The sequence below is a fragment of the Lacunisphaera limnophila genome, assembly GCF_001746835.1.
Taxonomy (GTDB): domain Bacteria; phylum Verrucomicrobiota; class Verrucomicrobiia; order Opitutales; family Opitutaceae; genus Lacunisphaera; species Lacunisphaera limnophila.
Window position 1 is genome coordinate 227,807 of record NZ_CP016094.1, and the last position, 115,343, is coordinate 343,149.

94 protein-coding genes and 2 pseudogenes (2 of these 96 running past the window's edge) are annotated in these 115,343 nt (G+C 66.5%); 63 read left to right on the top strand and 33 right to left on the bottom strand.

All coding sequences use genetic code 11. From position 1 onward, the window contains the following. The 3 genes from Verru16B_RS01045 to Verru16B_RS01055 all read left to right on the top strand — a co-directional run. A protein-coding gene (locus Verru16B_RS01045) for a TonB-dependent receptor plug domain-containing protein (protein ID WP_069960550.1) crosses the window boundary here: on the top strand, positions 1–1,081 show its 3' portion. The gene continues 962 nt to the left of window position 1, outside the view; 1,081 of the gene's 2,043 nt are visible here — the last part of the coding sequence; its start codon lies beyond the left edge, outside the window; it ends in the stop codon at positions 1,079–1,081. Between the two features lie 206 nt (positions 1,082–1,287). Further along, a complete protein-coding gene (locus tag Verru16B_RS01050; protein ID WP_069960551.1) occupies positions 1,288–2,250 on the top strand; it encodes a glycoside hydrolase family 43 protein in 963 nt (320 codons plus the stop codon). 93 nt (positions 2,251–2,343) lie between these two features. Next, positions 2,344–2,820, top strand: coding sequence for a hypothetical protein (locus Verru16B_RS01055; protein ID WP_069960552.1), 477 nt, complete (start codon positions 2,344–2,346; stop codon positions 2,818–2,820). Between the two features lie 106 nt (positions 2,821–2,926). Here the strand turns inward: Verru16B_RS01055 and Verru16B_RS01060 are convergent, their stop codons facing one another. Continuing rightward, positions 2,927–3,832, bottom strand: a complete 906-nt coding sequence (locus Verru16B_RS01060; protein ID WP_069960553.1) for an alpha/beta hydrolase — start codon at positions 3,830–3,832, stop codon at positions 2,927–2,929. A 6-nt stretch (positions 3,833–3,838) separates the two neighbouring features. After that, a complete protein-coding gene (locus Verru16B_RS01065; protein WP_069960554.1) occupies positions 3,839–5,959 on the bottom strand; it encodes an outer membrane protein assembly factor BamB family protein in 2,121 nt (706 codons plus the stop codon). 178 nt (positions 5,960–6,137) lie between these two features. Between Verru16B_RS01065 and Verru16B_RS01070 the strand changes: the two genes are divergently transcribed. The 7 genes and pseudogenes from Verru16B_RS01070 (at position 6,138) to Verru16B_RS01100 (ending at position 13,440) form a co-directional block, all read left to right on the top strand. Beyond that, positions 6,138–6,509, top strand: a complete 372-nt coding sequence (locus Verru16B_RS01070) for a hypothetical protein (protein WP_069960555.1) — start codon at positions 6,138–6,140, stop codon at positions 6,507–6,509. A 43-nt stretch (positions 6,510–6,552) separates the two neighbouring features. Beyond that, positions 6,553–8,361, top strand: coding sequence for a tetratricopeptide repeat protein (locus tag Verru16B_RS01075; protein WP_157772102.1), 1,809 nt, complete (start codon positions 6,553–6,555; stop codon positions 8,359–8,361). A gap of 171 nt (positions 8,362–8,532) precedes the next feature. Then, positions 8,533–9,528, top strand: a complete 996-nt coding sequence (locus Verru16B_RS01080; RefSeq protein WP_069960557.1) for an aldo/keto reductase — start codon at positions 8,533–8,535, stop codon at positions 9,526–9,528. A 96-nt stretch (positions 9,529–9,624) separates the two neighbouring features. Further along, complete coding sequence (locus Verru16B_RS01085) at positions 9,625–10,062, top strand: response regulator (RefSeq protein ID WP_069960558.1); 438 nt, start codon at positions 9,625–9,627, stop codon at positions 10,060–10,062. 151 nt (positions 10,063–10,213) lie between these two features. Beyond that, a pseudogene (locus Verru16B_RS19205) lies at positions 10,214–12,348 on the top strand (M3 family metallopeptidase). A 79-nt stretch (positions 12,349–12,427) separates the two neighbouring features. Further along, positions 12,428–12,832, top strand: coding sequence for a response regulator (locus tag Verru16B_RS01095; RefSeq protein WP_069960559.1), 405 nt, complete (start codon positions 12,428–12,430; stop codon positions 12,830–12,832). Between the two features lie 170 nt (positions 12,833–13,002). Beyond that, positions 13,003–13,440, top strand: a complete 438-nt coding sequence (locus tag Verru16B_RS01100) for a hypothetical protein (protein WP_069960560.1) — start codon at positions 13,003–13,005, stop codon at positions 13,438–13,440. Between the two features lie 20 nt (positions 13,441–13,460). Here the strand turns inward: Verru16B_RS01100 and Verru16B_RS01105 are convergent, their stop codons facing one another. Continuing rightward, a complete protein-coding gene (locus Verru16B_RS01105; RefSeq protein WP_069960561.1) occupies positions 13,461–14,027 on the bottom strand; it encodes a pseudouridine synthase in 567 nt (188 codons plus the stop codon). A gap of 116 nt (positions 14,028–14,143) precedes the next feature. Continuing rightward, a complete protein-coding gene (locus Verru16B_RS01110) occupies positions 14,144–14,794 on the bottom strand; it encodes an NADPH-dependent F420 reductase (RefSeq protein ID WP_069960562.1) in 651 nt (216 codons plus the stop codon). 71 nt (positions 14,795–14,865) lie between these two features. On the opposite strand from Verru16B_RS01110, the gene Verru16B_RS01115 reads away from it, so the two are divergent. After that, positions 14,866–16,044: a hydrolase gene (locus Verru16B_RS01115; protein ID WP_069960563.1), complete on the top strand. Its 1,179-nt coding sequence runs from the start codon at positions 14,866–14,868 to the stop codon at positions 16,042–16,044. A 138-nt stretch (positions 16,045–16,182) separates the two neighbouring features. On the opposite strand, the gene Verru16B_RS01120 is transcribed toward Verru16B_RS01115, so the two are convergent. The 3 genes from Verru16B_RS01120 to Verru16B_RS01130 form a co-directional block, all read right to left on the bottom strand. Beyond that, positions 16,183–16,638, bottom strand: a complete 456-nt coding sequence (locus tag Verru16B_RS01120) for a cyclic nucleotide-binding domain-containing protein (protein WP_157772103.1) — start codon at positions 16,636–16,638, stop codon at positions 16,183–16,185. 187 nt (positions 16,639–16,825) lie between these two features. Continuing rightward, a complete protein-coding gene (gene trhA, locus Verru16B_RS01125) occupies positions 16,826–17,464 on the bottom strand; it encodes a PAQR family membrane homeostasis protein TrhA (protein WP_069960565.1) in 639 nt (212 codons plus the stop codon). A gap of 53 nt (positions 17,465–17,517) precedes the next feature. Further along, positions 17,518–19,629 carry a tetratricopeptide repeat protein gene (locus Verru16B_RS01130; protein WP_157772104.1) on the bottom strand — a complete coding sequence of 704 codons (2,112 nt, stop codon included), beginning with the start codon at positions 19,627–19,629 and terminating at the stop codon, positions 17,518–17,520. Positions 19,630–19,906: 277 nt separating this feature from the next. Here Verru16B_RS01130 and Verru16B_RS01135 point away from each other — a divergent pair, with 277 nt between their 5' ends. The 3 genes from Verru16B_RS01135 (at position 19,907) to Verru16B_RS01145 (ending at position 29,246) form a co-directional block, all read left to right on the top strand. Beyond that, a complete protein-coding gene (locus Verru16B_RS01135) occupies positions 19,907–23,170 on the top strand; it encodes a TonB-dependent receptor (protein ID WP_069960567.1) in 3,264 nt (1,087 codons plus the stop codon). 1,350 nt (positions 23,171–24,520) lie between these two features. Then, positions 24,521–25,606 (top strand): ribonucleotide-diphosphate reductase subunit beta, encoded by a 1,086-nt coding sequence (locus Verru16B_RS01140; protein ID WP_069960568.1) that lies wholly within the window; start codon positions 24,521–24,523, stop codon positions 25,604–25,606. A 220-nt stretch (positions 25,607–25,826) separates the two neighbouring features. After that, entirely contained in the window at positions 25,827–29,246 is a 3,420-nt protein-coding gene (locus Verru16B_RS01145) for a ribonucleoside-diphosphate reductase subunit alpha (RefSeq protein ID WP_083270001.1), read from the top strand. A gap of 255 nt (positions 29,247–29,501) precedes the next feature. Here the strand turns inward: Verru16B_RS01145 and Verru16B_RS17695 are convergent, their stop codons facing one another. Next, entirely contained in the window at positions 29,502–32,423 is a 2,922-nt protein-coding gene (locus tag Verru16B_RS17695; RefSeq protein WP_083270002.1) for an NACHT domain-containing protein, read from the bottom strand. A 635-nt stretch (positions 32,424–33,058) separates the two neighbouring features. Between Verru16B_RS17695 and Verru16B_RS01155 the strand changes: the two genes are divergently transcribed. Continuing rightward, the gene (locus tag Verru16B_RS01155; RefSeq protein ID WP_157772105.1) at positions 33,059–33,715 is read left to right on the top strand and encodes a hypothetical protein; all 657 of its coding nucleotides are present in this window, start codon (positions 33,059–33,061) and stop codon (positions 33,713–33,715) included. Between the two features lie 404 nt (positions 33,716–34,119). On the opposite strand, the gene Verru16B_RS01165 is transcribed toward Verru16B_RS01155, so the two are convergent. Beyond that, complete coding sequence (locus Verru16B_RS01165; protein WP_069960572.1) at positions 34,120–35,742, bottom strand: M20/M25/M40 family metallo-hydrolase; 1,623 nt, start codon at positions 35,740–35,742, stop codon at positions 34,120–34,122. A 189-nt stretch (positions 35,743–35,931) separates the two neighbouring features. On the opposite strand from Verru16B_RS01165, the gene Verru16B_RS01170 reads away from it, so the two are divergent. The 10 genes from Verru16B_RS01170 (at position 35,932) to Verru16B_RS01215 (ending at position 48,906) form a co-directional block, all read left to right on the top strand. Continuing rightward, on the top strand, positions 35,932–37,128 hold the full coding sequence (locus tag Verru16B_RS01170; protein ID WP_069960573.1) for a DUF3500 domain-containing protein: 1,197 nt from the start codon (positions 35,932–35,934) through the stop codon (positions 37,126–37,128). A gap of 436 nt (positions 37,129–37,564) precedes the next feature. Next, on the top strand, positions 37,565–38,779 hold the full coding sequence (locus Verru16B_RS01175) for a serine hydrolase domain-containing protein (protein ID WP_218918795.1): 1,215 nt from the start codon (positions 37,565–37,567) through the stop codon (positions 38,777–38,779). A gap of 79 nt (positions 38,780–38,858) precedes the next feature. Then, complete coding sequence (bla, locus tag Verru16B_RS01180) at positions 38,859–39,587, top strand: subclass B1 metallo-beta-lactamase (RefSeq protein ID WP_069960574.1); 729 nt, start codon at positions 38,859–38,861, stop codon at positions 39,585–39,587. Positions 39,588–39,827: 240 nt separating this feature from the next. Then, positions 39,828–41,336, top strand: coding sequence for a patatin-like phospholipase family protein (locus tag Verru16B_RS01185; RefSeq protein WP_069960575.1), 1,509 nt, complete (start codon positions 39,828–39,830; stop codon positions 41,334–41,336). 171 nt (positions 41,337–41,507) lie between these two features. Further along, positions 41,508–42,584 carry a formylglycine-generating enzyme family protein gene (locus Verru16B_RS01190; RefSeq protein ID WP_218918796.1) on the top strand — a complete coding sequence of 359 codons (1,077 nt, stop codon included), beginning with the start codon at positions 41,508–41,510 and terminating at the stop codon, positions 42,582–42,584. Positions 42,585–42,615: 31 nt separating this feature from the next. Next, entirely contained in the window at positions 42,616–44,484 is a 1,869-nt protein-coding gene (locus Verru16B_RS01195; RefSeq protein ID WP_069960576.1) for a sulfatase-like hydrolase/transferase, read from the top strand. Positions 44,485–44,616: 132 nt separating this feature from the next. Continuing rightward, on the top strand, positions 44,617–46,002 hold the full coding sequence (locus tag Verru16B_RS01200) for a sulfatase family protein (protein ID WP_069960577.1): 1,386 nt from the start codon (positions 44,617–44,619) through the stop codon (positions 46,000–46,002). A gap of 29 nt (positions 46,003–46,031) precedes the next feature. Beyond that, positions 46,032–46,511, top strand: coding sequence for a GNAT family N-acetyltransferase (locus Verru16B_RS01205; protein ID WP_218918797.1), 480 nt, complete (start codon positions 46,032–46,034; stop codon positions 46,509–46,511). Between the two features lie 181 nt (positions 46,512–46,692). Then, on the top strand, positions 46,693–47,619 hold the full coding sequence (locus Verru16B_RS01210) for an MBL fold metallo-hydrolase (protein ID WP_069960578.1): 927 nt from the start codon (positions 46,693–46,695) through the stop codon (positions 47,617–47,619). Between the two features lie 225 nt (positions 47,620–47,844). Then, entirely contained in the window at positions 47,845–48,906 is a 1,062-nt protein-coding gene (locus tag Verru16B_RS01215) for a thioredoxin-like domain-containing protein (RefSeq protein WP_083270003.1), read from the top strand. A gap of 31 nt (positions 48,907–48,937) precedes the next feature. Here the strand turns inward: Verru16B_RS01215 and Verru16B_RS01220 are convergent, their stop codons facing one another. After that, positions 48,938–49,555, bottom strand: a complete 618-nt coding sequence (locus Verru16B_RS01220) for a GreA/GreB family elongation factor (protein ID WP_069960580.1) — start codon at positions 49,553–49,555, stop codon at positions 48,938–48,940. Between the two features lie 308 nt (positions 49,556–49,863). On the opposite strand from Verru16B_RS01220, the gene Verru16B_RS01225 reads away from it, so the two are divergent. Both Verru16B_RS01225 and Verru16B_RS01230 read left to right on the top strand, forming a co-directional pair. Beyond that, the gene (locus tag Verru16B_RS01225) at positions 49,864–50,364 is read left to right on the top strand and encodes a hypothetical protein (RefSeq protein WP_218918798.1); all 501 of its coding nucleotides are present in this window, start codon (positions 49,864–49,866) and stop codon (positions 50,362–50,364) included. 158 nt (positions 50,365–50,522) lie between these two features. Continuing rightward, the gene (locus Verru16B_RS01230) at positions 50,523–50,909 is read left to right on the top strand and encodes a hypothetical protein (RefSeq protein ID WP_083270004.1); all 387 of its coding nucleotides are present in this window, start codon (positions 50,523–50,525) and stop codon (positions 50,907–50,909) included. Positions 50,910–51,012: 103 nt separating this feature from the next. Here the strand turns inward: Verru16B_RS01230 and Verru16B_RS01235 are convergent, their stop codons facing one another. Further along, positions 51,013–51,747: a PilZ domain-containing protein gene (locus Verru16B_RS01235; RefSeq protein WP_069960581.1), complete on the bottom strand. Its 735-nt coding sequence runs from the start codon at positions 51,745–51,747 to the stop codon at positions 51,013–51,015. 118 nt (positions 51,748–51,865) lie between these two features. Here Verru16B_RS01235 and Verru16B_RS01240 point away from each other — a divergent pair, with 118 nt between their 5' ends. Then, a complete protein-coding gene (locus Verru16B_RS01240) occupies positions 51,866–52,855 on the top strand; it encodes an LLM class flavin-dependent oxidoreductase (RefSeq protein ID WP_069960582.1) in 990 nt (329 codons plus the stop codon). A 133-nt stretch (positions 52,856–52,988) separates the two neighbouring features. Here Verru16B_RS01240 and Verru16B_RS01245 read toward each other — a convergent pair whose 3' ends face one another. Then, positions 52,989–53,417, bottom strand: a complete 429-nt coding sequence (locus Verru16B_RS01245; protein WP_069960583.1) for an OsmC family protein — start codon at positions 53,415–53,417, stop codon at positions 52,989–52,991. Between the two features lie 197 nt (positions 53,418–53,614). On the opposite strand from Verru16B_RS01245, the gene Verru16B_RS01250 reads away from it, so the two are divergent. Next, entirely contained in the window at positions 53,615–55,123 is a 1,509-nt protein-coding gene (locus tag Verru16B_RS01250) for a family 43 glycosylhydrolase (protein ID WP_069960584.1), read from the top strand. 61 nt (positions 55,124–55,184) lie between these two features. Here the strand turns inward: Verru16B_RS01250 and Verru16B_RS01255 are convergent, their stop codons facing one another. Both Verru16B_RS01255 and Verru16B_RS01260 read right to left on the bottom strand, forming a co-directional pair. After that, a complete protein-coding gene (locus Verru16B_RS01255; RefSeq protein ID WP_083270005.1) occupies positions 55,185–55,415 on the bottom strand; it encodes a zinc ribbon domain-containing protein in 231 nt (76 codons plus the stop codon). 408 nt (positions 55,416–55,823) lie between these two features. Next, complete coding sequence (locus Verru16B_RS01260; protein ID WP_218918799.1) at positions 55,824–56,729, bottom strand: aldo/keto reductase; 906 nt, start codon at positions 56,727–56,729, stop codon at positions 55,824–55,826. 259 nt (positions 56,730–56,988) lie between these two features. Between Verru16B_RS01260 and Verru16B_RS01265 the strand changes: the two genes are divergently transcribed. The 5 genes from Verru16B_RS01265 to rsmH all read left to right on the top strand — a co-directional run bounded on the left by Verru16B_RS01265 (position 56,989) and on the right by rsmH (position 59,968). Beyond that, positions 56,989–57,252 carry a YkgJ family cysteine cluster protein gene (locus Verru16B_RS01265; protein ID WP_257785158.1) on the top strand — a complete coding sequence of 88 codons (264 nt, stop codon included), beginning with the start codon at positions 56,989–56,991 and terminating at the stop codon, positions 57,250–57,252. Between the two features lie 16 nt (positions 57,253–57,268). After that, positions 57,269–57,964 carry a 3-keto-disaccharide hydrolase gene (locus Verru16B_RS01270; RefSeq protein WP_083270008.1) on the top strand — a complete coding sequence of 232 codons (696 nt, stop codon included), beginning with the start codon at positions 57,269–57,271 and terminating at the stop codon, positions 57,962–57,964. 108 nt (positions 57,965–58,072) lie between these two features. Next, complete coding sequence (locus Verru16B_RS01275) at positions 58,073–58,336, top strand: glutaredoxin family protein (protein ID WP_069960588.1); 264 nt, start codon at positions 58,073–58,075, stop codon at positions 58,334–58,336. Positions 58,337–58,388: 52 nt separating this feature from the next. Beyond that, positions 58,389–58,820, top strand: coding sequence for an acyl-CoA thioesterase (locus tag Verru16B_RS01280; protein WP_069960589.1), 432 nt, complete (start codon positions 58,389–58,391; stop codon positions 58,818–58,820). 53 nt (positions 58,821–58,873) lie between these two features. Continuing rightward, on the top strand, positions 58,874–59,968 hold the full coding sequence (gene rsmH, locus Verru16B_RS01285) for a 16S rRNA (cytosine(1402)-N(4))-methyltransferase RsmH (RefSeq protein ID WP_069960590.1): 1,095 nt from the start codon (positions 58,874–58,876) through the stop codon (positions 59,966–59,968). A gap of 99 nt (positions 59,969–60,067) precedes the next feature. Here the strand turns inward: rsmH and Verru16B_RS01290 are convergent, their stop codons facing one another. Then, complete coding sequence (locus Verru16B_RS01290; RefSeq protein ID WP_069960591.1) at positions 60,068–60,490, bottom strand: hypothetical protein; 423 nt, start codon at positions 60,488–60,490, stop codon at positions 60,068–60,070. A gap of 345 nt (positions 60,491–60,835) precedes the next feature. Continuing rightward, positions 60,836–61,051: a hypothetical protein gene (locus tag Verru16B_RS01295; RefSeq protein WP_069960592.1), complete on the bottom strand. Its 216-nt coding sequence runs from the start codon at positions 61,049–61,051 to the stop codon at positions 60,836–60,838. Positions 61,052–61,177: 126 nt separating this feature from the next. Between Verru16B_RS01295 and yihA the strand changes: the two genes are divergently transcribed. Beyond that, on the top strand, positions 61,178–61,765 hold the full coding sequence (yihA, locus tag Verru16B_RS01300) for a ribosome biogenesis GTP-binding protein YihA/YsxC (RefSeq protein ID WP_069960593.1): 588 nt from the start codon (positions 61,178–61,180) through the stop codon (positions 61,763–61,765). 621 nt (positions 61,766–62,386) lie between these two features. Here the strand turns inward: yihA and Verru16B_RS01305 are convergent. Further along, positions 62,387–63,256: a hypothetical protein gene (locus Verru16B_RS01305; protein ID WP_069960594.1), complete on the bottom strand. Its 870-nt coding sequence runs from the start codon at positions 63,254–63,256 to the stop codon at positions 62,387–62,389. A 114-nt stretch (positions 63,257–63,370) separates the two neighbouring features. On the opposite strand from Verru16B_RS01305, the gene Verru16B_RS01310 reads away from it, so the two are divergent. The 4 genes from Verru16B_RS01310 to Verru16B_RS01325 all read left to right on the top strand — a co-directional run bounded on the left by Verru16B_RS01310 (position 63,371) and on the right by Verru16B_RS01325 (position 67,281). Beyond that, positions 63,371–64,651 (top strand): sensor histidine kinase, encoded by a 1,281-nt coding sequence (locus Verru16B_RS01310; protein WP_069960595.1) that lies wholly within the window; start codon positions 63,371–63,373, stop codon positions 64,649–64,651. A 76-nt stretch (positions 64,652–64,727) separates the two neighbouring features. Next, positions 64,728–65,891, top strand: a complete 1,164-nt coding sequence (locus Verru16B_RS01315) for a XylR family transcriptional regulator (RefSeq protein ID WP_083270010.1) — start codon at positions 64,728–64,730, stop codon at positions 65,889–65,891. A gap of 13 nt (positions 65,892–65,904) precedes the next feature. Continuing rightward, complete coding sequence (locus tag Verru16B_RS01320) at positions 65,905–66,726, top strand: sugar phosphate isomerase/epimerase family protein (RefSeq protein WP_069960596.1); 822 nt, start codon at positions 65,905–65,907, stop codon at positions 66,724–66,726. A 30-nt stretch (positions 66,727–66,756) separates the two neighbouring features. Continuing rightward, complete coding sequence (locus Verru16B_RS01325; RefSeq protein ID WP_069960597.1) at positions 66,757–67,281, top strand: malectin; 525 nt, start codon at positions 66,757–66,759, stop codon at positions 67,279–67,281. Between the two features lie 214 nt (positions 67,282–67,495). Here the strand turns inward: Verru16B_RS01325 and Verru16B_RS01330 are convergent, their stop codons facing one another. Both Verru16B_RS01330 and Verru16B_RS01335 read right to left on the bottom strand, forming a co-directional pair. Continuing rightward, a complete protein-coding gene (locus Verru16B_RS01330; protein ID WP_083270011.1) occupies positions 67,496–69,286 on the bottom strand; it encodes an outer membrane protein assembly factor BamB family protein in 1,791 nt (596 codons plus the stop codon). Positions 69,287–69,374: 88 nt separating this feature from the next. After that, positions 69,375–70,208 carry a hypothetical protein gene (locus tag Verru16B_RS01335; protein WP_157772107.1) on the bottom strand — a complete coding sequence of 278 codons (834 nt, stop codon included), beginning with the start codon at positions 70,206–70,208 and terminating at the stop codon, positions 69,375–69,377. Positions 70,209–70,310: 102 nt separating this feature from the next. On the opposite strand from Verru16B_RS01335, the gene Verru16B_RS01340 reads away from it, so the two are divergent. After that, positions 70,311–72,281 carry a glycoside hydrolase family 97 protein gene (locus tag Verru16B_RS01340; RefSeq protein ID WP_069960600.1) on the top strand — a complete coding sequence of 657 codons (1,971 nt, stop codon included), beginning with the start codon at positions 70,311–70,313 and terminating at the stop codon, positions 72,279–72,281. 98 nt (positions 72,282–72,379) lie between these two features. On the opposite strand, the gene Verru16B_RS01345 is transcribed toward Verru16B_RS01340, so the two are convergent. Then, entirely contained in the window at positions 72,380–73,114 is a 735-nt protein-coding gene (locus Verru16B_RS01345) for a class I SAM-dependent methyltransferase (protein WP_069960601.1), read from the bottom strand. Between the two features lie 78 nt (positions 73,115–73,192). On the opposite strand from Verru16B_RS01345, the gene Verru16B_RS01350 reads away from it, so the two are divergent. Next, positions 73,193–74,422, top strand: coding sequence for a hypothetical protein (locus Verru16B_RS01350; RefSeq protein WP_157772108.1), 1,230 nt, complete (start codon positions 73,193–73,195; stop codon positions 74,420–74,422). 55 nt (positions 74,423–74,477) lie between these two features. On the opposite strand, the gene Verru16B_RS01355 is transcribed toward Verru16B_RS01350, so the two are convergent. Beyond that, positions 74,478–75,308: a hypothetical protein gene (locus Verru16B_RS01355; RefSeq protein ID WP_069960603.1), complete on the bottom strand. Its 831-nt coding sequence runs from the start codon at positions 75,306–75,308 to the stop codon at positions 74,478–74,480. Between the two features lie 113 nt (positions 75,309–75,421). Here Verru16B_RS01355 and Verru16B_RS01360 point away from each other — a divergent pair, with 113 nt between their 5' ends. Both Verru16B_RS01360 and Verru16B_RS18170 read left to right on the top strand, forming a co-directional pair. Continuing rightward, a complete protein-coding gene (locus tag Verru16B_RS01360) occupies positions 75,422–75,907 on the top strand; it encodes an asparaginase domain-containing protein (RefSeq protein ID WP_069960604.1) in 486 nt (161 codons plus the stop codon). Between the two features lie 70 nt (positions 75,908–75,977). Further along, complete coding sequence (locus Verru16B_RS18170) at positions 75,978–76,142, top strand: hypothetical protein (protein WP_157772109.1); 165 nt, start codon at positions 75,978–75,980, stop codon at positions 76,140–76,142. Positions 76,143–76,157: 15 nt separating this feature from the next. Here Verru16B_RS18170 and Verru16B_RS01365 read toward each other — a convergent pair whose 3' ends face one another. Next, entirely contained in the window at positions 76,158–76,940 is a 783-nt protein-coding gene (locus tag Verru16B_RS01365; protein WP_157772110.1) for a hypothetical protein, read from the bottom strand. Between the two features lie 132 nt (positions 76,941–77,072). Here Verru16B_RS01365 and Verru16B_RS19255 point away from each other — a divergent pair. The 4 genes and pseudogenes from Verru16B_RS19255 to Verru16B_RS01380 form a co-directional block, all read left to right on the top strand. Continuing rightward, positions 77,073–77,339, top strand: a pseudogene (locus tag Verru16B_RS19255) (hypothetical protein); the annotation flags it as partial. A 395-nt stretch (positions 77,340–77,734) separates the two neighbouring features. Continuing rightward, positions 77,735–78,079 (top strand): L,D-transpeptidase, encoded by a 345-nt coding sequence (locus Verru16B_RS19260; RefSeq protein WP_425483045.1) that lies wholly within the window; start codon positions 77,735–77,737, stop codon positions 78,077–78,079. Between the two features lie 21 nt (positions 78,080–78,100). Further along, on the top strand, positions 78,101–78,904 hold the full coding sequence (locus Verru16B_RS01375; RefSeq protein ID WP_069960606.1) for a M23 family metallopeptidase: 804 nt from the start codon (positions 78,101–78,103) through the stop codon (positions 78,902–78,904). Positions 78,905–78,969: 65 nt separating this feature from the next. Further along, positions 78,970–79,995, top strand: coding sequence for a glycoside hydrolase family 5 protein (locus Verru16B_RS01380; RefSeq protein WP_083270012.1), 1,026 nt, complete (start codon positions 78,970–78,972; stop codon positions 79,993–79,995). 209 nt (positions 79,996–80,204) lie between these two features. Here the strand turns inward: Verru16B_RS01380 and Verru16B_RS18720 are convergent, their stop codons facing one another. Further along, positions 80,205–81,176: a hypothetical protein gene (locus tag Verru16B_RS18720; protein ID WP_069960607.1), complete on the bottom strand. Its 972-nt coding sequence runs from the start codon at positions 81,174–81,176 to the stop codon at positions 80,205–80,207. Between the two features lie 272 nt (positions 81,177–81,448). On the opposite strand from Verru16B_RS18720, the gene Verru16B_RS18725 reads away from it, so the two are divergent. After that, a complete protein-coding gene (locus Verru16B_RS18725; RefSeq protein WP_335617964.1) occupies positions 81,449–82,951 on the top strand; it encodes a DEAD/DEAH box helicase in 1,503 nt (500 codons plus the stop codon). Here Verru16B_RS18725 and Verru16B_RS01400 read toward each other — a convergent pair whose 3' ends face one another. Further along, the gene (locus tag Verru16B_RS01400; RefSeq protein ID WP_069960610.1) at positions 82,952–84,499 is read right to left on the bottom strand and encodes an HDOD domain-containing protein; all 1,548 of its coding nucleotides are present in this window, start codon (positions 84,497–84,499) and stop codon (positions 82,952–82,954) included. It lies immediately after the preceding gene. Positions 84,500–84,754: 255 nt separating this feature from the next. Between Verru16B_RS01400 and Verru16B_RS01405 the strand changes: the two genes are divergently transcribed. Continuing rightward, on the top strand, positions 84,755–86,770 hold the full coding sequence (locus tag Verru16B_RS01405) for an alpha/beta hydrolase family protein (RefSeq protein WP_069960611.1): 2,016 nt from the start codon (positions 84,755–84,757) through the stop codon (positions 86,768–86,770). A gap of 202 nt (positions 86,771–86,972) precedes the next feature. Here the strand turns inward: Verru16B_RS01405 and Verru16B_RS01410 are convergent, their stop codons facing one another. Both Verru16B_RS01410 and Verru16B_RS01415 read right to left on the bottom strand, forming a co-directional pair. Further along, positions 86,973–88,115, bottom strand: a complete 1,143-nt coding sequence (locus Verru16B_RS01410) for a redoxin domain-containing protein (protein ID WP_069960612.1) — start codon at positions 88,113–88,115, stop codon at positions 86,973–86,975. Positions 88,116–88,145: 30 nt separating this feature from the next. Further along, the gene (locus Verru16B_RS01415) at positions 88,146–89,252 is read right to left on the bottom strand and encodes a TolB family protein (RefSeq protein WP_069960613.1); all 1,107 of its coding nucleotides are present in this window, start codon (positions 89,250–89,252) and stop codon (positions 88,146–88,148) included. A gap of 95 nt (positions 89,253–89,347) precedes the next feature. Here Verru16B_RS01415 and Verru16B_RS01420 point away from each other — a divergent pair, with 95 nt between their 5' ends. The 3 genes from Verru16B_RS01420 to Verru16B_RS01430 all read left to right on the top strand — a co-directional run bounded on the left by Verru16B_RS01420 (position 89,348) and on the right by Verru16B_RS01430 (position 92,522). Further along, the gene (locus tag Verru16B_RS01420) at positions 89,348–90,385 is read left to right on the top strand and encodes a glycosyl hydrolase (RefSeq protein WP_069960614.1); all 1,038 of its coding nucleotides are present in this window, start codon (positions 89,348–89,350) and stop codon (positions 90,383–90,385) included. 91 nt (positions 90,386–90,476) lie between these two features. Continuing rightward, positions 90,477–91,367: a DUF1684 domain-containing protein gene (locus Verru16B_RS19085; RefSeq protein ID WP_069960615.1), complete on the top strand. Its 891-nt coding sequence runs from the start codon at positions 90,477–90,479 to the stop codon at positions 91,365–91,367. 192 nt (positions 91,368–91,559) lie between these two features. Continuing rightward, on the top strand, positions 91,560–92,522 hold the full coding sequence (locus Verru16B_RS01430; protein ID WP_083270014.1) for a PEP-CTERM sorting domain-containing protein: 963 nt from the start codon (positions 91,560–91,562) through the stop codon (positions 92,520–92,522). A gap of 187 nt (positions 92,523–92,709) precedes the next feature. On the opposite strand, the gene Verru16B_RS01435 is transcribed toward Verru16B_RS01430, so the two are convergent. Continuing rightward, the gene (locus Verru16B_RS01435) at positions 92,710–93,369 is read right to left on the bottom strand and encodes a DsbA family oxidoreductase (RefSeq protein ID WP_069960616.1); all 660 of its coding nucleotides are present in this window, start codon (positions 93,367–93,369) and stop codon (positions 92,710–92,712) included. Between the two features lie 367 nt (positions 93,370–93,736). Between Verru16B_RS01435 and Verru16B_RS01440 the strand changes: the two genes are divergently transcribed. The 5 genes from Verru16B_RS01440 to Verru16B_RS18575 all read left to right on the top strand — a co-directional run bounded on the left by Verru16B_RS01440 (position 93,737) and on the right by Verru16B_RS18575 (position 101,586). Continuing rightward, complete coding sequence (locus tag Verru16B_RS01440) at positions 93,737–96,529, top strand: hybrid sensor histidine kinase/response regulator (RefSeq protein ID WP_069960617.1); 2,793 nt, start codon at positions 93,737–93,739, stop codon at positions 96,527–96,529. Next, the gene (locus Verru16B_RS01445; protein WP_069960618.1) at positions 96,526–98,025 is read left to right on the top strand and encodes a response regulator; all 1,500 of its coding nucleotides are present in this window, start codon (positions 96,526–96,528) and stop codon (positions 98,023–98,025) included. Before Verru16B_RS01440 ends, Verru16B_RS01445 begins: the two co-directional genes overlap by 4 nt. Positions 98,026–98,082: 57 nt before the next feature. After that, positions 98,083–98,745, top strand: coding sequence for a response regulator (locus tag Verru16B_RS01450; RefSeq protein ID WP_069960619.1), 663 nt, complete (start codon positions 98,083–98,085; stop codon positions 98,743–98,745). Positions 98,746–99,000: 255 nt separating this feature from the next. Continuing rightward, positions 99,001–99,216, top strand: coding sequence for a hypothetical protein (locus Verru16B_RS01455; protein WP_069960620.1), 216 nt, complete (start codon positions 99,001–99,003; stop codon positions 99,214–99,216). 321 nt (positions 99,217–99,537) lie between these two features. Then, entirely contained in the window at positions 99,538–101,586 is a 2,049-nt protein-coding gene (locus Verru16B_RS18575) for a methyl-accepting chemotaxis protein (RefSeq protein WP_069960621.1), read from the top strand. A gap of 96 nt (positions 101,587–101,682) precedes the next feature. On the opposite strand, the gene Verru16B_RS01465 is transcribed toward Verru16B_RS18575, so the two are convergent. The 3 genes from Verru16B_RS01465 to Verru16B_RS01475 form a co-directional block, all read right to left on the bottom strand. Further along, positions 101,683–102,516, bottom strand: a complete 834-nt coding sequence (locus Verru16B_RS01465) for a thioredoxin-like domain-containing protein (protein ID WP_069960622.1) — start codon at positions 102,514–102,516, stop codon at positions 101,683–101,685. Between the two features lie 118 nt (positions 102,517–102,634). Beyond that, positions 102,635–103,405 carry a DUF748 domain-containing protein gene (locus tag Verru16B_RS01470; protein WP_069960623.1) on the bottom strand — a complete coding sequence of 257 codons (771 nt, stop codon included), beginning with the start codon at positions 103,403–103,405 and terminating at the stop codon, positions 102,635–102,637. A gap of 213 nt (positions 103,406–103,618) precedes the next feature. Further along, positions 103,619–104,347, bottom strand: a complete 729-nt coding sequence (locus Verru16B_RS01475) for a response regulator transcription factor (RefSeq protein ID WP_069960624.1) — start codon at positions 104,345–104,347, stop codon at positions 103,619–103,621. A 769-nt stretch (positions 104,348–105,116) separates the two neighbouring features. Between Verru16B_RS01475 and Verru16B_RS01480 the strand changes: the two genes are divergently transcribed. After that, on the top strand, positions 105,117–106,958 hold the full coding sequence (locus tag Verru16B_RS01480; RefSeq protein WP_069960625.1) for a toprim domain-containing protein: 1,842 nt from the start codon (positions 105,117–105,119) through the stop codon (positions 106,956–106,958). A gap of 215 nt (positions 106,959–107,173) precedes the next feature. Further along, a complete protein-coding gene (locus Verru16B_RS01485) occupies positions 107,174–109,372 on the top strand; it encodes a DNA gyrase/topoisomerase IV subunit A (RefSeq protein ID WP_069960626.1) in 2,199 nt (732 codons plus the stop codon). Between the two features lie 80 nt (positions 109,373–109,452). Here the strand turns inward: Verru16B_RS01485 and Verru16B_RS01490 are convergent, their stop codons facing one another. Next, complete coding sequence (locus tag Verru16B_RS01490; RefSeq protein WP_218918800.1) at positions 109,453–111,060, bottom strand: sigma-70 family RNA polymerase sigma factor; 1,608 nt, start codon at positions 111,058–111,060, stop codon at positions 109,453–109,455. A gap of 275 nt (positions 111,061–111,335) precedes the next feature. Here Verru16B_RS01490 and Verru16B_RS01495 point away from each other — a divergent pair, with 275 nt between their 5' ends. Next, positions 111,336–111,947: a CIA30 family protein gene (locus Verru16B_RS01495; RefSeq protein WP_157772111.1), complete on the top strand. Its 612-nt coding sequence runs from the start codon at positions 111,336–111,338 to the stop codon at positions 111,945–111,947. 47 nt (positions 111,948–111,994) lie between these two features. Then, a complete protein-coding gene (locus Verru16B_RS01500; RefSeq protein WP_069960628.1) occupies positions 111,995–113,236 on the top strand; it encodes an acyltransferase family protein in 1,242 nt (413 codons plus the stop codon). 48 nt (positions 113,237–113,284) lie between these two features. Here the strand turns inward: Verru16B_RS01500 and Verru16B_RS17700 are convergent, their stop codons facing one another. Then, the gene (locus Verru16B_RS17700; RefSeq protein WP_083270016.1) at positions 113,285–113,449 is read right to left on the bottom strand and encodes an AbrB/MazE/SpoVT family DNA-binding domain-containing protein; all 165 of its coding nucleotides are present in this window, start codon (positions 113,447–113,449) and stop codon (positions 113,285–113,287) included. 55 nt (positions 113,450–113,504) lie between these two features. On the opposite strand from Verru16B_RS17700, the gene Verru16B_RS01505 reads away from it, so the two are divergent. Beyond that, the gene (locus Verru16B_RS01505; RefSeq protein ID WP_069960629.1) at positions 113,505–114,491 is read left to right on the top strand and encodes an HNH endonuclease; all 987 of its coding nucleotides are present in this window, start codon (positions 113,505–113,507) and stop codon (positions 114,489–114,491) included. On the opposite strand, the gene Verru16B_RS01510 is transcribed toward Verru16B_RS01505, so the two are convergent. Further along, positions 114,481–115,080, bottom strand: a complete 600-nt coding sequence (locus tag Verru16B_RS01510) for a hypothetical protein (RefSeq protein ID WP_157772112.1) — start codon at positions 115,078–115,080, stop codon at positions 114,481–114,483. The genes Verru16B_RS01505 and Verru16B_RS01510 overlap by 11 nt on opposite strands. Positions 115,081–115,274: 194 nt before the next feature. Here Verru16B_RS01510 and Verru16B_RS01515 point away from each other — a divergent pair, with 194 nt between their 5' ends. Then, on the top strand, positions 115,275–115,343 hold the 5' portion of the coding sequence (locus tag Verru16B_RS01515) for a hypothetical protein (protein WP_069960631.1). Its footprint extends 654 nt past the window's final position; 69 of the gene's 723 nt are visible here — the first part of the coding sequence; the start codon lies at positions 115,275–115,277; its stop codon lies off the right edge, out of view.

A 115,343-nucleotide genomic window follows, 5' to 3' on the forward strand; every position in this document is an offset into this window, starting at 1 on the left:
TGCCGAGAGAAAGGGGCCGCTCTTCGAGAACCGCACCCGGACCGTCGAGGTCGATATGCAGCACACGCTCACGGCGATCGGCCGGCATGAGCTCACCTGGGGTCTGTCGGCCCGTCAGATCGACATCCAGACCCGCGATCGGTGGATCAGCTACCTGTCACCTCCGAACTCTCTCTGGCTCGCCAGCGCTTTTGCCCAAGACAAAATCACGCTGATTCGTGACCGGCTGAACCTGAATGCCGGGCTGAAGCTCGAGGGTGGCAGCAGAAACCGCACCGAACAACAGCCCAGCCTCCGCCTCGCCTGGCTGCCCACCCCGAACCAAGTACTCTGGACCAGTTGGGCCCGGGCAGCCCGGACCCCCGCACTGACGGAAAACTACGGCGTCACCTACCCAGTGGTCCTACCGCCCGGAGCCCTCGACCCGCAGCTGCCTGCGGCCGTGCGGGCCACGGGTACGCCCGGCTTGGACGTCGAGACCCTTCACTCCTTGGAAGCGGGCTGGCGGTGGCAAGTCACCGACTCTCTCAATCTCGCCCTGACCGGATATCTGAACGACTATGACGATCTGATCGAGGTCAACAACGCCAGCCCCTTCGTCGAGGCCTCGCCGCAACCAGTGTTCATTATTCCGGCGGTCTTAAACAACGACCTGACTGGTCAAACCCACGGCGGCGAGATCACCATGCATTGGCAACCGGTGGAGCAATGGCACCTGACCGTCGGCTATGCCTACACCCTGACGCGATTCGCAAGGGCGGGGCCGGATGACCTCAACATCGTCCGCACCAGCGGCAACACACCGCGCCAGTCCGCGTCCGTTTCCACTACTTGGACCCCGGTCAAGACCTGGCAGTTCACAGGCTCACTTCGCTATGTCGATCGCTCGACCTCCTTGGATATCCCCGCCTATGTCGACTTTGACTTCAGCTTGGCTTGGCATCCGAACCCGCAGTGGGAAATCGCCCTCACGGGGCAGAATGTCCTGCACGAACACCATCTTGAAGGGAAACCGGGCGTCATCGGCCCGACCGCGGAAATCCCCCGGGTGGTGGCCCTCCGCCTGACCTGGAAACGGTAGGCGCGGATTGGCTCCCGCTCCCCCACCGCGCAAACCACCCGACATCACCATCTGATCGGCGTCGGTTTTCCCTCTGCCGCCGCCCGTTTTTCGGGCGGCTTTATTGATGCATTCAGGGCGGAGGTGCGGGCGCGGATCACATCTGTTCTAACAAGCGAGCAAAATGTTACTGGCCAGTATTGTAAGCCCGGCATCAGCCTGCGCGAATGCCTGAAACGCCCCTGATCTCGCATATTTACACAGCTGATCCGTCCGCGCACGTCTTCAACGGCCGGATCTACCTCTACCCGTCGCACGACCGGGAAGGGAACATACCCGACAATGACCTGGGGGACCAATATGACATGGTGGACTACCATGTTTTCTCGATGGACCGCGTCGGCGGCCCGGTGACCGACCACGGCGTCGCCCTCGATCTCAAGGATGTGCCCTGGGCCAGCAAACAGCTCTGGGCTCCCGACGCCGCCTTCAAGAACGGCAAGTACTACCTCTACTTTCCCGCCCGCGACAAGGCCGGCATCTTCCGCATCGGCGTCGCCGTCGGCGACCGGCCCGAGGGCCCGTTCAAGGCCGAGCCGCAACCCATCGCGGGCACCTACAGCATCGATCCTTGCTGCCTGAACGACGACGACGGCCGTTCCTGGCTCGCCTGGGGCGGCATCTGGGGCGGCCAGCTCCAGGGCTGGCGCAACAGTCACTTCGACCCGGCCGGCCGCGAACCCGCCGACCACGAGCCCGCCATCGGGCCGCGCATCGCCGAACTCGCTCCGGACATGAAGTCGTTCACCGGCGCCGTCACCGAGATCAAGATCCTCGACGAACAGGGCCAGCCCCTGCGCGCCGGCGACCACGACCGCCGCTACTTCGAGGGCCCCTGGCTGCACAAGTACCAGGGCAAATACTACCTCTCCTACTCCACCGGCAACACGCACTACCTCGTCTACGCCACGGCCGACAACCCCCGCGGGCCCTACACCTACCGCGGCCGCTTCCTCGAGCCCGTCATCGGCTGGACCACCCACCACTCCATCGTCGAGCACGGCGGCAAGTGGTGGCTCTTCCACCACGACGCCTCCCTCTCCGGCGGCCGCAACCACCTGCGCTGCGTCAAGGTCAAGGAACTCACCTACGCCGCCGACGGCCGGATCAACCCCGTGCCGGTCAGCTGACCCGCCGGCTCCACCTCGGCTGTCGCGGCGCCCCCGCCGGCAAATCCTTGAAGGAAGTCGCCTTTGCCCGGTGTTAGGCATACCATCATGTCTATGCCCTCTCTGCCGCGCTTCGTTCTCGTCCTCAGCCTGATCCTGGGCGTGCCCGCCCTGGCGTCCGCGGCCGATGACAAAACCCCCGACCCAACGTCGTCGGAGCCCGCCCCTGCCCCCGGCGCCAAGAAGAAGCGCATGCTGGAAAAAGGCATGGAAGCCGACACCGTCGAACTCCTCTACGGCAAGCCCGCCGAGATCAAACCCATGGAAACGCCCGACGCGACGACCAAGGCGGAACAGTGGATCTACCGGCGCAAGGTCTCCGAAAAAACCATCCAGACCGCCGACACCCAGAGCACCATCCCCACCTTCGGCCGCGCGGATGCCGGCGGCGTGAGCATCGTGGATGTCCCGATCGTCACCTACCGCCTCAAGCACCTCACCACCTACCAGGTCACCGCCCTCCTGATGGTCAACGGCCGCCTCGAGGTCGCCAAACAGTGGCAGGAAGTGGACAGCGCCTACGTGAACTGAGCCAGCCCGCGCTCTGTTCCGCGGTGGAACCCGGCCTCCGGACGGGTTGATCGCGCTTTGATGGGGAACCCGGCCTTCTGCCGTCAGCGCGGCCGCCCTTTCTTCCTCACGGCACCCGCCGCAGCCACCCGCCCGTCTCCAGCCAGTCCGCCACCCGGTCCGGCCACGTCGTGACCCGATCAGCCGTGCGCCGCAGGCCGTAGCCATGCCCGCCCGTGGGATAAAGGTGCAGCTCCGCCGGCACCCCGGCCTGCTTCAGCGCGGCGTAATAACCAAGGGCGTTCTCCACCCGCACCGGATCGTCCTGCGCCATCGCGATGAAGACCGGCGGCGTGACGCCTTTTTGCGGCGCCACTTCCGGACGCACGGCATCGCCCTGCTCCCGGTCCACGAGTCCACCGGGATAGATCAACGCGATGAAATCAGGCCGGCAGCTCTCAACATCGGCGGCATCGACCGCCGGATAAGCCCGGACCGCATGATTGACCGCCAACGTCGCCGCCAGGTGCGCACCGGCCGAGAAACCCAGCATCCCGATGCGCTGCGGATCCAGGCCGAGTTCCTTCGCCTGCGCCCGCACCAGCCCGACCGCCCGTTGCGCATCCTCCAGCGCCGCCGCGTATCGCGCCCGACCCTCGCGGCCCGGCACCCGGTATTTGAGCAATACCCCCGTCACGCCGATTGAATTCAGCCAGGCACAGACCTCCGTACCCTCCAGATCCAGCGCGAGGATGTAGTAGCCGCCACCCGGCGCGACCACGACCGCGGCCCCGGTGTCCTTCGCGGGATCCGGACGGTAAATTGTGAGCGTGGGGGTGGAGACATTGCCGAGGCGGATGATGGACCGGCCGGCGATCAGCGGATCGGGCGGCGATTTGAACTGGTCCGCCTCCGCCGGCAGCACCTGTGTCTCCCCCGGGGCGGTGCCCGGCCAGAGCGGCTGGGGCCCGGTGGGCGCGGCATGTGCCGCCCAGGTGAGGAGGGCGAGAACGGAGAGGATCACCTTTTTCATGACGGGTTACTTGGTCTTGGGCAGCGCGAAGGCCACGTAGGCGTCACCGCTCTTCGTGCCCATCTTGCCGCCACCGCAGGCGATGACGACATACTGGCGGCCGTCGACCTCATAGGTTGCCGGCGTGGCGTAGCCGCCGGCGGGCAGCTTCACGCGCCAGAGTTCGCGGCCGGTCTTGGGATCGAAGGCGCGGAAATGCTCGTCCTTGGTCGCGCCGATGAAGAGCAGGCCGCCGGCCGTGAGCAGCGGGCCGCCGTAGTTCTCCGTGCCCGTCGGAGGCAGGCCCTGCGCCATCAGCTCCGGGTACTCGCCGAGCGGGACGCGCCACAGGTATTCGCCGGTGTTGAGGTCGATCGCATTGAGCGTGCCCCAGGGCGGCTTGATCGCCGGATAACCCTGCGGATCGAGCCAGCGGTTGTAGCCGGTGTGCGTGTACGGCGGCGGCGCGGCCGTGCGGTTGTCGGGCATCCACGTGACCCACGTCGGCGCGGGCGCGGCGCTCGGCTCGCGCGGGGGCGGCGCATCCCCGAGCAGGAAACCAGTCACGGCCTCGCGCTGCGCCTGCGTCAGGAACCCCCACATCGGCATCACGCCGCGGCCCTTCGTGATGACCTCGAGCGTCTGCTCGCGGTTCAGGCGCTTGCCCACGTCCACCAACGGCGGGATGCTGGCCGCGACGTTGCCCTCGCGGTTCACGCCGTGGCAGCCGATGCAATTCTGCCGGTAGACCTGCTCGCCGGGTGAGGCCGCGCCGCCGGTCTCCACCATCGCGAGGATCCAGGCCATCTCGTTGCTGTTCACATAGAGCACGCCCGACGGGTCCACCGCCGAACCGCCCCACTCCGCCCCGCCGTCATAGCCGGGGAAGATGATCGTGCCCTCGCGGCTCGGGGGCATGAACGGCGTGTGCGGACGCAGACGGGAGAATTGCTGAAGCACCGCCCGGTGCGCCTCGGGGGTGCGGTTCGTGAGCTCGTTCGCCGTGAGCAACTGCCGCGCGAACGCCGCGGGTTTCAGCGGCAGGGGCTGCGTCGGGGACACCAGCTCGCCGGCCAGGTCAGAGCTAGGCACCTCGACATCCTCGATCGGGAAGAGCGGTTCTCCCGTCTCGCGGTTGAACACAAACACGTGGCCCGACTTGGTCGTCTGCGCCACCGCCGGGATCTCGCGGCCGTCGCGGCGGATCGTCAGCAGGTTCGGCGGCGCCGGCGGGTCGCGATCCCACACGTCGTGCCGGACAAATTGGTAGTGCCAGACCTTGCGCCCGGTCGCGGCGTCGAGCGCGAGCAGACAGTTGGCGTACAGGTTGTCGCCGAGCCGGTCGCCGCCCCAGAAATCAAAGGTCGCCGAGCCAACCGGGCAAAACACCAGGCCGCGCTCCTCGTCGAGGGTCATGCCCGTCCAGACGTTCGCCCCGCCGACCCGTTGCCAGGCGTCGGCCGGCCAGGTCTCGTAACCCGCTTCGCCCGGGTGCGGGATCGTGCGAAAGGTCCACGCCAGCGCGCCCGTGCGCACGTTGTACGCGCGGATATGGCCCGGCGCGGCCGGGGCCGGGCCCTCGCCCACCCGCATGCCCATAATGATGAGGTCACCAAACACGACGCCTGGCGTGTTGGCCTGGATGGCGAGGCCGGTGGCGTCGCGGCCGAGCCCCAGCGCCAGGTCCACGCGGCCACCGGTGCCAAAGCTCTCGATCAGCTGGCCGGTCGCGGCGTCGAGCGCATGCAACCACTGCCCGTTGCCAAAAAGAATGCGGCGCGCAGTGCCATCGGTCCACGTGGCCAGGCCCCGGTTCAGGCCGTTCGGCGCCAGCGGCGCAAACCGCCAGAGTTCGCGCCCGGTGGCGGCGTCGAGGGCCACCACCTTCGACTGCGGGGTGGTCGCGTAGAGCACGCCGTCGAGAATGAGCGGGTTGCACTGGATCTGCGTCGCCCCCTCCCGCAGGTCGCCGGCGTTGAAGGTCCACGCCACTTCCAGCTGGGCGACGTTGTCCGGCGTGATCTGGTGGAGCGGCGAATAATGGCTGCCAGCCTTGTCACCATGATAAACCGGCCAGTCCCGGCCGGCCGACGCGAGGAGGGAACCGCAGCCGGTGGCCGCGAGAAACGCGAGAAGGGGTGTTCGCATGGGCGCAGTGGAACACCGCGCCGCCCGCTTGCCAAGCGGAGACCCCGCGACGTCCCCGTTCACTGGAAATTAACCCGATTAAAGGATTGATCCGCCCGCGGATGGATTTGAGCTGGTCACCGCCTCCACCGATCTCGAGGGCCAGCGTGATCGGCGGAGTTCAGAACCTCTTATCACCATGATGCTGCCCACCCGTTCCCCGGCTGAATTCAAATCCTGGCTGGCTGCCACCCGGGGGCGTCCCCTCGGACGGCTCCTGCGCTTCACTCTCTTCGCCCTCGTGTTCCTGCTGAGCCCGGCCCGCGCCCCGGCGGAGCTTTACCAGACGATCCGCGTGAATGTCATGTCCCCCGAGAAATTCCGGATCGGGCGCGTCGTGTACCCCCTGGCAGAAATGACCCAGGTCGTTGCCGGCGAGGTGCGCGGCCCCAACCGGGTGTACGTGAAGTTATACATTCCGCTCGGCCTGAATAAATCCCTCGTCGAGGAAATCAAGGCCCACTGCCGCCAGGCGGGCGCCACGTCTTTCTTCATCCAATACAAGTCCTAGCGGAGCGCTTGCCAAGCCGAGCCGCTCCCGGCAGGCATGGGCCGTGCCCCGCCCCGCCGCACCCTCCCGACCCTCGCCGACGCCTTGGATCGCGTGCCTGGGCTTGTTGGCCGGCACCGCGCTGCTCTTCTCCCGCTCCCTCGGCTACGACTTCATCAACTATGACGACCCGGTCTACCTGACCAACAACCCGCGGGTGCAGGCGGGCCTCACCTGGGACGGCCTCGTCTGGGCCTTCACCGGCCACGCCGACTACTGGCACCCGCTCACCTGGGTGTCGCACATGCTCGACTGGCAGCTCTTCGGCGCCGACGCCACCGGCCACCGCGCCGTCAACGTGCTCTGGCACGCCGTCAACGCCGTCCTCGCCTTCCTGCTTCTCCGCCGCCTCACCGGGGCCTGGGGCCTGGCGCTGTTTTCCGCCGCGCTCTTCGCGTGGCATCCCCTGCGCGTCGAATCCGTCGTCTGGGTCACCGAGCGCAAGGACGTCATGAGCGGCTTTTTCTTCCTGCTCACCCTGCTCGCCTACGCCCGCTACGCGACGCGACGCGCGTCCGGCCAACCCGCCGGCCCGGCCTACGCCCTGACGCTGGCGCTCTTCCTCGGCGGCCTGATGTGCAAACCGTCCGTTGTGACCCTGCCGCTCGTCCTGCTCGCGCTCGATCTCTGGCCGCTCCACCGGCTTGCGCCCACCCCCGCCGCCGGTTGGTGGCGGACGCACCGCGGCGTGCTGCTCGAGAAAATCCCCTTCTTCGCCCTCTCCGCCGTGATCGCCGTCGTGACCATCCGCATGCAGGTCGCGAGCAACGCCTTCTCCCTCGCCGTGCCGCTGGCCGACCGCCTCGGCAACGCCGTGGTCTCCGTCGTCCGCTACCTGGGGAACTTCTTCTGGCCGGTCGACCTCGCGTTCTTCTACGAACACCCGGGCGCCTGGCCGGCGGCGACCGTCGCCGGCGCCGTGGCCTTGCTGCTGTTGCTGACCGCGTGGGCTTGGGTGCGCCGCCGCCGCGAACCCGAGCTGCTCACCGGCTGGCTCTGGTTCCTCGCCATGCTCCTGCCCGCGCTTGGCCTGTTGCAGGTCGGGGTCCAGGGCATGGCCGACCGCTACACCTACCTCCCCATCCTCGGCGCCCAACTCGCCGTGCTCGGGATCATCGCCCGCCTGCCGGTGCCGGCCCGGGCGCAGCTGATCGCCGCCGGCCTCGTGCTCACCGCCGCCGCCGGCCTCACGTGGCGGCAACAAGCCTTCTGGCGTGACTCGGAGTCGCTCTACCAGCGCGCCCGCGCGATGGACCCGGCCAGCGCCCATGCCGAAGCCTTCCTTGGCTACACCCACTACGAGGCCGGTCGCCTTGCCGACGCCGAACGCCACGCCCGCCGCGCCCTCGAGTTGGACCCGCACATCCACTGGGCCTGGCTCACCCTCGCCAATGTGCAGGGCCAGACCGGACGCCTTGCCGACGCCGTGAATTCCTACCAACGCCTGATCGACCGGCACCCCGGCTACGCCCGGGGCCACTACCTGCGCGGCCTCCTGCTCCAGCAACTCGGTCGCACCGCGGAGGCCGAGGCCGACCTGACCCGGGCCGCCGCCTTGCTGCCCGACAACGCCCAGGTCCAACTCGTCCTCGCCGAATTTCTCGCCCGCCAGCGCAAGTTCACCGCCGCGGCCGCCGCCTACACCCGCGTCGTCACCCTGCGCCCGGACAGCGCCGAGGCCCACGCCGGCCTCGGCTACATGTACGCTCTGACCGGACAACGCGAGGACGCCGCCCGCCATTGGCAGGAGGCCCTGCGCCTCAAACCCGATTTCCCCGGCCTGCGCGAACGCCTGCAACAAATTCGCCCCTGAGCCCGGATCCAGCCTCCATCCCACCCCCGTTCCGATGCACAAGTAACCTAATAGGTTACTTGTGCATCGGAACATCCTTTCGGAATCGGGCCTTGGACGGCGTGAGCATCCCGCCGGCCGCGTGACACAGGCCCGGGTTTACTTTCCAACCCGCCGGACTATCCTTGCTCCATGGAAACGCGCGCCCTCGGCAAACACGGCCCCCTCCTCCCCGCCCTCGGCCTCGGCTGCATGGGCATGTCCGATTTCTACGGGCCGCGCGACGAGGCCGAATCCCTCGCCACCTTGAACCACGCGCTCGACCGCGGGGTGACCCACCTTGATACCGCCGACATGTATGGCTACGGCGACAACGAGCGCCTGCTGGCCAAACTGCTCGCCACCCGCCGCGCCGAGGTTTTCCTCGCCACCAAGTTCGGCTTCATCCGCGACCGCGCCGATCCCGGCAAACGCGTCGTCAGCGGCCACCCCGACTACGTGCGCGCCGCCTGTGACGCCAGCCTGCAACGGCTCGGCGTCGAGGTCATCGACCTCTACTACGCCCACCGCATCGACGCCTCCATTCCGGTCGAGGAGACTGTCGGCGCCATGGCCGGCCTGGTCCAGGCCGGCAAGGTCCGCCACCTCGGCCTCTCCGAGGCCGGCGAAACGAGCCTCCGCCGCGCCCACGCCGTCCACCCGATTGCCGCCGTGCAAAGCGAATACTCCCTCTGGTCCCGCGACGTGGAGGCCCGCGTCCTCGGCACCTGCCGCGAACTCGGCGTCGCCTTCGTGCCCTACAGCCCCCTCGGCCGTGGCTTCCTCACCGGACAATTCAAAAGCATCGAGGATTTCGCGCCCGACGACCAGCGCCGCACCCAGCCCCGCTTCCAGGGCGAAAACTTCGCCCGCAATCTCGCCCTCGTCGCCCGCATCCAGGCCATGGCCGCGCGGAAAGGCTGCACCGCCAGCCAGCTCGCGCTCGCCTGGGTCCTGGCCCAGGGCGATTTCATCCTGCCCATCCCCGGCACCCGCCGCATCCGGAATTTCGACGAAAACCTCGGCGCCCTCGACGTGACGCTCACCCCGACCGACCTCGCCGAGATCGAGCAGGTGTTCCCCGCCTCCGCCGTCGCCGGTTCGCGCTACCCCGAGCAGATGATGCGCCTGCTCGACACGGCGAAGTGACGCGCCCGGCGCCACCCGTGCACCGGCGCTGCGGTTTTTAATTCAGAAGATTTTCGCACAACCTTTCCCGGGAAATCGTGACTAACCACGTATCCCGTGACGCCCTCCGTTTCCACCCCGCTGCCCGCCGTTGCTCCGTCCCCCACCGCCCGGCGCGGCCTGCAGGTGCTCTACGCCGAGGATCTGCCGGAACTCCGCCAGCTCATGCGCCTGGTGCTCACCCCCGAAGGGCATGACCTCGAGGCCGTCGCCGACGGCAGCCTGGCCCTCGCCCGCCTGCAGGAACCCTCCGCCCGCTTCGATCTGCTGATCACCGATCATCACATGCCGGTCATGAACGGTCTCGACCTGGTGCGCGCCGTGCGCCGGCTGCCGTTCGCCGGCCGCATCATCGTCTTCAGCTCGGAACTCGATCCCCAGGTCTACGACGCCTACGTCGACCTCCGCGTCGACCAGGTCCTCGCCAAGCCCGTCCGTCCCGCCGCCCTCCGCCGCCTGATCGCCGACCTCTTTCCCGCCCCCGCCCCGGCCTAGGCCGTTTGTCCCCTCTGGGGCCTCCTTGCCCCGCGGCCCCGCGCCCCGCGTGTCCGCGCCTTCACCGGTTTATGACACTTGCCATGCCCGGTCGAAACCGGTCTTTTCGAGGCAAATTATTCCCATGATCGACTCCCGTTTCTCCCGTCGCATGTTCACCCTCCTCCCGATGGCCGCCGCCCTCCTCGCGTTGCCGGCTCACTCCGCCGAGACCGGCACGCCGCCCGTCATGACCCCCAATCCGCTCCTCGCCCCCAGCGCCCTGCCCTACCAGCTGCCGCCGTTCGCGCTCATCAAGGACGAGCACTTCCTGCCCGCCTTCGAGCTCGGCATGGCCGAGGAACTGCGCGAGGTCGACGCCATCGCCACCAATTCCGCCGCCCCCACCTTCGACAACACCATCGTGGCCCTCGAGCGTCGCGGCGAGACCCTCAACCGCGCCCGCCGCGCGTTCGGCATCCTCACCGGCGGCCTCACCAACCCGGCCCTGCAGAAGATCGAGGCCGAGATGTCCCCCCGCTTCTCCGCCCACTCCGACGCGATCTTCCTCAACCACGCCCTCTTCCGCCGCATCCAGGATCTCCACGCCCGCCGCGCCACCCTCGGCCTGGACCCCGAGTCCCTCCGCCTGCTGGAACGCTACCACACCGACTACGTCCGCGCCGGCGCCCAGCTCTCCGAGGCCGACCAGACCGTGCTCAAGGCCCTCAACGCCGAACTCGCCACCCTCTCCACCCGCTTCAGCCAGAACGTCCTCAAGGAGATCAACGCCGCCGCCGTCGTGATCGACACCCGCGCGGAGCTCGCCGGCCTCTCCGACGCCGCCATCACCGCCGCCGCTGCGGCCGCCACCGCCGCCGGCCACGAGGGCAAATTCCTCCTCCGTCTCCAAAACACCACCGGCCAGCCGCCGCTCACCAACCTCACCGACCGGGTCGTCCGCGAGAAGATCATGGCCGCCTCCCTGTCCCGCGGCAGCCGCGGCGGCGAGTTCGACAACCGCGAGATCGTCTCGCGGCTCGCCAAACTCCGCGCCGAGCGCGCCGCCCTCCTCGGCTACCCCCACCACGCCGCCTACCAGCTCGAGGAACAGACCGTCGGCAGCGTCGACGTCCTCAACCGCCTCCTTGCCGAGGCCGCCCCGCTCGCCGTCGCCAACGCCCGCCGCGAGGCCGCCGCCATGGACCAGGTCATCGCCGCCGCCGGCGCCGGCCACCCCGTCGCCGCCTGGGACTGGGCCCTCTACGCCGAGAAGGTCCGCCAGGAACGCTACGCCTTCGACGAGAACGAGCTGAAGCCGTACTACGAACTGAAGCGCGTCCTCGAGGACGGCGTGTTCTACGCCGCCACCCGCCTCTACGGCATCACGTTCAAGGCCCGGCCCGACCTTCAGGGTTACACCGACGACATGCTCGTCTACGAGATCTTCGACGCCGACGGCTCGCCCATGGCCCTCTTCACGGGCGACTTCTACGCCCGGCCCAGCAAGCGCGGCGGCGCCTGGATGAACGCCTACGTCCCCCAGAACGGCCTCACCGGCACCAAGCCCGTCATCGGCAACCACCAGAACATCCCCAAGCCCCCGCCGGCGAGCCCACCCTCCTCACCCACGACGAGGTCAACACCATGTTCCACGAGTTCGGCCACACCCTGCACGGCCTGTTCTCCGCCGTGAAGTACCCGCGCTTCTCCGGCACCAGCGTGCCGCGCGACTTCGTCGAGTTCCCCTCCCAGGTGAACGAGATGTGGGCCACCTGGCCCGAGGTCCTGCAGAACTACGCCAAGCACTACCAGACCGGCGAACCCATCCCCGCCACCCTCCTCGCCAAGATCGAGGCCGCCAGCAAGTTCAACCAGGGCTTCGCCACCAGCGAGTACCTCGGCGCCGCGCTGATCGACCAGGCCTGGCACCAGCTCAAGCCCGACCAGGTCCCCGACGCCGCGGGCGTGCTCGCCTTCGAGGCCGCCGCCCTCCAGCGCGCCGGGCTCGACTTCGCCCCGGTGCCGCCCCGCTACCGCAGCACCTACTTCTCCCACGTCTTCGCCGGCGGCTACTCGGCCGGCTACTACTCCTATTTCTGGAGCGAGGTCCTCGACGCCCAGACCGTCGACTGGATGAAACAGCACGGCGGACTCACCCGCGCCAACGGCGACCGCTTCCGCGCCACCCTGCTCTCCCGCGGCGGCAGCCGCGAGGCCCTCGCCCTCTTCCGGGACTTCACCGGCCGCGAGCCCGATATCCGGCCGCTCTTCGTCCGCCGCGGGCTGGTCCCGGCCACCCCGTGAAAACCCTGATTCTTACCTTTTTGACAGAACCAGAGGAGACAAAGCGGATTTTATCTGCTACTTGCATGTCATACCGAGCATGAGTTCGCCCGCTTCCACCACCGGCAACCCGACGCACCCGCGCAAATCGATGCGGGTGCTCTATGCCGATGACATGCGCGAACTCCGCCAGCTCCTCGAGATCGTGCTCGGTCGCGACGGCCACAAGGTTGACTCCGTGCATGACGGCAAGCTCGCGCTCGAGATCCTCAAAAAGGACCTCGGCGCCTACGACGTCGTCATCACCGACCACCACATGCCCAGCATCAGCGGGCTGGAACTGGTCGGCGAACTGCGCGCGATCAAGTATCCCGGCCGCATCATCGTCTTCAGCTCCGAGCTCAGCACCGAGGTGGACGCCGCCTACCGCCGCCACCGCGTGGATCACATTCTGCCGAAGCCCATCTTCCCGTCCGACCTCCGCGCGATCTTCGCCACGCTCTGATCGGTGGATGTCCCTGTGGGCGGTGAGCTTGCTCCCGCCACGTACCCTGCCCGCCCGATCCCGGCCGTTTCCGGGCTGACTGCACCGGCCATCCGGCCGTGCCCCGGGGCACCCGGCAGATTCTTTCTCGTTCTCCGTCCTCCGGCAACTATAGCAGAACCCACACCACGATGACGACCACCCTGCGAACCTTCCCGGCCGCTTTCCTCCTCTGCCTCCTCCTCGGCGGCTGCGCGTCGGTCGACACCAAGGTCGAGCGCGCCGAGGACCTCGCCCGTGTGCAGCGCTTCTTCGTGATCGCCAACGCCAACGACAGCCGCGCGCTCGACCGCCACCTCGTCAACGCCCTGCGCGCCCGCGGCCTCACCGCCGAATTCGGCCCGCGCACCATGATCCCCGACGACACCCAGGCCGTCATCACCTACCAGGACAGCTGGACCTGGGATTTCGGCGACCGGCTGATGTACCTCGAGGTCACCGCCCGCGACGTCCAATCCCGCCAGCCCCTCGGGCTGATGCAATACCGCGCCAAGATCCCCGGCCGCCAGCCCGTCGGCGAGATCATCACCGACCTCGTCACGCGCCTCTTCACCCCCGCCAAACGCTAGCTCGTCCGCCCGCGCCCGCCTCACGCGAACACCGCCGCCCGCTCCGCCGCCGTCAACTCGCACCAGCACCCCGGCGCCAGCTCGCCCAGCGGAAAATGCCCGATCCGCGCCCGCATCAGCCGCAGCGTGGGATACCCGATCGCCGCCGTCATCCGCCGCACCTGCCGGTTCTTCCCCTCGCTGAGCTCCAACGCCAGCCAGCAATCCGGCACCGACTTCCGCACGCGGATGGGCGGCGTGCGCGGGGCCACCGCCGGCGCGGGTTCCAGCCGCCGCACCCCGCAGGGCCGCGTGCGATAACCACCGATCGTCACCCCCGCCGCCAGCCGCCGCAACGCCGCGTCGTCCGGCAGGCCCTCCACCTGCACCCAGTACTCCCGGCGGTGTCCCGCCTCGGGATCCAGCAGCCGTGAATTCAACCCGGGCTCGTCCGACAGCAGCAGCAGCCCCTCCGAATCCGCATCCAGCCGTCCGAGCGCATACACCGCCGGCGGCAATCCCAGCTCCGCCAGCGTCCGCCACCGCGACCCCGGCTCCGGCGTGAACTGCGAGAGCACCCCGTAGGGTTTGTGCAGGGCGATCAGCATGGTTGTAGGCGACAGCCTTTCGGTGGAGCGCGTCGACCTCAACGCGCTTTTTCGGCCCCGGCCGCCCCCCGCCTTCAACTTAAACCTGAAACTTCAACGGGCGCCGCGCCCTCCGCTCAGCGCGTCAGCCGCGCCCACGTGAAGTTCGGGTTGCGCCCGTTGCGGATGCTCAACCGGATCCACATCAGCGCCAGCGGCTCCAGGCTGCGCGCCATGCCGAGGCCGCCCGTGTCCACCGGCTCGAACCCCAGGTCCTTCGCCAGCGTCTCCACCACTTCCTTCGCCTCGTCGTCATCGCTGCAATAAAACATCACCGGCTTCAGCTCGCCATGCCCCGGGTAGCTCGAGTCGGCAAAATTCTCCCAACCATACGTGTTGAATGCCTTCGCCACCCGCGCACCGGTCGCCAGGCGCGCGATCTCCTCCGCCCCCGAGGTCGAGGAACCGAGCGAGAGGCCCAGGCTGCCCTCCGCGTTGAGCGACAGCGGATTCGTGCAGTCGATGAGGATCTTCCCGCGCAGGTCGCCCATGGCGTTGATCACGGTGGGCACCGCATCCCAGGGCGTGGCCAGCACGATCACCTCGGCGCTGCGCACCGCGTCGGGCACCACCACCGAGCTCGCGGCGCCGCCGATCTCGGCCAGCGGCGGCTTCGTCTTGCCGTTGGCCGGGTCGCGCACGCCGAAAATGATCGTGTGCCCCGCCTTCGCCCAGCTCCGACCCAGCGCACCGCCGACGTTGCCCGCCCCGATGATCGCAATTTTCATGGTGCGCGCAGATTGACGTTTGGCCGGGAATTGGCAACCACGACAGCGGCAACATTTCGTCAAAAACCTTCATGCCCGTCCCCGATCCCATCGCCGCCCTGCCGAAACGCGCCTCCGAGCTCCGCGACCTGCTCATCAAGTGGTGCAACCAGAACTCCGGCAGCGCCAGCCCCGCGGGCCTCGCGGCCATGCTGAAACTCCTCCAGGCCGACTTCGGCCGTCTCGGCTCCGCCGAGGCCGTGCCGCTCGCCGACACCACCGCCCAGGCCCTGCGCCTCCGCGTGCGGCCCACCGCCCCGCTCCAGCTGCTGCTCAGCGGCCACTACGACACGGTCTACGACGCCGACCACCCGTTTCAGGCCTGCACCCTTCTCTCGCCCGAGCGCCTCCGCGGCCCCGGCACCGCCGACATGAAGGGCGGGCTCGTGGTCATGCTCGCCGCCCTGCTCGCGTTCGAGAAGACCCCCCACGCCGCCAAGCTCGGCTACGAAATCCTCCTCGGCCCCGACGAGGAAACCGGCTCGCAGGGCACCGCCCCGCTGCTCGAGGAGGCCGCCACCCGCCACCGCTTCGCCCTCGTGTTCGAGCCCGCCCGCGCCAACGGCGATCTGGTCAAATCCCGCAAGGGCACCGGCATCTTCACCCTCACCTGCCATGGCCGCGCCGCCCACGCCGGCCGCGCCCCCGAGGCCGGCCGCAACGCCATCCTCGCCCTCTGCGACCTCCTCCCCCGCGTCGAGGCGCTCACCGCCGAACTGCCCGGCGTAATGGTTAATGTCGGAGCCATCCGCGGCGGCGGCGCCGCCAACATCGTGCCCGACTTCGCCGAGGCCGTGATCAACGTCCGCGTCACCGCCGCCGGCGACGACGCCACCTTCCTCCGCCGCCTGCACGCGATTTGCGCGCCCTGGCACGCCCGCGAGGGCTACCGCATCGAGATCGGCGGCGGCTTCAACCGCGGCCCCAAGGTCGAGACCCCCGCCGAGACCGCCCTCTTCACCGAGTGGCGCAAGGGCGCTCGCGAACTCGGCCTCGACTTCGACTGGCAGCACGTGGGCGGCGGCTCCGACGGCAACCTCCTCTCCGCCGCCGGCCTGCCCAACCTCGACGGCCTCGGCTGCGTCGGCGACCACCTCCACAGCCCCGAGGAATTCTGCCATCTCCCCAGCCTCACCCAACGCGCCCAGGTCGCTGCCCGCTTCCTCCACCGCGTCGCCGCCGGCGAAATCCCCCTGCCCACCCGGGCCTGATCGACAGAATGGCGTGGCTCGCCTACCAGCCGGAGCCTTGGCCAAGGCTGGTCCCCGTCCGCAGGCGCGCCCCTACAAACCCCGACATTACCGCCGGAGGAACGCTCTCCTTCTTCCTTCTTACTTCTTCCTTCTTCCTCACGCCCCGCGCTGGCAGAAATCCTCGTCCAGCCGCCGCAGCCGCCGCGCTAGGTCCCGCGCGATGTTCAGCATCACGATGCCGTACTGGTCCGGCCGCGTCCGGTAGAGCTGGTAGAAATCCATGGCCTTGAGTGTGAACACTTGCGTCGGCTCCACCGCCACCACACTCGCCGACCGCTCCATGCTCTCCACCAGGCTCATCTCGCCGAAAAAATCACCCGGCCCGAACTCCGCCAACACGACGGCCGCGCCGCCCGCCGGCTGCTTCGTTACGCGCACGCGCCCCGCCTGGATGAAATACACCCGGTCCCCCCGCTCGCCCTCGCGCACGATCACCGCCCCCGCCGCATGCGCCTCCGCCCCGGCCAGGGTGCCCAGAAACCGCAAAGCGTCCTCATCGAGGCCCGCCATCACGGGCAACCGGTGGATAAAGTTATCGAGCGAGGCGGTCATGGGGTCGAACCGTTCCCTGAACCACGCCACCCTGCGCCCCCCTGCCCCCAAACGCAATGAACAACCCCGTCCTCCGTTGGCGGTGAGCTCGCTCACACCACCGCTCCTCGCGGATCAGCGCCCCCTTTGCCCCCGATCCTTCTCCCTTCTTACTTCTTCCTTCTTAATTCTTCCTTCTTCTCCCCCCTCACGGCACCACATAAAAATACACCGCCGCCCAATGGCAGACACTCCCGCCCAGCACAAACAGGTGCCAGATCGCATGATGATAGGGCAGGCTGCGCCACAGATAAAACACCGCGCCGCCCGTGTAGCAGAGCCCGCCCGCTACCAGCAGCTGCAACCCGCCCGCCGGCAGCGCCGCCATCAGCGGCTTGATCGCGATCATCACCAGCCAACCCATCGCGATGTAGATCAGCGTCGAGGCCACGCGGAAACGACCGGCAAACCAGAACTTCAGCGTGACGCCCACCACCGCGAGCCCCCACACCACGCCGAACAGGCTCCAGCCCCACGGGCCGCGGAGCGTGACCAGCACGAACGGCGTGTACGTGCCCGCGATCAGCAGAAAAATCGCCGCATGGTCGAATTTCCGCAGCAGGAGCTGCTTCTTTTCGTCGGCAAAACTGTGGTACAGGGTGGAGGCCGTGTAGAGCATCACGAGCGTGGCGCCGAAGATCGCCGTGCTCACCACGTGCCACGCCGTGCCTTGCTGGCTCGAGGCCACCACCATCAGCACCAGGCCCACCACCCCCAGCGCCGCCCCCACGCCATGCGTGAGCCGGTTGGCCAATTCCTCGTACCGCGGGGTGGAGACATCAGACATGCCTCCACCTTGCGAAATCCACCGCCCCCGCGCGAGGCGAAAGGCGCGCCCCGTTAAGGTCGCGCCGCGCGCGCCCGGGCCAGCGCCTCCGCGATCTCGCGGTCGCCCGGCCGCAGCCCCGCCAGCACTTCCAGGTGGGGGCGCGCCTCCGCCGGCCGGTTCAGGTGCATCAACAGCAGCAGGGCCAGCGTGCGCCGCGGTTCAAAATACGCCGGCTGCAACCGCACTGCCTCGGCGAATTGCTCCATCGCCTCCCCCGGCCGGTCGGCCTCCAGCAGCACATTGCCCAGGTTGTTCCGCGCCTCGGCATGCCCCGGCTCGAGCCGGATCGCCGCCCGATAGTGGTCCGCCGCCGCCTCGATCCGCCCGAGCGCGGCACAGGCGTTGCCGGCGTTGAACTGCATCTCCGCCGCCTCGGGCTGGAGCCGGATCGCCTCCTCCAGCTGCACCAGCGCCTCGGCCGGACGGTTCGCGTCGATCAGCCAGTTGCCATAGCTGTTGCGCGCGCCGGCAAACCCCGGCTGCAGGCGCACCGCCTCCGCGTAAAGCCGCCCCGCTTCCTCCGCCTGGCCCGCGGCCCGCAGCAGGTTCGCCAGGTTGTTGTGCGTGGCCGCATGGTCCGGCCCGACCCGCAGCGCCTCGCGGTAGGTGGCGATGGCCTCGTCCCGTCGCTCCTGCCGCGTGAGGACCAGCGCCAGGTTGTACAGCGGCTCCGGCGAGCCCGGAGCCAGCGCGATCGCCGCGCGCAGGTGCCGCTCCGCCTCGTCCAAGCGCCCGCGGGCCTGCTCGGCCAGACCGAGATTGTGGTGCGCCCGCGCATTCGCGGGACGCTTCGCCACGGTGTCGGCCCACAGCCCCTCCGCGGTCGCATAATCGGCATTGCGGGCGTAGGTCACCCCGCCGGCCAACCCGGCCAGCAACCCCAGCACGGGCCACGCCCGCCGCCCGAGCGCGGCCACCAAGCCACCGGCCACCACCAGCACCGGCGCGACCAGCGCCAGGTACATCCGGTGCTCGGCCATCGTCTGCGTGACCACCGGCACGATGCTCGAACTCGGCGCCAGCAGCGCAAAAAACCACGCGCCGATAAACCCCAGGACCGGCCGGCGCCACAGCGCGAAGATTGTGACGCCCAGCAAGCCGACCAAAAACAACGCCTGCCCCCACACCGCCCCCAGGCTTTCGACCGTCGCGATGCCATAGTCAAAGACCAGCGGGTGCGGCCAGACCACCAGGCGCAGGTAATGGACGATCGCCTGGCACTGGGTCAGCGCGTATTCCCACGGCGACACCTCGATGCCAAATCCCGCGGTGCCACCCCGGCCCGCCGTGCCCGCCACCAACGCCGCCAGCACCAGCCAGGTCCCGCCCAAACCCAGGTAATACCGCCAGCGCCGCTGCCACGCCGCGCGGAATCCGCCGGCCACAAAGGTCCGGTCATAGAGCAAAATCATCAACGGCGCCGTCACCATCACCTCCTTGCACGCCATGCCCGCCAGGCAGGCCCCGACCGACAGCAGCAGCCAGTTCCGCCGCCCGCCCGTCTCCGGCTTCCGGTTGCCCGTCTCAAGTTTCTCCACCGCCCGGATGAACCCATAAAGCGCCAGCAGGTAACACAGCCCCATCATCGCCTCTGCCCGCTGCACGATGTAGGTCACCGCCGCTGTTTGCAGCGGGTGCACCAGCCAGATCGCCGCCACGAAAAACGCCACCCCCCACGCATGCTCGGGCAAGAGTTTGCTCCCCCCTGGAGCGCGGGCGACCCCGCCCGTGGGATTGCCGCCCTCCCCGCCCGGCCGCCCCACCAGCGTCCGCCGCACGATCCCGAACAACACCAACCCCGCCAGGCCATGGACCGCCAGGTTGAAGAGATGATACCCGATGACCGCCTCACCCCCCAGCGCATGGTTCACCGCCAGGCTCAGGTTGACGAGCGGACGCCCGCTCACGGTGACGCCCCCGTCCTCCAAGTGCGGAAAAATCACCCCGCTCAACGGCCACAACTGCCGGATGCTCGGGTTGTGCACGATCGCCGGACCATCATCCAAGACAAACGGCCCGCGCAGGCTATTATGATACGAAACCGCCAGCAACAGGAGCAGGCCGCATCCCGCCACCCAAGCCGGGCCGCGTCCGGGGAGCCGGGTCGGAGGATTCGCTTTCACAGGTGCTGAGGGGATGACGGTTTACGAACTGTGGAAACAGTTTTCTGCCGGGGAGTTCAACCATTTCCGGATCGCGGAAATCACCTCCGCCCATGGCAGTCATCCTGCTTCCGACCCGGGGTCTAATTGTCCTTGGTTACAGTCCTGCAACTTCCTTCGGTTGTGAACAATCGGAGGGGGGTGCGAGCTTGACTATGACACGGGCGCTGCGTTCGCTCGCAAAACCTGAAACCCGGGCTCAACCCGGCGCACGTAATAACATCCACTGCATCACACCATGCACAAACCGTTCATCAAATCGTTCGTACTCTCCGTGGTCACGGCTCTCGCCCTGACGCTCGCGCCCACCACCTGGGCCCAAATCACGTCATCGGGCCTCACCGGCACCGTCCGTGGCGCCGATGGCGCCCCGATCGCCGGCGCCAACGTCACCGCCGTCTACACCCCGACGAACGCGACCTTCACCGCCGTCAGCACCGCGGCCGGCCGCTACAACTTCCGCGGCCTCCCGGTCGGCGGTCCCTACACCATCTCGGCCAGCTCCACCGGCTTCAATGACGCCCGCCTCGAGGACGTCTATTCCGTCCTCGGCACCGACGTCGAAGTCGGCCTGACGCTCAAGTCCGACGTCATCCAGCTCGAGAAATTCACCGTCGGCGGCGCCCGCACCGACCTCGACGGCTCGGCCACCGGTTCCGGCCTCACCATCTCCAGCGACCAGATCGGCGCCAAGCCGACTTCCGAGCGCTCCCTCGCCGACATGATCAGCGCCTCCCCGCTCGTCACCCTCCGCGACACCTTCGGCGACCGTGAAGAGTCCCAGATCACCGCCGTCGGCCAGAACAACCGTTACAACTCCATCCAGATCGACGGTTCCCGCATCAACGACACCTTCGGCCTCAACGCCACCGGTCTCGCCTCCTTCTTCAACCCGCTGTCCCTCGACACCATCGAGCAGCTAGCCGTCGCCATCTCCCCCTACGACGTCCGCCAGGCGGGCTTCACCGGCGCCTCCATCAACGCCGTGACCAAGTCCGGCACGAACACCTTCAAGGGCTCCGTCTATTACTACTTCCGCGGCGATGATTTCGCCGGTCTCCAGCTGCAGGGCGACAACCCCCGCGACCTGGTTGAGCGCGGCGTGTCCGTCCTCCCGAAGCTCGAGCGCCAGACCTATGGCGCCACCCTCGGCGGCCCCATCATCAAGAACAAGCTCTTCTTCTTCGTGAACTACGAGAAGTTCGAGAGCGTCAGCGCCGGCCGCGACGCCATCTTCGAAAACCCCGCCAATGAGGCCCAGATCCTCGCCAAGCTCGACGAGTTCTCCACCGCCGCCGGCAAGGACATCGACTGGGGCTCCACCGTCACCGAGCAGACTTCCAACGTCGCCGAGGACGAGAAGATCTCCGCCAAGCTCGACTGGCAGATCAACCAGGACCACCGCGCCACCCTCCGCTACACCACCACCGAGGGCGAGATCCCGCAGTTCGGCGTCTACGCCAGCGGCACGATCAACCTCAACGGCGCGGGCTCCAGCCCCACCGGCGGCCTGATCAACACCCCGGACGGCCACTTCTACTCGCAGACCCGCAAGGAGAAGACCATCGCCGGCCAGGTGAACAGCCAGTGGACCCCGAGCTTCAAGACCGAGATCCGCTATTCCACCACCACCCAGGACCAGCTCACGCCCGTTAACACCGTCGGCCCGGCCATCCAGATCAACGGCGTCCCCGGCGTCCTCACCAACGGCACCCCCACCACCGGCACCTATGTGGTCGGCACCGAGCAGTTCCGCCAGGGCAACGTGATCGGCGTCGAGAGCGAGCAGATGGCCGCCATCGGCGACTACTTCTGGAAGGACGTCGTCTTCACCGGCGGCATCGAGCGCGAACAGACCGACTTCTACAATCTGTTCCGCCAGGGCTCCTACGGCATGGTCCACTTCTCCTCCCTGGCCAACTTCCTGGCCGGCACCCCGGCCCGCATCACGCGCAACGTCTATGACCCGAACGTCCGCAACGTGGCCGATGTCTCCGACCTCGCCACCACCGGCATCTTCGGCCAGGCCCGCTGGGACGTGAACTCCCGCCTGACCGTCACCGGCGGCCTGCGCTACGAGTTCGTCGAGAGCTCCACCCCGGAGCTGAACCCGGCCTTCCAGTCCGCCACCGGCTTCCGCAACGACGGCACGCCCGACGGCACCTCCAGCATCTCGCCCCGCCTCGGCTTCAACCTGGCGCTGGATGACGATCGCACCACCCAGATCCGCGGCGGCATCGGCCACTTCTTCGGCCGCGCCCCGTGGGTGATCTTCTCGAACTCCTACGGCCAGACCGGCGTCGGCAGCGGCTCCCTCGACTCCGCTCAGGGCCAGCTCCCGACCTCCCTCACCGCCTACCTCGCCCAGTTCGATCCGGCCAACCCGATCGGCACCTACGTCGACAACCCGGCGATCCGCCGCGAGGTCAACTGGGTCGATGACGAGGTCGAGCTGCCCCAGTCCTGGCGCGCCAACCTCGCCTTCGAGCGCAAGATCTCGTTCCTCGACACCGTCTTCACCGCCGAGATCGTCCACAGCATCGTCGACCAGGCCATCTTCGTCACCAACGAGAACCTCAAGGCGCACCCCTCCATCACGGGCGCCGACGGCCGCCAGCGCTTCTCCGGCAACCCCGGCACCGCCGCCAACGCCAAGTTCTCCGGCTACACCGCCCTCATCCGCGTGAGCAACACCGACGTCGGCGAGTCCACCTACGCCACCGTCATGTGGAGCCGTCCCCTGAAAAACAAGTGGGGCTTCGACATCTCCTACACCCGCGGCCGCTCCACCGAGGCCCAGTCCGTCGGTCAGACGACCGCCGGCGGCCAGTGGTTCCGCAACGCCGTGTTCAACCAGAACACGGTCGAGGAAGGCACCTCGGACTTCGAGATCCGCGATCGCGTCCAGCTCAACCTGATCCGTCAGTTTGAGTTCGTGAAGAGCTACAAGACCACCGCCTCCCTCGCCTACGAGGGCCGCTCCGGCAACCCGGTCAGCTGGGTCTTCGGCGGCGACCTCAACGGTGACGGCGTGAGCTTCAACGACCGCGTGGCCGTCCCCACCGACGCCAGCGACGGCCGCTTCGACTTCTCCGGCATGACCACCGCCCAGCGCGATGCGTTCTTCGCCTTCCTCGACACCTCCGGCCTCAGCAAGTACGCCGGTGGCATCGCCCCGAAGAACTCGCACCGCGAGCCCTGGGTCAACCGCCTCGATCTGAAGTTCATCCAGGACATTCCGATCCGCGGTTCCTTCAAGGCCCAGCTGTTCTTCGACTTCATCAACTTCGGTGCCTTCATCGACAAGAGCACCTTCGGCTACTACGAGCTGGCGCCCAACCTGTCTAACGGCGTGTTCCGCACGCTGACCCTGACGAACGCCACCAGCTACAACGCCGCCGGCCAGATCCGCCCGACGTTCACCAGCACGCCGGCGACCTACCGCGTCGACAACGGCATGTCCCGTTGGCGCATCCAGCTCGGCGCCAAGCTGCTGTTCTAAGCGATCCGCTTAAACCCGCGTCCCCTTCAAGGCGCCCCGTGCAAACGGGGCGCCTTTTTCTTTTTGCCCAACCTGGGCAAAAAGAATCGCGCCATAGCTCGCAGAGCGAAGGCGGATAGAGAATCGCGCCGACCTGTCAGCCGTAGGCCCGGCGAAGGCTGAAGCCCACCGGGCGAAGGCGGATAAAGACTCCCGCCAACCTGTCAGCCCGCCCCCCCCGGCGAAGGCCGAAGCTCAGTCATGTGGGCAGCCCGCTCGCGGGCGCTTCCGTCCCGCTCGAATGCGGGAGGGGTTTAACGCCCCGACTCCCCGAGCCCCCCCATGTGGGAGGGACCTTGGTCCCGACTGCCCGTCCCCCTGTGGGCAGCCCGCTCGCGGGCGCTCGGCCTCTTTTTCCGAGTTCGGGAGGGGGCCTTCCCGCCCAGACCACCCCCGTAGCGGAAAACGTCAGTTTTTCCCCCCAAGCCCCCCAACAACCAACAACCAACAACAAACAACCAACAACACCCCCGCCATCCGCCCTCTGATTTGCCCAGCAAATCACCCTGAGCCCCGTCGAAGGGCGCCCCCTGATTTGCCCAGCAAATCACCCTGAGCGAAGCCGAAGGGCGCCCCAGCCCCCTTGCCCCCTCTGCGCGAGACCAGCCTTACCCCGATCCCCCAATCATCCCCCACCCGCCCCTTTTCCCGAGCGTGGAAGGGGCCTACCCGCCCCGATTCCCCCGGAGCGAAAAACGTAAGTTTTCGCCCCACGCCCCCAACAACCGACAACAAACAACCAACAACCCCATCCTCTGCTTTGCCCCGCAAATCACCCTGAGCCCAGTCGAAGGGCCCGCCTGCAGTCGCCCCCTAGCGCCCGCGAGCGCTCCCCCCAACAACCAACAACAAACAACCCCGCCCCTGATTTGCCCCCGGCAAATCACCCTGAGCAAAGTCGAAGGGCTTTTTCCCTCTCATTCCGGCGCTTATTCGAAAATATTTCCCGTCAAGAAAATATTTTCCCATCACCACGCCCGCCCGCCCGAACCCGTTTTCCGAGGGAAAACCTGACGACGCGCGAATTTTTTTTCGTGATTTCGCAAACACGCGCCCATCCGTTTGTTGTCCATCAAAAAAGTGACAGGAAATTTGCAAAGTTGACCGGATTTCTATTTGACGGTGCCGGAGGCGATTCCCATTAGTTGTGGTCAAGGTTCCGGGCATCCACATCCTGTGGTGGTCGACAACGTGTTAGGAAGTTTTGGCAAGTTCATCTCGCCAGCCCTTTTTAGCCGTCGCTAGACCACGGGACACACACTGCTTTTCCCAAAATCGTTCCGTCTTTCCGCTCTCGCTCAGGCTACTGCCATGCAAAAATCATTCACCGTCGGTACCAAGAATTTCGTCCTCGATCAGGACAAGGCCGAGGCCGCCTTCGCCGCCAAGAAAGTCATCAACGGCCGCCAGGTGCCCTACTTCAACATCCTCCCCCTCAAGTTCCAGTGGGCCTACGATCTGTACAAGACGATGAAGGCGAACCACTGGGAGCCCGAGGACATCCCGATGGGCAAGGATATCGAGCAGTGGCGTGACCCGAAGACCGTCTCCGACATCGAGCGCTGGATCATCCGCATGGGCATCGGCTACTTCTCGGCCGCCGAGGGCATCGTCGGCGACAACATCCAGCACGTCGTCCGCGAGATCGTCACCGCCCCCGAGCTCAAGCTCGTGCTCGGCCGCCACGCCCACGAGGAGAACATCCACGCCGATTCGCTCCTCTACATGATCTCCTCCCTCGGCATCAACCCGCACGAGTGCGAGGCCATGTTCGAGGACATCAAGTCCATCACCGCCAAGAACGAGTTCGTGAACAAGGTCTCCCAGGACCTCCGCCGCGACCTCGACATGACCCAGCTGAAGAACAAGCAGCTCCTCGCGAAGAACATCTTCGTCTTCGGCCAGTGCATGGAGGGCACCCAGTTCTACGGCCTCTTCGGCATGGTCCTCTCCCTCTACCGCCAGAACAAGTTCCCGGGCATCGGCCAGATGTTCCGCTACACCCTCCGCGACGAGTCCAACCACATCGAGCTCTTCCGGAATCTCTTCATGGACCTCATCGAGGAGAACCGCGAGATCTGGACCGCCGACTTCAAGGAAGAGCTCCGCCGGACCATGGCCGAGGGCATCCAGCTCGAGAAGGACTTCATCCGCGACTGCCTCCCCGTCAATGCCGTCGGCCTCTCCATCGAGGAGTTCCTGACCTACATCGACTACATCGCCGACCGCCGCCTCGAGGGCGTGGGCCTGACCCCGCTCAACCCGGGCATCAAGAACCCCCTCCCCTGGCTCGCCGAGATGATGGACATCAAGAAGGAACAGAACTTCTTCGAAGGCCGCGTCACCGAGTACCAAAAGTCCTCCGCCCTCTCCGGCGCCAGCGACGACGAACTTTGATCCCGTTGTAGGGCGGGGTCGCCGAACCCCGCCTTCCTCCCCCGTCCGCCCCCTTTCTTCCACCCCGCCCTCAACCGTCCGCCGTCCGCCGTCCGCAGTCCGCCCTCCGTAATCCGCCGTCTGCCGTCCGTCCTCCGTAATCCGCCGTCTGCCGTCCGCCCTCCGTCCTCCCCCTTTCCGCCTTCCTTCCACGCCCCCCGTTCCCGACCCGCCTCCTGCCATGAGCAATCACGTCGCCCAAGATCTCGCCCTTAAGAAACTCACCGTCGCCCCCCAGGACCAGAAGCCCAACTACAACTGGCGCGACATCCTCCGCGACGAGGAAGTCGCCGTCCCCGAGGTCCAGGTCCTCTGCCCCCACGGCGAGGAACGCTTCGACATCTCCGAGGTCGCCGACACCGTCGGCCGCTCCCTCTCCAACCTCCTCCTCTCCAAGGGCGAGAAGGACATCTTCACCGAAAAGAACCAGCGCTTCGTCGCCGACGTCACGCGCGAAGTCGCCTCCAACCTCACCAAGCGAGCCCTCGAGCGCGGCCCCCTCCGCGTCTCCCTCCACGATCTCTACGTGCTCATCGAAAAAACCCTCGTCGACAACAACGCCCACGACGTCGCCAAGAGCCTCCTGCTCAAGCGCGCCTCCAAGCTCAACGCCTCCCGCGATACCCACGGCGTCACCGTCCGCCTCATCCGCCGCAACAACCAGGTCGTCCCCTGGAACGAGGCCAAGATCGAGATCGCCATCCGCAAGGCCTTCCTCTCCCTCCAGAAGGACCCCGCCCCCGCCACCGCCATCGCCCGCGCCATCAGCGAGCGCGCCCGCCAGGTGAAGCAGGCCTTCCTCCACATCGAGGAGGTCCAGGACATGGTCCAGGAGGAACTCATGAAGTCCGGCCACTACAAGGTCGCCGAGGACTACATCCTCTACCGCGCCCACCGCGCCGCCGCCCGCATCGCCTCCGGCATCGCCGACGAGGCCGCCGCCGCCCCCGTCGCCCCGATCGCCCAGCCCACCATGATCGTCGTCCAGCGCCCCGATGGCGCCACCGACCTCTGGAACGGCGCCGACCTCAAGAAGCGCATCGAGTTCGCCTCCATCGGCCTCGACCTGTGCCTCTCCGCCGACGAGATCGAGGCCGAGCTCCGCCGCGCCCTCTTCGACAACATCGCCCTCGGCGACCTCAACAACACGATCATCCTCAACGCCAAGACCCTGATCGAGAAGGACGCCGACTTCGCCAAGTTCGCCGGCCGCATCCAGCTCACCTACATCTACGAGGAGGTCCTCGGCTGGGACATCGTCAAGGACGGCATCGGCTCCCTCAAGCGCTTCCACCAGCAGGCCTTCGCCAAATACATCGACCGCGGCATCGAGATCAAGCGCCTCTCCTCCCGCCTCAAGGAATACGACCTCGCCAAGGTCGCCGCCGCCCTCGACCCCTCCGCCGACCTCGAGTTCGACTTCCTCGGCATCCAGACCCTCTACGACCGCTACCTCATCATCGACAAGACCGGCAAGCGCTCCCGCCGCCTCGAGACGCCCCAGTTCTTCTGGATGCGCGTCGCCATGGGCCTCTTCCTCGAGGAAAAGAAGAAGACCCGCGAGGACTGGGCCATCCGCCTCTACGACCTCTACAAGAGCCGCCGCTTCTGCAGCTCCACCCCGACCCTCTTCAACGCCGGCACCCTCCACAGCCAGCTCTCGTCCTGCTACCTCTACTACGTCGACGACACCATCGAGGGCATCTTCCAGCGCGGCATCGCCGACAACGCCTACCTCTCCAAGTGGGCCGGCGGCCTCGGCGGCTCCTGGACCTCCGTCCGCGGCACCGGCGCGCACATCGCCGGCACCAACGGCGAGTCCCAGGGCGTCATCCCCTTCCTGAAGCTCCACAACGACCAGCTCGTCGCCGTCAACCAGGGCGGCAAGCGCAAGGGCTCCGGCTGCGCCTACCTCGAGACCTGGCACAACGACATCTTCGAGTTCCTCGAGCTCCGCCGCAACACGGGTGACGACCGCCGTCGCACCCACGACATGAACACGGCCAACTGGATCCCCGACCTCTTCATGAAGCGCATGGAGGCCCGCGGCACCTGGACCCTCTTCCGCGCCAACGAGACCCCCGACCTCCACCACCTCTACGGCAAGAAGTTCGAGGAAGCCTACCTCAAGTACGAGAAGATGGGCGAGGAAGGCAAAATCCAGGCCCACAAGATCGAGGCCCTCGAGCTCTGGAAAAAGATGCTCTCGATGCTCTTCGAGACCGGCCACCCCTGGATCACCTTCAAGGATCCCTGTAACGTCCGCTCCCCGCAGGACCACGTCGGCGTCATCCACAGCTCCAATCTCTGCACCGAGATCACGCTGAACACCTCCAACGACGAGACCGCCGTCTGCAACCTCGGCTCCGTCATCCTGGACTCCCACCTCAAGCCCGACGGCCACCTCGACCTCGAGAAGCTCCGCGACACCATCCGCGTCGCCGTCCGCGCCCTCGACAACGTCATCGACATCAACTTCTACCCCACCGAGGCCGCCAAGCGCTCCAACCTGCGCCACCGCCCCATCGGCATGGGCATCATGGGCCTGGCCAACGCGCTCTACATGAAGGGCGTCGCCTTCGCCTCCCAGGAAGCCGTGGAGTTCAACGACGAGTTCATGGAGGCCATCGCCTTCTACGCCTACGAAGCCTCCTCCGACCTCGCCGCCGAGCGTGGCGCCTACTCGACCTACAAGGGCTCGAAGTGGGACCGCGGCCTCCTGCCTCCCGACACCGTCGACCTCCTCGAGCAGGAGCGCGGTCTCCCCATCCAGGTTCCCCGCGGCGGCCGCATGAACTGGGATCCCCTCCGCAAGAAGATCGCCAAACAGGGCATGCGCAACAGCAACGTCCTCGCCATCGCCCCCACGGCCACGATCTCCAACATCACCAACACCTCGCCCTGCATCGAGCCCACCTACAAGAACCTGTACGTGAAATCGAACCTCTCCGGCGAGTTCGTGGTCCTGAACCCCTTCCTCGTGAAGGACCTCAAGGCCCGCGGCCTGTGGAACCAGGAGATGATCGACCACCTGAAGTACTTCGACGGCGAGCTGAAGGACATCGAGACGATCCCCGCCGACCTCAAGGCCCGCTACCTCACGGCCTTCGACGTTGAGTTCAAGTGGGTCATCGACGCCGCCGCCCGCCGCCAGAAGTGGATCGACCAGGCCCAGTCCGTGAACCTCTGGCTCAAGACCCCGGACCTGAAGACCCTGTCCCACATGTACCGCTCCGCCTGGCACGGTGGCCTCAAGACGACCTACTACCTCCGCAGCCTGGGCGCCTCGACCATCGAGAAAGCCACGGTGAACGTGAAGAAGGAAGTCCGCGGCGCCGCCGGCGAAACCAAAGCCGAAACCGCCACCCGCGACGCCAAAGACGTCGCGACCGCGGCCGCGGCCACTATGGCAGCCAACGCCCCCCTGACGACCTCCCCCTTCACTGCTTCCGCCACTGCGCCTACGTTAGTGGACGCACCGCGCCATAGCCCAACGGGCGAAGGCGGGCCCGCTCCGAAGAAGGTCTATTCCGCCGAGGAAAAGCGTGTCTGCTCGATCGAAGCCATGAAGAACGGAGAGGAATGTGAAGCCTGCCAGTAAACCAACCTTCATCCTCTAAAACTTACGGGCCGTTGGTGACGCAAGTCACCGCGGCCTTTTTCTTGGCTCAACTAATGAACCGAAAACCCAAGCACGTTATCTTTTTGGGCGCAGGCGCTTCAGCATCTTCGAGATATCCGGTCGCAGATCAGCTCCGCAAAGACTGGCTTACAGCCCGCTGACTGAGAAGGCTGACAACCGTGCTCACGAGGTAATAACTAGCGCATCCTGCTTGTTTCACTTCCAAGCATGTTCTTACGTTTCGATTATCTGAGCAGTATCGCGGAGGTGCTTCACCAACCCTACATAGTGGTCGAGCAAATGGTACTTAGCTCTAATCCAGGCTGGAGTTGGTTTTAGGGTCCTGAAAAACGGAAACTTTTTATATTCGGCATGCAGTTCCGAACGATCAAACTGGCTCCAGAGTGCGAAAAGACCGCGCAAATCATCCTGAGAGATTTGTTGGCTTTTCACCAAGCTATCGCACCAATTGCGCAGTTGACGACCTGAGGAAGCGTTAAGCAAAGCGACTAACGCCTGATGCTTAGCCTTGCTCAAGATATCCTTGAGCTTTTGCTCAGAGGCCTTGTCGGTTCGCCTGATAGACCAGGTCAGAAAACTAGTAATTCCAAGAGTGCAGATTGCTCCCGTAATTGCGGTGACCTGAAAAAAACCGACTTCGAATTCGAAAAGGCGAAGAAGTCCGTAGGCAACCATGCCAGGAACGAAAAAGACTATAGCCAAGAATACGAGAGCAACGACATGTTCGAGATTCGTTGGAGCACTAGCTGCATTTCGAATACGTTGCCAGATAACGCGCGGCCCAAGCCGTGACGGCTCATCGCGAAAATAAAACATAACAAGTAAAGCCAACAGAAATAGAGCCGTGGAAACCGCGCAGAATATTTCTATACTGATCGGACCGGATAGATCGTCGATTTGCAGCACAATCGCTACCGGAAAAGAAAACGCATAAAATATAATATATGGAATCACATCTATGCGATTACCCACTGCCCTAAGCAGACCACTTATCCAAGTCAGCTTAGTCAGCTTACTATCGGTGGATTCTAGCTCTACCGGTACAATGCACCAAGCGAAAATCATCCTGATAATTCGGGAACGGTTGAACACGTTTTGGCATTCTATGGCGGGCGCGATTCTCTGTAGTAGAGCCTCCCCCCGAAGCACATCTGAGCGCGAACGAGAAGCAATTATCTGGTTGCTGAATCGTTCTCGGACGAATGCAGCGTAACCTGGATCGGCGGCTGCCAAAAGCCACGCACGGGTGTAAACTTCATTTTGCAGAATACGCGAGCCGCTGTTTATCGCCTTGTTCATCCAAATGGAAGATTTGTCCGGTGGACAAAGCGGAGCGAATCCCAGGACAACCCACTGATGGACGAGATCGTGAGAATCCCACATTTCCTGCAGGAATGAGTACATAACGTTCAAAAGGGACTCAGGAATCTCATTCCTGCGATATCGAAGACCCTCTTCCAACATACAGAGCAAGTAATAGACCTTAGACTTTTGCCATGACTTGGTAGCAATGCCCGGAATTCCGCTACGCTTTATCACATGAGATGCCATCATTTTTCTTGAGCCCTCAAATTGAGCGCTAATTTCCACAAAGTAAGGTGCGAGAATTTCCGATTGTTGCCCCTGCAAAAGAGCCACTAGGTATTCTCTCCAGCGCGAATCGCTGACGAGTTCTCTTATGCCAACGCCACTCTTGCCAGAAACAACAAGTTGGACAAAAAGCGCCTCCTGATACCTCCGATGGGAAAATGCATAGCGCTGGACTCCCATGTGAGCGTCCCGAATGTCACAACGAAGTATTTTACATTCAACTAGAGCCGCAAGAATTTGATCAAACCGCGCTCCCAGAAGGATGTCTGCTGGAACTGCTGCTTTCAGTTCCTCTCTTGTCGGCGCTAAAGAGAGACTCGGATTCTGTGCGTACAAACCCGCCAATTGAAGCGAGCCAATAACAACATCTTGCTGTGTGAGGTTGAAGCTGCGCTTCAGGTAGGCTTTGTCCCTTCGAGACAGCCCGGCCAGATGTTGCCCAAGCAGATCGAAATCAGTCGCGGGCACGTTGTTGTTATCGCGTGCATAGCGACACAGTAAGTTCAGAAAGAGAGGATTGGCATAAAATGCGCTGTTCGCCTGTTCTGCCAAATGAAGCAAAATTTGTTTTCTCTGCAGGTTGGTTAATAGTGATTTTCGAACAAGTGCCTCTTGGCGTGAAAACGTCATTGGCAAAATTCTCACGATATCCCAGTCAAGTGTCTCCGGTCCTTTAAATTCGCGGGATGCAATAACTACACGGCAATCACCAAAAAGCTTTAGGAAGCGCGAAATGCCGGTAACATATTTCCGAACCATTTCATCATGATTCGATGCGTGGAGAATTTCGGGAATTTCATCAAAGGAATCTAAAAGCAGGCACCAAATACCACTGTCCCTTAGAGAGACCCAGTGGTCCGTTATGTATTGCGCAGTGTCAGAGTCTCCTCGCCTCACATTATCTACAATGAATGCGCGTAGTGACTCAGGTGAAGTAACATCGTAACGAGCGGAATCGAATTCGCGTAGATTCACATATAACGGCACGGGGAGCCCAAGAGCCCCACCTTTAGATCCTCTTTCCGACATTTCAGACGCCAAGTGTCGAAGTGCGACACTTTTACCGCAACCAGCGTCTCCAAAAAGCAACAAATGCTTTCCAGCCGAAGACTCTAGAGCTGACATTAACGACTTACTCCTCCGAACCCCTCGTTTTGGGTTATCGTACAATTTGGCAAGTATGGAGGTAAAGAATGAGCCCTCGAGTAGAACCTCGGCATCCAAATCTGCAAAAGCTTGATCATTCCAGTTCTCTTGCTTCGACAGGTTATCGAGATCGCTCTTTAGTATGCGAAAGAACTGTCGGCGCCTACGTGTATCGAGTCTTTCTTGCTCGGATTTCAAGAAGAGAAAGCCCTGAGTTCGTACAGTCTCGCGGGCGGCCATTAGGCCCTTGCATGTTTCTGTCAGGATCCATGCGCACAGCACTACTGTTAGTGCTGCGACAACAACTAGGACAAAAATCCCTTGAATACGATCTCCTAGCGAGCCTTCAAAAAGGCGGTCTAGTAATGTGAGTAATAGCTGGATCGCGAAATCGATCATTACATGGAAGGCTTAGTGCGTTTGGGTTCGGTAGTTGCGACCGCCACGAAAACGTGTGCGGTCGCAGATTCATTGAAGTTCTTGCTTCTCGCCGTTGTCAGGACGGGGTTGAACTTTTCATGTCAGTAACCAGCCGGGTTTCGACACGCTTCGGTATTGAGGCCATATATTGAGGATAGTTACACCACCGTCGCGTGGCCCCGCGACCCGCCGATAAAGTGCACCACAGCGACTCATTGCAAAACTATACTGTCGTAACCTGACTGCATCCACTTCCCCTCAAAACAGGGCAACCTCAAGGCCTCCATTGCTGTGGCTTGCCAGGTGATTGCTCCGGCACAATTTTCGTCCGTTCAAAGGCCAGTCATTCGTTGGAAGGGCCGGCAAAAGGGGTCATGCTCTACCTCTTACCTCACTGAACGGGCTAGGCTGAACCCCGACCGAACGGCCTCAGCTTGGGAGTTGCGCTGACGGGCTGATTCAGGCTTTCTCCCTTCACGTGCCGCCGGCGGTGATCCTCGTAGACCTAAACACGTTCACATATGGCGAGATCTCATACGCGTCGTTCCAAGCTCCAGGACTTCAGGAAAGACGATAAGCCGTCCCCGTTAGAGTTTGGGGAGGTTATTGGCCTCTTGTTTGCGCTCTCCATCGCCAATCTACTCAATCTCCATGGCAAACAATGGTCGGCCTTGCTGCTCGGCGTTGATGGTCCAGCAATTTGGGTGGATGCCTACACCAACGTCTCGTATGGGATAACTCTCGTGGGTTCTGGCGCAGTCATTATCGCCGGTGGCGCTTTTACTTCGGCACGACAACAGCTGCTCGCATTGTCAGCTTCCGCGTTCCTGTTTCCCGTCTTGGTACAGCTAGCAAGCCGTGGGCATTCTGTGCTGATCATGGTACTCCAGATCTACACAGGCGCTGCGGTCGGCACGGTTTTCTTCTTCCGCCGCTATTTCGCGAAACCAATGCCACTTGAGTTTTGGGATCGAATGGTGGTCATGGGACTTCGGGCCATTCGCTTTGGCTTCATATTTTACGGAGCCCTCCTCGCGTTGCTGAAGTTCATCTCCGACGGCATGAAAGAGGGGAAGGATGGCTTCTTAAGTACCGCCCTTTACCCGACGATCACCTTGCTCCTGACATTCTTTATCTGGATCGTGTGGCTCATTGCTCCGGCGTGGGAACGCACTGTGCATCTCCGTGCTCTGGGACACACGACTGGGACGGATCCGTCCGACGGATCCGACGACATCGAGTCGGCTGCTCAGGATGCGTCGAAACCCTGAGCGGGACCTAGAAAAGGGGTCATGATTTACCTTTGTGACTTCTGCTGCCCCGCTAGGCTCCTATATCAGTCCCCCTCCTGTCGCATAGCGGCATCCGAGCAGGCAAAAGGGGTCAGGCTGCGGATGTTGATATGAGGGTACGGTGACTTGGCTTCGCCCCCTCGGCGAGGTTGCTCGACCCTCCCGTCATGCGCTTCCACCCCGCCGGTCTGTTTCTGCTGCTGCCCCTGGCCCTGGCGGCCCATGACGACAACACGGACTACTCCGACGCGGCGCTCCACGTGAAAAGGGTCTTCGCCGAGCGCGAGAGGGGCGGACGAGGTCAGGCCTTGGGGTTTGGGGCCACTGTCCGTCAAATCGGGTGTACCCTAGCCTGACCCCGTGATCTTGCTCCGTCGGCGCAGCTACTTCGTTCCGGCCGGGGCCGGCTGGACCAGCGGTTTCCGGGGCAGCAGGTCGTCGCGCATGGCGGAGTTGTAGACAAACCAGGCCATCACGACCGAGGCCTGCATCAGGTCCTCGCGCTTGACGTGCTCCGGGGTGTCCATGTTCGAGTGGTGGGTGCGCGTCATGTAGTCCAGATCGTCCTGGATGAACTGGAAGCCGGGGATGCCGGCCGAGTCGAAGGGGATGTGATCGGTGCTGCCGGTGTTCCGCCGCGTGACCGTGGTGACCCCGAGATCCTTCAGGGGCACGATCCAGTTCTCGAAAATGGCCGCCGCCGCCAGGTTCTCCTGGGCGTAGATGCCGCGCACCTTGCCGGCGCCGTTGTCGAGATTGTAGTAGGCGCTGATCTTCGCCTGTTCCGGCTTCAGCGTGACCGCCCGGTGCTCATCCCGCCAGAGGAACTTGGGCAGTTTCAGTTCTTCGGTATCGCTGGGGTCGGCGCGGGTGGCGAAATGCTGCTCCACATAGGCCCGGGAGCCGAGCAGGCCTTGCTCCTCGCCCGACCAGAGCGCGGCCCGGATGGTCCGACGGGGTTGGATGCCCGCGGCCTTCAGGATGCGCATGGCCTCCAGCACGACGGCCGAACCGGCGGCGTTGTCGGTGGCCCCGGTGGCCCCGACCCAGGAATCGAGATGCGCGCCAAGCATGACGACCTCGTCCTTCAGCTCCGGGTCCGTGCCGGGGATCTCGGCGAGCGTGTTGTGCTGCGTGAGGCCGTCCGGGTGGAAGGTGGTCGCCACCGTGAGCTCGAGTTCGACGGCCTGCTTCCGGTCCACCAGACGCTTGAGCCGGCTGTAGTGCTCCACGCTCATGCTGAGCGTGGTCACCGGGTCATGCTTGTCCGCCAAGTAGGCTTGGCCGGAGGCTTGGACGAAGATCGTGCCGTCGGTGCCCCGGCTCGGCAAGATGACGGCGAGAGGTTTTTCCTGCACCCAGAATTCGCGCAGGGCGGCGGCCAACTCGAGGCGCTTGCGGGCCTCGCCACGCGCGTCGTCGCGGTCGCTCGGGATCTGGTAGTGGAAGAGGTCGTCGAGGTCCTGGTCAGTGAGCTGAGCGTTTTTGGGACCGGCGCGATTCTCCGGCAGGTCGCCGAACAACACGATCTTCCCGGTCAGCTTGCCCCGGAATTTTTCGATGTCCTCCTTGGTCTTGATGACCGCCCACGCGACCGGACCCCGCACCGGACCGCCCGTGCCGGGGGTCCAGGGCCGCGGGATGGCGTAGAGCTGGGCGACATCCGGGACCGTCATCCGCACGGCGGCCGACTCCACGGTCCAGCCGTCACCGAAGGGACCCCAGGGCTCGAGCCGGGCGTTGGCCAGGCCCCAGGCGGCGAATTGATCGCGGGTCCATTCATTCGCCTGCCGCATTGCGGGCGAGCCGGTCAGGCGCGGCCCAATGCGGTCGGTGAGTTCACCGAAGGTTTCCATGACCTTCGAGTGGCGCAAACCTTCCTGGCGGAGGCGCGTCAGGAAATCGAGGTTGGGCTCCTCGGCGCAAAGCGAGGAAGTCAGCAGAACTGACGATACGACCAGGAGACGGGACCATGAGCCGGCACGGCGGCCGTACAGGGGAAACATTCGTTTATCCTTGGGTTGGTGATTTCCGATCAAGCTGATCGACCGCGGCCCCCGGGGCAAGCGGCTTGTCGCATTCCACCTGGTCCGGGCCAAAGGGCCGGCAAAAGGGGTCAGGCTGCGGATGTTGATATCCGTGAGTCGGGTGACTTTGGATTCGCCCCCAAGGCGCACTCGCTTGACCCTCCGGGCATGCGCTTCCACCCCGCCGGTCTGTTCCTGCTCCTGCCCCTGGCCCTCGCGGCCCATGACGACAACACGGACTACTCCGATGCGGCCCTCCACGCGAAAACGGTGTTTGCGGAGCGCGAGGCCCGGGCCGTGGCTGAACCTTTCCAGGGGATCACGGCCAACGGCGAGATCCCGCCCGGCCTCTTCACCCTCAAGCCCACCGGCGTCACCACCGCCCCCCTCGTGGCCGCCGCCCAGGCCTTCATCGCCACCCTCACGCCCGAACAGAAGCTCCACACCGTCTTCGGCGCCGACTCCCCCGAGTGGCGTCGCTGGTGCAACGTGGACAACGGCATCTTCGTCCGCCAGGGCGTCAGCCTCCGCGCCATGTCCGACCCCCAGCGCGCCGCCGCCCGCGCCCTCCTCCAGGCCACCCTCAGCGCCAAGGGCCTCGCCCTCACCGACGCCATCCGCCGCACCGACGAGACCCTCGCCGAGCTCAACCACGACCGCCTGGCCTACGGCGAGGACCTCTATTATTTCACCGTGATGGGCCTGCCCTCCCCCACCCAGCCCTGGGGCTGGCAAATCGATGGCCACCACCTCGTGATCAACACCTTCGTCCTCGGCGACCAGGTCGTGATGTCGCCCGCCTTCCTCGGCGGCGAACCCGTCCGCACCACCACCGGCAAATACGCCGGCAACGTCATCCTCCAGGCCGAACAGGACCTGGCCCTCGCGCTCATGCAGCAGCTCACCCCCGCGCAGCGCGCCCTCGCCACGATCTCGGCCCAGAAGACCCGCACCAACAACCAGGCCGAGGCCTTCAAGGACAACGCCGTCATCCCCTACGCCGGCCTGCCCGTGACGCAATTCACGCCCGCGCAACGCGAGCACCTGGTCGCCCTCATCCGGCTCTTCATCGACAACCAGGCCGAGGGCCACGCCCGCGTGCGCCTGGACGAGATCCTCGCCCACCTCGACGAGACCCGCTTCGCTTGGATCGGCGGCACCAGCGACGACGCCGTGTTTTACTACCGCATCCACTCCCCCGTCGTCCTGATCGAGTTCGACCATCAGGTCCCCGTCGGCACCAAGATGATCAACGCCCCCGGCCAGGTCACCCGCGACCACATCCACGTCGTCATCCGCACCCCCAACGGCAACGACTACGGCAAAGACCTCCTCCGCCAACACCTCGCCAACCACCCACACTGATCCCGCGGTTCGGCTGAAGGGGTCAGGCTGCGGATATAGCCCCCGTCCTCAATCCTCCGTGTCTCCGTGCCTTCGTGGCGAAATCCCGCCCGAGGTTTACTCCCCTCCCCCTTTTGCGCCTCTTGCGCTTTTCGCGGCCAACCCCCTCCGACCTCTGCCGTCCGACCTCTGTCCTCTGATTTGCCCCAGCAAATCACCCTGAGCGAAGTCGAAGGGCGCCCTCTGCCCACTGATTTGCCGATGATAGGCCGCTAAGGCATCAGGCCCCGGGCATGGATCCGCGCTTGCGCCTTGAGGGCGCGAGCCAACAGTGCCCACCTTGATCGCGAAGCGGATACCGCAACTCCGGGTGGAGTCCTGCCCCCTGAACCCCCTGCCCGGAGTCCGAAGCAATCCGCTCAGCATTCGAGTTCATGGGTTTCTACGGCGAGTAGCCGTGGCCGTCACGATGGCCGGCTTGACCCACGTTTCCGCATCGGTCGCAGCCGCTCGCGAGGCCCAACCGGTGCCGGTCAGTCCCGCGGCTTCGATTGACCAGTCCATCGAGCACCGGATGCAGTCAGCCCGGATCGTGGGGCTGGGCGCGGCCATTATCGTCAACCGGCAGCTGGTCTGGACCCGAGGCTATGGCTTCGCGGACAAGGAGCGGGCCCTGCCGTTTACCTCCGACACGATCATGAACATCGGGTCGATCAGCAAGACTGTCACGGGCGCCGCCCTGATGCGCGCGGTGCAGGACGGCAAGCTCTCCCTCGACGAGGACATCAACCACTACCTGCCATTCAAGGTGGCCAATCCCTCCTTCCCGAACGAGCCCATCACCCTGCGCCAGCTGGCGACCCACACCTCCAGCATCACCGACCGGGGCCCCGCCTACGCCAGCGCTTATCACTTTGGTCGCGATTCCACGCAGACCCTCGGGGCATTCCTCCACGACTACTTTGCCCCCGACGGAAAGCACCATTCCCCGGACAATTTCCTGTCCACCAAGCCCGGGACGCATCGCGATTACTCGAACATCGGAGCCGCGCTGGCGGGCTACCTCGTCGAACGAGCTGTCGGGGAAGAATTCAACGCGTACACCAAGCGGATCATCTTCGCGCCCCTGAAGATGGCGCATACGGGCTGGCTGATGTCCGAGGTCGACCTGACCAACCACTCGAACCTCTACATGGCGCAGGGACTCGCCGTACCCATCCAACTCTACGGCCTGACCACCTATCCGGACGGTGGCCTGCGGACTTCCGTGGAAGAGCTGGCCCGCTTCTTCATCGCCCTGCTGAACGGGGGCGAGTACCAAGGCGTCCGCATCCTCGACCAGGCCTCGGTCGACGAGATGCTCCGGTTCCAATACAACCCGGCCAACCCACCTGACAATGTGAAGCTGAGCGGCGAGGGCGCGCTGAACTCCGGCATCTTCTGGGCCACGAAGGACTCCCTCGCCCGGATCGGCCACAATGGCGCCGATCCCGGCCTGGTCACGATGATGCTCGCGGATGCCGACAAACAACTCGGCGTGATCCTGTTCACCAACACCGCCGTCCAGCCGGAGGACGGTGAGGTCTACCGCGCGATCTTCGATGACCTCTGGCAACTGGGCATGAACCTCAAAGCCTCCGGGACGAACGCCATAGACCGGCAGGAGAAGTGACAGATAGCTTGGCTCAGCTTCCCGTGTCCTAGGGGCTATTCTGAATTGAGCACGGGCCAATCCAGCGTTCCCTCGCCGCATGCGCTTCCGGTTTCTGCTCCTTCTCCTCGTCCTCCTGGCCGACGCCGCCGCGCAGGAGGTGAAGCTCGAGGTCAAACCACTGGCTCCGGACGTCTGGCTCCACACGTCGTGGCAAACGACGGCCACTTGGGGCCTCGTCCCCTCCAACGGCCTGATCGTGCGCGAGGCCGACCACATCGTCGTCATCGACACCGCCTGGGGCGCCGCCCCCTCCCGCGCGCTGCTGGCCTGGATCGACCGCGAACTGAAGTTGCCCGTCACCCGCCTGATCGTGACCCACTTCCATGACGACCGCCTCGGCGGCTGGGAGGTCTTCGCCGAGCGCGGCGTGCGCATCGTGACCTCCGAGCAAACCCTCGCCCTGGCCAAAGTGGAGCCCACCCCCGCCTTCGATCTCTACCAGCTGGCCCCGGGCGAAAAACTCGCCCGCGGCACCCTCGAAATCCTCTACCCCGGCCCGGCCCACGCCCCCGACAACGTCGTCGTCTGGCTGCCCGCCCACCAGATTCTCGCCGGAGGCTGCGCCGTCCGCAGCGCCGTGTCGGGCGGCCTCGGCAACCTCTCCGACGCCTCCGTCGCCGACTGGGCCGCCTCCATCGCCCGCGTCCAAGCCGCCTACCCCGCCGCCCGCCTCGTCCTCCCCGGCCACGGCGACCCCGGCGGCCCCGAGCTCCTTGAGCACACGAAGGCCCTCGCCACCGCCGCCCTCCACCCAAAATCCAACTGAGGCCCGGACCCGAGAAGGGTCAGGCGGCGGAGATTTGATCTGATAAATCGGGGCCCTCCTAACTTGACCCAATTGCCCGCCCGATGCAGCCCCACAGCTTGATCTCACGGTATGGATTGAGGCTGGCAATCAGGGAGCTCCTCCTGACTTCAGGTCTTTTTTTCCCATGCAAGGTCACTTCCTATCCCGTAGGATGGATCACGTTCAGCAACCTCTGCATGCCTTGCTCCTATCCATACGATGAAAACGCTCTCACTTCTCAGAATACTCACGCTGGCGGCGGCAGGTCCCCTCGTTTTGCTGCCGATCGGGTGCAATACCATTCCTAAGACCGAGCGCGCTCTTGGCACTTTTCCGGTCAAGATGGAGCAGGCCGAACAAGAACTGATTGGCTCACCCGAATGGGGATTGGCGCTTTCCGGCGGCGGCATTCGGTCATCCCTGTTCGCCATTGGTGGGCTGAAGGCCCTGCATGATTCCGGACGACTGAAGGACGTTAAGATCATCTCGTCCGTCTCCGGTGGATCCTACGCCGCCTATTGGTTGTACTCGAATAACCAGGCCCAGCTCGAGGAGAGTAAGACCAAGGAATTCGGCTGGTTTTCCCTCGATGACCAAAACTTCAACGTCCGCGTCGCCGAGCTCAGCCTGACCAGCAACTTCGTGACCAACGCACAATATGTCGGGGCACTGGCGCAAGGGGCGGTAACGTTTTCGCCCGGCGCTGCGGCGGTAAATCTCTATGATCAACGCCTGAAACGGACCTATGGAGCAAGGGACATCAAAGATGCCTCCATCACCGATCTGCATTCAGCGGTGGCGGATGGCCAGAGTCCTTACCTCGTGGTGAATGCAACCGTAACCAAGCCAAAGGCACAACTCGGCTGGGCGGACGGCCTTTTGGAGATGACGCCGCTTTTTGTGGGAAACCAGCAGTTTGGTTACCGCCCTTGGGTGAATGAGCCGATCCAGTTCCGAAGGGCCGTTGCAATCTCGGGGTCGGCGGTTACCGCCTTCCTGCAACAACCCATCACCATGCCGGACGGGAAAGCACCCGCCGAGGTAACCGGTACGGATGGCGGGAAATCAGAGAACCTGGGTGCGATCGCACTTATTCGCCGGGGTGTACCCAACATTATCATCTTCGATGCCGAGTTTGATCCGAAATATCGCTACGGCGCCTACCAAAACCTCAAGAACCGTCTCGCGGAGTGGAATCTCGCACTGAGCAACCGGGAACTCGACGCCTATATCGAGGGACAATTCAGCAACGAAGCCGCGAGGGCCGTGCTGAAGCAAGCCGTCCACAAAGTGGACGTCATGACCAAGGGCACCCAGAATAAAATCAGCACGATATACTACGTGAAGATGGCGCTTTCCGATGACATCGTGACCAAGCTGCGCGCGAGCGAGGGCGATACCGAAGCCCGGCAGTACCTCGAGGATTTTCGGGGTGCTCTGAGCAACGGGCAGCAGCCCGAGGTGTGGCGTAAGCCTTGGACTTGGAATCAACCTGACTGGAAGCCCGAACGCGTCGCTGCCGTGCCTGCTCCTCCGCTTGATCGCTGGCTTGCCGCCGTGACCTGGGACTACTCCGGTTTCCTGAATAGCCCCAATGCTCCCTCCGGCTTCATCGCGCGCAGATTCAAATTCCCCATGTACGGAACTGAGGATCAATCCTTTTACGGAGACCAAGCCATCGCCTATATCGGCTTGGGGTACCTCGCGGCTTCAGAAATCATGAAATAGGAGCCTGCCTAAGCGGGAAACCAACAGGGACAGGCCTCGCCGGGGTTACCCTGCCCCTTTTTGCGCCTTCTGCGTTTTTCGCGGCCAACCCCATTCATCCCTGCTCCTGCGCACGTCACGGTCAGCCCGGGATTTCTTGCGAACCGCCCAAAATACGATTGCTCAGTCGGGGTGCGCGTTACCCCCGCCTCCCGGTCCCTTCGCCTCGTCCTGCTGGCCGGTCTGATCCCGCTGATCGCGTTGTCCGGGGCCGACCTTTTCGAGCCCACCGTGGCCGACGACCGCCCCGCCCCCGGCCCGGCACCGGCGGGCATGGTCTGGATCCCCGGCGGCGAATTTTCCCTGGGCAGCAAGGACCCGCGCGGTGACCTGTGCGGCGGTAACGAGCCCATGGATGACGCCCGGCCGATCCACCGCGTCCACGTCGATGCCTTCTGGATGGATCGCACCGAGGTGACCAACGCCGACTTCGCCGGCTTCGTCGCTGCGACCGGCTACGTCACCGTGGCCGAGCGGCCGCTGCGGCCCGAGGATTTTCCCGGCGTGCCCCTGGCCAGCCTCGTGCCGGGCTCTGTGGTCTTCACCCCGCCCGACCACGCCGTGCCGCTCGACAACCCGCTGCGCTGGTGGAGCTACGTGCCCGGCGCCAGCTGGCGGCACCCGGAGGGGCCGGACAGCGACCTCACGGGCCGCGCCCACCACCCCGTGGTCCACATCGCCTACGAGGATGCCGAGGCCTACGCCCGCTGGGCCGGCAAACGCCTGCCCACCGAGGCCGAGTGGGAATTCGCCGCCCGCGGCGGCCTCGCCGGCCAGGCCTACCCGTGGGGCAACGACCTCACCCCCGGCGACCGGTGGCAGGCCAATATCTGGCAGGGAGCGTTCCCGGCGCAAAACTCCGCCGCCGACGGCACCGCGGGCGCGGCTCCCGTCGCCTCGTTCCCCGCCAACCCCTACGGCCTGCACGACATGGCCGGCAACGTCTGGGAATGGTGCAGCGACTGGTACCGGCCCGACGCCTACGTCCGCCAGGCGCGCGCGGACGGCGCCGTGCGCAACCCCCGCGGCCCGGCGCCGGCAGACAGTTTCGACCCGCAGGAACCCGGCCTGCCCAAACGCGTGCAACGCGGCGGCTCCTTCCTCTGCACCGACCAGTATTGCACCCGCTACCGGCTCGGCACCCGCGGCAAGGGCGCCCCCGACACCGGCAGCAACCACGTTGGCTTCCGCTGCGTGCGCGAGCCCTGAATCCGCCGGACCCAGCCCCCGCGCTCTAGCCATGAACCCACTCCGATTCACCACGGCCCTGCTCCTCCTGTCCGCGTTGGCCTGCCGTGCCGCCCCGGAGCGCCCGAACATCGTCTGGCTCACCAGCGAAGACCACGGCCCCGAGATGGGTTGCTACGGCGACCCGCTGGCGCGCACGCCCCACGTCGATGCCCTCGCCGCGCAGGGCATGCGTTACCGGCTCGTCTGGTCCACCGCCCCGGTGTGCGCCCCGTCGCGCACGGCAATCATCTCCGGCCTCTATCCGTCGAGTTCCGGCGGTATCCACATGCGCTCGAGGGTGTCCCTGCCGCCGGGGATGCACCTCTACCCGCACTACCTGCGCGCAGCCGGCTACTACACCACGAACAACGACAAGGAGGACTACAACCTCCGCGCGCCGGCCAACCTCTGGGATGCGTCATCGAAGACCGCGCACTGGCGGAACCGGGCGCCGGGCCAGCCGTTTTTCGCGATCTTCAACTCCATGAAGAGCCATGAATCGCAGATCCGGAAGCGTCCGCACACCGCGGTCACGGATCCCGCGCAGGTCCGCCTCCCGGCCTATCATCCGGACACGCCCGAGGTACGCCAGGATTGGGCCCAGTACTACGACCAGGTCAGCGCGGCCGACGCGGACGCCGGTGCGCGCCTCCGGGAGATCGAGGCGGCCGGCCTGGCCGCGGACACGATCATCTTCTACTACGGGGACCACGGCAGAGGAATGCCGCGCAGCAAGCGCTGGCCGTCGAATTCCGGCCTCCACGTCCCGCTGGTGGTCTACTTCCCGGAACGCTGGCGCCACCTCGCGCCCGCGGACTACACGCCGGGCGGCGAGTCCGCGCGGTTCGTCAGCTTCGTCGACCTGGCACCGACACTCCTGAGCCTGGGCGGGACGCCCCCGCCCGCCTGGATGCAAGGCCAGGCCTTCGCCGGTCCGCACGCGGTCCCGGGGCGCACGCTGCTCTTCGGCGAGCGGGGCCGCATGGACGAGCGGCTCGACCTCGTCCGCAGCGTGACCGACGGCCGCTATGTGTATCTGCGGAACTACCTCCCCCAGGTTTCGCAGGGCCAACACGTCGCCTATCAGTTCCAGACCCCGACGACCCGGATCTGGCGCGAGCACTACGACCAGGGAAAAACCAATGCGGCCCAGTCCCTCTTCTGGCAGGTACCGAAGGCGCCGGAGGAACTCTACGACCTCACCACCGATCCCGACGAGGTGCACAACCTCGCCGCCCTGCCCGAACACCGGCCGGTCTTGGAGCGGCTCCGGCAGGCGTTGCGCTCACACCTCCTCGAAGTGCGCGACCTGGGTTTCCTCCCCGAGCGCGAACTGCACGCCCGGTCTGGGACCGACACCCCCTATGCCCTCGCGCGCGATCCCGCGCGCTACCCGCTGGAACTCATCCTCGAGACGGCGGAGCTCGCCTCGATCCTCGACCCGGCCGCGACGCCGACGCTGGTGCAGCGAGCCGCCCACGCCGACAGCGCCGTGCGCTACTGGGCGACGCTTGGCCTGCGCCTGCGCGGGGCGGAAACGGTGCGGGCCCAGGCCGGCGAGCTCACCCGAGCCTTGGCCGACGAATCCCCGGATGTGCGCATCGTCGCGGCTGAGGCGTTCGGTCACTTCGGCACCGCCGAGCAGCGGAGCACCGCCCTCGCGGTCCTGCGCGGGCTCGCGTCGCCCGGGGAGAACGGCGTCTTCGTCGCCCTGTCCGCCCTGCAGGCGATCGAGGCCCTCGGCGATCACGCGGCGGAGCTCCACCCCTTCGTCGCCGGCCTTGATCCAAACGGTCCGTTGCCCGATCCTCGCTTCAACGGTTACGTCGCCAGCCTGATCGAGAGCATCACCGGAAAATCTCCGGCCAAGCAGCCCTGAACCGTCTCGCCCCGCCCGAACCTCAACACGGCAAGGTCCACCCCGGCGTGAAGGTGCAAACAAGACCCTGCCCACTAGATCCGCCCAGAAGCCGCCAAACCCTGACGCTTGTTCCATAAACCCAGGAATCAAATGACCCTGAATGCCATAAAACGATTGTCGCTGGCCATGCTCGGATTATCGCTGGCCGGACTGGCGGGCGCGGCCACCCCGCCCAATGTCATCATCATCTTCGCGGACGACCTCGGCTACGGCGACCTGGCGTGCTACGGCCATCCCTCGATCCGCACGCCGCACCTCGACCGCATGGCGGCGGAGGGGCTGCGCTTCACGGACTTCTACGCCGCCGCGGCGCTGTGCACGCCGAGCCGCGCGGCCCTGCTCACCGGCCGCCACGCGATCCGCAGCGGCATGACCCACCGGCCCGGCACCCGCGCGGTGTTGTTTCCCGACTCCCCGGGCGGACTGCCACCGTCGGAAATCACGCTGGCCGAGGCGTTGAAAATGGCGGGCTATGCCACTGCGCTCATCGGCAAATGGCATCTCGGCATTCACGAGGGTTCCCGCCCGCGCGACCAGGGCTTCGACCATAACTTCGGCCTTCCCTACTCCAATGACATGGACCGGCGCGAGGATGTGCCGGGCGAGGCGCGGTTCCGGCCCGATCCGCCGGCCGACGGGTGGAACGTGCCGCTGCTCCGCAACGAGGAGGTCATCGAGCGCCCCGCCGACCAGACCACCCTGACCAAGCGCTACACCGAGGAGGCGGTGAGGTTCATCACGGCCAACCGGACGAAGCCGTTCTTCCTCTACCTCGCGCACAACATGCCGCATACGCCGGTGTTTGCCTCGGAGGCGTTCCGGGGCAAAAGCCCGCGCGGGGCCTACGGCGATGCGGTCGAGGAACTCGACTGGAGCACGGGCGAGGTGCTGGCCGCCCTTCGCCGCGAGGGCCTGGCGGAACGGACCCTCGTCATCTTCACCAGCGACAACGGCCCCTGGCTGACCGAGCGCGAGCAGGGCGGCAGCGCGGGGCTCCTGCGCGACGGCAAGGGCAGCACGTGGGAAGGCGGCATGCGCGTGCCCGGCCTCGCGTGGATGCCCGGCCGCATCGCGCCCGGCGTGACCAGCGAGGCGGCCGGCACCCTCGACCTGTTTCCCACCGCGCTCGCGCTGGCCGGCCAGCCTTCGCCGGCGGGCGTGACCCTCGACGGCACCGACCTCTCTCCGCTGCTGTTCGCCGGCCGCGCGCCGCCGGAACGGCCGTTCTTCTACTACCGCGGCTCGGACATCTACGCGGTCCGGCTCGGTCCCTGGAAGGCGCATTTCTTCACCCAAGGCGGCTTCGGCGACCCCGCGCGCAAGGCGCATGCCCCGCCGCAGTTGTTTCATCTGGCGCGGGATCCGTCCGAGCAGTTCAATGTCGCGGCCGATCATCCGGACGTGCTCGCGCGGCTCCGCACGGCGGTGGCAGCGCACCAGGCCGCCGTCGTGCCGGGTGAACCGCAGTTGCAGTAGACCCGCCCCGGCCCGCCTGCTTCCGACCCGTGACCCCGCCCCCCGCCATCCCGCCCGAGGTTTCCCTGCGCGAGGTCCGCGTCAGCGACCTGCCCATCCTGTTCGAGCATCAGCTTGACCTGGAGGCGGCGCGCCTGGCCGCGTTCCCCTCGCGTGACCGCGCGGCGTTCATGGCGCACTGGACGAAAATCATGGCGAATCCCTCCGGCCTCGTCCGCACCATCCTCTGCAACGGCACGGTCGCCGGGAACATCGGCGCGTGGAACGACGGCGCCGACCGGCTCGTCGGCTACTGGATCGGACGCGAGTTCTGGCACCGCGGCATCGCGAGCGCGGCGCTGGTCCAATTCCTCGATCATGAGCCCACCCGCCCGCTCTGGGCCCACGTGGTGGCGTACAACGCCGCCTCAATCCGCGTCCTGCAAAAAGCCGGCTTCACGCAGGCCGGCAAAGAACCCTGCGAACTCCCCGGCGGCACCCCAAGCGAAGAGCTCATCTTCAAGCGCTGAAGCCCCCGTCGCGCCGCCGGCTAGACAGCCGGATAACCTTGCCCGCTCCGACTGCGTGTCTTCGTGCCGTCGTGATTAAATTCCAACCAGGATCCTCTCTCCCCGCTGCAACGCGGTGGCCTCCTTACGCAGCTTGCGCCCCACGCCGACCTGCCGTATCGACAGGCACCCCGACCCCACCATGAAATTCCCCGCCTCCGTCCTTGCCCTGCTCCTTGCCACGACCGCGTTCGCCCAGACCCGCGAGGTGGGGCCCTACACCGTCCACCCGATCATGCCGGGCGTGCTGCGCATCGAGGACGCCAACCAAACCAACCCCTCCGGCATCCATCGCGACGCCGAGGGCAAGACGACCGGCTTCAACAACTGCTCCGACATGTATCTCATCGTCGGCGGCGACCAGGCCCTCCTGATCGACCTGTCCAATGACATCAAGTGGGACACCACCGCCGTCACCTCGCTCCAGGCCGTCGTGGCGCAGGAGATCGGGCCCCGCAAGCTGCACATCGCCATCACCCACTTCCATGGCGACCACACTGGCATGCTCCCCGCCTTCAAGGACAACCCGGCCGTCACCTTCTGGATCCAGACCGATGAATTCAAGGGCCGGGAGATTTTCCCCGCGGACCGCACCGTCCCCATCGGCGGCGACTCCTCGCTCGACCTCGGCGGCGGCGTGATCGTCGACGCGGTGAAAATCCCGGGCCACACCGACCATTCCACCGCCTATTTCCTGCGGGGAAAAAACTTCCTGTTCAGCGGCGACGGCCTCGGCTCGGGCAACGGCGTGTGGATCTTCTCCGCGGAGGGTTTTACCAAGTACCGCGCCACCGTCGACCGCCTGATCGCCACCATCCGCACCCCGGCCAACGGTATCGACGAGCAGCAGCTCATCGTCTTCGGCGCCCATTACTGGCAGAAGCGCGACAAGGAAAAGCTCACCATGCAGTACATCCTCGACATGCAGACCCTCATCGGCGCCATCAAGGCCGGCACCGCCCGCGAGGAGAAGGTGACCTTCGGCCCCTACCTCAACACGAACTTCATCTCCGGCGAAGCCACCATCACCTGGAACAAAGCCGACGCCGAGAAATTCAAGGCGGAGTAGCCGCGCTCAAATTCCGGCCTAAAAATCCGCCGGATTCTCCCTAGCTCCGCCGCGCGCTGCACCACGCCTCGGCGCCGGCCCGACCCCTCGCCGTCCTCAGCGAGACCGTCGCCCTCCGCCTCGTCCGACCGGGCTCAACATTGACCCTTCGCTCCAGGGAAATCCCCCTGATCGCCACCGCGGTTGCGGCTTGCGACGGCAAAATCCGGGGCCTTTGCTGTCTGTATGCGACTCCCGTCCCGCATGTGGTCGATGATGGTTGGCCTGCTGCTTGTGGGGGCTGCCCAGGCCGACACGTTCACCACCTTGCAGGGTGCGTCCTTCGAGGGAAAAGTGAAAGACCTGTATGGCGACACGGTGCTCTTCGGCATCAAGGATAGCACCCGCGGCATTCCGCTCGAGGAGCTTGACGATGCGTCCCTGCGGAAGATTGCCCTGTTTCTGCAGGATGTAGCCGCCGTGCCTCCCCGGTGGAGCCAGTCCACTTCGCCGGTCGCCAAGGCAGTCGCGCGCAAGCTCGTCGTCCTACGGGAGGGCAAATGGGCGGCGTTCAACCCGGGCGAGCGGCCCGAACCCGAATTCTATGTACTTTACTACGGCGCTTACTGGTGCGGACCCTGCCGGCGGTTCAGCCCCACCTTGGTTAAGGCTTACCACCAATTAAAGGCCGAGGCCGGTGATCGCTTCGAGGTCATCTTCATCAGCAGCGATCAGGACGATCGGGGGCAGATCACCTACGCCAAGGAAGTCGGGATGCCATGGCCGGTGGTGCGCTTTCCCGACGCCCAGCGCATCCGCGTCTTCGAACAATGGCGGGCCAGGGGCATTCCGAGCATCGTGGTGGTCAACCGAGAAGGAGACGCGCTGTTCCATTCCTATCGCGGCGAGGAGTACTTGGGTCCCGACGAGCCGTTGCAACGCTTCACGCATCTGCTGCGCGCTTCGGGAGGGCCGGGCGCAGACGCTCCCCGGCCTGGCCGGCATCGCCTCGCAATTGCCCAATACCTGCTCAATCACCCGGGCACGAGCCCTGCGCCCAAACCGTACCTGGTCGGGCTCGACCGCAATAAACTGCAGACCATTCCGGCCGGCGAAATCCAATTGCAGCTCGCGGTGAATGCCCGGGGACAGGTCGAAGATCTCGAGTTCCTGACGCCGCTGGATGCCGTGCATAAGGATCTCGTCAGGCGTGCCATCGATACTTGGCTCTTCCTGCCTGCGGTAACCGACGGTCAACCGGCCCCCAGCAAGGTAGTCATCCCGATAGTGTTTGCACCTGCCGCCTGAGGTTCGGCCGCAAACCGCTCAACGCCGCGTCCTAATCCTCCCCGAACTCCGGCGCCTTGATCGGCGCCAGTAGCCGGTCGAGTTCCGCCTGCGTCGGGTTGCGGATCGAGCGCACGGTGAGGACCGCCGGTCCCGCCGGCAGCGTCACCGGCGTCGGCTGGTTCGCCGCCAGCCCGAGCAGCGCCGCGGCCAGCGGCGAACGGTGCGGCAGGCACTCGATCCCCGTTTCCGGGTCGGTGGCCGTCTCCCCATGCGTCGCCAGCAGGAACGTGAACCGGTGCTTCTTCTTCGCCCCGACATCCTCCTTCTCGACCACGACCACGTGCCCGAGCTGCACCGTGTCCGTCGGCTTCGTCAGCCACGCCGCCGGGTCGACTTCGATGAAGGTGTTGCGGAGGTAGAACCGGTCGAGCTCGTCCATCTTGCGATCCACCATCCGGATCGCGTCCTTGGCGGCCTTGAACCCGAAATTCTCCCGCAGGTCCCCCTGGCTGTGCGCCTCGACCTTGTCCACCACCAGCTCCGCCCGCTTGGCCTTCAACGCCGCGAACTCCTCCGCCAGCACGCGGTTGAATCCCCGCCGCACGTAAATCGTGGCGGGCGCCGGCGGCGGCAGGCGGAAAATGTGTTTGCGACGCGGGGGTGCCATGCGCCCCTACGACAAAGCCCCCGCCCCTGCCGTCAACCCGCGAATCTCGTCCCTACCCCTCCCCTCGCTGCACCTGAGCCCCCCGGGCAAGGGCGGGGTTGATTGATCCTCGCAAATCACCCTGCGCGAAATCGACGAGCGCAGGACCGCCGGACAACTCCACGCTTGCCGGCCCGAGCCGAATTTCCATCCTCCTCTCCGGGCCATCGCTGACTTCACCGTCGGCGGCGGCCTTTATTTTTGGCCCCGACCCTTCTGCCCAATCCCGCCGTCGCCGTCCGCTCCGTTCCCCGCGCCACCTCCCCTCTATGTTCAAATCGACCCCCGACCCGACCCGCAGCCAGATCACCGCCAGCGCTTCCGCCGCCGGCGTTCCGAGCCAGAACCAACCCGATTCCGCCCTCCCGGCCGGTAACCTGCCGTTCGGCATTGCCGCCGGCCTCGTCGCCGCGCTGATCGGGGCCGGGCTCTGGGCGGCCATCACCGTCGCCACCGAATATCAGATCGGCTTCATGGCCGTCGGCGTGGGCTTCCTCGTGGGCTTCGCCGTTGGTCACTTCGGCGGCGGCCAGGCCACGGTGTATCGCGTCGTCGGCGCCACCCTGGCCCTCCTCGGCTGCGTCCTCGGCAATTTCTTCACGCTGATCGGCTTTGCCAGCCAGCAGGAACAGGTCGGCTTCTTCGCCCTCCTCTCGCAGATCGACTACACGGCCATCCCCGGCGTCATGGCCAGCACCGCTTCGCCCATGGATTTCCTGTTTTACGCCATCGCCGTCTACGAAGGCTTCAAACTCAGCGTCAAAAGCTGACCCCGTCCGCCACCGTCCACGCGTCCAACCCAGACGGGTATCCGTCTCCCTCCGTCGTCCGGCCGCGACCTGGCCCGGCCCAACACGCTGCGCGAAGACGCAGGACACCGGCTGCACCCGCGCGGCATCCACGCCGTATCCCCGGGCGTAACTCCCCCATGCCTTTCAAACTCCTCGCCTTCCTCTCCTACACCTTCGGCCTTATCGCTCACGCCGCGACGCCCGCCGCCCCCGCCCCGGCCGCTGCCGTCCTCCTCGGCACCTGGCAGGTCGATCTCCGCCCCACGCCCGACGCCCCGCCCTATTTCCAGGAACTCGTCATCACCGCCGTCGACGGCCAGACCTTCACCGGCACCTTCTACGGCGCCCCGCTCAGCGAGGGTCGCCTCAACACCGCCTGGGGCACGGTCCGGATCGCCTTCGCCACCGCCGACGGCTCCGGCCCCTACCACCACAGCGCCGTCCTCAAGGGCGATACCCTCGAAGGCCTGACCAACTCCACCGGCCGCGACTTCCTCGCCTACTGGTCCGCGAAAAAACCTTAACCGCCGGTCGGGCCGCCCAAAGCGAAGAAGAGCTGACCTCACGCTGCCGGTTTCAAATCGGCCGTGCCCATCACCCTGAGCCCCGTCGCAGTCGTACCACGCCTCAGCTCACCAGCCGCAAAAAGCGGCGGATATCCGGCGGGATCGCCTTCGGCAGGTTCGACGCCGCGAGGGAAAATTCCCAGCGCGCCTCCGCCTCCTGCGCCGCCGTGAGCGGTCCGCCCGCCTTGCGTTCCTCCGTCGGGGCCGCCCGAAAACCCACCGCGGCCTTGTTCTTCAACATGTCGGCCCCCGCCATCGACAGCGCCGCCCCGTAGCGCGCCATCGTGTAGTCGAAGCCGACCAGCGTCCGCTCCGGCTTGTTGTCCCGCCACACCACCAGCTTCGTGAACCCCGGGCCGCGGTATTCCTCGCGGTACCGGTCCGGCACGTCGCTGTCGGTCGGGCCGCCCTTCAGCGTCGAGCTGGCCACGATCGCCTTGTAAAAGTTCAGATACACCGGATCCGGTCCCGAGAAAAAATCGAATTTCACGCCGCACACCGAGTACCGCGAGGAACACACGTAATGCGCCAGGCTGCCCCGCAACGGCACTTTCACACCGCCGTGCGACAGGGTCAGCGTGCAGCTGTCCCCCACATACGCCACCGCCAGGAGGCTGATCTGGATGTGCGCCCCCCCGGACGACAGGTCGACGAGGGTGCCCGACCAATCCTTGCCCGACGAGGCGGCATCGGAACTCCGCACCATGATCGAGGCACGCAAGCGACAGTCGTCGCTCACCTCATAACGCACCTGCTTGCGTTGGGATTCCTTGGTCTTGGTCTCGTTCGTACTCATCAACCAGGGAGCTTATGACCCTTTCTGCCGAAAGCACAACCGATGACTCGCAAAATCCTTGCCCCGTCCCCGGACGCGCCGCCATTGGCATTCGCCGCCTTTCTGGCCATCCTGCCGCATGGTTCCGTTTTCCGTCCTCGATCTTTCCAACATTGTCCAAGGCGGCACCGTGGCCGACGCCTTGGACCGCTCCCGCGAGCTCGCCCGCCACGCCGAGCAACTGGGCTACCGCCGCTTCTGGCTGGCCGAACACCATAACATGCCCGGCATCGCCAGCGCCGCCACCGCGCTCGTGATCGCCCACGTCGCGGCCGGCACCTCCACCATCCGCGTCGGCTCCGGCGGCATCATGCTGCCCAACCACTCGCCCCTGGTCATCGCCGAGCAATTCGGCACCCTCGCCGCCCTCTACCCCGGCCGCATCGATCTCGGCCTCGGCCGCGCTCCCGGCACCGACCAGCCGACCGCCCGCGCCCTGCGCCGCGGCGGGGCCAACGCCGCCGACACCTTCCCGCAGGACGTGCAGGAACTGCAGGCCTACTTCCACCCCACCGTCCCCGGCCAGGTCGTGCAAGCCGTGCCCGGCGCCGGCTCGGACGTGCCGATCTGGATCCTCGGCTCGAGTCTCTTCGGCGCCCAGCTCGCCGCAGCGTTCGGCCTGCCCTTTGCCTTCGCCTCCCACTTCGCCCCGGACCACCTGGAGCAGGCCCTTGCGATCTACCGCCACGACTTCCAGCCCTCGGCCACCCTGGCCCAACCCTACGCCATGGCCGCGATCGGCGTCATCGCCGCCGACACCGATGCCGCCGCCCGGCGCCTCGCCACCTCGCTCCAGCAGAGCTTCGTCCTGCTCCGCCGGGGCACCCCGGGCCTGCTGCCGCCCCCGGTGGACAACATGGACGGCTACTGGACCCCGCCCGAGCAGGCCGGCGTCGAACACGCGTTCCGCGAGGCCGTCGTCGGCTCCCCCGAAACCGTGCAGCGCGGCCTCGAGGCCTTCCTCCGCCGCACCCGCGTGGACGAACTCATGGTCACCGCCGCCATCCACGACCACACCGCCCGCCTGCGCTCCTTCGAACTCGTGGCCCAGATCCGCGACCGCCTTTGATCACTCAGTCGAGACCGAGCCGATGCACCAAGGTGGCACCTGCGCTTTTATTGTCGTCTCTTCGCGTGGTTCGCAGGCCACCGCCCGGCTGATTCACCATCGGCCGTAATTTCAAATCTGAGATCTCAAATCCTCACGCCCCCAGCGTCGCCGTCAGCGAGATCTTCGCATTGAGCAGCCGCGAAATCGGGCACCCGGCCTTCGCCTTCGCCGCGACTTCGTCGAACTTCGCCTGGTCGATTCCCGGGATCACCGCGTGCATCACCAGGTGCGAGGCCGTGACCGTCCAGCCCGCCGGCGGCACCTGGTCGAGGCTGACCTCGGCGGTGACCTCGATCTTGTCCGGCGTGAAACCCGCCTCGCCCAGCATGGCGGAGAACGCCATCGCGAAACACCCCGCGTGCGCCGCGGCGATCAGTTCCTCGGGATTGGTGCCGGCGCCCGATTCAAAGCGGGAGCCGAAGGAGTATTCCGTGTGCTTGAGCGCACCGCCCGGGGCGGTGAGCGAGCCTTTGCCGGCCTTGAGTGAACCTTGCCAGATCGCGGAGGCGGAACGTTTCATGATGCGTGGATTTTGAGTTTACTACGGCCGGCCCCGACATGGCGCCTGCCGTCCCGCACCCTACCTCGTTCCTTCCCCGCTGCAACCGGGCCCCGCCACTTGTAACCTGATCGTTTATCGGTGAGCCCCGCGCCGTCCGTCAGCCGCCCCCCGATGCGAGTCTTGCGCCGACCGCTCCTATCCGCCTCGGTGGTGGCATGCCCCACCGCCCCCTCCCCATCCTGGTTTGCGCGCTGCTTTCGCTCCTGCCGGTGGCCGGCCAGTCCGCCGCTACCCCGGCGGCCTCCGGTCCGACCCGCCTGATCAATCCGCTCCCGCTGCCCAACTACCCCGTCGGCCGCCTCTCGCGCGATGTCACCAAGGGCGAACCCCTCACCCAACAGGGGCTCTGGCTGGTGGACCGCGCCGAACAATACCGCGAACTCGCCGACCCGACCGGCCTCTGGCACGAGGGCAAATGGTACCTCTACCCCTCCGTCGACATGGCCTGGGTCAGCGCCGACGAGGGCCGCACCTGGCAACACCACCCGCTCAACCTGCGCGACATCGGCTACGCGCCCACCATCGTTCACCACCGCGGCCGCTTCCTCCTCATGTCCTCGGGCGAGATCTATGCCAGCGACTCACCGCTCGGTCCCTTCGCCTCGATCGGCCGGATGGAGCTGCCTGCCGTGCCCGGTCTGCCCACGCACATTGATCCCATGCTGTTCTCCGATGATGACGGCCGCCTGTTCTACTACTGGGGCTGCACGCCGAATTCCGGCATCTGGGGCGTCGAGCTCGACGCCGCCGACCCGACCCGCGTGATCAGCCCGCCAAAGGAACTGATCCCGTTCCTCCCCGACACCTATAAGTGGGAGCGCGTCGGGAGCCACAACCAGAACCCGAAGACGGGCTGGATGGAGGGCGCATGGATGGTGAAGCACGACGGCCAATACATTCTCACCTACTCCGCGGGCGGCACCCAATACCGCACCTACACCATGGGCGCCTACCGGAGCGCCTCCCCGCTCGGGCCGTTCGTGCCCCAGCAGCGCAACCCCATCTTCCGCACCACCGAGGGCCTCGTGACCGGCACCGCCCACGGCTCCATCCTTCGCGGACCGCAGGGTCGCCACTGGGTGTTCTACACCGTCTTCGCCTGCGTCGTGCACGGTTTCGAGCGCCGCGTCGGCCTCGACCTCGTCGAGTTCGACGCGAACGGCGACATCTACGTGCCGCAGGCCACCGTCACGCCGCAGGCCCTGCCCGGTGGCGGCCCCGCCGTGGCGTGGGAAGTCCTCAACGAAAGCGAGCCGACACTCGGCAGCTCCAGCGCGGTCAACTCCTCCGGCCGCTTCGCCGCCGACAACGCCATGACCACCTGGTGGCTCCCCGCCGCCGCTGACGCCGCGCCGCAGCTCACCACCTACTTCTCCGGCCGCGCCACCATCCACGCCGCCCGCGTGATCTGGCGCGATGTCGGACTCGACACCAAGGCCGGCGTGCAGCCCGGCCCCTTCCGCTACCGCATCGAGGCCGAGACCGCTCCCGGCGTCTGGACCCCGATCATCGACCGCACGGCCAGCACCGAGGATTTCCTGATCGACTACCGCGAGTGCCCGCCGACCCTGGCGCTCCGCGCGCGTCTGGTCATTACGGGCCACCCCGCCGGCATCCAGCCCGCCGTGGCCGAGTTCACCGTCTTCGGCGTCCCCGAACGCTGATCGACGTTACCCCTCTCCGGTGGGCAGCCCGCTCGCGGGCGCGCTGCCCTCGCGTCCGGATTCAGCGCAAGGCGTCCGCCCGCACCCCGCCCCCGGCCTGCGGTTCTTGCGCGAACCACTCGATGCGGCTGCAATGCTGACAGGTCAGCGCCGTGGCCCCCTTGTTCAGCCAGTCGAAATTGAAGAACGTGGCGCCGCGGGTGTTCAACAGGACCTTGCGGCTTTCGAACTCGGTCTGGCCGCAGTGCGCACAGTGCACCTGCTTGCCGGCTATCTGATAGGAAGTACTCATGGGAGGACCGCGTTTATAACACGCCCCCCGGCCGCGGGCCATTACAGAGGCCCACGCGCTTTCCTCCGTCGTTCGCCGGGCACCGGACCAACCTGCCGGCGCGCTGGATTCAACCCCCGCGCTCCCTTTCCCTCCGCCACCCTTCAGATTTTAATTCAGCCCGCCCGCGCTTGTGACGAAATACAGCTTATCCGCCGGTTCCTTCAGAACATCATCCCCAGGCATACTATCCTAATACATGCCTCTGCCGTCCCAAACCAGTAGTCCCACTCCCCCGGGAGATTAAAAGGTGACGAATGCGACGGCTAGGGCTTGGCCACCGAATTGGTCAACCAGTCCGAAGAAACCGGCGGACCCCTTTCCGCCCCCCGCGCACCGCCCCCATGGGCCGGATGCGCTCCCCGCCCCTCACGGAATGCCGTGACCGCGGGCCGCGACCCACAGCGCAAACCAGTCCTCGCGGCTCAGCTCGATCGCTGCGGCCTTCGCCGCGCTCTCGATCCGTTCCACCTTGTTCGTGCCGATCACCGGGAGCGGCCGGCTGGGATGAGCGAGGATCCAGGCATACGCGAGTTGCTCGAGCGTCGCGCCGTCATATTTGTCCGCCAGCGCGGCGGCCGCGCGGCCCAGGCGCACCGCCGCCTCGTTGCCGGGGGAGAAAAGCCGGCCGCCCGCGAGCGGGCTCCAGGCCATGGGCCGGACACCCAGCTGCTGGCACTGGTCGAAGGTCCCATCGTGAATCGGATCCATGTGCAGCAGGTGGAACTCCAGCTGGTTCGTCACCAGCGGCTGCTCCAGCCGGCTGTTCAGCGCGGCAAATTGCGCGGCGCTGTAGTTCGACACGCCCACGCTGCGCGTCAGGCCGGTGCGCCGGAGTTCGGTAAGGCCTTGCGCCGTGTCATCGATACCCGTCAGCCAGTCCGGCCGGTGCACGAGAAACAAATCCACCCGGTCGGTGCCGAGCAGCCGCAGCGAGGTCTCCAGGCTCTGCTTCAACCGGGCCCCGCTCGCGTCGTAGCAGGCCACGGTGCGGGTGGGATCGCCGGCATGCGGGATGTAGATGCCGGCCTTGGTCACCAGTTCCAACCGGTCCCGCAGGCCCGGCGTCAGCGCCAGGGCGCGCCCCAGCAATTCTTCCACGCGGTACAGGCCGTAGATCTCGGCCGTGTCGATCGTGGTAATCCCTAGCTCAAGGCAACGCTGGAGCCGGCGGTTGATATCCTGCGCCGACGCGCCGTCATCCAGCAGGCGCCAGGTGCCGTACACGAGGCGGGAAAATTCAGGTCCGGAGGGTGCGATTGGCAGTCGGGGCATCATGGCAGAAATTCAGACGGGGTTGGGGAGGGAAGGTCGGGTGGCTGGGGCTCAAAAAGACGGCGACTCACGCGGCTGGTGGCGCAGGTTGCCGCCGTAAGAAACGTGACTTTGCCGGGCCGCCCCGCGCTAGGACAAGGGGATTCGCTTGAGATCCGGCCGGCTCGGATTGTGATTCTTTCCCCACGCCAGCGCCATCCCGCCCCCCGGTGCCCGACTCCGTCATCGCCAAGCGCGTCGACACCTGCCCTCGTGGGGCATCGACCTCCACCCCGACCTCCCCGCCTGCGCCGGCTGCGGCCGCTGCTGCCACCTCGTGGTCGAGCTGCGGCCCGGCGATGTGGTCCCCGAACAGCTCGTCGCCGAGCACGCGGGCGTGCGCTGCATGGACCAGCGCGGCAACGGCGCCTGCGTCGCCCTCGATCCGGTCACGCTGCTCTGCACGATCTACGAGACGCGGCCGCAAACCTGCCGCGACTTCCATCGCGGCGAAACGCTTTGCCGCCGGATCCTCGGCCGCTAGGCTGGCTGCACCCCTCATGAAACCGATCGCCTCCGCCGCCTGCGCGGCCCTCGTGTTGTTCGCCGGAGCCGCGCTGCCGGCCGCCGACACCCTCCCGCTCTTCAACGGCCGGGACCTCTCCGGCTGGCACATCGACGTCCCGGCCATGGACAAGGACCCCGCGACCCCGAGCCCGTTCCTCGTGCGCGACGGCCACCTCGTCAGCCTCGCGAAACCCGGCGGACACATCATCACCGACGCCACCCACGCCAACTACCGGCTCACGGTGGAATACCGATTTGCCGGCGTGCCCGGCAATTGCGGGGTCCTCGTGCACGTCTCGACCCCGCGCGCCCTCTACGGCATGTTCCCCCGTTCCATCGAGGCCCAGCTCATGCATGAAAATGCAGGCGACTTCTGGTGCATCGCCCTGGACATCACCACGCCCGACATGGAGACCCGCCGTGGCCCGAAGGCAGACTGGGGCGTCGACGGCAAGAAGCTCCGGCGCATCCGCAACCTGACCGATAATTCCGAAAAGCCCCCGGGCGAATGGAACACCCTCGTGATCGAGTGCCTCGCGGATCAGGTCAAGGTCTGGGTCAATGGTGACCTTGTGAACCACGGTTACGCCTGCCAGGCCACCAGCGGTCAAATCGCCCTCCAGGCCGAGGGCTCCGAGGTCGAGTTCCGCCGGGTCGACCTCACGCCGATCACCACCCTGACCGACTGAGGTCGTTTCCTGATTTCTGGCGCCACGGCGAAACCGCCATGCTGCGCCGCCATCACGCTGGGTGGGAATTTCCCCGCACCACCGTCCGCCCACGCTGTCCTTCTTGGGATGCCACCCGAACTTCCCCTCCTCTATATCAAGACCGGCTGCCCCTGGTGCAGCGAGGTCAGCGGCTTCCTCGCCGAACACGGCATCGGTTTCCGCGAGCTCAACGTTTCGGACGACGCGGCCGCCTTCAACGCCATGGAACACGTTTCCGGCCAGTCCAAGGCCCCGGTGCTCGACTGGCACGGCCGGGTCCTGGCCGACTTTGGGGTCGAGGAACTGAAACCTTTCCTCCACGCCCAAAACGTCTCGTTCGAGGACAGCTGATCCCGCCCGCGCGCGCTTTGACACGCCCCGCGGCATGGGCACCGTCAGGCCCATGGAACCGCCCTCGTTCACGATCACCCGCCGCGTTGAATTTCATGAGACCGACGCCGCCGGCCTCATGCATTTTTCCAATTTCTACCGCTGGATGGAAGTGTGCGAACACGAGTGGTTCCGCGCCCACGGCCTCCCGATGATGACGGCCTCGCCCGACGGCCTGAACCGCGGCTGGCCGCGCCGCGACTCCACCTGCACCCACCTCCGCCCGCTGCGCTGCGGCGACGTGGTGCGCGTGCGCGCCACCCTCGCCGAGTGCGGCGAGAACACCCTCACGTTCGCCTTCCTCTTCGAGAAGGACCGCGCCGGCCGCTGGACCGAGGTCGCCCATGGCCGCATGACCACCGTGCACGTGCGCCAGGACTCGTCCGGCCGGATGGAAGCCGAGCCGGTGCCCGCCGCCGTGCGCGCCGCCCTCGCGCCGGCCTGAGCGCCGGCAACCCGGCCCTTGTATCCCGCGGCCGGTTCGGCCATCGCTGGGACGTGAGCGACACACCCCCTGATTCCCCCGCCCCCGACCCGGCGCCCCGACCCAAGCGCCGCCCGCGCTATGCGGGCAAGAATCCGCGGCGCTTCGAGGAGAAATACAAGGAGCACAACCCCGCGCGCTACGCCGACGACGTCGCCAAGGTCCTCGCCGCCGGCAAAACCCCCGCCGGCATGCACCGGCCGATCATGGTGGCCGAAATTCTCGCCGTCCTCGCGCTCCAACCCGGCGAGACCGCGGTGGATTGCACTCTCGGCTACGGCGGCCACGCCCGGGAACTGCTGGGCCGCGTAGCGCCGGCCGCGTCGCCCCGCCGCGGGCGCCTGGTCGGCCTCGACGTGGATCCGATCGAACACCCCAAGACCACCGCCCGCCTCCGCGCCGCCGGCTTCGGCGAGGACGTCTTTACCGCCGTCCGTTCCAACTTCGCCGGCCTGCCCAAGGTGCTTGCCTCGCTCGGTCTCGCCGGCGCCGACGCCATCCTGGCCGACCTCGGCGTCTCCTCGATGCAGATCGATGATCCCGCCCGCGGCTTCACCTTCAAGACCGACGGACCGCTCGACCTGCGGCTGAATCCCTCGCGCCCGCCCTCCGCGGCCGACTGGTTGGCCCGTATCGCCCAAGCCGATCTCGCCGCCGCCCTCACCGCCCACGCCGACGAGCCCCACGCGGAACTCCTCGCGCGCGAACTCGTCGCCCGCCGCGCGGAACAGCCTTTCCTCCGCACCACGGAACTCGCCGACGCCATCCGCGGCATCCTGCGCGCCCACCACCCCCGCCATGATCCCGAGGCGGCCGACGACACCGTGCGCCGCGTCTTTCAGGCCCTGCGCATCGCGGTGAACGACGAGTTCGGCGTGCTGGATCTTTTCCTCCGCCACCTGCCCTCCTGTCTGAATTCCGGCGGCCGCGTGGCCATTCTCACCTTCCACTCCGGCGAGGACCGGCGCGTCAAACAGGCTTTCCGCGATGGCGTGCGCACCGGTCTCTACACCGCCACCAACGAGGAAGTCGCCCGCGCCGGCCCGGAGGAGCGCCGCGCCAATCCGCGCAGCAGCTCCGCCAAGCTCCGCTGGGCCATCCGCGCCTGAGTGTAGGGCGGGGTCGCCGAACCCCGCCTCGGCCGTTTTGCCAAGATCGCATGAAGGCGGGGTTCGGCGACCCCGCCCTACAACGCCTCACCTCCCTGCTCACCCACTCCGCCGCTTTGGATCCTCGACCGGATCCGCCTCGCCGCTCAACGCAATGCCGGCGGCCGTCAGCTCCTCGCGCAACGGCGGCAGGAACCGTTCCGCCAGCTCCTCCAGCGGGAAGAGGTAGCCCGTCGACGGGATGTCCTCGCCCAGGAAGTCGAGGATGTCGGCTAGCTCCACGACCTCTTCGTCGAGGAAGTGTTCGTCCAACACGGCTTGACTGCCCTCTTGCGCCGCGAACCGCGGCCAGGGCTGGGCCTCGTCGGGATCGGCCGGGTGCAAGGTGACGAGGCCGCGCAGTCGCGCGCGGGTGACGCGCGCGGCGAAGCGGTCGAACCACTCGGTGGCGTAAGCCACGTTGGCCAGACGCGCCTGCCGGAGCAGGGCGTCGCGTTGCTGTAAGAGTTGGCGGAAGTTCATGATGGGATCTCCTGTGCTGGCGGGTTGTTGTGCTCGCTTGACCGGATGCTCGCCTCCGCGGCCGGACCCTCGGGCCCGAACGCACCCAGGCCGGCTCGTGCCTCCGGGCGTATCACGTATCCCTAGCGCTGTCCCTGACGTAGCCTGACCTGCTATCTCGTAGTAGTGTCGCTGACGCGGACTCTGTCGCTCTCTCGTGTCTGACTCAAATCACGATCCTGACCGTGCATCTGACGAACTGACATCGAACCTCTCCACTGATCGGCACATTCCCCCGGGCCGCAAGGCAAATTTATCCCCCGCCGGTTTCCGGGCGGAAACCGGGCAGGCGAGGGGCCGGTGCCCTCATTCGTCGTGCGCCGCGAGCCAGATTCCGGTGGCGAGCGCCGCCAGGATCAGCGTGGGCAGGACGATCCAGGCCGGATGCACCGGCACGTGCCAGTGGCCGATAGCCCACCAGACCAGCGTGCATTTGGCCAGGATCACCACCCATACCACCCCGAGGAACCAGCGCATGCGCACCGGATGCCGGATCGCATCCCCATGGAAGTGATGGATCATGCGCTAGGCTACACCCGGAGCCCGGTCCCCGCTCCGCATTCCTTGGCTTTTCAACGAATCCGGCGCTGGCGCTGGCCCGGAAAACAAAACGTCGCCAGCGGGGCCCGGACCCGCCCCACTGGCACCATGAAGATCAAATCGGCCGAGTTCGAAACCAGCGCCCCCACCCTCGCGGGCGCCCCCCGGCTCGCCCTGCCCGAGTTTGCCTTCATCGGCCGCTCCAACGTCGGCAAGTCCTCCCTGCTGAACCTCCTCGCCGAGAAACGCGACCTCGCCCGTGTGTCCGACCTGCCGGGCAAGACGCGCCTGATGAATTTCTACTGCATCAACAAGAACTGGCGCCTCGTCGACCTGCCCGGCTACGGCTACGCCCACGTCTCGAAGGCCGACCGCGCCGATTTCAACGAGGCCGCCGCCGACTACATCGAGGGCCGTGAGAACCTGCGTGGCGTCTTCGTCCTGATCGACTCCCGCCTCGAGCCCCAGCCCATCGACCTCGCCTTCGTCGAGTGGATCATCGAGTCCGGCGTGCCCTTCGCCGTCGTCTTCACCAAGACGGACAAGCAATCCGCCTCCCAGACCCAGGCCAGCGTCGCCCGCTTCAAGGCCGTCGCCCTGGACGACCTCGACCCGCCGCCCCCGGTGTTCCTCACCTCGTCCAAGACCAAGGCCGGCCGCACCGAGCTCCTCCGCCACATCGACGCCCTGCTCTGAGCCGGCGAGGACTGCCTCGTTGTAGGGCGGGGTCGCCGACTGCGTCAGCCCTAGTCTTGGCGACGGCTGAACCCCGCCTCGAATGTGAGCTCGCGCTCGAATGCAGGCGGGGTTCGGCGACCCCGCCCTACACCCCGCCCTCCTCCACCCCCCAAAAAGAAAACCGCCCCGGAGGAAATCCCCCGGGGCGGCGTAGTTTTCTTATCGATAGGAGCGGGTCCGGCTTTGGCTACCGGCCATGAGGTAAATCATGGCGGCAACGAACCAGGCCACTCCAACGGCGGCGATAGTCATCATGACGTTCGTCTCCTTTTATGTGCCGCGCGAGGCGGCTTTAGAGCCCGTTCCCGGTGAAGGGTTCAGACTGTTTCAATCAACAACTGGCAGGGACCCCTGTCCTTGCCATCGATGATCAAAATGGGACCTCTGCGGGCAAAAGCAAGTGGCGCGATTTAATTTCTCTAACAGCTGGTTGTTAATAATTAACGCAATCTGTTATGGCCCAAGCCGGAACCTGCCCAACCCCTTGATTATCGGCGCGATCTAGTTGTAAAAATCCCGGCGAAACGTGGCGGGAGCCCCCGTTGCCCGGACCCTGACTCAGCCCAAGCCACCCTACGCTCAGCGTTTGCTGAGTTGGGCGCTCTCCGCCTTCTGGTCATCCAGACAGTCGGTACACACGCCATGTGTGAAGGTCAGCTGGCTGCGGCAGGCAAAATAGTCCTCCACCTGCTGCCAGTACCCATCGTCGTTCCGCACTTTCTTGCACCAGGCACAGATCGGCAGGAGCCCGGAAAGGGTGTGCACCTCGGCATGCGCACTGGTCAACTCATCGTGCCGCACCTGCAGGTTCGCGATGAGGATGCCGACAAACAACGCGACCATGAAGAAACTGACCTCCAGGTCGCCGATGACCTGCAGCGCTTCCGCCGCCGCCGTCCAGCCCTGGCTCGCAAACAGCAGCGCCAGCCCGACGCGCAACGCATGGAAAACCGCATGGGCCTGAAAGACCGTGGTCGGCGAGAAGGTCGGTTTCCAGAAATGCTCCGGGGCGCGCCGCAGGCACCAGGCGCTGGCCAGTGAGAGCCCACCCCACACGATGCTGTTGGTCATCATGCGCGCCCCCGACGGCTGCGATTGGATCAGGAAGTAACCCAGGACCGCGGCATGCAACCCGATCACCCCAAAGGTGACCCGCCGCTGCAACCGCAGGCCCGCCGTACGCTGGGCGCCGAGGAAGAGCGCGGCATGCCCGAGCGTCACCATCAGCGTCGGCACGAACCGGCTGACGCCGTGCGGCAGCGACGGGCGCATGGCAAAGAGGATGTCCGCCGCCGTCATCACCCATGCCGCCAGCATCCAGTAGCGCATCGCCGCCGTCCGGCCTTGGCGCAGCCAGTAATGCGTCATCAGGCACGCCAGGATGGTGCAGATGACGATATTCGTGAGATAGGTGACGGTTTCCTGGCCCATGAGCGACAGCGGCAGCATGGCCGAACCCCGCCTTTTGAAAAGCGCATTCTGCACCCGACCCGGGTGCGGCGGATCCGCGCGGAATCGGGTGGAACTCATCCGTAATCCGTGCACCTTGCCTCCTGCGTGCCCATGAAGAAACGCTACCAGGCCGACACCCTGCCCCGCCGTCCGCTCGAGGAGGCCCGGCTCAGGATCTCCCGGCTGTCCCCCAAGAAACTCGGCCTCCCCGCGACGCTCCGCGAGGTCTGCCGCCTCGCCGCCGAGGCCATCGCGGTCGAGCGCGTGGGCATCTGGCTGTTTGTTGATGAGCAGTCCGCCATCCGCTGCGCCTGCCTCTACGAGCAGCTCAAGCAGCGCTACTCCGAGGGCACCGTCCTGCGCGTGGCGGACTTTCCCGGCTATTTTGAGCACCTCGGCATCCGCAAGACCATCCCCGCCGACCACGCCGAGATCGATCCGCGCACCGACGAACTGGCCAAGGCCTACCTCCAGCCCCTCGGCATCACCTCCCTGCTCGATGCCGTCATCCTGCAGAACGACCGCATCGTCGGCGTCGTCTGCCACGAGCACACCGGCGCCCACCGCGAGTGGACCACCGAGGAGCGCGACTTCGCCGGCTCCGTGGCCGACTTCCTCGCCTTCAAGCTGCAGAGCGCCAAACTCGCCGAGCTCCAACAGCAGCTGCACCGCACCACCAGCGACCTCGCCTCCTACCAGCAGCGGCTCAACCTCGCCCACATGGCCGCGGGCGTCGCCCACGACTTCCGCAACCTGCTCACCGTCATCAAGGGCTACACCACCCTCCTCGCGCAGGACTCCGGCTCCGACGCCGGCGTGCAACGCATGTGCGGGCAGATCGCGCAGGCGGCGGAAAAGGGCGAGGCCCTCACCGCGGACCTGATGGCGCTCAGCGGCAACCAGACCGGCCATCCCACCGCCATCGATGTGCCCCCGCTCGTGCGACAGTTGCTGCCCCTCCTCCAACAGACCGCCGGACCGCGCCACCCCGTGGAAACCCGCCTCGCCCCCGACACCGGGCGCGTCTTCATCGACCCGCTCCAGCTCGAGCGCATCCTTCTCAATCTCGTCGCCAACGCCCGCGACGCCATGCCCGGCGGCGGGCCCGTCACCATCACCGTGTCCGGCGGTAACGGCGACTCGGGCAACCAGCCCGGCGCCAGCGTTGTGCTCACGGTCACCGACACCGGGACCGGGATCGCCCCCGCCATCCTCGGCCAGATCTTCGAGCCCTTCTTCACCACCAAGGCCCGCCACCAGGGCACCGGCCTCGGTCTCGCCATCGTCCGCAGCGGGGTCGAGCTCGCGGGCGGCCGCATTCAGGTCGAAAGTACGCCCGGCGCTGGCACAACTTTTCGTCTCACCCTCCCCTGCATCGCCACCGGCGCCTGATCGCCCCGCGGCCCCGCGAACCGTACGACCTCCGCTGGGATTGCATGTCCGGCCGGATCAACCACATTGAATCGGAATGACTCGCCCCAAGATCCTCCTCGTCTTCCTGATGCGGTTCGAGGAATCCGCGCGCATGCTGCACGGCATCGTCCAGTACGAGCGTTCCCACCGGCAGTGGGACACCTTCCTGGACGACGAGGCCCGGGCCGAGCGCGACCCGGATTTTCTCAGCGCGGAGCCGTGGAATGGCGTCATCAGCCGCAACACCACCCCGGCCCTCGTCGAGGGCTGCGCGAAGCTTGGCATCCCGCTCGTGGACTTGAACGACACCGCCGCCTTCCCCGGCGTGCCCAAGATCCGTCCCAATAACCACGCCATCGGCCACCTCGGCGCCGAGCATTTCCTCGAGCGCGGCTTCCGCCACTTCGGCTTCTGCGGCTTCAGCAACGAGGGCTGGTCCTGTGAGCGCCGCGACGGCTTCGTCGAGGCGCTGCGCCTCGGGGGCCACGGCTGCAGCGTGCTCGACCTCCCCTACCCCGGTTTCATCACGCCGGAGTGGAATGCCACCCAGTCCCGCCTCATCGACGCCTGGCTGCGCCACCTGCCCCGGCCCTGCGCCATCATGGCCTGCGTCGACGTCCGCGCCTTCCAGGTCATCGCCGCCGCCCGCACGGCGCAGCTGCGCGTGCCCGAGGAATTCGCCCTGCTCGGCGTGAACAACGATGTCGTCCGCTGCGAGCTCTCGCACCCGCCCCTCTCCAGCATCGTCCTCAACGCCCAGCAGTCCGGCTACCAGGCCGCCGAACTCCTCGACCAGATGCTGCGCGGCGTCCGTCCGGAAACCCCCGAGATCCGCATCGACCCGATCGGCGTCGTCACCCGCCTCTCGACCGACATCCTCGCCGTCGCCGACCGCAACGTCAGTCTCGCCCTCAACTACATCCGCGAGCACGCCTGCAAGGGCTTGAACGTCGACCAGGTCGTCGCCCACGCCGCCGCCTCGCGCAGCCAGCTCGAGAAAAAATTCCGCCGTTTCATCGGGCGCTCCCCCCAGGCCGAGATCCGCCGCGTCCAGCTCGCGCGCGCCAAGGAGCTCCTCACCGAGACCGACCTGCCCCTCAAGAGCATCGCCGCGCTCACCGGCTTCGAGCACATCGAGTACCTCTCCGTCGTCTTCAAGCGCATGACCGGCGAGGCGCCCGGCCAGTACCGCAAGCGCACGCGCGCCGGCCAGCTCTGAACCCCTGCCGCCCATGACCGCCGCCCACCCCGCCCGGCACTATCTCCCCACCCTCGGCCTGCAGCTCTGGACCGTGCGCCGCGAGCTCGAGCGGGATATCCCCGGCACCCTCCGCGCCATTGCCCAGGCCGGCTACGCCCAGATCGAGCTGCAGAACCTGGCCAACGTCCACGCGATCGCCCGGCTCGCCCGTGAGCTCGGCCTCGGCCTCACCTCCGCCTTCCTCGACTGGACCGCCCTCGCCCAACCCGGCCCCGCCGCCGACGCCGAGCTCGTCCGCACCCTCGCTCTCGCCCGCGAGCTCAACCTGCGCTACCTGGTCTTCGGTTACCTCGGCAAAGGCGGCCGCGAGACCATCACCCAGATGCGCGCCCACGCCGCCGCCGCCAACGCCTTCGGCCGCCGCTGCCGCGACGCCGGGATCCAGCTCTGCTACCACCATCATGCCTTCGAGTTCGCCCCGCTGGACGACGGCCGGACCACCGGCTGGGATATCCTGCTCCGCGACTTCGAGCCGGACCTCGTCCAATTCGAGTTCGATGTCTTCTGGGCGGCGGCCGGCGGGCTCGATCCGGTCCAAACCCTCCACGACCTGCGCGGTCGCATCGCGCAGGTCCACCTCAAGGATCTCCCGGCCGGAACTCCGCGTCTCTGGGACGAACACGCCGTGCCGCCCGAAACCTTCCAGGAAATCGGCCGCGGTTGCCTCGACTGGACCCGCATCCTCGCCGCCTGCGTCGCGACCGGCGTCGCCCAATGTCATGTCGAGCAGGACGAGTCACCCGACCCGCTCGCCAGCATTCGCCAGAGTATCGACTGGCTGCGCCGGCACTGATCCCTTTTGCTTAAACTCCAACCCCACCCCATGTCATTGACCACCCCCGCCCGTACCCTGCTCGCTTCCCTCGCCCTCGCCCTCGTCGGCCCCGCGCTGGCCGCCGACGCCATCCGCATCCGCGCCGGCACCACCCAGGATCACACCGATGAGAGCGGTGTCGTGTGGCTCGCCGACCAGGGCTTCAGCGGCGGCGACACCATCGACCGCACCGGCCTCAAGGTCGCCAAGACCTCGACCCCCTCGATCTACACCACCGAGCGGTACGGCATGGGCGGTTTCTCCCGCGCCCTGGCCAACGGCAAATACACCGTGAAGCTCCACTTTGCCGAGACCTACGAGGGTATCTACGGCAAGGGCGAGCGCGTGTTCTCCTTCAATGTCGAGGGCAAGGAATTCAAGGACTTCGATGTCACGGCCCGCGCCGGCGCCGTGCTGACCGCGTACGTCGAGACCGTCGAGGTCGAGGTGACCGACGGCAAGCTCGACATCACCTTCACCAGCCAGATCGAGAATCCCGAGATCAACGCCCTCGAGATCATCCCGGCCGGCTGATCCAGTTCTCACTTCCGGCGCGAGTCTTGTGGGCAGCCTCTCGCGGGCGCTCTTGCGATCAACCTGCCCAACCCTCGCGAGCGAGGTCGCCCGCGCTCCATTCCTCCGCGGCTGGAGCCGCGGCGACCCCGCCGTCGTCTTGCCCGCCCGCCCGGAAAAACTTCCGCGGGGCGGGGTGCGGTCCTTCCCTCCCACCCCGCGGGCTTGGTTTCGGTCAGAATTCGAAGGCCTGGATCTCGTCGCCGCCCTTGAAGTAGAAGATGCGGCCCGCTTCCTCGTCGGCCAGGTACTTGGGTTCCTTCGCGCCCAGCGCCAGCTTGCGGTCGGTCTCGCCGCTGCTGAGGTTGACGCCCACCAGGCCGACGCCGCCGCCGTCCTGCTTGTCGAGCTTGGTGATGATGTAGGTGTAGGAACCTGAGTTCTTCGAGCCGCCAATCTTGAGCGCGCGCGTCTCGGTGTAGCGGTTGTAGCGGTCCAGCGAGCTTTGGATGTTCTGCATGCCCTGCTGTCCGCCGGAGGTCATGATGCTGCCGTTCTGCGCGACCTGCGCATTACCCTGCGCCGAGGCGGCGAGGGTCACGGCAAACATGGCAATGGTGGAAAACGCGTCGCTCGGGGCGGCGTAATACAAGGACCACTTCTGCGCTTTCCCCGCCGGGTCGAAGCCCAGCAAGTGCTGCTTGCCCTGCACCACGATGTGGCCGTCGTGGCGTGTGATGGCCACCGGCACGTCGAGGCGCGCCTTGCTCGAGGAACTCACCGCCTTGACCGTGCCCATCAGGCCACCGGTCAGGCCGAGGCCGATCTTGGCGAAGTCCCCGCCGCCCATCTTGCGCTTGAACTCGATCGGCACGCGGAAGAGCTCCTCCACCGTGGCGCCCGTGCTGAGGCCGACGAGCTCTTTGCCGTCGGCGAACATCACCGCCCCGGTCTCAGGCAGCGGCATCAGGTTCGTCAGGCCGCCCTCGATCTTCTTGTCCTGGTAGAGGGGCTTGCCGTCCGCGGCCGCCACGACCACCACGCCCAGCGGTTCCTTGAGCAGCACCGTCTGGCCGTTGGAGAAATTGCCGCCGTACCGGGCGTAGATTTTGTCGGCCACGACCTCGATCTGAGTGACGATCGCGTTGTCGCGGGACTTGAAGAGGCCGGCGTACTCGGAGATGCGGTCACTCTTCCAGAGCGCGGCGCCGGTCTGCTTGTTGATCGCGTGGATGCTGCCGCCGCCCGCGCCGTAGATCACATCGCCGACGATGCGCAGGGGCGCGTAGGTGCGCTTCAGGCCCTTGTCGCCCGGGGGGAACTCCACGGCCCACTTGATGGCGCCGGTATTCACATCGAGCGCGTGCACGCCCAGATAGCCGAGATAGAGCGTGTCGCCTTCGAGCACGGGATCATGATAGCCCGAGAGATCCATCCGCGGCATGAACTTCCCGGAGTTGTCGGCCAGATGCAGGGGGATGCTGTTGGCCTTGGCCAAAAGCGTGGACCACTTGCGCTCGCCGGTCGTGAGGTCGTGCGCGAACAGGAAGGTGCCGTTCTCCTGGCCCTTGCCGTCCTTGTAGGTGGTCATGATGACGATCACCAGGTTCTTCTCCGGCAGCGGAACCGAACCCAGATACTGACCCATGACCTCCGGGGCGGTCCACTCGGTTTCGCCCGTGAGGTAGTCGATGAGCGTGAGCGTGGACTTCGAGCCACCGATCCCCTCGAGCTGGTTGCACAGCAGGAAGGGCGTGCCGGGAATCTCCCGGGCGTTCATCGAGTTGCTCTTCTTGAAGTCGGCGTTCTTCCACAGGACCTTGCCCGTGTCAGGATCGATGCAATGGATCGCCGAGTTTGTGCCGACCAGCAACACACCGAGCGCGGTGAGATTCTCCCACTTCGCGTCCTCCCCCAACGCACAGGTCCACACCGGTTTGGCGGGCGCAGCCCAGACTTGGGCCGCCAGCGCGGAGAGCAGGACAACGGTTAGAAGACGGGGCAGGCGGGGAAGCGGTACGATCATGGTGCCGCATTCTAGACCAACCCCGTCCGCCTGCCTATACGTGTACCTGCGTAGGCCGGGGGCTTCACCCCGGGGCCAGCCTCCCGGACTACTTCTCTACCGGAGGCGTATCGACCGACCCGAGAATCTGCAACTCACCCATGTCCACCTTCCCCGTGGGATTGAGCCGGCGCACCAGCCCGTCGCTGTCCCGGCCGAAGAAGCGCGAGGCGAACATGCTCATGCTCGGCAGCGCGGCGGTGAAGTGGTTGCCCCGCGTCGGGATGTTGTACCGGGTGGACCAGAGGGGCACGAGTTTCTTCTCCCGCCAGGCGGTCTGGAAATCAAAGGCGGTGAGGATCACAAAGTACCGCGGGTCCTCCACGTCGGCGATCAGGTCGCCATAAACCGTGCCGTGCACGCCGTAGGACCGCATGTCGCGGTGGGCCTTCAGGGCTTCCCGGTAGCCAAGCAAGGTCGCGTTCCGGTTGTTGCGGCTGTCCCGCCGCTGGTTGGCCGCATCCATCTGCATGGCGTGCCCAGCCCAGTCCGAGGTGATGTCATTCAACTGGGAACCGGAGAGCGCCAGCGAGTTGTCAAACCCGTCGGTCGCGCCCCACGTCACGCTGATCAACAAGTCGGTGTCCTCCGGATCACTCGCGGCGATGTAATTCTGCCGCGCGAGCGCGGGGCTGATCAACCGCACCACCTGGTTGAACGTGGCTTGATCCACCGAGTTGTCCCGCAGGCTCCCGAGGATGGAACCGGCATTGGCAAAGGCGAAGGTCTCGGCCTTGTACCCGCCCAACGCCGACGGCGTGCGGGTGTAGTCATTGAAGACCTGGGCTAGGACCGACGTTTCTTCGTCCTCCACGCGGGCCGCTCCGCCGTGCAGGTTAACCAGGCAAACCAAAGGCAAGCACAGTCGAAACAGGGTTTTCATAAGCCGCGGGGTTGTACCGGCATCTTGCGGGGCCGGGCTTGAAAGCCAAGTCTTGATCCTCTCTAACAGTTGACGGTCCGCATCCCACCCTACCCCACCCCCATGATTTCCCCCCGCCCCGCCCGGTTCCGCATTCCGCCTGCCGTACTCTTTCTGCTCCTGCTCACCGGTTTGCGCTCCGCGCCCGCCCTGCCGCCGCTCACCTCGCCCGACGGCACCATCACGGTCCAGGTCCAGACGGATAAACGCCTGACCTATGACGTCCGCCACGAGGATCGTCCGGTCCTCACCGCCTCGACCCTCTCGCTTACCGTGGACGGCGTCACCTTCGGCCACGCCCCGCGACTCATCGCGGCGACCCCGCGCAGCCACGACGCCCTGCTCCGGCCCGACGTCCGCCAAAAGGCGGCCGAGATCCGCGAACATTACAACGAACTCCGCCTCGATTTCGAGGGCGGTTTCGTCGTGACCTTCCGCGCCTACAACGAGGGCGTCGCCTACCGCTGGGAAACCACCCTGCCGGCCGCCGAGGTCAAGGTCTTCGCCGAGGAGGTCGGCTTGAATTTCACCGGCAGCCACTTCGCCTGGTTTCCCGAAGAACAAAGCTTCTACTCGCACAACGAACGCCTGTTCCTGCCGCGGGCGCTCGGTGACCTCGCCCCGCAGAACCTCGCCAGCCTGCCCATCGTCGTCGATGCGAACGGCCTCAAGGTCGCCCTCGCCGAGTCCGACCTCGAGGACTACCCCGGCCTGTGGTTCACCGGCACCGGCGGCAACGGCCTCGCCGGCACCCACCCGCCCGTGGCCCTCAAGGAGGAACTCACCGGCGACCGCGACTTCCGCGTCACCGAGGCCGCCGGCTACATCGCCGTGACCAAGGGCACACGCACCTACCCCTGGCGCATCCTCGGCCTGGCCCGCCAGGACCGCGACCTCCTCACCAACCAGCTCCCCTGGCTCCTCGCCGCCCCGTCACGCATCGCCGACCCGTCGTGGATCAAGCCCGGCAAGATCGCGTGGGACTGGTGGAATGCCAACAACCTCCACGGCGTGGACTTCAAGGCCGGCGTGAACACGCGGACCTACGAATACTTCATCGATTTCGCCGCGGCCAACGGGCTCGAGTACATCATCCTCGACGAGGGCTGGTATCAACTAGGCGACCTCTTCACCCCCGCCCCCGACATGGACGTGCCGGCCATCATCGACTACGGCAAAAAGAAGGGCGTCGGCGTCATTCTCTGGGTCGTCTGGAAAACCCTCGACGACCACCTCATCCCCGCCCTCGACCTGTTCCAAAAATGGGGCGTGCGCGGCATCAAGGTGGACTTCATGCAGCGGAGCGACCAGGCCGTCATCAATTTCTACCACCGGGTCAACCGCGAGGCCGCGGCCCGCCACCTGCTCACCGACTTCCACGGCGCCGTTCACCAGGCCGTCCTCACCCGCACCTGGCCCAACCTGATGACCAATGAGGGCGTCCGCGGTCTCGAGTGGAACAAGTGGAGCGCCCACATCACGCCCGAGCACGACGCCACCCTGCCGTTCACCCGGCAGTACCTCGGCCCCATGGACTACACCCCCGGCGCCACCCGCAACGCCAACCGCGACGGTTTCGCCTGGAACCACTTCCGCCCCCGCAGCCAGGGCACCCGCTGCCACCAGCTCGCCCTCTACGTCGTCTTCGAAAGTCCCCTCCAAATGCTCGCCGACACCCCGACCAACTACGAGCGCGAGCCCGCCATGATGGAATTCCTCCGCGCCGTGCCCAGCGTGTGGGATGAGACCCGCGCGCTCGACGGCCGCATCAGCGACTACGTGCTCACGGCCCGCCGCAGCGGCCGCGACTGGTTCGTCGGCGCCATCACCGACTGGACCGCCCGCGAACTCGAGCTCGATCTCTCCTTCCTTCCCGCCGGCGAATTCACCCTGACCGAGTGGCGCGACGGCCTCAACGCCGGGACCCACGCCGAGGACTTCAAGCAGGCCACCCAAACCGTGACCAACCGCACCAAGCTGCGCCTCCCGCTCGCCGAGGGCGGTGGCTGGGCCGCCCGGATCTCGCCGAAGTAAGCCTACTCTTGGAGGCGGGGTGCCCTCACCCCGCTGCTTAGTTGTAGGGGCGGACCTTGGTCCGCCCTCTTTATCCCGCGGCGCAGCAAGTTGCGCCCCTACTTTGGCTTGCTAGCCGCGACGAACACCGAGACGCCCGCCGGCACCGGCCAGCCGCGCCCCGTCCAGGCCTGCTCCAGTCCCGCCATGGCCGAGAACATCGCCTCGACCGGCGCCGGAAAAACCTGCACGTCGCTCGTCGGCCGCGCGGGCGGAAACAGCTTCCGCCGCGCCACCACCAGTGGCAACGGCAGCAGGTTGGCGTAACTCGCAAACCGCACGGAGAACCCGGCCGCTGTCAGCCGCCCGACCAGCTCCGGCCGCGTGAAGCGGTGCCGCCCCTCGGTGGCCTCGTCATGGTAGGACCACAGCCACCGGTAGGCCGGCTCATTCACCAACACCACCCCGCCCGGCCGCAGGCAGCGCGCGAATTCCCGCAGCACCGCTGCCGTGTCGTCGATGTGGTAAAGCACGTCACCCGTCGACACCGCGTCAAAGCTCCCGTCCGCATAAGGCAGCGCCTCAAGCGAGCCTTCGGTGATCTCCGCCCCGGCCCGCTCCCGCGCGAGGGCGCAGGCCAGCGGCGACAGGTCCACGCCCGCCACCGTCCACGCCGGCTGCACTGTGCGCAGCGCTCGGATGAAGCCGCCCGTGCCGCACCCGGCGTCGAGCACGCGCGCCGGACCCGACGGCAACAGTCGCGCCAGCCAGTGCGCGCGGCGGCGGTGCAGGGCCCGGAAATACCACATCCGGTCCTCCGTCTCGGCCAGCTTGCGGTATTCGTCGGGACGCATTCTCGGCGCTGAGGGGGCCGCAACCGGCGCGGCGAGGCGACAATATTTTTGCCACGGCCCGCTTCTGCGGACATGATCATGCCACCCCTCCCCGCCATGCGCCTGCCCCTGCTGTTCCTGCTCCTGCCCCTCGTTGCCGCCGCCGACCCCGTCTGGCGTCCCTTTTCCGCCGACAGCCCGTGGAACACGCCGCTTCCGGCCGATGCCGCCGTGGACCGCGATTCACCAGCCCTGATCGCCGACCTCGCCGACCGCGGCCCGTGGCTGATCAACATCAAGGACTGGTCCATCCCGGTCTACTTCGTGGACGCCGCCACCACGCCCCGCCACGATGTCGGCGACCTCCGCCCCGGCATCTACGGCAAGGGCTTCGCCTTTCCCCGCCAGATCCCCATCCCCGACGGCGCCATCGCGTCGCCACCCGTGGGCGATCACAGCGACAATCACCTGAGCGTCATCGACCGCACCCTCGGGCTCGAATGGGGCATGTGGGCTGCCCGCCAGGATGCGACCGGCCGCTGGTTCACCGGCCTCGGCGCCGTCACCGACCTCACCGGCACCGGCGTGGCCCCGCCCTGGTACGACAACCCGCGTGAGCTCGACTCCCACCGCGCCCGCGCGGGCGGCTTCCCGCTCATCGCGGGTCTGATCAGGGTGGACGAGATCAAGGCCGGACGCATCGCGCACGCCCTCGCCTTCGCCTACGACCATTGCCGTACCGGGCTTTTTGTCCCGCCCGCCAGCACCTCCCAGGTCACCCAGCTCGAAGCCGTCGACTCCCGCGGCATCCCGATGGGCGGCCGCCTGCAGCTCGACCCGGCGTGGGACGTCGAGGGCTCGGGTCTCTCGCCCGCCGGCAAAATCATCGCCCGCGCCCTGCAGGAATATGGCGCCTACTGTAGCGACTACGCCGGCGCCAACGTCCTCTACGCCGAGAACTCCCCCGCCGCCGTGCAGGCCTGGGCAGGCCTCCTCGACCCGCACGACCTCGCGGTGATCTTCAACCCGGATTTCATCCGGCAACATTTCCGCGTCATTGACCTCGGCACCTTGCTGCCCGGCCAGAACCTCTCGGTCCCGCCCCCGTATCTGCTCTCCCTCAGCTTCGCGGGGGAAATCGCGCGCATCGATCCGTACGCCCGTACCATCCTCCTGCCCGCCGCCGACCTCGCAGGCCCCGCCGTCTGGCGCACCCTCCCCGCGGGCGCGCAACTCGATCTCGGCGGCTCCGGCTGGGCGCAGGCCACCCGCCTCATCCTCACGGCCCCCGACGGCGCCACCAGCACCTGGACCATCCAACGGCTCTGACGGCCGGTTGCATCAACGTCACCTCAACTGAGAGCCACCTGCCGTCGCGGGCGGCTCACATCCGGTCCCGGCGCGAGCCGCGACCCGACTCGGCCCCGCGCCAGCCCGGATGCCCGCGCCGTTCGCTGGACTTGTCCCCCTGCCACCGCTCCCGTTCCGACGAACGGTAGTCGCGATATTCCGGCTGAGCCAGATCCCGCGTGAAGGGACTGACCAGCGGCGTCTCCGGCGTCGTGTAGATCGGCCGGGGCGCATCGTAGTAAGTGTAGCTGACCGGCCAGAGCGCGAACTCCTGCTGTCGTTCATACCGGCTGCGGTAAACCGGGTAACCCACCCGGTAATGCACCGGGGCCGCCGCCGCGGCGGCAAAGCGTTCCTCCAACACCGCCAGCCGCTCCAGGTGCGCGCTCGCCCGGTTCTGCTCCTCCCGCTGCTCGGCCAGCTTCAGCCGCGCAATCGTCAGCGGCTCGACACACGGCACCCCGGGGTAACTGCGCGCGAAATTCTCCCAAAACGCCGCCTGGTAGGCGGCGGGCGCCGCGAGAAACGAGGCGTCGGCCAGCTTGCGATCCCGCAGCGCCGTCCCCTCGGCCACCAGCCGGCCCTGCCGCGCCGCCTGCTCGGCCCGCACCCGTTCGTCCCGGGCCTCGAGCGCGGCCTGCTCCGCTGCCGTCCGCAGCGCCGCCCGGATCACCCGGCCGTCCCGCAGCTCAATTTCGCCGCGGTCATAATAAAGCATTTGCCGGTCGCCGAGCTCCACCCGGCCCTTCGGCTGCCCCAACACCTCCCGGACTTCCGCCGGCGTGGCCCCGGTCCGCACCTCCTCCGCTATCGCGAAGGGCGCGGCGGAGACAACCAAAACCAGGCTGAGGACGGGGGCTTTCATGCCGGATGGGACACGCGAAACCTAGCCCGGTTCACCCGGCTGGCAAACGTTTCTTCCGCTCCCCCGGCCAGAACCGCATTGAACCCGGAGCCCCGCCCCACATCCTCCGGCCCATGCGTTTGCGCGTCATCACCACCGGCGGGACCATCGACAAGGTCTACTTCGACGCCGCCAGCACCTACGACGTCGGCGACCCCCAGGTCGGTCCGCTCTTCAAGGAGGCCAATGTCACCTTCGACTTCGTCGTCGAATCCGTGCTGCAAAAGGACAGCCTCCAGATGACCGACGCGGACCGCGCCCTCATCCGCGAGCGCGTGCTCGCCGCGCCGGAAAACCTCATCCTCATCACCCACGGCACCGACACCATGACCGCCACCGCCGCCCACCTTGGCGACCTGCCGGGCAAGGTCATCGTGTTCACCGGTTCGATGGTGCCCGCGCGCTTCCGGCAGAGCGACGCCCTCTTCAACCTCGGCTGCGCCGTCGGCGCCGTCCAGGTCCTGCCCCCCGGCATCTACATCGCGATGAACGGCCAGGTTTTCCCCGCCGCCGAGGTCCGCAAAAATCGCGCCCAAAGCCGCTTCGAACCCAAGGCATGAACCGCGCCGCCACGCTGCCGCAACCCGCCAATCCAGCCGCGTCGGGCGTTTCTGCCGGCTGAATTTCCCCGTGAAAAAACCCACGGCCGAGGAACGGAAACGCCGCTGCACCGGCAAGCGCCGCTACCGCACCCAGGGCGACGCCCTCGATGCCGCCCTCCTCGCCGGCGTGGAACGCACCCGCTCCGCCTACCCCTGCACCCTCTGCGGCCACTGGCACCTCACCTCGCGCTGAGCGGACACCCCTCCCTCAGAACAACGTCCGCATCAGCACCGTCACCAGGAACGATCCCACGACGATCGAAAACATCTTCGTCGTCAGCACCACCTCGATCGCCAGCGCGAGCCGCTGGTTGATGCTCACCTTGCGCAACAGCCCGACCATCACCCCGGCGGCCACCGCCTCGTCCGCGTAGAACAAGGTCATCATGTCGAGCATCGCGAAACCGATGTAGCCGATCACGCCGCGCACGGCCACGTCCACCCCCGCCACCAGCAACAACCCGGTCCACGGCACGTCCGAATTCCAATACTTGCAGGCGAGTTTCAGCGCGACGAGCGTCATCACCCACTTCACCGCCAGCTCCAGCAGGAAGCCACCGAGGTGAAAGGAGGGCACCAGGGCAACTGGCGCCTCGGTCGGATTTTCCATCTGCACAATCGCCGCCTCGAGCTGCGCCCGGGCCTTCGCGTCGGCCAGCGCCGCCGCCTGCTCCTCCTTGGCGAGGGCCATCTCCTCCGCCACGCTGAGCTCCGGTTCCACCGGCTCGGGGGCCGCTGCCTCCTCCGTGGCCTCGGCCGGGGCGGTCGCTTCCGCGGCCGGCTTCAGTCCGATGACCTCCGTCACCGCCCCCTGCTTGAGGCTGATCCGGATTCCGCCCTTGTAGGTCAAAACCTCGGTGTCGCCGCGCTTGATCGCCGAGACTGGGGTCCCCAGCTCCTGCAGGACATTGACCCGGGGCGTCCCGACCTCGACGGCGGTCAGGACCGCCGCCAACGCCCAGCCCATAACTGCCAGCAATAAGGTGCGCATGAAAAGGTCCGCGCAGTCTGCCCACCGCCGCCGGCCGGCCAAGGATATTGTCCGCGCCCTTCCGGCAGCCCGGCCGCATTTGCCAAAATTTCACCATTTTCATTTCCCCCGCACGCGCCAAGGTAGCGCCCCATGCCGCGTTTCCTCCCCCTCCTGCTGCTGGGTCTGCTCGCCGCTACCGCGCGCGCCCAACCCGCGGAGAGCCCGCCGGCCCGACCTGAGGACACGCCCGCCCTGCCCGCCGAGGAAACCCTCGAACCCGAACTCGCCCCCGCCTTTGCCCCCCAACCCATCACCGACTGGCTCGCCGCGCAGGTGGAACTCCACCGCCGCGGCTTCTCCTGCGGTTCGCTCGACGGCGTGCGCGGCCTCCAGACCGCCGCGGCCCTCAAGGCCTGGCAGAAAAACGAGGGCCTGCCGGAGACCGGCGATCTCGATCGCGCCACCCGCGAAACCTTGCTCCTCACGGCTCCCGTGCTCGCGGACTATGTCTTCAGCGCCGAGGACCTCGCCGCCCTCCAACCCGTGCCCGACACCTGGCTGGGCAAATCCCAAACCGACGCGCTCCGCCACGCCACCGCCCTCGAGCTGGTCGCCGAGCGTTTCCGCGCCAACCCCAAGCTGCTCCAGAAACTCAATCCCGCGGTCGACTGGGACGACCTGCTGCCCGGCACCGTCCTCGTCGTGCCGGACGCCGCCGTCGTGCCCGCCCCCGGCCGCGTCGCGCGCATCCACATCTACCTCGCCGAAAAATCCCTGCAGGCCGTGGACGAGACCGGCCGCATCCTGCTCCACTGCCCGGTGAGCATCGCCCGCAATGTCGAGAAACGCCCCGTCGGCGAGCTGCACATCGTCGTCGTCGTTCCCGACCCGAACTACACCTTCGACCCGAGGTCTTTCCCGAGGTGCCCGAGGCCCAGGAACTCGGCCGCCGTCTCATCATCCCGCCCGGCCCCAACAACCCCGTCGGCGTCGCTTGGATCGGCCTCGACCGCACCGGCTACGGCATCCACGGCACCCCCGAACCCGAGAAGGTCGGCCGCACCGAGTCCCACGGCTGCTTCCGCGTCGCCAACTGGGACGCCCGCACCCTCCTCCGCCTCGCCTGGACCGGCCTGCCTGTGACCGTGGACCCCTGAGCGCCCCGCCATTCTTGCCCCATGCGCCGGCTGCTCCTCGCCCTCTTGCTCGCCGTCCGCCTCGCCGGCGCCAACTGCGATGATCCCGGCATCCGCGTCACCGAGGAACGGCAGGGCGACATCGTTCGCCTCTACGCCGAGACCACCACCTGCCTCGACCTCACCTTCACGCTCACCGCGGACTTGCAGAACATACGGACCTCGGCCCCGCTGCCGGCGACCGTGGAGAGCCGCGGCTCACCGCGCTTTCTGCTCCTTGAGCTCCGGCCGGCCGCTCCCGGCCAGGCGTGGAGTTACCGGTACCGCTACCACTGGCAATACGGCGGTCGCGGCGGCGAGCCGGACGACACCGCCTACCGCCTGCCCTTCGCCGGCTCGCACCGGCTGCAGCAAGGCTACCGCGGATCCTTCAGCCACCAACGCGGCTCCCCCAACGAACACGCCCACGACTGGGTCATGCCCGTGGGAACCCCGGTGCTCGCGGCGCGAGGCGGAACCGTGGTGGGCGTCCGTCAGGACTCCACCACCGGCGGTCCAAGTGAAACCTACAAGCAGTGCGCGAACTATGTGATTATCCGTCACGCCGACGGTACCTACGCCGAATACCTGCACCTCCAGACGCAGGGCGTGGAGGTGCGCCTCGGCGACGAGGTCCAGGCCGGCCAGCGCCTCGCGCGGTCCGGCAACACGGGCTGGTCCACCAATCCACACCTGCATTTCGCCGTCTTCCGCACCGTCGATGGGCAAACCCGCGAAACCCTGCCGGTGCGGTTCCGCCTCAAGGACGGCACGGTACAACCACTGCACGAAGGCCGCACCTACTGAAACCTGCCGGCGGTTTTAGGCGTTTGCGGTTTGGGGACCTTCTCGCTTCACTCTGCGGCAACCCCATGACCAAACCCCGCCGCTCCTTCCTGCTGGCCCCGCTCACCGCCGCCCTCCTCCTGGCCGGCTGCACCAGCGCCACCCCACCCCCGCCGCCGACGCCCGCCGCCCCCGCCGCCGCGGGCGTCGTCAGCACCCACGGCCGCCTCCAGGTGGCCGGCAACCGCATCGTCGGCGCCCACGGCCGCCCCGTCTCGCTCGCCGGCGTCAGCTTCGGCTGGAGCCAGTGGGAAGCCGCCCGCTTCTACAACGCCGGCACCGTCAACTGGCTCAAGCAGGACTGGAATGCCTCGATCGTCCGCGCCGCCCTCGGCCTGCATCAGGAACCGGGCAGCTACCTGCAGGCCCCCGCCGCCAACCGCGCCCGCGTCATCGCCGTGGCCGACGCCGCCATCGCCGCCGACCTCTACGTGCTCATCGACTGGCACGACCACCACGCCCACGAACGCACCGACCTCGCCGTGGCCTTCTTCACCGACATGGCCCGCCGCTACGGCCACCAGCCCCACGTCATCTACGAGATCTACAACGAACCCCTCAACACCGCCTCCTGGTCCCGCGACGTGAAGCCCTACGCCGAAAAGGTCATCGCCGCCATCCGGACCATCGATCCCGACAACCTCATCGTCGTGGGCACCCCGGCCTGGGCGCAGGATGTCGACGTCGCCGCCGCCGACCCGATCAAGGATCCCAACGTCGCCTACACGCTCCATTTCTACGCCGGCACCCACAAGGCCGGGCTCCGCGCCAAGGCCCGCAAGGCCCTGGATCTCGGCGCCGCGCTCTTCGTCACCGAATGGGGCACCTGCAACGCCGACGGCGCCGGCCCGGTGGACGAGGCGTCTGTCCGCGAGTGGTTCGACTTCATGCGCGAAAACCAGCTCAGCCACTGCAACTGGGGGATCTACGACAAGCGCGAGACCGCCGCGATCATCCATCCCGGCGCCACCGCCCAAGGTGGCTGGAAGGATGCCGACCTCACCCCCTCCGGCCGCTACGCCCGCGACCTGATCCGAGCCTGGGGCAAGTAAGCCCCCGGCCCCCGTATTCCTGGCCAACGGGTTCCCTCGCCGCCGCCCACCCCTCGTCGGCGGTCCCGTCGGCCGCACGCGTGGCTATGGACTAAATCCGGCGCAGGAAAATGATTTGTCCGTATCGCCCCGACATCTTACCCGCGCTCCCTCAGGTTTCAGGTTTCAGGTTTCCTCCTTCTTCCTTCTTAATTCTTCCTTCTTACTTCCTAATTCCGCCTTCCCCCATGCTCCGCCTCCTCCTGCCGCCCAACCTCGCCGCCGCCATCCCGCGCGACGCCGTGGCCCTGCAGGTCGAGCTCGATCTTTTGCCGGGCGACCGGCCCGGACAAACACCGGCCGGCCAGCCCAGCCAGAACGAAGGTTCGGCGACTGGCCCCGGGCCGGCAGCAGCCGGCAACCGGGAGGCCGGAACGGCGCCCGGCGGTTTCCCCCCTGATTTCCTGCCCGCCCTCGCCCTGCTGCAGCGCCTCGGCGTCAAACCCGCCCCGATCTCCCTGATCCAGCTCACCCGCGCGCAACTGCGCGATCTCATCGCCGCCCTCGCCGGCCAGCCGGTCTTCTTCTACGGCAGCACGCCGGAGGTCCCCCTCGCCTGGCACGGCGCGGAACTCTCCGGCGTGAGCGACTTGCTGGGTAAGGCTGCCTCCCCAGAAGGACCCGCGTCCCTGCGGGCCGGGGCTCGCCGGGATGAGCGCCCTCCAGCCAAACCGCGGGCACCCACCGCCCCCGCCGCCCTCGCCCCTCTCGTCATCGATGGCTCTGAGCATTTCCTCGCCTTCACCCTGCCGTCGCGCGAGTCCGCCACCTACGACGGTGTGCTGGAGTTCCTCCGCCACCACCGCTTCGTCCTCGATCCCCTCACCCGCAAGTGGTGGCTGCGCGACCGCCACCGCGTCCTCAACATCCTCGCCACCGAGGGCCGCACGCTGCGCGAGGACTTCGGCGCGGAGTTCACCGACAATTTCGAGAAAAACACCGCCCACCTGAAGACGGCCGAGCTCACCGCGCAGGTCACGGAAGCCCCCGACGCCTACGACGTCCAACTTGGCCTCGACGCCGGCGGCGCCACCGAGGCCCAGGTCCGCGAGGCCATCGCCACCGGCCGCGGCTATGTCGAGGACGGCAAAAAGATCTACCTCATCGACGCGGAACGCCTCGAGAAAATCGGCGCCGCCCACCGCGCCCTCGCCGCCAACGCCACCGACCCGGCGGCGCCACGCGCCAGCACCGCATCCCCAAGGCCCGCGCCGCCGAGGTCAACGACCTGCTCGAGGAACTTGCCCCCCACTTCCAGGCCCCGGCCACCTGGCGTACCCGCAGCGCCGCGCTGCGCAACCTCAGCACCCTCCCACCCGCCCCGGTCCCCGCCACCCTCGACGCCATCCTGCGCCCTTACCAGAAACTCGGCACCGCGTGGCTCTGGCACCTCTATCGGCAGGAACTCGGCGGCATCCTCGCCGACGAGATGGGCCTCGGCAAAACCCTCCAGGCCCTCGCCCTGTTGGCCGCCGTCAAGGTGGAGCGCGTTGCCCCCAACGCGCTGGGCGGCGCTCCCGCCGCCCGTGCATCCGGCCGGCCCGCCCTCTTGGCCTCGATTTCGCGCCGCGAGAATCGTGGACCAACCCCGGCCGGCCAGCAGGCCGGAACGGTGCACCTCGTCGTCTGCCCCGCCTCCCTCGTCGAAAACTGGCGCCGCGAGGCCCTCCGCTTCGCGCCGGATCTCCGGGTCTTCGTCCACCACGGCACCCGCCGCCTCGCCGGCAAGGACTTCCCGTCCTACGATCTCATCCTTACCTCTTACGGCACGCTCGCGCGCGACACCGTCCTCTTCGAGTCCGTCGCGTTCGACCTCATCCTCGCCGACGAGGCCCAGCACCTGAAGAACCGCCGCACCCAGGCCGCCCAGTCGCTCCGCGCCCTCCGCGGCCGCGGCCGGTTCCTGCTCACCGGCACGCCGCTCGAGAATTCCCTCGACGACCTGCGCTCGCTCTTCGAATTCCTCATGCCCGGCTTCCTCGCCAAGGTGCCACCCGGCCTCAAGCGCGAGGAACGCTCCTGGCACGACGCCCAACTCCGCACCCAGACCGCCCCCTACATTCTGCGCCGCACCAAGCTCGCCGTCGCCCCCGAGCTGCCCGCCAAGATCGAGCAGACGCTCTGGTGCGAACCCACCGCCGCCCAGGCCGCCCTCTACCGCCGGATCCAGGAGGACAGCGAACGCGAGCTCATCGACCTCGCCGCCCGCGGCTCCTCCGAAAACAACCTGCGCTTCGCCGTCCTCACCCAGCTCCTCCGCCTCCGCCAGGTCTGCTGCGACCCGCGCCTGGTGCCTCAAAATTGTAGGGCGGGGTCGCCGAACCCCGCCTCGAACCCGACGCCATCCTCGCCGCAGGCGGTATCCCGAGCTGCCGCCCCACCGCCCTACGCCGACTCCGCCAAACTCGACGCTTTCCGCGAACTCCTCGCCGAGAGCATCGACGAGGGCCACCGCATGCTCGTCTTTTCCCAGTTCACCTCGCTGCTCGGCCTCCTCCGCGAGGAACTCGACGGGCAGGACGTCCCCTACTGCTACCTCGACGGCTCCCTCACGCCCAAGGCCCGCCAGGCCGCCGTGGACCGGTTTCAAAACGACGCCTCCGTCCCCGTCTTCCTCATCTCCCTCAAGGCCGGCGGCACCGGGCTCAACCTCACCGGTGCCGACATCGTCGTGCACTTCGACCCGTGGTGGAATCCCGCCGCCGAGGCCCAGGCCACCGACCGCGCCCACCGCATCGGCCAGTCCCGCGTCGTCACCAGCTACAAGCTCATCTGCACCGGCACCGTCGAGGAAAAGGTCGTCGCGCTCCAGGACGCCAAGCGCGCCTTGCTCGCGGACGTCTTCGAGGCCAGCGATGCCGCGGCCGCGAAACTCAGCCTCACCGACCTGCGCGACCTGCTGCGCGCCGGCACGTGATCAGGCCGCGAGCCGCACCCCGAGGCGGCAGACCATCGCCAGCATGATGCGGATCGAGCGGACGCATTCCTGCGGCAACACGATCTGCCGCGTCTCCGCCCATCCCGCGACCAGCACCCCGCGCACCTGCGCGCCATCACTCAGGGGCAGCAAAACAAACGCCCCCAGTCCGTCCTGCGTCTTCAACCAGTCCGGCAGGTAAGCCATGATCTTTTCCTCGCGGGCGTGGTGGATGATGATGTTCTCGTTCCGGGCCAAGCACACCCCCAGGACGGTGCGTTCCCCGATGACCACCTGCAGGCCGGAACGACCCTGCAGCACTTGGTACAGGTCACCCCGGCCATGCACCAAGGGAAACGCGCGGTTGGCCGCCTCCCCGGCGAACAACAGGCACATGTGTGCGCCGAAACCCCGCTGAACCGTCTCCAACAAGGCCTCATGCATGCGGAGGCGAGACATCCCGGGCTGCCGCAGCAGGTCGGTCAGCTGATTTAGGCTGCCGGCCCAGTCGACCGCCGCCAGATTCGCGGCCGGCGCCGGCATCCCGTCCGCCTGGGCGGCGGGAACCGCGGGGACCTTCGCGGCGGGCGGCGGCGGCGCGGCGACCACGACGGCCGCGACGGCCGGCGGCACGACCTCCGGCGGCCGGTTCGGATCAACCGCGTTCCGGCATTTGGTCATGCGGGTCATGATGCGCACCGGCAGGCTCTTCAGGCGGAACACGCTCACAAATTCGTCCAATTGCTCCTTGGCGACGTCCATCACGTGATGAATTTCCTCATGCAGCCGCGGCAGTGCGTGCTCGTAGCGCCGGGCCAGTTCCAGCGACTTCGCGGCAAAGTCCGCCGGGTCGCTTCGCGGATCGGTGGTCAGCGCCGACAGCTCGCCGGCAAACGCCGTGAGCGCGCGCATCTGGTCGTCGGGCTTGCTCTCCAGCACCGCAAAGGTCTCGGGTGGCATCGCCTTGAGGGTCGTGAGGATATCCTCGGGCAGGTTGGCCGCATCGAGCAGCTGGTGTCCCAGCTCCAGTGGGGTCATGCCGAAGATCCGGCGGTACGCCGCATCGTCCGGCTCGCCCCCCGCCTCGCGCCGCAGCTGGCGGAATTCCTCACCCATGCACGAGGTCAGCACAATCTGGCCGAAATTCCTCAGCGAGGCGCACAGGAACGCCTGCTCCTTGTCCAGCGTCGCCCGACCCGCGGCCAGCGCCTGCGCCAGGCAGCCCGCCATCAGCGACTGCGCCGCATACTCGCGCTGCTCGTCCGGCGAATTGCTCCGCGACACCTGCTCCGCCAGCATCAGCGACATTGCCAGCGTGCGGATCCGGTCATAGCCGATCACATGGATCGCCTGGTGCACGGAGGTCACCTTCACGCCATTCGGATTGTACGCGAAGGCGTTGGCCGCCCCGACCACCTTCGCCACGATCAGCGGGTCGCTCTGGATGACCTCGGCCAGCTCGACGACGGAAACCTGCTGCGAATTGCCGGTGAGCGTGCGCAGGAGTTTCACGATCTCGGGCAACGACGCGATTTGCGCCGATTGCATGGCGGATCGCGCCCGATCCATGGTACGGGCGGCTAAGGATGCTTGCATCACACCCTCACTCGGCACCGGGGCCGGAAAATTTAGCGGGAAACGCGCTTTCTGCCTGCCTCGCAGGACGATGCCGCCGGTCCGACCGGCCAAAATCTCCGCTTTAAGACAAGGTTTCTCAAAATCCCGCGCTCGACGGCCCGCGACGGCCTGCGCTACGTTGCTCCCGCTACGGGCCGCCTGTCGTTCTTGTCTTCTCCCCACCCCATGAACTTGCGTTACCCCGCCTTACTGGCCTGGTCGTTGACCCTGGCCGCCTCCCTCCCCGCCGCCGCGCCCGTTGACCTCGCGCGGGTCACCCCGGTCCCCGCCGACCAACCGGTGCCCCTCCAGGACTTCTTCCGCCCGCGCCTCCTGGCCCAGCCCCGGCTCAACCCCTCCGGCACCCACATCGCCGCCATCGTCACCGCCGGCGAGGACCGCCACCAGCTGCTGGTCTACGGCCTCGCCGACCAGAAGACCGAGTTCGCCGCCGGCTCGGGCGACAAGGATATCTACGACTTCAGCTGGCTCGACGACCACCGCCTCATCTTCAACCTCGCCGCCCGCAAGATGTACGGCCTCGGCCTGATGGCCGCCAACGTCGGCCGCCTCTCCGACGGTTATCCGCTGCTGCAATACTACGGCACCAGCCTCATCGCGATCCCGCCCAAGGACCGGCTGCGGCCCCTGGTCTGGAACCGCTTCGACGCCCTCGACACCCGCCGCGACCTCGGCGCTGCCGTCGTCAACACCGACATCCGCCGTGGGAACATGATCAACCTCGCCAGTGCCGGCGCGGACCACTCCCTCGCCATCGACGCCCGCGACAACAACGAGCGGCACATCGTCAGCACCTTCCCCACACCGGGTCGCGGCCTCACCATCAGCTACCTCGCCGACCGCGAGGGCGCGCTCGCCTTCGCCCTCACCGCCGACCAGGGCGTCTTCGCCCTGCACCGGTTTGCCGACGGCCAATGGACCCAGTGCCCCGTCGACCTTGATAACATCGACGTCATCACCGCCGGCGACCAGCCCGGCCAGCTCGTCGTCCTCGGCCCCCGCCAGGAGGGCCAGCCCCGCGCGCTCCAGTACCTGGACGCCGCCACCGGCACCCTCGGCGACGTGCTCCTGCAGGACAAGGCCTACGACTTCAACGGCTGGATCTACCGCGATCCCGCCACCCAGGCCATCATCGGCGCCATGTTCGACCGCAACGGCCCGCGCACCGTCTGGTTCAACGAGGACTACCGCGCCCTCCAGAAGGTCCTCGACGGTTTCTTCCCCGGACTCGTCGTCCGCATCATCGGCAGCAACGAGGCCCAGAATTTCTTCCTCGTCGCCACCTTCTCCGACCGCCAGCCCGTGATCTACAACTGGGTCGACCTGGCCAAGCGCACCGCCGGGCTCTTCAAGAATTCCGCCCCGTGGATCGACCCGGCCCGCATGGCGCCAGTGAACATCATCAAGTTCAAGACCCGCGACGGCCGCGCGCTCGACGCCTACCTCACCCTCCCCGTCGGTGCCACCAAGGCCAATCCCCCGCCCCTCGTCGTCCTTCCCCACGGCGGCCCCTGGGCGCGTGACCACTGGGGTTTCGACGGCGAGGCCCAGTTCCTCGCCAGCCGCGGCTACGCCGTGCTCAAGCCCAACTACCGCGGCTCCACCGGCATCAACTGGCTGTTTCCCCAGGAGGATGAATGGGACTTCGCGAAGATGCACCACGACATCACCGATGCCACCAAGACGATGATCGCCTCGGGCCTCATCGATCCCGACCGCATCGGCATCATGGGCGCCTCCTTCGGCGGCTACCTCGCCATCTCCGGCGTCGTGAACGAACCCGGCCTCTACCGCTGCGCCATCACCAACGCGGGCGTTTTCGACTGGGAGCAACAGGTCAAGAACTCCAAGTACGGGCAGTATGACTCCCCCATCTTCGGCCGCCTCATCCGCAAGCTCGGCGACCCGAAGACGCAGCCGGAAAAATTCGCCGCCATCTCCCCCGGCCGCCAGGCCGACCGCATCCGCGTCCCGGTCTTCGTCGCCGGCGGCAAGGACGACCAGACCGTCGAGATCAACCAGTCGCGCGACCTCATCGCTGCCCTCGCCCGCAACGGCGTGCCCCACGAGACCCTCCTCGTCGGCGACGAGGGCCACGGCATGGGCCACCTCGACAACCAGGTCGAGCTCTACGGCCGCATCGAGGCCTTCCTCGCCAAACACCTCATGCCGAAGAAGTGAGGGTGGAGCCCGCGCTCCGCGCGGGCTGGCCCGGAGCCACGGCGACCCCGCTGTGGCCTTCTTGGAGGCGGGGTGCCCCCACCCCGCGAGCCCGGCTAGGCGGGCCCGTACGCGAGAAAACAAGGCCAGGCCCTCAGGCCCAGACCCGTCTCTCCACCCCAAACCAACAACTAACAACCAACAACCGCGCGGCGCGCCGCGCTCACCGGTCGTACACCTTGTCCGCGTTCACCCACGGCGTCACCTTGTCCAACGCGGGATAAATCGCCCGGCGCAGCTTCAGGAAATTGATCGAGCCGCTCTCGCGGTAAAGCACCTCGCCACCCGGCCCGATCAGCAGCGTGTACGGCAGCTCGCCGTTCCACTCCTTGTCGAAGGCCTCGATGAAGGCGTACTTGTCGGTCTCGCCGAAGATCAGGTTGCGGCCGGAGGACTTGTGCTCCTTCAGGAACGCCAGCACCTTCGCCTCCTCGTCGGGGAACTGCGCGGCGACCGTCACCATCTCGAAGCCGCGGTGGCGGAAACGCAGGTTCTGCTCGATCAGCTCGTCGAACTCCGACACGCAGGGGCCGCACCAGGTGGCCCAGAAATTCACCAGCCGCAGCTTGCCCGAGTCGGCGTTCGCGCGCAGCGCCTTGATGCCGGCCACGTCCACCTTCTCCAGGCTGACCGGCTCCTTGGCCACCTTGGCGCGCCAGCGGAGGTTGTCCTCCACCTTGTCTTTCCACTTCACGGAGCAGCCGAAGACCCGCGTCGACGTGATCGCCGGCGCCCGGCCCGCCAGCACCGCGTCGAGCGCGTCCCGCGTGTCGTGCACGTTCGCCAGGTCCTCGCGCTCCGAGTTGTCGATGCGCCCCTGGAAGGCGAGCTTCCGGTCCGCGTCGAAGATATAGACGTGCGGCGTGGCGATCGCGCCGAACTTCAGGGTCAGCGCCTGCGTCTCGCCGTCGTCGAGATACGGGAAATTCCACTGGTGGTCCCGGTGGCGGATCACCATCTCCTCAAACGTGTCGCCCAGGTCACCGTAGCCCTGCTCGTCGAGCCGGACCGCCGCGGCGTGGTTGGGATTGATCGCCACGACCGCGACGCCTTTCGGACCGTATTCCGCCGTGAGCCGCTTCAGGCGCGCCTCATAGGCCTGCGCCGTGGGGCAGTGGTTGCAGGTGAAGACGACCATCAGCACCTTCGCGGCGGCAAAATCCGCCGGCGTGTAGGTTTTGCCGTCCACCCCGGGCAGCGCGAAATCGGGCAGCGGGGCGCCGATCGGCAACACCGGCGGGTTGGTGGCGGCCGTGGCGCCGACGGCGGCGAGCAGCAACAGGCAGGAATAAAGAAATGAACGCATGGAGGTGGGGGTTTGGGATGACAAAAAGGATCAGGGCCGGCCCGGTTGGTAACGCACGTACGCGATCCGCGTGCCGTCCGGCGACCAGCTCGGCGGACTGAGCGGCCCGTGCCCCGCCTCCAGCTTCACCAGGGTGCGCGCCTCGCCGCCGTGCACCGGCGCGACGCCCAGCAGCACGTCGCCGGCGACCAGGGACAGAAAAGCCACCTGCGCCCCATCGGGCGAAATCTGCGCGAAGAGCCGGTCCGGGTTGAAACCGGCCGGACGGCCCGGCGCTGCCGGCGCGGGCCCCTCTTCCACCGGCCGGCTCCCGGCCCCGAGCTCAAGCCGGTGGCGCCGGCCGCCCCCGTTGAATCGGATCGCGCGGCCCCCGTCCGCCCACGCGGGGGCCTCAACCACCTCGCTCGTGTGCCACACGCTGCGCCGGTCGCCCGAGGCGACGTAGACAAACTCCAGCGAGCTGCGCACCGCCGTGACCTCCGCCGAGGGCGGGCCGATCACCACGTTGGAAAAAACCGCCGTCTCGAACGCCGCGTCGTTGTGCGCGCAGACGCCGATGCCGAGATAAAACGGCCCCGCGAAGGGCAGGCGCGTCGAGCAGCCCGAGGGTCGCAGTACACTATCCTCCCCGGCCAGTGACATGTAAACATAGTCCCCGACCTTTTCGATCCGCAGGCGCTTCGGGGCGGTGATCGCGGTCTGCACCTCGTGGGTGACCTCCCCCGCCGTCTCGCGAAATTGTAGCGAGGTCAGCCCGTCGCCGTGCACGGCGACATCGGCATAGGCCGCATCGGGCGCCAACGACTGGCGGATCATGAGCACGGCCTTGCGGTGCGGATCGCCGCCGGTCCCGGCGAAGGCGATGTCGGTCGCCAGCGCGATGTCACCCTCGACCTGGGTCCACACCAAATGAAAGGCATCGTTGCGGAACCACATGTTGGTCCCGCCGCCCCCGACGGTGTAGGTCTTCGCCTGCTCATCGTATGCGACAGTGCCCGCGTGCCGCGGCGCCCCGATGTCCGTGTGGTCCGCGAACTGGCCGAGCCGGCCTTCGTGCGCTCCCAACCCGGCGGACCAAAGCAGCCCGGCAAAGAGGATCACGACGACCCGGGTGGGGTGCAGCAGGGGGGTAAGCACCCGACGAGCAAAGCCATCCTGCGCCCACGTGCAAGCCGGGCCGTCATATTTGCGGGCCGGGTTGCACGCGGGCTGAACCTGACCACACTGCCCGCATGCTTTCACGTCACCCCACCGTGCTGCTGGTCCTCGCTCTCGCTTTCACCGCCGCCCGCGCCGCGGATCCGACCGCGCCGGCCGATCCGGACCTGAATCCCCGCGGCCGCGCCATCCTCTCGTGGTTTCAACAACTCTCGGCCGGCTCCGAGCTTAGACTCGTCTCCGGCCAGTTCGCCGGCTGGAGCGGCAGCGCCAGTATCGGCGAACTCGGCCGCATCCACGCCGCCACCGGCCGCTGGCCGGTCATGATCGGGCTCGATTACTGCGGCTGGGACAAGGGCGAGGCCCTGCTCGACGTCCGCCAGCCCAACCAGCTCGCCACCGCATACTGGCAGGCCGGCGGCCTCGTGAACCTCTCCTGGCACGCGCCCAATCCCTCGAAGCCTAACGGCGGCGGCCTCAAGGAACGCGGCATGGATCTCGCCACCGTCCTCACGCCCGGCGCCACGCACGACCGCTGGATGAAGTACCTCGATGCCGTGGCCGCCGGCCTGCAGGAACTTCAGGCCGCCGGGGTCGTCGTCATCTGGCGCCCGCTCCACGAGATGAACGGCGGCTGGTTCTGGTGGGGCGCGCAGGATCCCGCCACCTTCATCGCCGTCTGGCGCCACATGTTCGACTACCTCACGCAGACCAAAAAACTGCACAATCTGATCTGGGCCTACAGCCCGAACCACGGCCAGAAACCCGCCGACGCCTACTACCCCGGCGACGCCTACGTCGACCTCGTCGGCCTCGACGCCTACACCGACCACATCAACCCCGACAAGATCATCGGCTTCGAACGCTACGCCGGCATCCGGAAGCCGATCGGCCTCACCGAATACGGCCCGCACGGCGCCTCGAAGCCCCCCGGCGACTACGACTACCGCCGCCTCCTCGACGGCATCGAGAAAAACTTTCCGCAGCTCCGCCACTTCCTGGTCTGGAACGAAAAATGGAATCCCGCCTCGAACCACTTCGCCCGGGAATTCTACAACGACCCGCGCGTCCTCACCCGCGAGACCATGCCCCCCGGCCTGGCCGGCCCCTGACCGGGTTCCCTATCGCCCGCTGTGGGCCAGCGAACTTGCTCGCGCTCCGAACCGCCCTTGCCCGTCCGCCCCTCGTCGCTACACTCCCCGCATGAAACGCCCCGCCGTTCTCGCCACCCTCTTCCTCGCCTCGCTCCTCGCCGCCCCGCTCGCCGCCGACGACTACCTCGCCTCCGTCGAGGCCTGGCGCACCCGCCGCCTCGACGGCCTGACGCGGGCCGACGGCTGGCTCGCCCTCATCGGTCGCCACCCGCTGGAGGTCGGGATCTGGTCGGTCGGCACCGACCCCACCAACGCCATCCGCCTCGCCGCCGGCCCGGCCCGGCTCGGCACCGTCACCCGCACCGGCGACAACACCATCACCTTCGCCCTCGCCGACGACGTGGACGCCAGCATCGACGGCACCACCGCCCGCACCGCGCCGCTCGTCTACGGCGGCACCGGCAAGCCCACCTACGTCCGCAGCGGCACCATCAATTTCTACATCCTCGAATCCTCGGGCCAATTTTTCCTGCGCGTGCGCGATAGCGAGGCCCCGCGCCGCAAAAATTTCGCCGGCATCGCCATCTGGCCCGTCGACCCCGCCTGGCGCATCGAGGCCGACTGGGTCCCCTTTGATCCGCCGCGCCAGCTCCCCATCACCAACATCGTCGGTCTCACGCAGGATGCCGCCTGCCCCGGCAAGGCCGTCTTCACGCACGAGGGCCGCACCTACGAGTTGCTGCCCCTCCAGGAAACCCCGGAGTCGCGCCTCTTTTTCATTCTGACCGACACGACCGCCGGCGAGGAAACCTACGGCGCCGGCCGCTTCCTCTACGCCGACCCGCCGCGCGACGGCAAAGTGGTCCTCGACTTCAATCAGGTCTACAACCCGCCCTGCGCCTTCTCCCCCTTCACCACCTGCCCGCTCCCGCCCAAAGAGAACGTTCTGCCTTTCGCCTTGCGGGCTGGGGAAAAGAAATATCGGGGAGACTCCCACTAACCTGCTCGCCGCGCCGTAGCCCCGGCGGAGGCGGGCCCCCGAAGGAATACGTCCTCCCCTTCCCCCTCCGCGCCGGCGAGAAGAAAGACGAGGGCACCCTGTAAGCCGGTTCAGTGATTGGGCACGGACGTCGCGCGCGACGACCCCGCAACCGCCGGCCACCCGGCCAAACAGGATTGCCAGCCCCCTGTTTTGGCTTCTATCTCCGGCGTCCCCACCCAAGCCCAACCCGCCCTCATCATGCGCCGCTTCCTGCTTGTCTGCTCCCTCCTCGCCGCGGCCATCACCGCCCCGGCGCAGCTGACCTTCGTCTTCGACTACACCTACGACACGGGTAGCTTTTTCAGCGGCGGCAACATCGGCAACCGCACCTACCTCGAGGCCGCAGGTACCTACCTGAGCAATTATATATCCGGCACCACCCTCAACGCCATCACACCGGGCGGCGGGAATTCTTGGAACGCCGATACGTTCCACCCGGGCACGGGTGATAATCAGGTCCTCGGGAACATCAGCATCGCCGCCAACACCATCTTGGTCTTCGCGGGGGGCTACGATCTCGGCGGTTCGACCCTCGGCGTGGGCGGTGGCGGCGGCTACGGCGTCACCGGCACGCAGCCATGGCTTGATGCCATCAGCTACCGCGGGAACGGATCCTTTAGCATGCCCTGGGGCGGCAGCATCGCCTTCGACAGTTCCGGCACCTCGTGGCACTTCGACAGCGACACCTCCACCACCGAGACCTTCACCGGCCAGTCCGACTTCTTCTCTGTGGCTGTACACGAGCTGATGCATCTGGTCGGCGTCGGCACCAACGCGACCTGGGACAGCCTGATTTCCGGCACGTCGCCGACCTCCACCTTCACCGGCGCCGCGAGCGTCGCGGAAAACGGCGGCGTCATCCTGCTCGACCCGGGCGAGGGCCATTGGGTCAACGGCACCATGAGCACCATCGCCGGCACGGCCACCCCCCAGGAAACCCTCATGGACCCATCCATCGTCATCGGCACCCGCAAGTATCTCACCGATCTCGATCTGGCGGCCCTGCAGGACCTCGGCTACACCGTCACCGCCGTGCCCGAGCCCGCCACCATCGCCGCGCTCTTCGGCCTCGCCGCGATGCTGAGTGTGATCCGCCGCCGTCGCACTTCCTGAGTCCGTTCCCCGGCCCCGCCGGATCGACCGCCTCCTCGAGCCACGGCGACCTCGCCTTGGTCCCGCCCCGCCCGTCACGCGATGGCCTAGTCTGAGGTCTCAGGTTTCAAGTTTCAGGTCCCACCTTCGCGACCCCTGCGCGAACCCCGCGGGCTCGCTGCGCCGTAGCCCACCGGGCGAAGGCGGATCACCCCTTCGGCGGCTCGCCGAAGTGCACCTTGTGCGCCGCATACGCCGCCGTGTCCGCGAGCATGGCGTCAATCGTCGCCGCCAGCGGCTCCAGCTGCACCAGCCCCGAAAACACCGCCTTGTCCCCGATTGCATCCGTCAGCACAAACGCCGGGCGCTGCGTGAGCTGGTGCGCGAGAAAATCCGCCGTGCTCGTCGCCACGCGGTCCTTCACGAGGTTCGACTCCGCCGCCTTCTGCAGCTTCTTCACCTCCATCCGGCCGGCCTTGGCCGCCACTTTCACCGCCGTCGCCAGGTCCCCGACTTTCTGCCCCTCGCGCAGCGCGGCGTGCGCGATCGCCAGCCGGATCTCGTCGCCGGTGAACCCGAAATCCTTCGCCGCCTCCGCCACCAGGTTCGGCGCCGTGTAGTCGCCTTTCCGCGCCGCCTCGAACCAACCGGAGTTCAGCCGGTACGGAGAGTGCATCACCGTGCCGCCGCTCCGCTGGTAGAACCACTCGCACTGCGCCAGTGACGCGGGGAAATCCTCCGGCCGCATCAGCGCGATCTTCCACTCAAATTCCGCGCGGCCCGCATAGCGCCGCTTCAACTCCACCCACACCGGCTCCACCCAGTGACACCACGATGACAGCACTTCCACATAGTAGGTGATTTTCATCCCCTATTGCGTCACCCGGCCCCCGGGCAGTCAAACCGCGATCCCCCGTCCCTGCCACAGCGCCGCTCATGCGGGCCTCAAACAGTCTGCCCTCTGCCCCATACCCCCGCTCCCAGGCTCGTTCCGCCTATCTACCGGTCCGGCTAAACCGTTAAATTTCTACCGGGAAGCCATTTAAGGGCCTTGTTGATGTAAAAGCCTCAATATCAGATCAAAAGCCGCCCATTTGCGCCGATTAATGGGATCTTATGAGTGTGCGATCTGGCTAGAAAGATAGGGTATATTACCTACTTATTGATAGGTAGTACCTCTAATCAAATCCTTGGTGAAGCGCTTTCTCTCTCAGCTGCGTGAAAATCAACCCCTCATGGCCTTGGCCATGGGAGCCGTGGGCTTTGGCCTGAATGGGATCCACCTGCCGGTCTTTGGGGAAACCGGCATCATCCTCGGCGGCCTCGCCACCCTCCTCGCCACCTACTGCCTCGGTCCGTGGTGGGGCGCCGCCACCACCGCCCTCGCCTTCAGTCACGACTGGATGAACACCGGCCTCCCCTGGGGGCTCCTCCTCTACACTCTCGAGGCCGTCGTGGTGGGTTGGCTCAAGCATCGCCGGAACTGGCACCCCCTGACCGCCGCCCTGGCCTTCTGGTCCTTCCTCGGTGTGCCGCTGGCCCTGCGCGTCTTGCAGCCGCCTGGCACCCTGCCCTTCCCGAATAATTGGGCGCTCATCGCCCTTTACCCCTGCAACAGCCTCCTGATGGCCCTCGGCGCCCTCACGCTCAAGCAGATGAGCTGGCTGCAACCCACGTCCGGCCAGCCGTCCAACCGGGATGCCGACACCCCCCTGCAACGCGTCCTGCTCCGCCGGCTCGGGCTCATCATCGCCCTCTCCACCGCCCTGCTCGGACTCTTCCTCGGGCGGCAACTCGACCTGGCCCTGCGCGACCTGAGCGCCACGCGGCTCTCCGGCGACGGCCATGAGGTCGCCCGCGCCGTCCAGGATCACCTCGACCGCCATCAACGCGTCCTCACCCTGCTGGCCGCGACGCACGAGGCCGACACCGCCCGCGCCGCCCCGCTCGACCGCGTGCGCCTCAACTATCCGGGCTTTCTCTCCCTGCGCGAAACGGATGCCTCCGGGCGGATCGTCGCCAGCTCGCCCGCCTCGGATGCCGCCCCGGACCCCACCCACGAACCCGCCACCCTGCCAGCCCTCCTCGGGAGCGTTTCCCGCCGCGCGGCCCCCGGGGATGCACTGGTCGTGACCATGCGCGCCCCGCTCCCCGGCCCCACCGGTTCACCCCGCGGGCTGATCGTCGGCGAACTGGTGCTCGACCGCCTGATCGAGGAACTGGCCCTGCCGGCCCAGCTCGCCCACCACACGATCGTCATCGTGGACCGCCACCAGCGCGTCGTCGCCAGCCGCGGCGACCTGGCCTGGTCACCGCTGGAAGCCGTCGGCCCCGGTCGCTTCACCGCCAACGAACGCCAGCCGGATGGCGAAACCTTCCTCTTCAACCTCACCCGCCCGCAGCGGCTGGAACGATACCTCGGCACCCGGCAGGCGATCCCGGATTTCGGCTGGGAGGTCTACCTCGCCGAACCCGTCTGGAAAACCCAGCGGCTGATCGCCCGTTACTACCTGGCCATCCTGTGCGGCGCCGCCGCGATCGCCGCACTCGCGATGCTGCTCGCCCGCGGCCTGGCCGCGGAGATCACCGAGCCGTTCCTCCAACTCGCGACCACGATCCGCGGCCTCACCAACGGCCACACGGATCCCGCCCCGCCCCCCGTCCCGCAGGCCTCCCGGGAACTCACCGCCATCGGCCGCGAACTCCAGGCGGTCGCCATCATGTTCACCCGCACCAACCGCCGCCTCGTCGGCGCCGTGGCCGAGCGCGACCGCACCCAGGCGGAACTGCGCGAACTGCTCGCCCGCCTCGAGGAGAAGGTCGCCGACCGCACCCGCGAACTCGACTCCGCCCGCCACGCCGCCGTCTCCGCCAATGAGGCGAAAAGCGAGTTCCTCGCCAGCATGAGCCACGAGCTCCGCACGCCGCTCAACGTCATCGTCGGCATGTCCGAGCTCATCGCCGAGCGCCACCTCGGCGACCTCAACGAGCGCCAGTCCGAGGGCGTGCGCAGCATCCACGAAAGCGGCCGCCACCTGCTCGAGCTCATCAACGACATCCTCGACCTCTCCAAGATCGAGTCCGGCATGCTCGAGCTCAACGTCCAGCCCATGGAGATCGCCGACCTCTGCACCGCCAGCCTCCGCTTCGTCCAGACTTCCGCGCACCAGAAATCCATCACCCTCGAGTCCGCCCTCACCGACTGCCCGCCCGTCATCCTCGCTGACGAGCGCCGCCTGAAGCAGATCCTCGTCAACCTCCTCGCCAACGCCGTCAAGTTCACCCCCGCGGGCGGCCGCGTCGGCCTGCGCGTCGCCCCCCAGTCCGGCGGCCACTCCCTCCGCTTCGAGATCTGGGACACCGGCATCGGCATCGCCCCGGAAAACCACGAGCGCATCTTCCAGCCGTTCCAGCAGATCGACAGCTCCCTCTCCCGCCAGTACGCCGGCACCGGGCTCGGCCTCGCCCTCGTCCGCAGCATGGCCCAGCTCCAGGGCGGCTGCGTCGACGTCTCCAGCACCCTCGGCTCCGGCAGCACCTTCGGCGTCGCGATCCCCCTCCTCCTCCCGCCCCCCGAGCCCGCCACCCCCGCCCTGCGCGAAGCCAGCGCCGCCCCCATGCCCGCGCCCCGCGCCCGCCTGCTCATCGCCGAGGATAACGCCGCCAACCGCGCCGTCTACGACGCCTTCTTCGAGGACAGCGACTGTGAGATCATCCACGCGGTCACCGGGGTCGAGGCCCTCCACCTCGTCCGCACCCACCGGCCCGACCTCATCCTCATGGACATCAACATGCCGGAAATGGACGGCCTCGAGGCCATCCGCCGCCTGCGCGCCGACAGCACCACCGAGCACCTGCCCATCATCGCCGTCACCGCCTTCGCCATGTCCACCGATCGCGTCCGCTGCCTCGAGGCGGGGGCCAGCGCCTACCTCAGCAAGCCCATCGACCTGCGCGAGCTCAAGCGCCTCGTCTCCCGTTTCACCTCCAGCGTCCGCACCAACATCCCTTTCGAATTCGTCCCATGAACGCCCCCCTGCCTCCCACCCGTGCCACGATCCTCGTCGTGGATGATGAACCCCGCGCCCAGGCGCTCCTCCGCAACCTCCTCGAGGTCGAGGGCTACCAGGTCCTGTGCGCCGGCAACGGTCCCGAGGCGCTCGCCGCCGCCCGCCAGCTGCCCGACGTCGTGCTGCTCGATCTCATGATGCCCGGCATGGACGGCTACGAGGTCTGCCAGAAACTGCGCGCCGACCCCCTGCTCGCCCTCATGCCCGTCATCATGCTCACCGCCCTCGATGACCGCGCCTCGCGCCTGCGCGGGCTCCAGGCCGGCGCCGACGACTTCCTCGCCAAGCCCTTCGACTCCGCCGAGCTCCGCGCCCGCCTCCGCACCATCACCCGCCTCAACCGCTACCGCACCCTCTACGAGGAACACGCCCGCTTCGAGGCCGCCATCGCCCACGCCCCCGAGGCCATCGTCCTCGCCGAACTCGACGGCACCATCCTCCACCGCAACGCCGCCTTCGACACGCTCATCGCCGCCGCCGGCGATCCGCGCCCGAATTTCTACGCCTACCTCCCCGCCGAGGCCGGCCTCGCCCTCCGCGCCGCCGTCGGCACCCCCGGCCGCGCCCGCGGCCTCGAGACCACCCTGCGCGCCGGCGGCCCCGCCGATACCGTCGTCGAGATCACCCACGGCCTCATGCCCTGGGCCGGCCGCGGCATCGTCCAGTTCCATCTCCGCGACCGCACCGAGCAGAAGCGCCTCGAGGCCCAGCTGCTCCGCTCCCAGCGCATCGAGCTGCTCGGCCAGCTCGCCGGCAGCGTCGTGCACGACATGAACAATATCCTCACCGCCATCGGCGGCAGCGCCATCCTCCTCGAGCTCAACGCCGGCTCCGACCCCGCCCAGCAGCTCCGCAACATCCAGAACGGCGTCAAACGCGGCGCCGGCGTCCTCCGCCAGCTCCTCATGTTCGCCCGCGGCTCCGACGGCGAACTCGAGACCCTCAGCGCCATCGGCCCCGTCGCTGAGGTCGTCGACCTCGTCCGCGAGACCTTCGGCCGCTCCTACGAGGTCGACTTCCAGATCGACGAGGACCTGCCCGCGCTCCGCCTCGACCCGACCCAGGTGCACCAGATCGTCATGAACCTCTGCGTCAACGCCCGCGACGCCATGCCCGTCGGCGGCCGCCTCGCCATCTCTGTCCGCCGCGAGACGGTCGCCACCACGCCCGCCTGCGCACCCGACGCCGCCCCCGGCGATTATGTCGTCGTCGCCGTCCGCGACCAAGGGACCGGCATCCCACCCGAGGTCCTGCCCCGCCTCTTCGACCCGTTCTTCACCACCAAGGCCGAGGGCAAGGGTACCGGCCTCGGCCTCGCCACCGTGATGCGCCTCGTCCGCCGCCACGGCGGCTTCGTCACCGTCGACACCGTCGTCGGCTCCGGCACCACCTTCCTGTGCCACTTCCCCATCACCCCGGCGGCCACCCCGGCCCCGTCGCTGGCCGTCGCCTGAGGGCGCCGGCTCAAGCCGGTCCCGCGCCGGCCGATTTACGGCTATCCCTTCCCCCCTATGCAACCCGCCCGCATCCTGATCGTCGAAGACGACCCGATCGCCAGCACCCTGCTGGCCGGCTGGGCCCGCCATCAGGGCGCGGCGGTCACCACCGTGGGCAGCACCGCCGAGGCCGACACCGCCCTCGACACCTGGGACTTCGACCTGATTATCAGCGATGTTCACCTGCCCGGCAACGACGGCTTGGTCTGGATCGAGGTCGTGCTGGCCCGCCCGCAGCCCCCGCCCGTCATCCTGATCACCGGCTCGCCGGAACTCACCACCACCGTCCGCGCCGCCAACCTGCCCATCGCCGGCTACCTCCTGAAGCCACCCGATTTTGCGTCCCTCTCCGCCCTCGCCCAACGCCTGGTGGCCGAACACCGCCACCGGCGCGAATTGCGCGAGCTCTCCCGTGAGACGGCCTGGCTGATCACCCAGCTGGCCGGGGAGACCGACCCGCTCCGCGACAAACTCCTCCAGCTTTCGCGCTGCCTCATGGCCGAGGCCGACCAGAATCCCCGCCTGGCCCCGCAGCCCGTCCACGACCAGCCCTGGCGCGCCATGATCGCGGATACCATCGCCACCTTGGAGAAGACCAAGCATAGCTTCCGCTCCAAGGAACTCGGCCAGCTCCGCCAACGCCTCGCCCTCGCCCTCGGCGGCCGCGCCGCCGCCTGAGCCCGGCTTGGTTGTAGGGGCGTGGCTCGTCCACGCCCTTTTTCCCCATTAGCCGCCCCCGACCCACCCGATTAGCCCGCCGACTGCCTGCGCGACTGACCGCCCCACCGCTCAAGTCCGGCTCCGGGGAGCCGATATGCGGATACAACGTTGCGGTGCGCCCAAGGGCGCGACCGCCTGATTCGGACCGGTCCCGACCGGGAAGGATGAGGAGCGACGCCCCCAACCCGCCATTCCGGCCGGTCGCTCCCTCCTATGTCCTCCTCCGAAATTCCCGCCTCGCCCAGCCAACCCAACGCCCCGACGCCGCCGGCCGCCCCGACGCTGTCCGCGGCCGACGCCGAGACCCTCCTCAACCGTCCGCGCGCCCTCGTCACCGTCCTCTGCCCCACCGGCTTCACGCCCTACGCCACCGAGGGCGTCGACCTCAGCCAACCCCTCTTCGCCCGCGTCACCTACCGGCCGGAGTAATAACTCCGGCGCATCAACTTCGACGGCGGTACCCGGCTCGCGCAGCTCATCACCCTGACCGTCGGGGCGCAATCCGCCCTCCCCGCTCCACTTTCCCCTTTCAAATCTGAATTCTGATTTTGCCGCGAACAGCACGGAAAGTCGTCCAACGGCCCCCTTTTGTTTTCTCTCAATTCCACCCCCTTTGTGCCGATGTGACCCGAACGTTGTGGTGTGCCCTCCCGGGCCCGACCCCTTCACTCGGACCGTTCCGCACGGTAAGGGTGGGAATCGACGCCTGATCCGGCCCCCGGCCTTTTCCACGCCAGCTCATCACCCGCCATGTCCCGTCGCTCGTCCCTCACGTTCAAGCACAAGCTCGTCCTCTGCCTCCTCGGCATCGGGGTGCTGCCGCTCGTTGCCATCTCCCTGCTCGCCTTGCGGTCGATCGATCAGCTCCGGGACACCGTTGAGCAGACCCACGAGGGCGCCAGCCGCGCCGCCATGGATGTCATCGACCGCAACCTCTTCGAGCGCTACGGCGACGTCCAGGCCTTCGCGCTCAACTCCGCCGTCCTCGACCGCCCGGCCTGGTATGCCCGCGACCCCGCGCAAAACAGCATCGCGCAGGCCATGGACAACTACGTCCGCCTCTACGGACTCTACGTCCTGACCATCGCCGTCGACCTCGACGGCCGCGTCATCGCCGTCAACAGCCGCAACGCCGCCGGCAACGTCCTCGACACGGGCTCGCTCTACGACCGCAACTTCAAGGACGAATCCTGGTTCCGCGCCACGCTGGCCGACGAATTCCTCAAAAGCCCCACCCTCGACGGCACCCACGTCACCGCCCCCTGGTTCGACACCGACAGCGCCCGCCTCACCGGCGGCGACGGCCTCGTCCTCGCCTTCTCCGCCCCGATCCGCGACGCCACCGGCCGGGTCGTCGGCGTCTGGCACAACCGCGCCGACTTCGGCTTCATCGAGGAGATCGCCCGCTCCACCCAGGTGACGCTCGCCACGCGCGGCTTTCGCTCCGCCGATATCCGGGTCATCGACGGCGAGGGTCGCATCCTCGTGGAATACGACCCGCTGGGCTCCGGCAATCCCGCCCTCACCCGTGACCGCGCGGTCGTCCTCCAGTCCAATTACGTCACCGCTGGCGCCGCTCCCGCGCTGCTCGCGGTCCGCGGGCAGTCCGGCGTCAGCCATTTCATCCCTCCGGGCGAGGACACGGATCATGTCTGCGGCTACTCCGCCTCGCTGGGCGCACTGGGTTTCCCCGGTTTGAAATGGTCCGTCCTCACCGCCGTCCGCACCGAGGAGGCCGATGTTATCGTTTACGACACGCGCCGCCAGCTCCTGCTGGTCAGCGGCGCCAGCCTCTTGCTGCTCGCCGGCGCCGCCTTCTGGCTCGCCCGCTCGCTCAGCCGCCCGATCCTTACCGCGCTGGAAAAGATCCGCCTCGGCGGCGAGGAGATCGACACCCACACCCAGCAGGTCTCCGTTTCCGCCCATCAACTCGCGCAGGACTCCAGCAGCTCCGCCGCCTCCCTCGAGGAAACCGCCGCCTCCCTCGAGGAGATGTCCGGCATGACCCAGCGCAATGCCGGCTCCGCCGGGCAGGCGCAGACCGCCGCCGCCCGCGCCCGCGCGGCCGCCGACACCGGTGCCGGCCAGATGCAGTCCATGCAGGGCGCCATGCAGGGCATCAAGGCCGCCTCCGACGACATCACCAAGATCCTGAAGACGATCGACGAGATCGCCTTCCAGACCAACATCCTCGCCCTCAACGCCGCCGTCGAGGCCGCCCGCGCCGGCGAACACGGCGCCGGCTTTGCCGTCGTCGCCGAGGAGGTCCGCGCCCTCGCCCAACGGTCTGCCTCCGCCGCCAAGGAGACCGCGACCAAGATCGCGGACTCCGTCGCCCGGAGCCAGCAGGGCGTCGCGATCAGCACCGCGGTTGCCGGCAGCTTCACCCAGATCCAACAGCAGGTCCTCGAACTCGACCGGCTGGTCGCGGAAATTTCCACGTCCTCCCGGGAGCAAGACTCCGGCATCACCGAGATCAACCGCGCCGTCGCCCAGATGGATCGCATCACCCAAGGCAACGCCGCCACCGCCGAGGAAAACGCCTCCGCCTCCGAGGAACTCAGCTCCCTCTCCACCTCCCTCCGCACCACCGTCGGCGAACTCTTCGTCCTCATCGGCGGCCGCGGCACCCACGACGCCGCCGGCACCAGCGGCCAGCCCCACCCCAACCAGCGCCGCCAGAGCGATCAAAAGACCGTCGTCAGCGCCCCGCGCGCCGGCTCCGCCGCCAACCGCCGCCCCGCCGCCGTGACGCCAAAGGCCAAAGCCAACGCCGACGCCTTCTTCGAAAACACCTGACCCCGGCGCTCCACGCCGATCTCAAATTTAGAATCTGAGATTCCAGCCCTGATTTGCGCCGCGCAAATCACCCTGAGCCTGTCGAAGGGCTGAGCCTCAGCTCCCCCGCTTCAAAATCCGCTGCGTATCCTGCAGCACCTTCCCCGGCCCGACGTAGTTGTCGCCGTCGTAACTGTCCGACAACACCCGCCCGTTCGCATCCACCAGCACCAGGCAGGGGATGCCGGGGCCCGAGTAACGTTGGATCTCGGGCGACCGCGGCACCTGGTCGTATTTCATCGCCAGCCAGGGCATGCCGTCCTGCTTCATGTAGCCGGCCATCTCGCCCGCCGAGTTGTCGGCACTCACGAACACGACTTCGAACTCCGGGTGCTTCGCCTTCATCGCGCGATAAAACTGCACGAACCCCGGCGTGAACTGCCGGCACGGCCCGCACCAGCTCGCGGAAAAATACAGCGCGTAATACTTCACGCCATCCAGCCGCCCATCCGCCACCGGCTGCAGGCCGCCGCCCGCCAGCGCCACCAGCTTGCCCGCCAGCCGCCGCTGCATCGCCGGACGCGCCCCCGGCGCGAGCGCGGGCGCGGGCGCCGGCGTCTCCTCCCGGGCCTCCTCCGCCACCTCCTCGGGGCCGCTGCCGCCCGCGAGCAAATTGGTCTTCTCCACCGGCACCCTCACCGTGGCGCCCCCGAGCTTGCCCGTCACGCCATCGGCCGCGATGCCCGTGACGGTCAGCTTCTTCCCCGCCCCGATCAGCATCATGCCCGCGGGCTGCCCGTTCCGGAGCACCGTGGCCTTCGCCGAGCCCGTGACCGTCACCTCCTGCGGCCAGAGCTGCGGATCCGCCGCCAGCTGCTCAAGCGTCGCCGCCGCACTGGACGCGAGCGGCAGCAACAAGGAAACCAGCAGGGCAATCAGGCGTGATTTCATGGTGCAAGAAGAGGTAGGGCGAGTCGTCCCGACGAGCAGGTGCGTACGAGAAGCAGGCGTGTTTTCAATTCGATTTTCAAAATGGTCGCAGACGCGAGTCGGGGATGCTCGTTACTCACTACTCGCTACTCGCTACTTCATTATTTGTCCTTCTTGAAAAATCCCTTGAGGCTTTCGCCCATCTGCTTGGCGGCTTCCTTCGTCTTCTCGACCGAGGTCGCCCCGCGGTGCCCCCGAGCTGGCCCAGCGCGTTGGCCGTGCCCGCCACGATGCTGCCCAGCACGTTCTTCATCAGCGCGCTCGCCATCTGGTCGGCCGTGATGCCGCCCTCGGCCACGCCGAGGTTGTCCAGGCTGATCGGCGGCAACGGCACCGGCAGCGCCGCCCCGGCTGCGCCGATCGTCGCCTGCGCATTGGTCAACCGGAATTTCTTCACCACGAACTTGATCGTCTTTCCGTCCTTCGTCGCGGGCTCCTGCCCGCCGCTGCCCGTGAAGGCCTCGATGTTCTTCAGCAGGTCCTTGATGTTGCTCGCGACGATCTTCGTCTCGTAGTTGAACACCGGTGCGTCGATCGTGATCTCGTTGATCACGATGTGGTCGCCAAAGATCGACATCGGATCCACGTCCACGTGCACGTGCCCAAGCGTGAACGCGTCACCCGCACTCCACCCCGCCGGGTTGCCCACCGTCAGCCCGCGCAGCGTGCCCGATCCGGTGAGCGGTGACACCGTCGCCGCCTTCAGCTCGACCTTCGTCTGCGTGAGTTTCGGCCCGAAGTTGTTCACGCCCGACTTCACGATCGACCCGAGGAAAAACGCCGCGACCACATAGCCGCCGACCAGGACGAGCAACAACCCGCCGCCCAGGATTAAAATGATTTTTTTCATGCAGAAATAAGACTCCGCCCACCCTACCCCGTTCCCCCCACCCGGCAAGCCCCCCCTGTGTCCAAAGATTTCAAATCCTGATTTGCGCCCCGCAAATCACCCCGAGCCCGTCGAAGGGCTCGCCGCGCCGTAGCCCCTAGGGCGAAGGCGGGTCGCACCCCCTTAAACTTAAACTTCAAACTTAAACTGGCGCAGCCGCGTCCCGCGGCTCGCCTACGCCGCCACCGTCTCCGGTTCACACGCGAGCACATACCCCGACCCCGGCACGGTGCGGATCCATTGCGGCTCGTCCCCGCCGTCGCCCAGCTTCTGCCGCAGGCGCCACACATGCGTCTCCACCGTCCGTGTGTTCGGCCGGTTCGTGTAGCCCCACACGGCGTCGAGGATCGTCGCCCGCGCCACCGGCCGGCCATGATGCCGCGCCAGCAGGTCCAGGATCGCGTACTCCGTGCGGGTCAGTGCCACCGCCCCCGTGGCCGAGACCGCCGTGCGATCCGTCAGGTCAACCGTGATCCCGCCAAACTGCAGCCGCGTCCGCCCGCTCGCCTCCGGCTGGCTCCGCCGCAGCAAGGCCTGTACCCGCGCAATCAGTTCCCGAAAATCACAGGGCTTGCCCAGGTAGTCGTCCGCCCCCGCCGCCAGTCCCCGCACGCGGTCGGTCACCTCGTTGAGCCCCGTCAGCAGCATCACCGGTCGCCGGCAGCCGCGCAGCTTCAGCTTCTCCAAGGTTTGCCACCCGTTCAACCGCGGCATGTTCAGATCGAGCAGGATCAACTCCGGATCCTCCCGCTCCCACAGCTCCAGCGCCTCCACGCCATCCGCCGCCTCGAGCACCCGGTACCCCGCGGTCCGCAGCAACTCCGCGCAGTTCACGCGCAACTCCACGCTGTCCTCAACGAGAAGCAGCTTGGCCCCGGCAATAGTGGTGGAAGGGACGGGCATGTGGGCGGGTCCTGACTCCCCTTAAATCGGTCCCCCGGGGGGCCGGCTTGAGCCCTTTTGTGACGTCTTTGTGACTGGCCCACCCCGCCTCCCGGACCGTTCAAACCCGTGGCGGACATGACGTCCCCACGGTGGCCACGCCACCGCCCAGCAACCCATCGTCTCCCACCCAGCCGATCCATTCCACAATTCAGCAAGGATGTCTGAAAAAGAAAACCGACGACCCTCACCGGTCCGTCGGTTTTTTTACGCCCGGATAGGCCCGCACAATCCCCCGACCCGGTGGAACGCGTTGCCCCCAACGCGTTTCGGCCCTGATTTGTGATTTGCGCAGCAAATCACCCTGAGCGCAGTCGAAGGGCCCCACCCGCTTAGCCCATCCTGGAGCCACGGCGACCCCGCCGTGGCCTTCCCGCGCCGTAGGCTAGTCGCTCGCGACGACCTTCCGCGCATACCCGCCCCCGTTCCGGCCCGGTGGAACGCGTTGCCCCCAACGCGTTACCGCTCCGCCGCCCCGACCAATCTCAAATTTCAAATCTGAGATTTCAAATCCTCGCACCCTCGCATCCTCACCCCCTCGCACCCTCCGCGGCGCCTACGGCGCCGCCCCCCTTCTCACTTGGCACTTGATACTTACGCCGCTTCTTCCACACCCTTCGCCCATCCACCTCGTTCCCGTCTAGCCGGGCACGAGCCGCTCCGAAGCCCAGCGGGCTTAGGCGGGCCCCCTACTCACTCCTCTCTACCCGCTACTCGCTACTTTCAGCCAATGGCATCCAACTACACCGAAGCCAGCATCAAGACCCTCAGCTCCCTCGAGCACATCCGGCTCCGCCCCGGCATGTACATCGGCCGCCTCGGCAACGGCACCCATGCCGAGGACGGCATCTACGTCCTCCTCAAGGAGACCATCGATAACTCCATCGACGAGTTCATGATGGGCGGCGGCCGCAAGATCGAGGTCGAGCTCACCGACCGCTCCGTCAAGGTCCGCGACTACGGCCGCGGCATCCCCCTCGGCAAACTGGTCGACTGCGTCTCCATCATCAACACCGGCGCCAAGTACGACTCCGAGACCTTCCAGAAGGCCGTCGGCCTCAACGGCGTCGGCCAGAAGGCCGTCAACGCCCTCTCCCTCTCCTACCGCGCCCAGGCCTTCCGCGACGGCGAGACCAAGGTCGTCGAGTTCGAGCAGGGCCGCCTCAAGTCCCAGACCAAGGTCACCAAGACCACCGACCGCACCGGCACCCTCATCGAGTTCACCCCCGACGAGAAGCTCTTCGGCAAGGACTTCAAGTTCCGCACCGAGTTCATCGAGGACATGCTCTGGAACTACGCCTTCCTCAACCGCGGCCTCACCCTCACCCTCAACGGCAAACCCTTCCGCTCCGAGCACGGCCTCAAGGACCTCCTCACCAAGGAACTCTCCGGCGAACCCCTCTACCCCATCATCCACCTCGAGGGCGAGGACATCGAGATCGCCGTCACCCACGGCAAGCACTACGGCGAGGAATACTGGTCCTTCGTCAACGGCCAGCACACCACCATGGGCGGCACCCACCTCGCCGCCTTCCGCGAGGCCTTCGTCGAGACCCTCCGCAACCACTTCAAGAAGGACTTCGACGCCGCCGACGTCCGCCAGTCCATCGACGCCGCCATCGTCGTCCGCGTCCAGGAACCCGTCTTCGAGTCCCAGACCAAGACCAAGCTCGGCTCCACCGAGGTCGGCCCCAAGGGCCACACCCTCAAGGAATTCGTCGGCAAGTTCGTCCAGCAGTCCCTCGACACCTACCTCCACAAGAACCGCGAGACCGCCGAGATCATCAAGGCCAAGATCGAGGAGAACGAACACGAGCGCAAGGAACTCGCCGGCATCCGCAACATCGCCCGCGAGCGCGCCAAGAAGGCCTCCCTCCACAACCGCAAGCTCCGCGACTGCCGCCTCCACCTCGGCGACCGCAACCCCCGCGCCGAGGAATCCACCCTCTTCATCGTCGAGGGCGACTCCGCCGCCGGCTCCCTCACCGCCACCCGCGACGTCCAGACCCAGGCCGTCTTCGCGCTGAAGGGCAAACCCCTCAACACCTACGGCCTCACCAAGAAGGTCATCTACGAGAACGAGGAATTCCACCTCCTCCAGGCCGCCCTCAACATCGAGGAATCCCTCGACGGCCTCCGCTACAACCGGATCGTCATCGCCACCGACGCCGACGTCGACGGCATGCACATCCGCCTGCTCCTCCTCTCTTTCTTCCTCCAGTTCTTCCCCGACGTCATCCGCAACAACCACCTCTTCATCCTGCAGACGCCCCTCTTCCGCGTCCGCAACAAGAAGATCACCCGCTACTGCTACTCCGAGCCCGAGAAGCAGGCCGCCATCGTGGAGTGCGGCGCCAGCCACGAGATCACCCGCTTCAAGGGCCTCGGCGAGATCAGCGCCGGCGAGTTCAAGGACTTCATCGGCGAGAACATCCGCCTCGACCCCGTGAACCTCCACCACCTCTACAGCTCCGACGAGCTCCTGTCCTTCTTCATGGGCAAGAACACCCCCGAGCGCCAGGACTTCATCATCGGCAACCTGAGAGTCGAAAAAGACCTGGTCGAAGCCTGATTTTCACGCCAAGCCGCCAAGGCGCAAAGTTCCGAACCCAGTATTGGATCAATTCCCCATCATCCCCTCCTCCCCTTTGCGCCTTAGCGCCTTTGCGTGAAACCAATTCCCCCGCCTGTCTCCGTGCTCTCAGTGCCTCTGTGGTTCAAACCCTAATCCCCCTTCCCTCCTCTCTGCGTCTTAGCGCCTTTGCGTGAGACCAAATCCTTTCAGAAATGGCCAAGAAGAAACCTTCCAAGAAATCCGACCAACCCGAGCTCCCTTTTGCCTCCGTTTCGCCCGGCGAGAACGGTGGACAAACCCCGGGCAGCCAGCAGGCCGCCACGGTGCCTCCGGCCGCGGAGCTCCCTGATCCTGACTCGGACCTACCCGCTACTCGCTCCTCGCTACCCGCTACTGCGGAAGCCGCCGAGCCGGCTCCGAAACGCCCCAAGGGCCAGAAAGTCCAGGACGAGGCCGCCCCCCTCGCCGTCGCCTACCGCAACTGGTTCCTCGACTACGCCTCCTACGTCATTCTCGACCGCGCCGTCCCCCACCTCGACGACGGCCTGAAACCCGTCCAGCGCCGCGTCCTCCACACCCTCTGGGACATGGACGACGGCCGCTTCCACAAGGTCGCCAACGTCGTCGGCGCCACGATGAAGCTCCACCCGCACGGCGACGCCTCCATCGGCGCCGCCCTCGTGTCCATCGGCCAGCGCGCCTGGCTCATCGAGCCCCAGGGCAACTACGGCAACACCCTCACCGGCGACGACGCCGCCGCCCCCCGTTACATCGAGGCCCGCCTCACCGCCTTCGCCAAGGACGTCCTCTTCAACCCGAAGACCACCGCCTGGCAGCTCAGCTACGACGGCCGCAACAAGGAGCCCATCACCCTCCCCGCCAAGTTCCCCATCGTCCTCCTCGAGGGCGCCGACGGCATCGCGGTCGGCCTCTCCACCAAGATCCTCCCGCACAACTTCAACGACCTCTGCCGCGCGGCCATCAACCACCTCCAGGGAAAAACCTTCCGCATCCTGCCCGATTTCCCCACCGGCGGTACCGCCGACTTCGCGGAATACAACGACGGCGAGCGCGGCGGCAAGGTGAAGGTCCGCGCCAAGATCGAGGAACGCTCCAAGTACCTCCTCGCCGTCACCGAGCTCCCCTACGGCGTCACCACCGAGTCCCTCATCGAGTCCATCCTCGCCGCCAACGCCAAGGGCAAGATCAAGGTCAAGCACGTCGACGACAACACCGCCGACAAGGTCGAGATCCTCATCCACCTCCCCCAGGGCTCCGAGCCCGACAAGGTCATCCAGCAGCTCTACGTCTTCACCAGCTGCCAGGTCCAGCTCAACCCCGCCGCCTGCGTCATCGTCCGCGACCCGACCACCGGCGACGACAAGCCCGTCTTCACCGGCGTGCGCGACATCCTCAAGGCCAGCGCCGACGCCACCAAGGAGCTCCTCCGGCGCGAGCTCGAGATCAAGCTCGGCGAACTCGAGCAGCAGTGGCACTGGGACTCCCTCGAGCGCATCTTCATCGAGGAGCGCATCTACCGCCTCATCGAGAAGTCCAAGACCTGGGAATCCGTCCTCGAGGAAATCCGCGGCGGCCTGAAGCCCTTCCTCAAGCAGCTCAAGCGCGAGGTCACCGACGAGGACATCACCCGCCTCACTGAGATCCGCATCAAGCGCATCTCCGCCTACAACCGCTTCCAGGCCGACGAGGCCATGAAGAAGATCGAGGAAGGCATCAAGGAGACGAAGGCCAACCTCAAGAAGCTCACCGAATACGCCGTCGCCTGGTTCGAGATGCTCCAGGAGAAATACGGCAAGGGCCGGAAGCGCATGACGAGTTACGACGAGATCGAGCAGATCGACGCCTCGGCCGTGGTCAGCGCCAACCAACGCCTCTACGTCAACCGCGAGGACGGTTTCATCGGCCTCAACTGGCGCCAGCACGAGTTCGTCACCGAGTGCACGATCCTCGACTCCGTCCTCACCATCATGGGCGACGCGTCCCTCAAGGTCACCAAAGTCGCCGACAAGACCTTCATGGGCCGCGACATCAAGCACATCGCCATCTGGCCCAAGGACGGCGACACGCGTTTCTACACGATGGTCTACCGCGACGGCCCCGAAGGAAAGTGCTACGCCAAAAAATTCCAAATCGGCGGCCTCTCCCGCGACAAACTCTACCCCCTGGCCAAGACCGAAGGCTCCAAACTCATTTGGATGCACGTGTCCGAGAAAGAAAAAGACATGCCGAAGAGCATCCATGTTTCTTTGGATGGCCGCTCCGGCGCCCGCGTCCGCGAACTGGACTTTGATCTCACCCCCGTGCCGGTAAGCACCAGAACCTCCAAGGGCCTACTGGTGACAAAGTGGGCGATCAAAGATGTGGTTCCTAACGATCTGGCCCTGAAGTAACCCTCAGGTATCCCGGCCACCGCGAAGGCGGTCGACCGATCCAGTTGCGGTGAGCGCACCGCAACTGGAAGCTCTCCGTTTCAGGATTTCACCTTTTGGCCCATGCGCCGCCGTACCGCCCGTGCGTAATACGCCACCGGGATCAGCGTGAGCAGTGAGATCACGATGAAAATGATCACCCGGCTCGGACCCCCGGTCGGATCATCCAGGTACCCCCGGGCCACGGCATCGTTCGCGTGCGGTGCCAATGCTACCGGTGCCAGCGCCGACCACCACGCCACGGCAAAGCCGCCGCTCTGCGCTGTGATCCAGCCGAGGGCCGACAACCAGGCGTACGCCTTCACGCCGACCGACACGCACCCCAGCGCAAACGCGCCCACCGCGACAGTGCCTAGGGAGATAAACCCGATGCTGAGCGAGCCCACCGTGAGCACCCCCACCGAGATCGCTCCCACGCTGACCGGAGCGACCGCATAGCCGCCCCACGCGAACAACAGGCCATAGGCCCGGTCACCCGCAGCCAGCCAGCCGAATACCGGACGTTCGCCTTCATCGGGCGTCGAAAACCGGATGTGCACCAGCGGCACGCCGAGCAATTGGAAACGGCTCTTGTATTGCCCCGCCGTCGACCCGACCTGATCCCGCGCATCCTGAAACAACTCGGGGTGCGCCCGCCGTTCCGCCGAGCGCAATCTCCGCATATAACGCATGGTTCTCATCAGCGCCACTGGCCAGATGACCACCGTGACCAGCAGCAGCGCCTGAGCCCCAACAGCAAACCCCACCCGCTGGTCCCACCAGCGAAACGCCCCAGCCCGCAGCAGATACCACGCAACCAAGAAGCCCAGGGCCCCGAAAAAGATCCATCCCGTCGCCTTCACCACCGCGCGACGCTCCCGCGGTGTCCGTGACTGGTCGAGGTTGGACCGCAGAGCCATGACCGCGCTGGCCACTCCGCTGAGCGATGCCACCAGCGCCGCGATCCCAGTGGTCTTGGCCAGCATACTGCCATGGGCTGCCGCCGTGCCGATACCCACCGTTTCCACTGGGTCTGGAAACGCCGGCAGCGCCGCCAGCACCCCGACCGTGAACATGTTGCCCGGCGTACTCCGTACCAGCGCTCCTTCCACAAACGCCAGTACCTGCTCCTGCAAAATGTGCCGCCCGCGCGCCAGCCGCTGCTTCACCGTGTCCTCCGTCAGATCGAGGGCATCCGCCACGTGCTCCACCGAGCGGTGCTCGCGATAATAAAGGACGAGCGGCTCGCGATACAACGCCGGCACCCGCTCCAACGCACTCCACAGAATCGCTTGCTCCTCCTGCTGCATGGCCTGATCGGCCACGGGCATTTCCGCCGACACCACTTCCCCCGCGTCCTCGAGCGTGCCCGCCTGCCGCACCGGTTCCTTGCCATCCGTCCGTCGCAACCGGCCGACCTTGTGGCGCAAAATCCCGCACAGCCAAGAGCGAAGCTTTTCCGGCTCACGCAACGAGCCGAGTTGGCGCCAGGCCTCGAGAAACGCCTCCTGCGCGAGGTCTTCACTCTGGCTCAGCTGGCCGGTCGAGGAGTAGGCCAGGGAACATAGCAACCGTTGGTACCGCTCCACAATCCGGCTAAACGCCACCCGATCCCCAGCCAGGGATGCTGCGACCAACTCGGCGTCGCTGATGAGATCGAGGGAGGGCATCGGTTCTGAGGAATGCATGGTGAGTTGCCTATACGTGCCCGAAAAGCCTCAACCGGTGACAAAGTTTTTTCTGACCGCGAAAGATTTATTCTGCGAAGGCGAAACGCCGAGTCCGACTTTCCTAACGCACCGTCCTTTATCCACTTCCTGACCCCGGGGTGGACCGAGGCGACTCCGGCCGATCCGCAATGACAAACGCGACTAAAATACTTTGTCACCTTCCGCCCCGTTTTGGGCCCTTACCGCTGAACTCTAAAATCAAACCATCCAATACAATGATCCCACTCCTTCCCTTCTTCCTGAGCCGCCACGTCCTGCCGGCGACCATACTTATTCTCGTGCCGCTATCAGTGGGACCGATCACCGCCCGGGCCACGGCCACCCCTGCGATCCTCGACACCTATTCCAATGACAAGCAGAACGCCCACGGCGTCGACCGCCTCCTGTTCGATGACAAGGGCGCGGGCGGTCAGTCGCATGCGACCCAAAAGTCCGCAGACGGTATCCTCCAGGTTGAGGGCGAACTTATCCCCGGACGCGGCGCACCCGCCTTCATCAGCCTTGTCTCGCTCCTAACCCCCGACGCCAAGCCGCAGGATCTAACCGGCTACGAGGGCGTTCGCCTCCGCGTTAAGAACACCAAGGGCCTGCTTTCCGTCCAGGTCGCCAGCACCGAAGTCCAGAACTTCGACTACCACACCAGCACCCCGATTGCGGCCATACGCGGTGAATTCCAAGAAGTCCGCCTGCCCTTCAAGGCCATGAAGCGCGCGTGGTCTGAACAAACCGTCCTCAACTTGAACACCATCACGAGCATCAACCTCGTTTCCTTCGCCATGGCCCGGGAGACCTTCTCCTACGAGGTTGACGAGATCGGGTTCTATTAAACCACCGCGCCTCCCCCAACCGCATCCGGCTGCCTCACGCCCGCCCCATGACGACCTCACCGCCCAGATCACGACTCGATTACCTCGATGCCACCCGGGCCTTCGTCCTCCTCCTCGGGATCGTGTTTCACGCCAGCCTGTCGTTCATGTCGGTCTTCATCGGCTGGGCGGTGCAGGACGTCTCGACCAGCCCGCTGGTTGGGATTTTTTTCAGCGTGAGCCACACCTTCCGCATGGGGACATTCTTCCTGCTCGCGGGCTTTCTCGGACATGTGACCTATCACCGCAATGGCGCGGCGTCTTTCGTCCGCTCCCGCCTCCTCCGGATCGGGGTGCCGTTCGTCGTTGGCTGGTTCCTGCTCCGCCCCTTGCTGGTGTCCGGCTGGATCATGGGCTCGGCCAGCCTTCGCGGGGACTACAGCGTCTGGGCCGGCCTGCGCGGTGGCTTCGAAAGCCTCCGCACCTTGCCCGCCGGTCTGTTCACCGGCAGCCATTTGTGGTTCCTCTACTATCTGATGGTGATCACCGCCCTGACGCTCGTCCTCCGGCTCGCAGTCAAGGCGTCCGGGCTGTGGGCTGCCCCGCTGGCGCGCCGCGCCGACACCCTCATGATATGGCTGGCGCATTCGCCGTTAACCCTGCCGGTCCTCGTGATGCCGACCGCCGTTGCACTGGGCTTCATGCAGTACTGGGGCATGGACACCCCCGACCAGAGTCTGCGGCCCCACCTGCCGGTCCTCACGATCTATAGTGCCTTCTTCGGCTTCGGCTGGCTGCTAGCGCGGCAGCAAGCGATGCTGGCCCCGTTGACCCGGCTGACCTTGTCACGCTGGATCCAGGCCGCCGTCGGAATCGCCGTCATCCAGTATCTGGCCCGCTTCCAATCCGACTCGGGCCACCCGTACTACCAACTGCTCCACGCCACCTACGTCATTGGCTATGCCCTGACCATGTGGTCGCTCACCCTCCTCACCATCGGCCTCTTTCGCCATTTCTGCGCCCAACCCAACGCGATTGTCCGCTACCTCGCCGATTCGTCCTACTGGCTCTATCTTGTCCACTTACCCATCGTTATCTGGCTCCAGGTCGCCATGGCCGAGCTGCCTTGGCACTGGTCCCTTAAACTCGGCACCATCTCCACGCTCACGATCCTCTTTGGCCTGCTCTCCTACGACCTCTTCGTCCGCCCCACCTGGCTCGGAGCCTTCCTCAACGGCCGCCGCCGCGAGCGCGCCCTGTCCCGGCTCTTCGCGCGTTCCGAGCCTGCCATTTCCCTTCACGGCCGATGATTCGTCCGAACAGTCAGACTAACCTTCGGTCAGCCCGAGCCCCACTGATCAATGCTGCTGGGTCGCGACCGGCTTCAGCAGTAACGCCCCCGACGGAGTCACCTCAAACGCCATCTTTGACCCGCCCTTGAGGCCATACTTCTTCCGCACCAGCGCCGGAATCGTCACCCGCCCCCGTGTCGAAAACTTCACTCGGTAGATCTTCGTGCTCATCGTTATTGGAAGGTTGAACCCATTGCGGCTTTAGCATTTAGCTCACCAGCAGCATATGGCCACCCCAGCAACTGCTGCCGATCTAGCAGAACGTCTCCGGATATTCCGGGCCACGGCGTCGCATTTCGGGAAAGTTTTGCCGGCCTCATTCTTCCAGAAGACTAACCAAGTCTTGCCGGGTGTAGAGCGCGTTCACCACCTGATTGAAGGTATCTATAAACCAGCGTGGTCCATCTACCCGCTCAGCATCTCATCGATGCTCAAGAGCCAGTATAGCGATCAGGTTCACTACAATCCTGACCGAACATGGTGGATTCAATATAGCCCCAAGGACGGCGGAATGGATATGGCCGTGAATGCAGCGCTCATCCGCTGCATGGCAGATCACCAGCCGCTCCTGGTACTACGGCAAGTAGCCGACAAGACAGGCCCTGAAGGTGCCCAGCACCGACTACTCGGCCTTGGCTATGTCGAAACATTCGATTCTTCATCTAACCTCTTCCGCATTCGCGGTCTCGAGTGGAACGAAGTTGGTGAGGTACTGGGTCTAGACTTGTCAGATGATTTGCTTGAAACCGCACTCCGCCTCGAATCTCTCGAAAAATGGATGCCTTTCGAAGAAGTGAACCGTGCAGTCTACACCGTAACGCGGCAGAAGCGTGATGCTGCCTTCGCTCGGATCGTTTTGGACAACTACGGGTATACCTGCGCAGTGACCGGCCTGCGGTTCCAATCAAGAAATCACACAGAGGCCCACGGCGCTCATATCATCGGTAAAGAGGAGCGTGGCACAGACGATCCCCGCAACGGCCTAGCCCTTTCACGTTCCGTCCACTGGGCCTTCGACCAAGGCATCTTCACCATCTCCGACCAATACGAAGTCGTGATTAATCCGAAGGCCCGCGCCGCTACCATCGCCAGCTTCCCCCTGATGGATATGGACCGGAAAAAGATATTTCTACCAAAAGACGCGTACTACCACCCCCACCCCGAAGCCCTCGCCTGGCACAAGTCGGAAGTCTTCGATCGTTTCACTCTCTGATTAGCTGCATGCTGCCGATCCGGCACGCCGTGCTCCACGCCACAACGTGCGCATTCCTGCCAGTGCCGGCTGGTAGCTTGCTCCGGGAAATGAAGCGCACGTCGAGGGTGTCGTCGGCGGCGATCTTCACGATCGCGAGAATATTGAAATTGCCCGTCAACTTTACCCGCACAAAGGGGCGGTGCTTGTGCGGAGTAATCGTCTTGATCTCGACCAATTCATCCCCCCACCGGCCGTCGTGACCCTGGGTGTACATCCGGCTGAGTTTCACCCCGAATTGCTGGGCCACGTAATCCTCTCCAATCCGGCCCCAGTCAGGCGAAATCTGATCCAACGTGTTCTCAAAGTGATTTCGCGCGGCCCGAATACGATTCAGCAGTTCAATATCCGGTTCTTTTGAATCTGGTTCGATGTCATCAGCCGACCCTCCGTCCTCGACCACCAGCTCGGGTGCAGGCCCATTCTCCTGCAGATCCAGCTGCTCATTGATGTAGGCCCAGCTGATCCACTCCCCGTCATCCCAAACGCCGTCCCCAGAATTCCGGATCTCAACGCCGGTCATCGCACATCGCATCGGTGAATCGTTCATGGCGGGCTCGCTTGCCGCGACTGTGCCGCCTTCCTGCGCCCGATCAAGGTACGAAACCCCAGTTGTTCGTTTTGAAGCCCGAGGCACCCGTCAAAACTCACCCGCCGGCCCCCGATCGATCGACCAATCCGCCGGGAGTCTAAAATATTGTACTGGGTGGAACGTTCCCACCATCGTCGGGTCAGTTTGGCCCCATGAAAAACACCTTCCGCGTCCTCCTCGCCCTCCTCTGCGCCCTGCCCGCCGCGGCGGCCCTGAAGGAG

Excerpts from the sequence above, each read along its gene's own strand:
- Verru16B_RS01450 (WP_069960619.1), top strand. The coding sequence starts at position 98,083 with ATGCAACCCGCCCGCATCCTGATCGTCGAAGACGACCCGATCGCCAGC.
- Verru16B_RS01095 (WP_069960559.1), top strand. The coding sequence starts at position 12,428 with ATGAGTTCGCCCGCTTCCACCACCGGCAACCCGACGCACCCGCGCAAA.
- Verru16B_RS01070 (WP_069960555.1), top strand. The coding sequence starts at position 6,138 with ATGATGCTGCCCACCCGTTCCCCGGCTGAATTCAAATCCTGGCTGGCT.
- Verru16B_RS01475 (WP_069960624.1), bottom strand. The coding sequence starts at position 104,347 with ATGCCCGTCCCTTCCACCACTATTGCCGGGGCCAAGCTGCTTCTCGTT.
- Verru16B_RS01500 (WP_069960628.1), top strand. The coding sequence starts at position 111,995 with ATGACGACCTCACCGCCCAGATCACGACTCGATTACCTCGATGCCACC.
- Verru16B_RS01055 (WP_069960552.1), top strand. The coding sequence starts at position 2,344 with ATGCCCTCTCTGCCGCGCTTCGTTCTCGTCCTCAGCCTGATCCTGGGC.
- Verru16B_RS01200 (WP_069960577.1), top strand. The coding sequence starts at position 44,617 with ATGACCCTGAATGCCATAAAACGATTGTCGCTGGCCATGCTCGGATTA.
- Verru16B_RS19085 (WP_069960615.1), top strand. The coding sequence starts at position 90,477 with ATGAAACGCCCCGCCGTTCTCGCCACCCTCTTCCTCGCCTCGCTCCTC.
- Verru16B_RS01335 (WP_157772107.1), bottom strand. The coding sequence starts at position 70,208 with ATGAAAACCCTGTTTCGACTGTGCTTGCCTTTGGTTTGCCTGGTTAAC.
- Verru16B_RS01375 (WP_069960606.1), top strand. The coding sequence starts at position 78,101 with ATGCGCCGGCTGCTCCTCGCCCTCTTGCTCGCCGTCCGCCTCGCCGGC.
- Verru16B_RS01330 (WP_083270011.1), bottom strand. The coding sequence starts at position 69,286 with ATGATCGTACCGCTTCCCCGCCTGCCCCGTCTTCTAACCGTTGTCCTG.
- Verru16B_RS01235 (WP_069960581.1), bottom strand. The coding sequence starts at position 51,747 with ATGAGTACGAACGAGACCAAGACCAAGGAATCCCAACGCAAGCAGGTG.
- Verru16B_RS01195 (WP_069960576.1), top strand. The coding sequence starts at position 42,616 with ATGAACCCACTCCGATTCACCACGGCCCTGCTCCTCCTGTCCGCGTTG.
- Verru16B_RS01455 (WP_069960620.1), top strand. The coding sequence starts at position 99,001 with ATGTCCTCCTCCGAAATTCCCGCCTCGCCCAGCCAACCCAACGCCCCG.
- Verru16B_RS01345 (WP_069960601.1), bottom strand. The coding sequence starts at position 73,114 with ATGCGTCCCGACGAATACCGCAAGCTGGCCGAGACGGAGGACCGGATG.
- Verru16B_RS01225 (WP_218918798.1), top strand. The coding sequence starts at position 49,864 with ATGTTCAAATCGACCCCCGACCCGACCCGCAGCCAGATCACCGCCAGC.
- Verru16B_RS01315 (WP_083270010.1), top strand. The coding sequence starts at position 64,728 with ATGACTCGCCCCAAGATCCTCCTCGTCTTCCTGATGCGGTTCGAGGAA.
- Verru16B_RS01115 (WP_069960563.1), top strand. The coding sequence starts at position 14,866 with ATGCCCGTCCCCGATCCCATCGCCGCCCTGCCGAAACGCGCCTCCGAG.
- Verru16B_RS01065 (WP_069960554.1), bottom strand. The coding sequence starts at position 5,959 with ATGCGAACACCCCTTCTCGCGTTTCTCGCGGCCACCGGCTGCGGTTCC.
- Verru16B_RS01050 (WP_069960551.1), top strand. The coding sequence starts at position 1,288 with ATGCCTGAAACGCCCCTGATCTCGCATATTTACACAGCTGATCCGTCC.
- Verru16B_RS01470 (WP_069960623.1), bottom strand. The coding sequence starts at position 103,405 with ATGAAAAAAATCATTTTAATCCTGGGCGGCGGGTTGTTGCTCGTCCTG.
- Verru16B_RS01110 (WP_069960562.1), bottom strand. The coding sequence starts at position 14,794 with ATGAAAATTGCGATCATCGGGGCGGGCAACGTCGGCGGTGCGCTGGGT.
- Verru16B_RS01405 (WP_069960611.1), top strand. The coding sequence starts at position 84,755 with ATGAACTTGCGTTACCCCGCCTTACTGGCCTGGTCGTTGACCCTGGCC.
- Verru16B_RS01400 (WP_069960610.1), bottom strand. The coding sequence starts at position 84,499 with ATGCAATCGGCGCAAATCGCGTCGTTGCCCGAGATCGTGAAACTCCTG.
- Verru16B_RS01340 (WP_069960600.1), top strand. The coding sequence starts at position 70,311 with ATGATTTCCCCCCGCCCCGCCCGGTTCCGCATTCCGCCTGCCGTACTC.
- Verru16B_RS17695 (WP_083270002.1), bottom strand. The coding sequence starts at position 32,423 with ATGATCGATTTCGCGATCCAGCTATTACTCACATTACTAGACCGCCTT.
- Verru16B_RS01140 (WP_069960568.1), top strand. The coding sequence starts at position 24,521 with ATGCAAAAATCATTCACCGTCGGTACCAAGAATTTCGTCCTCGATCAG.
- trhA (WP_069960565.1), bottom strand. The coding sequence starts at position 17,464 with ATGTCTGATGTCTCCACCCCGCGGTACGAGGAATTGGCCAACCGGCTC.
- Verru16B_RS01230 (WP_083270004.1), top strand. The coding sequence starts at position 50,523 with ATGCCTTTCAAACTCCTCGCCTTCCTCTCCTACACCTTCGGCCTTATC.
- Verru16B_RS01305 (WP_069960594.1), bottom strand. The coding sequence starts at position 63,256 with ATGCTGCCGCTGTCGCTCATGGGCCAGGAAACCGTCACCTATCTCACG.
- Verru16B_RS01210 (WP_069960578.1), top strand. The coding sequence starts at position 46,693 with ATGAAATTCCCCGCCTCCGTCCTTGCCCTGCTCCTTGCCACGACCGCG.
- Verru16B_RS01480 (WP_069960625.1), top strand. The coding sequence starts at position 105,117 with ATGGCATCCAACTACACCGAAGCCAGCATCAAGACCCTCAGCTCCCTC.
- Verru16B_RS01105 (WP_069960561.1), bottom strand. The coding sequence starts at position 14,027 with ATGCTGATCGCCCTGCACAAACCCTACGGGGTGCTCTCGCAGTTCACG.
- Verru16B_RS01260 (WP_218918799.1), bottom strand. The coding sequence starts at position 56,729 with ATGCCCCGACTGCCAATCGCACCCTCCGGACCTGAATTTTCCCGCCTC.
- Verru16B_RS01060 (WP_069960553.1), bottom strand. The coding sequence starts at position 3,832 with ATGAAAAAGGTGATCCTCTCCGTTCTCGCCCTCCTCACCTGGGCGGCA.
- bla (WP_069960574.1), top strand. The coding sequence starts at position 38,859 with ATGCGCTTCCGGTTTCTGCTCCTTCTCCTCGTCCTCCTGGCCGACGCC.
- Verru16B_RS17700 (WP_083270016.1), bottom strand. The coding sequence starts at position 113,449 with ATGAGCACGAAGATCTACCGAGTGAAGTTTTCGACACGGGGGCGGGTG.
- Verru16B_RS01080 (WP_069960557.1), top strand. The coding sequence starts at position 8,533 with ATGGAAACGCGCGCCCTCGGCAAACACGGCCCCCTCCTCCCCGCCCTC.
- Verru16B_RS01420 (WP_069960614.1), top strand. The coding sequence starts at position 89,348 with ATGCTTTCACGTCACCCCACCGTGCTGCTGGTCCTCGCTCTCGCTTTC.
- Verru16B_RS01170 (WP_069960573.1), top strand. The coding sequence starts at position 35,932 with ATGCGCTTCCACCCCGCCGGTCTGTTCCTGCTCCTGCCCCTGGCCCTC.
- Verru16B_RS01240 (WP_069960582.1), top strand. The coding sequence starts at position 51,866 with ATGGTTCCGTTTTCCGTCCTCGATCTTTCCAACATTGTCCAAGGCGGC.
- Verru16B_RS01325 (WP_069960597.1), top strand. The coding sequence starts at position 66,757 with ATGTCATTGACCACCCCCGCCCGTACCCTGCTCGCTTCCCTCGCCCTC.
- Verru16B_RS01255 (WP_083270005.1), bottom strand. The coding sequence starts at position 55,415 with ATGAGTACTTCCTATCAGATAGCCGGCAAGCAGGTGCACTGTGCGCAC.
- Verru16B_RS01445 (WP_069960618.1), top strand. The coding sequence starts at position 96,526 with ATGAACGCCCCCCTGCCTCCCACCCGTGCCACGATCCTCGTCGTGGAT.
- Verru16B_RS01355 (WP_069960603.1), bottom strand. The coding sequence starts at position 75,308 with ATGAAAGCCCCCGTCCTCAGCCTGGTTTTGGTTGTCTCCGCCGCGCCC.
- Verru16B_RS01295 (WP_069960592.1), bottom strand. The coding sequence starts at position 61,051 with ATGATCCATCACTTCCATGGGGATGCGATCCGGCATCCGGTGCGCATG.
- Verru16B_RS01310 (WP_069960595.1), top strand. The coding sequence starts at position 63,371 with ATGAAGAAACGCTACCAGGCCGACACCCTGCCCCGCCGTCCGCTCGAG.
- Verru16B_RS01120 (WP_157772103.1), bottom strand. The coding sequence starts at position 16,638 with ATGACCGCCTCGCTCGATAACTTTATCCACCGGTTGCCCGTGATGGCG.
- Verru16B_RS01495 (WP_157772111.1), top strand. The coding sequence starts at position 111,336 with ATGATCCCACTCCTTCCCTTCTTCCTGAGCCGCCACGTCCTGCCGGCG.
- Verru16B_RS18575 (WP_069960621.1), top strand. The coding sequence starts at position 99,538 with ATGTCCCGTCGCTCGTCCCTCACGTTCAAGCACAAGCTCGTCCTCTGC.
- Verru16B_RS01505 (WP_069960629.1), top strand. The coding sequence starts at position 113,505 with ATGGCCACCCCAGCAACTGCTGCCGATCTAGCAGAACGTCTCCGGATA.
- Verru16B_RS01185 (WP_069960575.1), top strand. The coding sequence starts at position 39,828 with ATGAAAACGCTCTCACTTCTCAGAATACTCACGCTGGCGGCGGCAGGT.
- Verru16B_RS01490 (WP_218918800.1), bottom strand. The coding sequence starts at position 111,060 with ATGCCCTCCCTCGATCTCATCAGCGACGCCGAGTTGGTCGCAGCATCC.
- Verru16B_RS01360 (WP_069960604.1), top strand. The coding sequence starts at position 75,422 with ATGCGTTTGCGCGTCATCACCACCGGCGGGACCATCGACAAGGTCTAC.
- Verru16B_RS01435 (WP_069960616.1), bottom strand. The coding sequence starts at position 93,369 with ATGAAAATCACCTACTATGTGGAAGTGCTGTCATCGTGGTGTCACTGG.
- Verru16B_RS01145 (WP_083270001.1), top strand. The coding sequence starts at position 25,827 with ATGAGCAATCACGTCGCCCAAGATCTCGCCCTTAAGAAACTCACCGTC.
- Verru16B_RS01410 (WP_069960612.1), bottom strand. The coding sequence starts at position 88,115 with ATGCGTTCATTTCTTTATTCCTGCCTGTTGCTGCTCGCCGCCGTCGGC.
- Verru16B_RS01280 (WP_069960589.1), top strand. The coding sequence starts at position 58,389 with ATGGAACCGCCCTCGTTCACGATCACCCGCCGCGTTGAATTTCATGAG.
- Verru16B_RS01100 (WP_069960560.1), top strand. The coding sequence starts at position 13,003 with ATGACGACCACCCTGCGAACCTTCCCGGCCGCTTTCCTCCTCTGCCTC.
- Verru16B_RS01350 (WP_157772108.1), top strand. The coding sequence starts at position 73,193 with ATGCCACCCCTCCCCGCCATGCGCCTGCCCCTGCTGTTCCTGCTCCTG.
- Verru16B_RS01290 (WP_069960591.1), bottom strand. The coding sequence starts at position 60,490 with ATGAACTTCCGCCAACTCTTACAGCAACGCGACGCCCTGCTCCGGCAG.
- Verru16B_RS01270 (WP_083270008.1), top strand. The coding sequence starts at position 57,269 with ATGAAACCGATCGCCTCCGCCGCCTGCGCGGCCCTCGTGTTGTTCGCC.
- Verru16B_RS01440 (WP_069960617.1), top strand. The coding sequence starts at position 93,737 with ATGGCCTTGGCCATGGGAGCCGTGGGCTTTGGCCTGAATGGGATCCAC.
- Verru16B_RS01245 (WP_069960583.1), bottom strand. The coding sequence starts at position 53,417 with ATGAAACGTTCCGCCTCCGCGATCTGGCAAGGTTCACTCAAGGCCGGC.
- Verru16B_RS01220 (WP_069960580.1), bottom strand. The coding sequence starts at position 49,555 with ATGGCACCCCCGCGTCGCAAACACATTTTCCGCCTGCCGCCGCCGGCG.
- Verru16B_RS01365 (WP_157772110.1), bottom strand. The coding sequence starts at position 76,940 with ATGCGCACCTTATTGCTGGCAGTTATGGGCTGGGCGTTGGCGGCGGTC.
- Verru16B_RS01485 (WP_069960626.1), top strand. The coding sequence starts at position 107,174 with ATGGCCAAGAAGAAACCTTCCAAGAAATCCGACCAACCCGAGCTCCCT.
- Verru16B_RS01135 (WP_069960567.1), top strand. The coding sequence starts at position 19,907 with ATGCACAAACCGTTCATCAAATCGTTCGTACTCTCCGTGGTCACGGCT.
- Verru16B_RS01380 (WP_083270012.1), top strand. The coding sequence starts at position 78,970 with ATGACCAAACCCCGCCGCTCCTTCCTGCTGGCCCCGCTCACCGCCGCC.
- Verru16B_RS01215 (WP_083270003.1), top strand. The coding sequence starts at position 47,845 with ATGCGACTCCCGTCCCGCATGTGGTCGATGATGGTTGGCCTGCTGCTT.
- Verru16B_RS01510 (WP_157772112.1), bottom strand. The coding sequence starts at position 115,080 with ATGAACGATTCACCGATGCGATGTGCGATGACCGGCGTTGAGATCCGG.
- Verru16B_RS01320 (WP_069960596.1), top strand. The coding sequence starts at position 65,905 with ATGACCGCCGCCCACCCCGCCCGGCACTATCTCCCCACCCTCGGCCTG.
- Verru16B_RS01465 (WP_069960622.1), bottom strand. The coding sequence starts at position 102,516 with ATGAAATCACGCCTGATTGCCCTGCTGGTTTCCTTGTTGCTGCCGCTC.
- Verru16B_RS01250 (WP_069960584.1), top strand. The coding sequence starts at position 53,615 with ATGCCCCACCGCCCCCTCCCCATCCTGGTTTGCGCGCTGCTTTCGCTC.
- Verru16B_RS01275 (WP_069960588.1), top strand. The coding sequence starts at position 58,073 with ATGCCACCCGAACTTCCCCTCCTCTATATCAAGACCGGCTGCCCCTGG.
- yihA (WP_069960593.1), top strand. The coding sequence starts at position 61,178 with ATGAAGATCAAATCGGCCGAGTTCGAAACCAGCGCCCCCACCCTCGCG.
- Verru16B_RS01165 (WP_069960572.1), bottom strand. The coding sequence starts at position 35,742 with ATGTTTCCCCTGTACGGCCGCCGTGCCGGCTCATGGTCCCGTCTCCTG.